The organism is Chitinophaga filiformis, from assembly GCF_023100805.1.
Lineage (GTDB): Bacteria > Bacteroidota > Bacteroidia > Chitinophagales > Chitinophagaceae > Chitinophaga > Chitinophaga filiformis_B.
Genome location: NZ_CP095855.1, coordinates 6,904,539 through 7,019,881 on the forward strand (window position 1 = coordinate 6,904,539; position 115,343 = coordinate 7,019,881).

General features: G+C 46.7%; 101 protein-coding genes (2 of these 101 cut by a window edge). 41 read left to right on the forward strand and 60 right to left on the reverse strand.

Annotated features, from left to right (window positions below; all coding sequences use genetic code 11):
* Window positions 1-255, forward strand: the end of a protein-coding gene (locus tag MYF79_RS26850; RefSeq protein WP_247810972.1) for a M56 family metallopeptidase. The gene continues 1,728 nt to the left of window position 1, outside the view; 255 of the gene's 1,983 nt are visible here — the last part of the coding sequence; the start codon falls outside the window, past its left edge; the stop codon is at window positions 253-255.
* Between the two features lie 101 nt (window positions 256-356).
* A complete protein-coding gene (locus MYF79_RS26855; protein WP_247810973.1) occupies window positions 357-1,484 on the forward strand; it encodes a C1 family peptidase in 1,128 nt (375 codons plus the stop codon).
* Window positions 1,485-1,883: 399 nt separating this feature from the next.
* Here the strand turns inward: MYF79_RS26855 and MYF79_RS26860 are convergent, their stop codons facing one another.
* From MYF79_RS26860 to MYF79_RS26925, 14 genes are all read right to left on the reverse strand, one after another.
* The gene (locus tag MYF79_RS26860; protein ID WP_199652506.1) at window positions 1,884-2,159 is read right to left on the reverse strand and encodes an acylphosphatase; all 276 of its coding nucleotides are present in this window, start codon (window positions 2,157-2,159) and stop codon (window positions 1,884-1,886) included.
* A gap of 800 nt (window positions 2,160-2,959) precedes the next feature.
* Window positions 2,960-3,568, reverse strand: coding sequence for a 2'-5' RNA ligase family protein (locus MYF79_RS26865; protein ID WP_247810974.1), 609 nt, complete (start codon window positions 3,566-3,568; stop codon window positions 2,960-2,962).
* A gap of 321 nt (window positions 3,569-3,889) precedes the next feature.
* A complete protein-coding gene (gene tpiA, locus MYF79_RS26870) occupies window positions 3,890-4,651 on the reverse strand; it encodes a triose-phosphate isomerase (protein WP_247810975.1) in 762 nt (253 codons plus the stop codon).
* Between the two features lie 30 nt (window positions 4,652-4,681).
* A complete protein-coding gene (locus MYF79_RS26875; protein ID WP_247810976.1) occupies window positions 4,682-5,848 on the reverse strand; it encodes a putative sugar nucleotidyl transferase in 1,167 nt (388 codons plus the stop codon).
* Window positions 5,849-5,916: 68 nt separating this feature from the next.
* The gene (locus tag MYF79_RS26880) at window positions 5,917-6,168 is read right to left on the reverse strand and encodes a type B 50S ribosomal protein L31 (protein WP_199652510.1); all 252 of its coding nucleotides are present in this window, start codon (window positions 6,166-6,168) and stop codon (window positions 5,917-5,919) included.
* Window positions 6,169-6,322: 154 nt separating this feature from the next.
* The gene (locus tag MYF79_RS26885; protein ID WP_247810977.1) at window positions 6,323-6,814 is read right to left on the reverse strand and encodes a YajQ family cyclic di-GMP-binding protein; all 492 of its coding nucleotides are present in this window, start codon (window positions 6,812-6,814) and stop codon (window positions 6,323-6,325) included.
* A 158-nt stretch (window positions 6,815-6,972) separates the two neighbouring features.
* Window positions 6,973-7,713 carry a head GIN domain-containing protein gene (locus MYF79_RS26890; RefSeq protein WP_247810978.1) on the reverse strand — a complete coding sequence of 247 codons (741 nt, stop codon included), beginning with the start codon at window positions 7,711-7,713 and terminating at the stop codon, window positions 6,973-6,975.
* A 46-nt stretch (window positions 7,714-7,759) separates the two neighbouring features.
* Window positions 7,760-8,848, reverse strand: coding sequence for a hypothetical protein (locus MYF79_RS26895; protein WP_247810979.1), 1,089 nt, complete (start codon window positions 8,846-8,848; stop codon window positions 7,760-7,762).
* The gene (locus MYF79_RS26900; RefSeq protein ID WP_247810980.1) at window positions 8,832-9,383 is read right to left on the reverse strand and encodes a hypothetical protein; all 552 of its coding nucleotides are present in this window, start codon (window positions 9,381-9,383) and stop codon (window positions 8,832-8,834) included. Before MYF79_RS26900 ends, MYF79_RS26895 begins: the two co-directional genes overlap by 17 nt.
* A complete protein-coding gene (locus MYF79_RS26905; protein ID WP_247810981.1) occupies window positions 9,383-9,952 on the reverse strand; it encodes an RNA polymerase sigma factor in 570 nt (189 codons plus the stop codon). Before MYF79_RS26905 ends, MYF79_RS26900 begins: the two co-directional genes overlap by 1 nt.
* A 186-nt stretch (window positions 9,953-10,138) precedes the next feature.
* A complete protein-coding gene (locus MYF79_RS26910) occupies window positions 10,139-12,601 on the reverse strand; it encodes an outer membrane beta-barrel family protein (protein WP_247810982.1) in 2,463 nt (820 codons plus the stop codon).
* 298 nt (window positions 12,602-12,899) lie between these two features.
* On the reverse strand, window positions 12,900-13,325 hold the full coding sequence (locus tag MYF79_RS26915) for a hemerythrin domain-containing protein (RefSeq protein WP_247810983.1): 426 nt from the start codon (window positions 13,323-13,325) through the stop codon (window positions 12,900-12,902).
* Window positions 13,326-13,327: 2 nt separating this feature from the next.
* Window positions 13,328-14,626 carry a prolipoprotein diacylglyceryl transferase gene (locus MYF79_RS26920; RefSeq protein WP_247810984.1) on the reverse strand — a complete coding sequence of 433 codons (1,299 nt, stop codon included), beginning with the start codon at window positions 14,624-14,626 and terminating at the stop codon, window positions 13,328-13,330.
* Between the two features lie 176 nt (window positions 14,627-14,802).
* Window positions 14,803-15,216 (reverse strand): BrxA/BrxB family bacilliredoxin, encoded by a 414-nt coding sequence (locus MYF79_RS26925; RefSeq protein WP_247810985.1) that lies wholly within the window; start codon window positions 15,214-15,216, stop codon window positions 14,803-14,805.
* 229 nt (window positions 15,217-15,445) lie between these two features.
* Here MYF79_RS26925 and MYF79_RS26930 point away from each other — a divergent pair, with 229 nt between their 5' ends.
* Both MYF79_RS26930 and MYF79_RS26935 read left to right on the forward strand, forming a co-directional pair.
* On the forward strand, window positions 15,446-15,901 hold the full coding sequence (locus MYF79_RS26930) for an Hsp20/alpha crystallin family protein (protein WP_199652520.1): 456 nt from the start codon (window positions 15,446-15,448) through the stop codon (window positions 15,899-15,901).
* A 147-nt stretch (window positions 15,902-16,048) separates the two neighbouring features.
* Entirely contained in the window at window positions 16,049-16,888 is an 840-nt protein-coding gene (locus MYF79_RS26935; protein ID WP_199652521.1) for a hypothetical protein, read from the forward strand.
* A gap of 672 nt (window positions 16,889-17,560) precedes the next feature.
* Here MYF79_RS26935 and MYF79_RS26940 read toward each other — a convergent pair.
* On the reverse strand, window positions 17,561-18,958 hold the full coding sequence (locus MYF79_RS26940) for an arginine decarboxylase (protein ID WP_199652522.1): 1,398 nt from the start codon (window positions 18,956-18,958) through the stop codon (window positions 17,561-17,563).
* A gap of 231 nt (window positions 18,959-19,189) precedes the next feature.
* Window positions 19,190-19,825: a WbqC family protein gene (locus tag MYF79_RS26945; RefSeq protein ID WP_247810986.1), complete on the reverse strand. Its 636-nt coding sequence runs from the start codon at window positions 19,823-19,825 to the stop codon at window positions 19,190-19,192.
* A 337-nt stretch (window positions 19,826-20,162) separates the two neighbouring features.
* On the opposite strand from MYF79_RS26945, the gene MYF79_RS26950 reads away from it, so the two are divergent.
* Complete coding sequence (locus tag MYF79_RS26950) at window positions 20,163-20,618, forward strand: LEA type 2 family protein (RefSeq protein ID WP_199652524.1); 456 nt, start codon at window positions 20,163-20,165, stop codon at window positions 20,616-20,618.
* A gap of 81 nt (window positions 20,619-20,699) precedes the next feature.
* Here MYF79_RS26950 and MYF79_RS26955 read toward each other — a convergent pair whose 3' ends face one another.
* Both MYF79_RS26955 and pyrE read right to left on the reverse strand, forming a co-directional pair.
* A complete protein-coding gene (locus MYF79_RS26955; protein ID WP_247810987.1) occupies window positions 20,700-21,071 on the reverse strand; it encodes a heavy-metal-associated domain-containing protein in 372 nt (123 codons plus the stop codon).
* 68 nt (window positions 21,072-21,139) lie between these two features.
* On the reverse strand, window positions 21,140-21,787 hold the full coding sequence (pyrE, locus tag MYF79_RS26960; RefSeq protein ID WP_247810988.1) for an orotate phosphoribosyltransferase: 648 nt from the start codon (window positions 21,785-21,787) through the stop codon (window positions 21,140-21,142).
* Window positions 21,788-21,826: 39 nt separating this feature from the next.
* Here pyrE and MYF79_RS26965 point away from each other — a divergent pair, with 39 nt between their 5' ends.
* Window positions 21,827-22,453, forward strand: coding sequence for an NUDIX hydrolase (locus MYF79_RS26965; protein WP_247810989.1), 627 nt, complete (start codon window positions 21,827-21,829; stop codon window positions 22,451-22,453).
* Window positions 22,454-22,495: 42 nt separating this feature from the next.
* Here the strand turns inward: MYF79_RS26965 and MYF79_RS26970 are convergent, their stop codons facing one another.
* From MYF79_RS26970 to MYF79_RS26985, 4 genes are read right to left on the reverse strand one after another with little or no spacing between them, the layout of a single operon-like run.
* Window positions 22,496-22,930, reverse strand: a complete 435-nt coding sequence (locus MYF79_RS26970) for a hotdog fold thioesterase (protein WP_247810990.1) — start codon at window positions 22,928-22,930, stop codon at window positions 22,496-22,498.
* Between the two features lie 39 nt (window positions 22,931-22,969).
* Window positions 22,970-23,443 (reverse strand): pantetheine-phosphate adenylyltransferase, encoded by a 474-nt coding sequence (coaD, locus tag MYF79_RS26975; protein ID WP_247810991.1) that lies wholly within the window; start codon window positions 23,441-23,443, stop codon window positions 22,970-22,972.
* A 6-nt stretch (window positions 23,444-23,449) separates the two neighbouring features.
* Window positions 23,450-24,001: an RsmD family RNA methyltransferase gene (locus MYF79_RS26980; protein ID WP_199652530.1), complete on the reverse strand. Its 552-nt coding sequence runs from the start codon at window positions 23,999-24,001 to the stop codon at window positions 23,450-23,452.
* Window positions 23,992-24,867: a DUF3822 family protein gene (locus MYF79_RS26985; RefSeq protein WP_199652531.1), complete on the reverse strand. Its 876-nt coding sequence runs from the start codon at window positions 24,865-24,867 to the stop codon at window positions 23,992-23,994. Before MYF79_RS26985 ends, MYF79_RS26980 begins: the two co-directional genes overlap by 10 nt.
* Before the next feature lie 55 nt (window positions 24,868-24,922).
* Here MYF79_RS26985 and MYF79_RS26990 point away from each other — a divergent pair, with 55 nt between their 5' ends.
* Window positions 24,923-26,254 (forward strand): MATE family efflux transporter, encoded by a 1,332-nt coding sequence (locus MYF79_RS26990; protein ID WP_247810992.1) that lies wholly within the window; start codon window positions 24,923-24,925, stop codon window positions 26,252-26,254.
* Window positions 26,255-26,258: 4 nt separating this feature from the next.
* On the opposite strand, the gene MYF79_RS26995 is transcribed toward MYF79_RS26990, so the two are convergent.
* The 4 genes from MYF79_RS26995 to MYF79_RS27010 all read right to left on the reverse strand — a co-directional run bounded on the left by MYF79_RS26995 (window position 26,259) and on the right by MYF79_RS27010 (window position 29,583).
* Window positions 26,259-27,014, reverse strand: a complete 756-nt coding sequence (locus tag MYF79_RS26995) for a hypothetical protein (protein WP_247810993.1) — start codon at window positions 27,012-27,014, stop codon at window positions 26,259-26,261.
* 104 nt (window positions 27,015-27,118) lie between these two features.
* Entirely contained in the window at window positions 27,119-27,469 is a 351-nt protein-coding gene (locus MYF79_RS27000; RefSeq protein WP_247810994.1) for a dihydroneopterin aldolase, read from the reverse strand.
* A 78-nt stretch (window positions 27,470-27,547) separates the two neighbouring features.
* A complete protein-coding gene (gene trxB / locus MYF79_RS27005) occupies window positions 27,548-28,495 on the reverse strand; it encodes a thioredoxin-disulfide reductase (protein WP_247810995.1) in 948 nt (315 codons plus the stop codon).
* A gap of 230 nt (window positions 28,496-28,725) precedes the next feature.
* The gene (locus MYF79_RS27010) at window positions 28,726-29,583 is read right to left on the reverse strand and encodes an RNA polymerase sigma factor RpoD/SigA (RefSeq protein WP_012793808.1); all 858 of its coding nucleotides are present in this window, start codon (window positions 29,581-29,583) and stop codon (window positions 28,726-28,728) included.
* 326 nt (window positions 29,584-29,909) lie between these two features.
* Here MYF79_RS27010 and MYF79_RS27015 point away from each other — a divergent pair, with 326 nt between their 5' ends.
* The 3 genes from MYF79_RS27015 (at window position 29,910) to MYF79_RS27025 (ending at window position 34,208) form a co-directional block, all read left to right on the forward strand.
* Window positions 29,910-30,932, forward strand: a complete 1,023-nt coding sequence (locus MYF79_RS27015; RefSeq protein ID WP_199652536.1) for a threonine aldolase family protein — start codon at window positions 29,910-29,912, stop codon at window positions 30,930-30,932.
* 71 nt (window positions 30,933-31,003) lie between these two features.
* A complete protein-coding gene (locus MYF79_RS27020) occupies window positions 31,004-33,649 on the forward strand; it encodes a valine--tRNA ligase (protein ID WP_247810996.1) in 2,646 nt (881 codons plus the stop codon).
* 61 nt (window positions 33,650-33,710) lie between these two features.
* Window positions 33,711-34,208: a hypothetical protein gene (locus MYF79_RS27025; protein WP_247810997.1), complete on the forward strand. Its 498-nt coding sequence runs from the start codon at window positions 33,711-33,713 to the stop codon at window positions 34,206-34,208.
* On the opposite strand, the gene MYF79_RS27030 is transcribed toward MYF79_RS27025, so the two are convergent.
* From MYF79_RS27030 to groES, 6 genes are all read right to left on the reverse strand, one after another.
* The gene (locus MYF79_RS27030) at window positions 34,205-37,012 is read right to left on the reverse strand and encodes a hypothetical protein (RefSeq protein WP_247810998.1); all 2,808 of its coding nucleotides are present in this window, start codon (window positions 37,010-37,012) and stop codon (window positions 34,205-34,207) included. The two genes, MYF79_RS27025 and MYF79_RS27030, sit on opposite strands and share 4 nt — an antisense overlap.
* A 98-nt stretch (window positions 37,013-37,110) precedes the next feature.
* Window positions 37,111-38,544: an L-serine ammonia-lyase gene (locus tag MYF79_RS27035; protein WP_247810999.1), complete on the reverse strand. Its 1,434-nt coding sequence runs from the start codon at window positions 38,542-38,544 to the stop codon at window positions 37,111-37,113.
* Between the two features lie 126 nt (window positions 38,545-38,670).
* The gene (locus MYF79_RS27040) at window positions 38,671-39,159 is read right to left on the reverse strand and encodes an FKBP-type peptidyl-prolyl cis-trans isomerase (protein WP_247811000.1); all 489 of its coding nucleotides are present in this window, start codon (window positions 39,157-39,159) and stop codon (window positions 38,671-38,673) included.
* Window positions 39,160-39,221: 62 nt separating this feature from the next.
* Window positions 39,222-39,722, reverse strand: coding sequence for an FKBP-type peptidyl-prolyl cis-trans isomerase (locus MYF79_RS27045; protein ID WP_247811001.1), 501 nt, complete (start codon window positions 39,720-39,722; stop codon window positions 39,222-39,224).
* A 111-nt stretch (window positions 39,723-39,833) separates the two neighbouring features.
* Window positions 39,834-41,468 carry a chaperonin GroEL gene (groL, locus tag MYF79_RS27050; protein ID WP_199652543.1) on the reverse strand — a complete coding sequence of 545 codons (1,635 nt, stop codon included), beginning with the start codon at window positions 41,466-41,468 and terminating at the stop codon, window positions 39,834-39,836.
* Window positions 41,469-41,527: 59 nt separating this feature from the next.
* Window positions 41,528-41,809, reverse strand: coding sequence for a co-chaperone GroES (gene groES / locus MYF79_RS27055; RefSeq protein ID WP_072356767.1), 282 nt, complete (start codon window positions 41,807-41,809; stop codon window positions 41,528-41,530).
* Between the two features lie 251 nt (window positions 41,810-42,060).
* On the opposite strand from groES, the gene nusB reads away from it, so the two are divergent.
* From nusB to MYF79_RS27085, 6 genes are all read left to right on the forward strand, one after another.
* The gene (nusB, locus tag MYF79_RS27060; RefSeq protein ID WP_247811002.1) at window positions 42,061-42,990 is read left to right on the forward strand and encodes a transcription antitermination factor NusB; all 930 of its coding nucleotides are present in this window, start codon (window positions 42,061-42,063) and stop codon (window positions 42,988-42,990) included.
* A gap of 28 nt (window positions 42,991-43,018) precedes the next feature.
* On the forward strand, window positions 43,019-43,465 hold the full coding sequence (locus tag MYF79_RS27065; protein WP_247811003.1) for a DUF1573 domain-containing protein: 447 nt from the start codon (window positions 43,019-43,021) through the stop codon (window positions 43,463-43,465).
* Window positions 43,466-43,551: 86 nt separating this feature from the next.
* Complete coding sequence (yajC, locus tag MYF79_RS27070; protein WP_199652546.1) at window positions 43,552-43,905, forward strand: preprotein translocase subunit YajC; 354 nt, start codon at window positions 43,552-43,554, stop codon at window positions 43,903-43,905.
* A gap of 69 nt (window positions 43,906-43,974) precedes the next feature.
* Complete coding sequence (gene coaE, locus MYF79_RS27075; protein ID WP_247811004.1) at window positions 43,975-44,571, forward strand: dephospho-CoA kinase; 597 nt, start codon at window positions 43,975-43,977, stop codon at window positions 44,569-44,571.
* A gap of 27 nt (window positions 44,572-44,598) precedes the next feature.
* Window positions 44,599-47,478 carry a DEAD/DEAH box helicase gene (locus MYF79_RS27080; RefSeq protein ID WP_247811005.1) on the forward strand — a complete coding sequence of 960 codons (2,880 nt, stop codon included), beginning with the start codon at window positions 44,599-44,601 and terminating at the stop codon, window positions 47,476-47,478.
* Between the two features lie 83 nt (window positions 47,479-47,561).
* Window positions 47,562-48,674, forward strand: a complete 1,113-nt coding sequence (locus tag MYF79_RS27085; protein WP_247811006.1) for a glycoside hydrolase family 5 protein — start codon at window positions 47,562-47,564, stop codon at window positions 48,672-48,674.
* Between the two features lie 270 nt (window positions 48,675-48,944).
* Here MYF79_RS27085 and MYF79_RS27090 read toward each other — a convergent pair whose 3' ends face one another.
* Window positions 48,945-49,481, reverse strand: coding sequence for a hypothetical protein (locus MYF79_RS27090; RefSeq protein ID WP_247811007.1), 537 nt, complete (start codon window positions 49,479-49,481; stop codon window positions 48,945-48,947).
* Between the two features lie 636 nt (window positions 49,482-50,117).
* Window positions 50,118-53,300: a protein translocase subunit SecDF gene (secDF, locus tag MYF79_RS27095; RefSeq protein WP_247811008.1), complete on the reverse strand. Its 3,183-nt coding sequence runs from the start codon at window positions 53,298-53,300 to the stop codon at window positions 50,118-50,120.
* A gap of 156 nt (window positions 53,301-53,456) precedes the next feature.
* On the opposite strand from secDF, the gene MYF79_RS27100 reads away from it, so the two are divergent.
* From MYF79_RS27100 to MYF79_RS27115, 4 genes are all read left to right on the forward strand, one after another.
* On the forward strand, window positions 53,457-54,737 hold the full coding sequence (locus MYF79_RS27100; protein ID WP_247811009.1) for a serine hydrolase: 1,281 nt from the start codon (window positions 53,457-53,459) through the stop codon (window positions 54,735-54,737).
* Between the two features lie 41 nt (window positions 54,738-54,778).
* Window positions 54,779-55,495: a DUF4397 domain-containing protein gene (locus MYF79_RS27105; protein ID WP_247811010.1), complete on the forward strand. Its 717-nt coding sequence runs from the start codon at window positions 54,779-54,781 to the stop codon at window positions 55,493-55,495.
* Window positions 55,496-55,746: 251 nt separating this feature from the next.
* On the forward strand, window positions 55,747-56,886 hold the full coding sequence (locus MYF79_RS27110; protein WP_247811011.1) for a pyridoxal phosphate-dependent aminotransferase: 1,140 nt from the start codon (window positions 55,747-55,749) through the stop codon (window positions 56,884-56,886).
* 120 nt (window positions 56,887-57,006) lie between these two features.
* Window positions 57,007-57,537 carry a hypothetical protein gene (locus tag MYF79_RS27115; RefSeq protein WP_247811012.1) on the forward strand — a complete coding sequence of 177 codons (531 nt, stop codon included), beginning with the start codon at window positions 57,007-57,009 and terminating at the stop codon, window positions 57,535-57,537.
* Window positions 57,538-57,556: 19 nt separating this feature from the next.
* On the opposite strand, the gene MYF79_RS27120 is transcribed toward MYF79_RS27115, so the two are convergent.
* Window positions 57,557-58,483, reverse strand: coding sequence for a M23 family metallopeptidase (locus tag MYF79_RS27120; RefSeq protein WP_247811013.1), 927 nt, complete (start codon window positions 58,481-58,483; stop codon window positions 57,557-57,559).
* Between the two features lie 111 nt (window positions 58,484-58,594).
* Here MYF79_RS27120 and MYF79_RS27125 point away from each other — a divergent pair, with 111 nt between their 5' ends.
* Together MYF79_RS27125 and MYF79_RS27130 are read left to right on the forward strand one after the other, a co-directional pair.
* Entirely contained in the window at window positions 58,595-60,148 is a 1,554-nt protein-coding gene (locus tag MYF79_RS27125) for a methylmalonyl-CoA mutase (protein WP_247811014.1), read from the forward strand.
* A 94-nt stretch (window positions 60,149-60,242) separates the two neighbouring features.
* Window positions 60,243-61,139 (forward strand): class I SAM-dependent methyltransferase, encoded by an 897-nt coding sequence (locus MYF79_RS27130; protein ID WP_247811015.1) that lies wholly within the window; start codon window positions 60,243-60,245, stop codon window positions 61,137-61,139.
* Window positions 61,140-61,415: 276 nt separating this feature from the next.
* Here MYF79_RS27130 and MYF79_RS27135 read toward each other — a convergent pair whose 3' ends face one another.
* A complete protein-coding gene (locus tag MYF79_RS27135; RefSeq protein ID WP_247811016.1) occupies window positions 61,416-62,231 on the reverse strand; it encodes a M57 family metalloprotease in 816 nt (271 codons plus the stop codon).
* A 285-nt stretch (window positions 62,232-62,516) separates the two neighbouring features.
* Window positions 62,517-63,347, reverse strand: coding sequence for a M57 family metalloprotease (locus tag MYF79_RS27140; RefSeq protein WP_247811017.1), 831 nt, complete (start codon window positions 63,345-63,347; stop codon window positions 62,517-62,519).
* Between the two features lie 27 nt (window positions 63,348-63,374).
* On the opposite strand from MYF79_RS27140, the gene MYF79_RS27145 reads away from it, so the two are divergent.
* Window positions 63,375-63,521: a hypothetical protein gene (locus MYF79_RS27145; protein WP_247811018.1), complete on the forward strand. Its 147-nt coding sequence runs from the start codon at window positions 63,375-63,377 to the stop codon at window positions 63,519-63,521.
* A gap of 599 nt (window positions 63,522-64,120) precedes the next feature.
* Here the strand turns inward: MYF79_RS27145 and lpdA are convergent.
* The 7 genes from lpdA to MYF79_RS27180 form a co-directional block, all read right to left on the reverse strand.
* Window positions 64,121-65,527, reverse strand: coding sequence for a dihydrolipoyl dehydrogenase (gene lpdA, locus MYF79_RS27150; RefSeq protein WP_247811019.1), 1,407 nt, complete (start codon window positions 65,525-65,527; stop codon window positions 64,121-64,123).
* A 111-nt stretch (window positions 65,528-65,638) separates the two neighbouring features.
* A complete protein-coding gene (locus tag MYF79_RS27155; protein WP_247811020.1) occupies window positions 65,639-66,316 on the reverse strand; it encodes a LolA family protein in 678 nt (225 codons plus the stop codon).
* A gap of 93 nt (window positions 66,317-66,409) precedes the next feature.
* Window positions 66,410-69,010 carry an FtsK/SpoIIIE family DNA translocase gene (locus MYF79_RS27160; protein WP_247811021.1) on the reverse strand — a complete coding sequence of 867 codons (2,601 nt, stop codon included), beginning with the start codon at window positions 69,008-69,010 and terminating at the stop codon, window positions 66,410-66,412.
* Window positions 69,011-69,149: 139 nt separating this feature from the next.
* The gene (locus tag MYF79_RS27165; protein ID WP_247811022.1) at window positions 69,150-70,544 is read right to left on the reverse strand and encodes an alpha/beta hydrolase family protein; all 1,395 of its coding nucleotides are present in this window, start codon (window positions 70,542-70,544) and stop codon (window positions 69,150-69,152) included.
* A 783-nt stretch (window positions 70,545-71,327) separates the two neighbouring features.
* Window positions 71,328-71,720: a DUF423 domain-containing protein gene (locus MYF79_RS27170; protein WP_199652564.1), complete on the reverse strand. Its 393-nt coding sequence runs from the start codon at window positions 71,718-71,720 to the stop codon at window positions 71,328-71,330.
* 430 nt (window positions 71,721-72,150) lie between these two features.
* A complete protein-coding gene (locus tag MYF79_RS27175) occupies window positions 72,151-72,660 on the reverse strand; it encodes a shikimate kinase (protein WP_199652565.1) in 510 nt (169 codons plus the stop codon).
* Between the two features lie 18 nt (window positions 72,661-72,678).
* A complete protein-coding gene (locus MYF79_RS27180; protein WP_247811023.1) occupies window positions 72,679-73,362 on the reverse strand; it encodes a 4'-phosphopantetheinyl transferase family protein in 684 nt (227 codons plus the stop codon).
* Between the two features lie 96 nt (window positions 73,363-73,458).
* Between MYF79_RS27180 and dcd the strand changes: the two genes are divergently transcribed.
* Entirely contained in the window at window positions 73,459-73,995 is a 537-nt protein-coding gene (gene dcd, locus MYF79_RS27185; RefSeq protein WP_089836719.1) for a dCTP deaminase, read from the forward strand.
* Window positions 73,996-74,681: 686 nt separating this feature from the next.
* On the opposite strand, the gene MYF79_RS27190 is transcribed toward dcd, so the two are convergent.
* Window positions 74,682-76,670, reverse strand: coding sequence for a hypothetical protein (locus MYF79_RS27190; RefSeq protein ID WP_247811024.1), 1,989 nt, complete (start codon window positions 76,668-76,670; stop codon window positions 74,682-74,684).
* Between the two features lie 19 nt (window positions 76,671-76,689).
* Window positions 76,690-78,138 (reverse strand): DUF1080 domain-containing protein, encoded by a 1,449-nt coding sequence (locus tag MYF79_RS27195; protein WP_247811025.1) that lies wholly within the window; start codon window positions 78,136-78,138, stop codon window positions 76,690-76,692.
* Window positions 78,139-78,368: 230 nt separating this feature from the next.
* On the opposite strand from MYF79_RS27195, the gene MYF79_RS27200 reads away from it, so the two are divergent.
* The 4 genes from MYF79_RS27200 to MYF79_RS27215 all read left to right on the forward strand — a co-directional run bounded on the left by MYF79_RS27200 (window position 78,369) and on the right by MYF79_RS27215 (window position 81,939).
* A complete protein-coding gene (locus MYF79_RS27200) occupies window positions 78,369-80,579 on the forward strand; it encodes a TonB-dependent receptor (protein WP_247811026.1) in 2,211 nt (736 codons plus the stop codon).
* 298 nt (window positions 80,580-80,877) lie between these two features.
* Complete coding sequence (locus MYF79_RS27205; RefSeq protein WP_247811027.1) at window positions 80,878-81,453, forward strand: DUF6934 family protein; 576 nt, start codon at window positions 80,878-80,880, stop codon at window positions 81,451-81,453.
* 20 nt (window positions 81,454-81,473) lie between these two features.
* Complete coding sequence (locus MYF79_RS27210; RefSeq protein ID WP_247811028.1) at window positions 81,474-81,650, forward strand: hypothetical protein; 177 nt, start codon at window positions 81,474-81,476, stop codon at window positions 81,648-81,650.
* A 103-nt stretch (window positions 81,651-81,753) separates the two neighbouring features.
* The gene (locus tag MYF79_RS27215; RefSeq protein ID WP_247811029.1) at window positions 81,754-81,939 is read left to right on the forward strand and encodes a hypothetical protein; all 186 of its coding nucleotides are present in this window, start codon (window positions 81,754-81,756) and stop codon (window positions 81,937-81,939) included.
* Window positions 81,940-82,119: 180 nt separating this feature from the next.
* Here the strand turns inward: MYF79_RS27215 and MYF79_RS27220 are convergent, their stop codons facing one another.
* The 3 genes from MYF79_RS27220 to MYF79_RS27230 form a co-directional block, all read right to left on the reverse strand.
* Window positions 82,120-83,331, reverse strand: coding sequence for a multiheme c-type cytochrome (locus MYF79_RS27220; protein WP_247811030.1), 1,212 nt, complete (start codon window positions 83,329-83,331; stop codon window positions 82,120-82,122).
* Window positions 83,332-83,396: 65 nt separating this feature from the next.
* Complete coding sequence (locus MYF79_RS27225; RefSeq protein WP_247811031.1) at window positions 83,397-84,509, reverse strand: AAA family ATPase; 1,113 nt, start codon at window positions 84,507-84,509, stop codon at window positions 83,397-83,399.
* A complete protein-coding gene (locus tag MYF79_RS27230; RefSeq protein ID WP_247811032.1) occupies window positions 84,493-85,203 on the reverse strand; it encodes an RNA ligase family protein in 711 nt (236 codons plus the stop codon). The genes MYF79_RS27225 and MYF79_RS27230 overlap by 17 nt, the downstream gene beginning before the upstream one ends.
* A gap of 209 nt (window positions 85,204-85,412) precedes the next feature.
* Here MYF79_RS27230 and MYF79_RS27235 point away from each other — a divergent pair, with 209 nt between their 5' ends.
* The gene (locus tag MYF79_RS27235; RefSeq protein ID WP_247811033.1) at window positions 85,413-86,789 is read left to right on the forward strand and encodes a glucoamylase family protein; all 1,377 of its coding nucleotides are present in this window, start codon (window positions 85,413-85,415) and stop codon (window positions 86,787-86,789) included.
* Window positions 86,790-86,848: 59 nt separating this feature from the next.
* Here the strand turns inward: MYF79_RS27235 and MYF79_RS27240 are convergent, their stop codons facing one another.
* Together MYF79_RS27240 and MYF79_RS27245 are read right to left on the reverse strand one after the other, a co-directional pair.
* The gene (locus MYF79_RS27240; RefSeq protein WP_247811034.1) at window positions 86,849-88,003 is read right to left on the reverse strand and encodes an acyltransferase family protein; all 1,155 of its coding nucleotides are present in this window, start codon (window positions 88,001-88,003) and stop codon (window positions 86,849-86,851) included.
* Between the two features lie 436 nt (window positions 88,004-88,439).
* Complete coding sequence (locus MYF79_RS27245) at window positions 88,440-89,276, reverse strand: DUF1080 domain-containing protein (protein ID WP_247811035.1); 837 nt, start codon at window positions 89,274-89,276, stop codon at window positions 88,440-88,442.
* 159 nt (window positions 89,277-89,435) lie between these two features.
* Here MYF79_RS27245 and MYF79_RS27250 point away from each other — a divergent pair, with 159 nt between their 5' ends.
* The 3 genes from MYF79_RS27250 (at window position 89,436) to MYF79_RS27260 (ending at window position 91,407) form a co-directional block, all read left to right on the forward strand.
* Window positions 89,436-90,077, forward strand: a complete 642-nt coding sequence (locus tag MYF79_RS27250; RefSeq protein WP_247811036.1) for a hypothetical protein — start codon at window positions 89,436-89,438, stop codon at window positions 90,075-90,077.
* A gap of 246 nt (window positions 90,078-90,323) precedes the next feature.
* Complete coding sequence (locus MYF79_RS27255; protein ID WP_247811037.1) at window positions 90,324-91,046, forward strand: SRPBCC family protein; 723 nt, start codon at window positions 90,324-90,326, stop codon at window positions 91,044-91,046.
* Between the two features lie 61 nt (window positions 91,047-91,107).
* A complete protein-coding gene (locus MYF79_RS27260; RefSeq protein ID WP_247811038.1) occupies window positions 91,108-91,407 on the forward strand; it encodes a YtxH domain-containing protein in 300 nt (99 codons plus the stop codon).
* Window positions 91,408-91,499: 92 nt separating this feature from the next.
* Here the strand turns inward: MYF79_RS27260 and MYF79_RS27265 are convergent, their stop codons facing one another.
* Together MYF79_RS27265 and MYF79_RS27270 are read right to left on the reverse strand one after the other, a co-directional pair.
* Window positions 91,500-92,738, reverse strand: coding sequence for a peroxiredoxin family protein (locus MYF79_RS27265; protein ID WP_247811039.1), 1,239 nt, complete (start codon window positions 92,736-92,738; stop codon window positions 91,500-91,502).
* Window positions 92,739-92,828: 90 nt separating this feature from the next.
* Complete coding sequence (locus MYF79_RS27270; protein ID WP_247811040.1) at window positions 92,829-93,188, reverse strand: VOC family protein; 360 nt, start codon at window positions 93,186-93,188, stop codon at window positions 92,829-92,831.
* 139 nt (window positions 93,189-93,327) lie between these two features.
* On the opposite strand from MYF79_RS27270, the gene MYF79_RS27275 reads away from it, so the two are divergent.
* The 3 genes from MYF79_RS27275 (at window position 93,328) to MYF79_RS27285 (ending at window position 95,602) form a co-directional block, all read left to right on the forward strand.
* The gene (locus MYF79_RS27275; protein ID WP_247811041.1) at window positions 93,328-94,173 is read left to right on the forward strand and encodes an alpha/beta fold hydrolase; all 846 of its coding nucleotides are present in this window, start codon (window positions 93,328-93,330) and stop codon (window positions 94,171-94,173) included.
* Between the two features lie 83 nt (window positions 94,174-94,256).
* On the forward strand, window positions 94,257-94,718 hold the full coding sequence (locus tag MYF79_RS27280) for a carboxymuconolactone decarboxylase family protein (RefSeq protein ID WP_247811042.1): 462 nt from the start codon (window positions 94,257-94,259) through the stop codon (window positions 94,716-94,718).
* Window positions 94,719-94,756: 38 nt separating this feature from the next.
* Window positions 94,757-95,602, forward strand: a complete 846-nt coding sequence (locus MYF79_RS27285) for a sigma-70 family RNA polymerase sigma factor (protein ID WP_247811043.1) — start codon at window positions 94,757-94,759, stop codon at window positions 95,600-95,602.
* Window positions 95,603-95,655: 53 nt separating this feature from the next.
* Here MYF79_RS27285 and MYF79_RS27290 read toward each other — a convergent pair whose 3' ends face one another.
* Together MYF79_RS27290 and MYF79_RS27295 are read right to left on the reverse strand one after the other, a co-directional pair.
* Entirely contained in the window at window positions 95,656-96,333 is a 678-nt protein-coding gene (locus MYF79_RS27290) for a YggS family pyridoxal phosphate-dependent enzyme (protein ID WP_247811044.1), read from the reverse strand.
* 264 nt (window positions 96,334-96,597) lie between these two features.
* Complete coding sequence (locus MYF79_RS27295; RefSeq protein ID WP_247811045.1) at window positions 96,598-97,737, reverse strand: acyl-CoA dehydrogenase; 1,140 nt, start codon at window positions 97,735-97,737, stop codon at window positions 96,598-96,600.
* 252 nt (window positions 97,738-97,989) lie between these two features.
* On the opposite strand from MYF79_RS27295, the gene MYF79_RS27300 reads away from it, so the two are divergent.
* The gene (locus MYF79_RS27300; protein ID WP_199652587.1) at window positions 97,990-98,937 is read left to right on the forward strand and encodes an arginase; all 948 of its coding nucleotides are present in this window, start codon (window positions 97,990-97,992) and stop codon (window positions 98,935-98,937) included.
* A 167-nt stretch (window positions 98,938-99,104) separates the two neighbouring features.
* Here the strand turns inward: MYF79_RS27300 and MYF79_RS27305 are convergent, their stop codons facing one another.
* Both MYF79_RS27305 and MYF79_RS27310 read right to left on the reverse strand, forming a co-directional pair.
* The gene (locus tag MYF79_RS27305; RefSeq protein ID WP_247811046.1) at window positions 99,105-101,717 is read right to left on the reverse strand and encodes an MGH1-like glycoside hydrolase domain-containing protein; all 2,613 of its coding nucleotides are present in this window, start codon (window positions 101,715-101,717) and stop codon (window positions 99,105-99,107) included.
* Between the two features lies 1 nt (window position 101,718).
* Window positions 101,719-102,804 (reverse strand): DUF3810 domain-containing protein, encoded by a 1,086-nt coding sequence (locus tag MYF79_RS27310; RefSeq protein ID WP_247811047.1) that lies wholly within the window; start codon window positions 102,802-102,804, stop codon window positions 101,719-101,721.
* A 17-nt stretch (window positions 102,805-102,821) separates the two neighbouring features.
* Between MYF79_RS27310 and MYF79_RS27315 the strand changes: the two genes are divergently transcribed.
* Window positions 102,822-103,700 carry a fructosamine kinase family protein gene (locus MYF79_RS27315; RefSeq protein WP_247811048.1) on the forward strand — a complete coding sequence of 293 codons (879 nt, stop codon included), beginning with the start codon at window positions 102,822-102,824 and terminating at the stop codon, window positions 103,698-103,700.
* Window positions 103,701-103,707: 7 nt separating this feature from the next.
* On the opposite strand, the gene MYF79_RS27320 is transcribed toward MYF79_RS27315, so the two are convergent.
* Window positions 103,708-105,729 (reverse strand): ATP-binding protein, encoded by a 2,022-nt coding sequence (locus MYF79_RS27320; protein WP_247811049.1) that lies wholly within the window; start codon window positions 105,727-105,729, stop codon window positions 103,708-103,710.
* 157 nt (window positions 105,730-105,886) lie between these two features.
* Between MYF79_RS27320 and MYF79_RS27325 the strand changes: the two genes are divergently transcribed.
* The 3 genes from MYF79_RS27325 (at window position 105,887) to plsX (ending at window position 107,679) form a co-directional block, all read left to right on the forward strand.
* Entirely contained in the window at window positions 105,887-106,423 is a 537-nt protein-coding gene (locus MYF79_RS27325; RefSeq protein WP_247811050.1) for a YceD family protein, read from the forward strand.
* Window positions 106,424-106,498: 75 nt separating this feature from the next.
* A complete protein-coding gene (gene rpmF, locus MYF79_RS27330) occupies window positions 106,499-106,693 on the forward strand; it encodes a 50S ribosomal protein L32 (protein ID WP_012793868.1) in 195 nt (64 codons plus the stop codon).
* A gap of 44 nt (window positions 106,694-106,737) precedes the next feature.
* Entirely contained in the window at window positions 106,738-107,679 is a 942-nt protein-coding gene (gene plsX, locus MYF79_RS27335) for a phosphate acyltransferase PlsX (RefSeq protein WP_199652593.1), read from the forward strand.
* A 773-nt stretch (window positions 107,680-108,452) separates the two neighbouring features.
* Here the strand turns inward: plsX and MYF79_RS27340 are convergent.
* A complete protein-coding gene (locus MYF79_RS27340; RefSeq protein WP_247811051.1) occupies window positions 108,453-112,226 on the reverse strand; it encodes a sensor histidine kinase in 3,774 nt (1,257 codons plus the stop codon).
* A 5-nt stretch (window positions 112,227-112,231) separates the two neighbouring features.
* Window positions 112,232-112,999 (reverse strand): nucleoside triphosphate pyrophosphohydrolase, encoded by a 768-nt coding sequence (mazG, locus tag MYF79_RS27345; protein ID WP_247811052.1) that lies wholly within the window; start codon window positions 112,997-112,999, stop codon window positions 112,232-112,234.
* A 136-nt stretch (window positions 113,000-113,135) separates the two neighbouring features.
* Between mazG and MYF79_RS27350 the strand changes: the two genes are divergently transcribed.
* On the forward strand, window positions 113,136-115,343 hold the 5' portion of the coding sequence (locus MYF79_RS27350; RefSeq protein WP_199652596.1) for a Tex family protein. It continues 51 nt past the right edge of the window; 2,208 of the gene's 2,259 nt are visible here — the first part of the coding sequence; its start codon is at window positions 113,136-113,138; the stop codon falls past the right edge of the window.

Sequence of the window (115,343 nt, forward strand, 5' to 3'; positions counted from 1 at the left end):
GATGAAAAACATGTAGCTGTTGACAGAAAGCTATCTGCTAAATACAAAAATATGGTCAAAAGGATGGCTGAAGATAGATTGATAAACGTAGAAGAGGGATTCACCATAGAAAAGAAGAACGGAGTGCTCAGGATTAATGGTGTGCAACAGTCTGACGATGTGATAAAGAAATATTCCGACGTATTGGGTAAGGCCGACGAGGCTACCATCACCGGGAAGGGAGACAACCTAAGTATCAATATCAACGAAAAATAAGCTTAATTTCCCGTCATTCTATGCGCTACTGCCGTTCATACAGCAGTGGCGCTTTTTTTATGCCTTTACCCCTTATCTTTAGGAAGCAAACCTCTTATTATATGAGATCATATCTGGTATTATCAGCCTTATTCCTTTGCATGCAGGGCCTCGCCCAGGAGACAAAACCCCTTCAGGAGATCAGGATCATCAGGAATAATCCCGTAACATCTGTGAAAGACCAGGCGAATACTGGTACCTGCTGGTGTTTTTCCACCACCTCCATGATCGAATCGGACTGCCTTCACAAAGGCCAGCCATCGCTCGATCTCTCTGAAATGTTCACCGTACGTAATATATACCTTGAAAAGGCAGAAAACTACATCCACAGGCAGGGATTTGCCCGTTTTGATGAAGGAGGCCTGGGGCATGATGTACTCCATGCCGTAGAGGCATATGGTATTGTGCCAGAAAACGTATATAGCGGGCTGAAAGACGGCCATACCTCTCACGATCATGCGGAGATGCTCGGGGAGATGAAAAACTACCTGGATAGCATCCTGAAGCTTCCGAAACCCATCCCTGCCAGTTGGGAAACAGGGTTCATCACTATTCTGGATAAATACCTGGGCACGCCGCCAGCCAGCTTTAGCTATAATGGACGTTCCTATACACCAAAGGCATTCGCTAAAGACGTGGTAAAGTTCAATCCCGAAGACTATGTCAGCCTCACATCCTTCACTCATCATCCTTTCTATAGCTCTTTTATCCTGGATGTGCCTGACAATTTTTCCAACGGTGCTTACTATAACGTACCTATCGGTGAACTGATCAATATTGCAAAAGCTGCGGTTGAAAAAGGATATACTGTTTTGTGGGATACAGACGTGAGCAACCGGGGATTCATGGTTGGTAAAGGCTATGCAATGCGGCCCGTAGCAGATTCACTGACACGTGGCAGCGTTATCAATCCGGATCTTGAAGAAAAGAAATATTCACAGGATGAACGTCAGCAGCTATTTGAAGGCTTAGTTACCCAGGACGATCATCTGATGCATATTACCGGTATAGGAAAAACGGCGAAAGGAAAAGAGTTCTTTATTGTTAAAAACTCTTATGGCAGTAAATCCGGTCCGTTTGACGGGTTCATCAAGGTATCTGTACCTTATTTTGCGATCAATACCATCACTATTATTGTACCGAAAGCTGCTCTGGATAAGTCATTTAACGGCAAGCTGGCATTGAAGTAATTGTATTTAAGTAGCTGGGAAAAAAGTGTGTAAAAGCAGGCGGTACTAAAGTGATTGTGCCGAAAGCGACCTTGGATAAATCATTCAACGGCAAGCCGGCAGCATTGAAGTGATCATCATTTGGCAATTATTATACAAAAGGGCAGCCCTGTGAACCCACAGGACTGCCCTTTTGCATGGTAATTTGTTTGAGGGAAAATGCTACAAAAATGGCAGGATATTATAATTGAAACCTACATTCGCAAATGCGAAGACATCTACTAATATCATAAACTTCCATACACTTGCAGCTGCAGCAAATATTTGCTGACATAATATTATTTGCAGCCGCTGTAAGCATCTGCTGCAAACAAATACCTATATATAAAAATTGTTGAACAATATAAGCAATAGCAGCTCTCAGCGCACCACATCAAACGCTTTATAATCCTGTAAAGGGGCAACTGTAATAATCAGCTCAGTAACTTTAGCAAAAGGTGGCCCCTGCCTGCACCAGGCTATGAACGCTTCCATTTTATTCTCCTCTCCTTCTGCAGTGATCAGCACATTACCATCGGGTAAATTTCTTATTTCCCCCGTAATACCAAGATCATCTGCTGTATGTTTCGTACTCGCTCTGAAATACACTCCCTGGACTTTCCCTTTTACCAGGATCTGCTTATGTATCTTTTCCATATAACGCGGTGATGAAGGATGAGTAATTGTATTACCCAAATCTACAAACAGCCGTGTAAAAGGAAAAATTAAAATGAAAATGGGTTAACAAACACGGGATAAAAGCCAATAAGAAAAAGAACTTTATATAGTATACATACATTGGTTACACAGCTTATATCGTCTGCGTAAACTATGCAGTTCATTGCACAGTATGCAGATCACGGACCACGCAATCATGTATATAATTAATTGTACTGCTTATTTAAATGAGCACCGGCCTGGCTATTGGAGCCTATACAGGTTACGGTTGCATCATCGATCTATAGTATATATGTAGCTTATCCAAAGATTACATGTTGGTAAACCGCCTGATCAACATTCTATTGAGGTCACAGACTAACTAAGTTACAGTTTGTCTCGCCTGAAAACACTTTTAATAACTGTGCCGTTGTTGCGGTATGGAAATCACAGACTACACAGTTGATGCGCCTATATAGCTTACTCCACTGTTAATAAACTGTGCCATTATTGTGGCATGGAAATCACAGACTACACAGTTGATGCGCCTATATAGCTTACTACACTGTTGATAAACTGTGCCATTATTGTGGTATGGAAATCACAGACTTCACAGTTGATGCGCCTATATAGCTTACTACACTGTTGATAAACTGTGCCATTATTGTGGTATTTGGAAATCACAGACTACACAATTGATGTATCCATATGCTTTTTTGCGCGGACTCCCTGGTTCTACGGAGGGTGTGAGCTGTGAGGTTACCTGACACAACCTGCAGGGCTTTACAAGTCTGGTCAGTTTATGCAGCATAATTAAACAGCGTAGCATCCTGCTGAACCACCTCATCCCCGAATACAAATTCCTTTACAAGCTCGTAGTTACCGCCAGTGGCAGGCTTACGCAATAATGAAAAGCTTTTGCACTGAAAGCTGCGTACAAAAACCTGATTGTAAAAGTGATCATATACTTTATCGAATTCAGGTGTACTGATAGCTCTGGCGATGGTGATATGCGGCTTGAATGATCCTGGCTTTATATCAAACTCCTGGAGTATTCTCTTATGCAGCTCAGCAAGGGGCTTGGGATTAGCTACATTGATATAAATGGTACGTTTGTCAGGACCATGTTCAAAATGGTCAAACTTTGAGGTATATAAAGTGAAACCTGATTGCTTCTTTGCAATGTCATCCAGCAGATGGATGAAACCATCCTGGAATCTCTCGGGGAAAACAGACCTGAAAAGGCTGATATGCGCTTTTGAGAAGCGACTGCCATACATTCCCAATTCCTGGGCTACTAATTTCTTCAATGCTGTTACGTCATTGGTAATGTTAGTACCGGGACTTACTACCAACAAGTAATCATACAATGTTTCCTGTTCAAATGCAATGTTGTTATTTGTATGCATAACCAAGTAAGTTTTAAACTTAAGATGTACTGGTTATTTGAATATTGACAATACAAATATAGAGAAGATTTTCTGAAATACTAATTTTTTTAGCATTAAATACTAACTTTTTTTGCTCACTGGTATAGCAGGCTGAATTTGAACGAGATATATCTGCTTCCTCGTCGCTTTAAAACATAAACAAGGAGAAAACTCAAAAGTAAAAAAAGACACCGGGAGTCGCTTAATGACTAGCCTCACGCCTTCAGGTACCCAAATAAAAAGAGGATGTATCAGGTACTTATGATACATCCTCCTTATAACTATATTTTCTCTTACTAATTATCCGAGCTTCTGAATAATGGCAATGAAATCAGCAGCCACCAGAGAAGCGCCGCCAATCAGTCCACCATCCACATCGGGGCATGCGAAGAGTTCTTCTGCATTGGATGGTTTCGCGCTGCCACCGTATAGGATAGTAGTGCGTAATGCTGCTTCCCTGCCATATTTAGCAGCTATCTGTGCTCTGATGAAAGCGTGCATATCCTGTGCCTGTGCTGCGCTGGCTGTCAGGCCGGTGCCGATTGCCCAGATCGGCTCATAAGCGATCACTATATTCTTCAGCTGCTCTTCCGTTAAATGGAACAGGCTTTCTTCCAGCTGTTTTGCTACATATTCATTCTGTGTTTCTGCTTTTCTTATTTCCAGTGGTTCGCCGCAGCAGAAGATCGGTTTCAGACCATTGGCAAGTGCCAGATCTATCTTTCTAGCCAGGGTTGCATTGCTTTCCTGGAAATATTCTCTTCTTTCAGAGTGTCCCAATATTACATAGTCAACACCTACAGACTGTAACATCTCGGCAGATACTTCGCCGGTATAAGCGCCTGATTTTTCAGATGCGCTGTTCTGAGCTCCCAGGTAAAAACCAGGCGTATTTTTCAATAATGACTTTGCTTTCAAGAGATATGGGAACGGCGTGGCTAATACCACTTCCTGTCCATCCTTCAATCGCAGGCCAGCCTGCAAAATGTCATTGATCAGCTGTTCTGCCTGGCCCAGGGTCAGGTTCATTTTCCAGTTTCCAGCAACGATTTTTTTTCTCATGTCGATCGCTATATTGATTTTTAAAAAGTGTTAATCCTTTAAAATTGTGTAAAGCATTTCCAATACCTGCTTGTCTGCTTCCTCCATTTGCTTCCCTTTGAACTGCATCCACATACCGGCATCCCTCACTGCCTGTTCCAGACGGTAAGGCTCCAGTCCGGCTGCCCCACCCCAGGAAAATGAAGGGATGAACTTGGGAGGCAGGTTCCCTCCGAAAATATTACAGGATACCCCGATGACGGTTCCGGTATTCAGCATTGAACCAATACCACAGCGGCTATAATCGCCCATCAGCAAGCCGCATTTCAGTCCGGCCGGCTCGGCCCTGTTATAAGCCTCCATCCATACTTTCACCGTGCTGGCATTATTCTTCAGATTGGAACTGGTCGCATTTGCCCCAAGGTTGCACCATTCTCCGATCACAGCATCTCCCAGATATCCGTCATGCCCTTTATTGGAATGACCGAACATCACTACATTCTTGATCTCTCCCCCACCAACGCTTCCCGGCCCCAGGGTTGTTGCCCCGTATACCTTAGTTCCCATCTTCAGCACCGCTTTTTCCCCTAAGGCCAGCGCCCCCCTGATAAGACATCCTTCCATTATTTCTGCATTCCTGCCTATATAAATAGGCCCTGTGCCGGCATTAAGAATACTGTGTTCCACCACAGCGCCCTCTTCCAGGAAGATGCGTTCCGGAGCTGTCACCTTATTGGTATCACTAATGGGAGCAGATACTCTACCCTTTGTCAGCAGCTCAAAATCACTCCTGATGGCCTGATCATTCAGCAAAAAGAAGTCCCAGGGCATCCTGATCCGAGAAACCGCACCAAGATACTCTTTTCGTTCTAGAGGTGCTGCATCCGGATCGTTTCCGGGCCTGACATTTGCGATCAGCTCGTTGCCCTGATACAATCCCTGACCAGGTTGCAACTCATGAATAGCCTGCACCAGGGCTTTGTCCGGCAATATACTGCCGTCAATAAACACTGCCAGACTGGTCTCATCTTTCTTAAGGGGATATTTCTTTTGTAAGTAGGGAACGGTAAGATAGCTGATACCGGCATTCAGCCAGTATGCCCATTTTTCCCGGATGGTCAGTATACCTATGCGGCAGGCTGCGACCGGTCTTGTATGAGTGAAGGGATATAACAACTCTCGTGCGGGTGTGTCAAAAAGAATGTAATTCCGCTCCATAGGGGATAAAAATAAAAAATCCCACCGAAAATGCCGATGGGATTCTTGAAATTATTTTAAAGGCCTTATTAGGCTTTCTTAGCGTAACGCTTGTTGAATTTGTCGATACGACCTGCTGTATCCACCAATACGTTTTTCCCAGTATAGAAAGGGTGAGAAGTATTGGAAATTTCCAGTTTAATTAACGGATACTCGTTACCATCTTCCCATTTGATTGTTTCTTTGGAAGGAGCGGTAGAACGGCTTAAGAAAGTGTGTCCGTTAGACATATCTTTGAATATTACAAATCTGTAATTTTCTGGATGGATTCCCTGTTTCATCTGAATTTTAATTTTCTTTTTGTTACCAGATGCAACCCCGCATATTCATTCCTCTGATGCATGATGAATGCCATGCTTGGTTTCAACCAATATTATTAGACAGGGTGCAAAGGTAAAATAATATTTCAAAAACAACAACAAAAGACTAAATATTTTAGCTCTTCATGTTGATATACTGCAAAGGAATGCCTAAGTTCGCTTCTTTCGTTTTTTGTATAACCTCTTGTAAATCATCTATTTTCTTGCCAGTCACCCGCACAATGTCGTCCATAATGGCGGCCTGCACCTTGATGCCGGAGTCCTTTATCAGTTTTACAATTTTCTTGGCGTCCTCCTGTTTGATCCCGTTCCTTACCGGAATCTCCTTTTTTACCACCTTTCCGCTCTGATATGGTTCCTTGCTCAGGTCATAAATATTGGCATCGAGCCCCTGACGCATTGTACGGCTTATCAGTACGTCTATCACCTGTGTCAGCTTCATTTCGCTTTCCACTTCCACATTTAAGGCCAGGTCTTTTTTGTTCAATTCCATATTTACGTGGGAATCTTTAAAGTCGAACCTGTTGGTAATCTCCTTTTTTACGGTATTTACCGCATTATCAAGTGTCTGAGTATCTACTTTGCTAACAATATCAAAGGACGGCATGATAAAAATAGTTTTATATCGTTAATGGCTTAAGGGAGACAAATATAAACCAATACTGCGGAGTTATAAAAAAACCCCGGGACGATACCCGGGGTGTGTTAACGGAATGCCTTCCGGTAACCGGCTGCGTTGTATTCACAAGCAGCCAACAACTGTTTTTAGTCTATTTTAGAGATCTTCGCCATACCGGAAGAGGACTGATTAATAACCGGTGAGCCCTTGTAACGGACTTTACCCATTCCGGATACACTCAGATCAAGTTTTTTTGCAACGGCTACGTCCAGCTTGCCTGAACCGGAGATCGATATGTTAGCGTTGTCTGATTGCAGGTCCAGGGCCTCTACATCAGCAGAACCGGATATATCGTACCTGGTGGCCGGAATACTTCCTTTCAGGTTCAGATGGCTGGAGCCGGATACTTCCACACGCAGATCGTTGGCGTTCAGATCCAGTTCTGTATTGGTAGAACCACTGAACGAGAATTTCACATTTCCTCCATTAAGCTTGCTTTTACTGTAGAAACCTCCGCTTCCACTGGAAGACAGTTCTTCCAGCTGATCCAGCGTCACATATACATTAATGGTTTTTGACGGCTTGATATCGTATCCTTTTTTAGTGTAAATCTCGAGGTCATTACCGCTCACCTTGGTGATGATCAAAGGCAGCAGATTATCGTCTGCTTCAATTCTTATATCGTGTTTAGTACCTTGCGTGATGTATACATTGTATGAACCGGAAGTTCTGATACTTCTGAAAGGGCCTTCAGAGCGTGCTTCTTCTTTAATATTCCCGCTTCCTCTTACTTTTTCGTTATTACCAACAATGGTGAAAGCAGAGAATGTGATTACGGAAAAGAGCAATAGTACTGGCAGGAACCAGTTAAGACGTAACGTTTTCATAAATGAGAATTAGCGGTGAAAGTTTACTTTGTTTACCGGAGGATTTTTATTTATCAACAGCTTTCAGATCGATGTCGCTGTACACTCCATTCACACTCAGGGATGGGGACCTGTCGTCTGCATTGGAAGTAGAAGCTGTATATGTCAACTGCGAGTTTTTCTTGATGTTGGTAACATTTTTAAGGGACAGTTCTCCTGTGCTCACATCGCCACGGTTAAGCTGTACCTTTATATGCAGTCCCAGGCGCTGGGGCACCCCTACCTTTATATCTGTATAGGTCAGCTGGAACTCACCATTTTTAAATCCTGTACCTAATGTTCTGGCAGAGAAGTCACCGTACACCAGTTTAGAATTGATCTCTGTCTGTACTTCTGTGATACGGAAATCAGTATAAGTATTCTTGCCGGTAAAGGAACCTACTTTGTTTACAGTATATTCATCATAATTGCCGGAAGTATTCAGATTATTCACAGTACCCAGTGTATATTCACAATAATTTGACTTAGTCACGAGTGAAGTGATCGCATCACTCTTAAGATTGGAATAGTTAGCCCGGATCGTTACTGACTCTCCTTTTCCGATACGGCCACGATCGCAGTAATTCATACTGATATCAAGTGCTTTTTCGGCCTCTTTAATATCATAATTACAATAGTTCATGCTGATCGATGCCGGAAATGAAAGCACATCAGTGATGATATCTCCGAAGTTATTCTCCAGCGATAATTTGGCAAGTCTTTCAGGCACATATAACTCATAGTCTATGTTCACATAATCTTTGGAGTCTTTTTTACTCCAGGAAAACCACCTGTCGCGGGAAGACGAAGTATTGTATACAGTTCGCAGGCTTGCGTCGTTTCCGCTGTTGTTCATGGAAATATCAACCATATTAACAATCGAAGTAGCTTCCTCCACACTCTTGCCAAATCCGGTAATTGTAATTGTTGCCTTTACTTCATTCTTCTGCCATGTATGTACAACGATCTTACCGTACTTGTTAAAAATACCAAGGGTTGTATTAGGATTGGTACTGAATTCTTTTACAATTACTTTCTTGAATTCACTATCTCCTTTTGTACCATAAGTAAGTATAGGTAACAATAAAAATAACAGAATACTAAATTTCTCTTTCATAATCAGATTGCTTTTGGCTTACGGGCTGTTTTTCTCTCAGCTCTTCTAATATTTTATCCAGCAGGTCCAGTTTAAGTTGATAGTAGCGGACCATTGCTGCTTTAATTCTTTCGTTACCTGGATTCTGTATCAGTTCGGCTTCGAGTACCTGATACGTTTCATTGCGTAGTTCCAGTTCTTTACGGGCCATGCTATCCAGTCCCAACAATGCATCAGGATAGCTTTTAATAGTCTGCAGGCGCTGTTCGATCTGTGCTGTGTAATATGTTTTTGCCTCCTGCATTTCGGGCGAAACATTCATGAGATGTTGCGCTTTCTTCATCTGGATGAACTGGTAGATCATTACACTATTCACCATCAGCACCAGCACGGCCGCAGCCTTTAGCCAGTGACGGCCCATCAGTTGTATTACTTTCCTTTTTTTACCCGGGGCAAGTTGCTGTTCTAACTGCGCCCAGACTCCCGGAGGAGGTCCGGCCTCTTCAAAATTCTGACGGTGTTGCCTGACAAAATCTTCAAAACTACTTTCTGGCATCAGCGTATTACTTTTTTTTGTTTTATTATCTGCCTCACTTTATCCTTCGCACGCATGTACTGTGTTTTCACTGTTGACTCAGAAATATCCAGCATGTTTGCTATTTCTTTGTGTGAGTACTCTTCAAATATGTACAAGTTCAGAACGGTACGGTAACCCGGCGGTAAAACATGTATGGCATCCTTTATCGCTGCCACCGTCCATGCAAAATTTTCTTCGTCTACGATCGCGTTATCTTCTTCTATATCTATATTGTCCACTTCTTCAAAGTATACCTTCTTTCTTCTCAGGTGGCTCAGGCAGTGATTGACCACTATCCGCTTGATCCAGGCTGTCACACTTCCTGCATTCTCCAGGCGCTCAATGTTCCTGAATACCTGCATAAAAGCCTCCTGCAAAGTATCTTCAGCATCCGCCGGACTCCCTGTCATACGCAAACAGATGTTATACATTGCACCAGAATAGGCGTTGTACAACTCACGGAATGCGTGCATGTCTCCCTTTTTACACCGGGATACCAGGTGGTCTGTTATGGTAGTATTGTTCAAGTTGTTGGCTGATGCTTGCATATTAAAGACATTATTTCAGAAAAAGGTTGCACGTAAAGGGGAAGAAATTTGTAGAATCAGGGGGTTAAAAACACTCAGAACATCACAACTATATAAATGCCAATTACTTATTTATCAAGAAAGGACGCAACCTAAGAATAGGTCACGTCCTGTTCCATCCTTATATATACCTAAAAAAAGGTCATATCAGTTTCCGTCCTTTACGCGGTTCTGTTCGTCTTCCAGGCCGGTTTTACGGGTACGTGCCGCTTTAATGCTGGTATTTCCGAAACGGTAGCTGAAAGACAGTCTGAACTGCTGGCTTTCCCATTTGCTTCTTACACCGGTATAACGGCCACCATTTTCAAAACTTCCGCGGAAACGCTGCATATTAAAAACATCGCTTACATTGAATTTAATACTTCCTTTCTTGTGCAGGACCTGTTTGGATACACCCATGTCAACGGCTGCCATTGATTTCATTCTGAACAGGCCTTCATCAGCGATCTGTGGAGAAAGGTAGAAGATACTTACTTCGGCGCCGATACCTGCAGGTAAAGTGAAGGTCTGCTGGCTGCGTCCCATAAATCCGCCACCGGAAACAGTTACCAGGCGGGCGTCCACCATCGTCTGGAACTTGTTGTAGTATGCTGACAGGTAAGTAAAGCTGCTCCACCATTTGGTGATCGTAACCGGGAAAGAAACGTTCAGGTTTACGATGTCTGATTTCGCAACGTTCAGGTATTTATAGCGGAGCGTCAGTGTATCGCCTGTCACCACATCCTTATCTGCTTCGATGATCTGCGTAATCTTGTCTTTGGTATGTGTATAGCCAACTGAAGTAGTCAGGAAATGTTTAAACGTATGTGTCAGCTCGATATTGTTAGAGTATGAAGGTCTCAGATAAGGATTACCAGCCATGATAGTATATCTGTCCAGGTATATCTCGAATGGGTTCAGATCTTCATAATCAGGTCTCTGCAAACGGCGGCTGTAAGAGATGCCCAGCTGATGGTCCTTTGCTGCGTCATAGCTGACAAAGACACTTGGGAAGAGATTGAAGTAGCTGGTATCTGTCACCCGGTTGATCGTAATGGAATTACCTTCCACATTGCTCTGTTCAGCGCGTAAACCTAACTGTACATTGACCTTTTTGAACTGTTTCTGGAAATTGATGTACGCTGCATTTACATTCTCTTTATAGATAAAATGATTGGAGCGGTTCTTATCATATATCCAGTTACCGTTACGCAGGGAATCAAATTTTACATCGTTATCCGTTTTTACAAAGCTCAGTTTAAAACCAGCTTCGAACTTGGCCTGATGAGGTAAAGGATGAACATAATCAGCTTTGATGGTTTTAATATCGATTGTATTAGGCTGACTATTACGTGAGGTATCGCCATGCATATAATTCTTACCAGCCGGATCCCATATAGTAGAGTAAATGCTGTTTCCCTGCCTGTCTGTGTTGCGTGCATAGTCCAGGTCCACATTCAACTCCTTCCCTGTTGTATCAAGAACAGCCCTGTAGTTCACGTTGTAAGCCCATCTTCTCCAGGTTCCCTTATTGAAGGTATTTGTCTTCAATGTTGAATCTATCGTTTCTCTACCTCCTATCAGTGTAGTAGCTTCGGCTGGTTCGTCCGAGTTCCTGAAACCAGCATCTACCATTACGCCGATCGTGTTGTTCTTATTGATGAAATAGTCCATACCAACTTTAGCGCCGTGATAGTCTGATTTCCTGTGCCGGATATTCTGCTGATCGAATACGGTGTATTTACCATCAGTAGTACCTGTGCGATAAAGTCCCAGATGCTGTTGATTCTCCCGGTGGTTATAGTTATAAGATCCGAAGAGATTGAACTTCTCATTGCGGTGGTTCAGGTTCAGCGATCCGCTCCATTTTGGTGTCAGGCCATAGGCACCGGATATTGATAAGTTACCGTTGGTACCTACTGTTCTGTTTTTCTTCAGTTTGATGTTGATGATCCCGGCGTTGCCCGCTGCATCATATTTGGCGGAAGGATTGGTGATCAGTTCAATTTGCTCAATATTGCTACTGGGCATACTTTTCAGCAGCTGGGCAACGTCCTGGGAACTCATGTTAGTGGGCTTGCCATCAATCATAATAATGACGCCACTCTTATTTTTGAGGTTGATATTATCGTCTTTATCGATCGTAATGCCGGGCGACTTTTCCAGTACGTCCATAGCCGTACCGCCTGCGCCGATAATGCTGGCTTCCACGTTAACTACCATTTTATCGGCCCTCTGCTCTACGAACGGCTTTTTGGCAGTTACGTTCACTTCTTTAAGATTCTTTGCATCTGTTCCCAGTGAAAGCGTCTCTATTGTTACAGGTGAACTGCCCTTAATTTCAAAAGGTTTGCTAAAAGCTTTTGTCATACCTACATAGGCAGCGGCGATCAGGTACTTACCCTGTTTCACCTGCTCAAATTCATATTGACCATTGATGTCGGCAATAGCCCCTTTTACCAGGGAAGAATCTTTCGCTTTTAATAAAGTAATGGTGGCAAATTCAACAGGTTTATTGCCTGTCTGTGTGACGCGGCCAGCAATCCTGGCGGTCTCAATGGTCTGTGCCTGGGTGGTTTTGATGCTGCACAGTAATAAAATAGAGGCCAACAATGTAGTAGTCGATTTCATATAAGGATGATTTAATTTATTATAAGCTTCATTTCAATTCGTTGCTACTATAGAACCGTTCTTAGTACAGAACCTTTCTTAAACAACTACAGTGTAAAGGTAGGTATTGTGCATTGCATAGTACATAGTTTTACACAAGCGGTAACCAGGTAGGGATGATTGGCAAAAGTTTAACAAAGGTGACAGGAGGATGCTTACTAAAGACGAACGAGGTAGCGTTTCGTTACAGGATTGGCATAATAAAAAAGGCATTGCCCGTTAAAAAAGCAATGCCTTGATAATTATAAGGTTAGCGGACTCAGGTCCAGTTGATTGCTTCCAACACTTCCGGGAGCTCCGTCTGCAGTTTCTCAAAAAATACCCTTTCCTCCTTTCTTATATGTGCTTCCAGGCTTCTGGCCAGCAAATCCATTGCGTTAATCATGTCGGTATTTTCAGTGAGAGCGCTGTACATCCGGGAGATCTGCTGGTGCTCCTGTACCAGGTCTTTTATTATTTCATCTATCTCCGGGTGACGGCCGGCGCATACTTCAAAAAGATATTCCTCCTTCTGGATATGTGGGACCATTACTTCCTGGAAGACTTTCACAATATAGGCCAGCTTAGCATCGGTTTCCAGAGGAAAACCTTCATATGCGGCGGCATCATTCTTAAGGTACCGGCACACGAACAGCAAACGCTGATGTTCCTGTGACAGTGGTATCAGGACCGGGTGACGTTGCATGATCAGACTACTGGTTTTGCTGCTTTATATATTTTACGGCAATACCAGACTAATGCGGCGCCACCTATTACCATTAAAGAAGATATTATTTCTGCCTGGGTGGGATGAAATCCGAAGATGTCATATTTCGTGTTCACCCTGATCTTTTCAATGAAGAAACGTTCTACTCCATTCATTATCAGGTATATACCAAAAATAACGCCCGGAACGGTGATCTTTTTGCGGAGACTCCATAATACAGCGAACAGTAAAAGGCAAACAATGATCTCATACAGTGCAGTCGGATACACTGCTATAGGCAGTACATTACAGTACTTACCGGTGCAACCTGCCATCTGTACACCTTCATTGATCACATTGTGCGGATAGCCATAGGCAAAGAACCAGTCAGGCAGGAAGCTTAAGCCACCAGGCTTGGTAAACGGCGCATGAGGTATATGCTCCAGCATGCCATACTGCCTGGTAAAAAACTGTTCGTTCGCTTTCACCACTTCCTGGAATTTTGAAGGATCCACAGCATGCACTTTGCCTGCTGCGTCGGTGATGTAGCTGCTGTTATATATACCCCAGTCACCATCTCCGGAAAAGTGGCATCCCATACGGCCCACGCCATAAGCCAGCATAAGCCCCGGCGCTGCACTATCTATCAGATGCCAGATATTAATACCTTTCTTCGCTGCGTAACGTATAATAACTATGGAAGCGAGGATAAGTCCACCGTAAAAAGTAAGACCACTGAAAGACAAGAGTGCGCCTACAGGGTCCTGCACAAAATCGCCCCAGTTCTCCAGGTTATGAAAGATCTTGGCGCCCAGCAGACCGGCAACAGCCGCCATGACAGTAAAATCCGGCACCCGCTGATGAGGCATGATCGTTATTGTCTCTTCCTTCGGCTTTGGTAACTCCTGCTTCTTTGCAGATCTGTATTTCAGATAAGCGAAAAGGCCTCCTGCTACAATTCCTCCCAGGAAGTTTCCGCGGGAAGATAATATATATGACTGGAGATCCTGGGAAGCTTCCCCCCATTCGAATGCCAATCCTAATATCTTGTATCCTACCACAAAGCCCAATACGCCATGGATCAGTACTTCGCTCATGTTAACCGGCTTACCGGTGATAACTTTTTCCGGTACTCCTGTAAGCCAGCCTAACTGCTCTCTCCTTTTCAGCTCACTTGTCAATACATAAGCAGCGGCCAGAAAAGCAACGGCAACAAAAAAACCGAATGTCTGCAGAAGTTTGAGTAAAGGGATGTCTACACCGAAAAGGTCGTGAAACGCGTAATATAAATTAGGATACATAGCCAAAAAAAAATTGGTGATCTGAATTTTCCTATGAACAAAGCCGAATTAGTCAAATGGAAAATCAAACCACCAAAGTAAGCTGTAAAAATCACAAATTCCAAATCATAATTCCTTTTTCTATTGCGTAAACAATATAATAACAACAGAAAAAAGAATTACGATCCGGATAAGTTCTAGCAGTATTGCTCGAAAGCGTCAACCAGGTTTGCCGCAATCATCTGCGCTGGACGACCTTCGATCATATGACGCTCAATAAAGTGTACCAGCTGACCATCTTTAAACAAAGCGATCGCAGGTGAGGACGGAGGGTAAGGTAACAGGTGAGAACGGATCTGTTGTACAGCCGCCATATCAAATCCTGCAAAGCTGGTTGTTAACCTGTCCGGTTTCTTCTGGCTATGCGCTACAGCCAGTAACACACCCGGACGAGCAGTACCTGCAGAGCAACCACAAACTGAATTGATCATTACCAGTGTAGTTCCTTCTTTCTTTAAAGTCTCATCTACTTTTTCCGGTGACAGCAATTCTTCAAAGCCATTATCTGTCAACTCTGCCTTCATTGGCATTACAAGTTCTGCTGGATACATATAACTACAATTTTTTTTGTTCGATAGTTTCCACAAAGTTAATCATAAGCTGATAAATAGAAAAACATGAATGAATATGCCTTATTGACATCAAAAAATAAGCAAAAACGACAAAAAGTCCGACACCTAAGCCCATATTATAGCAAAATAGCAGATTTAACGCCATGGTATTCCGTTTGCATATACCATCTCGAACAAAATTTAAAACAAACACTAAAACTTATAAACTATGACTTTCGTAAAATTCAATCAGGCACCTGCAGTAAAATCCTTCGGCGGTTTAGTAGAAGAAATTTTTAACAACGCCGGTTTCAACAAAGCCTGGAAGGACGATTTCCACACAAATGATTTTTACGGCGCTTATCCCCCTGTGAACATCACAGAAACTAAAGACGCCTACCAGGTGGACCTGCTGGTTCCCGGTTTATCTAAAGAAGACTTTAAGATCAATCTGGAAAACAAGACCCTGACTATCAGTGCAGAGAAAGCCGCAGAAAGCAAAGATGAGAACCAGAAACAATTACGCAGGGAGTTCAGCTTCCGTTCATTCAAACGCTCTTTTACCCTGAATGAGCAGGTGGATGCTGAAAAGATCCAGGCTAAATATGAAAATGGTATCCTCAAATTGCAACTGGCGAAGAAAGAAACTGTGCAGGACGCAGCTAAAGTGATTGTAGTAGAATAAGAGAAAGGTTGAATAAGTGTGAAATCCCCTCCCATACCGGGAGGGGATTTTTTATTTTACCCCCACGAAAATTCCCCAATAATTCACACAAACGTTGAAGAGCGAAACTGTTTTTATAGGATAATTTGCCATACAACTATATGGGCTATGCCGCAACTGTTCAAAAAAATATATACACTGGCAGTTAAAATCTACCGCAACACTGAAGATGCGGTGATTGGCAACGCTTTACATATTAGTACAGACTCCAGGGAACGATGTAATGCGCGCTTATTATTTGATTATCTGTTCTTCCATCTCTTACTTTTAATCCCTGTATCCCTCATTGGTTTGTATACACATAATACAACGGAACTGTTACTTATCGTTGCCTTTCTGATCTCCCTGGGAGGCTGCCTGATAATGGTCCGCAATGGGGTGCCGGTCAAGACAGTAAGTGTTATTGCAGCTTTTGTTACATTCATCATGCCCGCCATCTGCTCTTTTTTCAATAACCAGGATCTTTCCCTCAGATATGCCATGGTCTGGGTACTGAGCATCCTGTTTTGTTATATTACCACTAACATAGCGGCAACGCTGGCCCTCGGTGGACTACTCTGCAGTTACCTGAGCCTGGTGGCCTGGATGAAAGTACATAATATAACCACCTATGTAATGCCGGGTTTTACACCAGAACAGAGCTTTATTTTTACCCCGGTACTCGCCGGCTTTTATATCATATTCCTTATCAGGGTCTTAGGCGCTCACTACCGGAATATTTTTATATCGGAGCATGAACGCACCCTTCAGAAGCAGAAGCAACATTCCTCTTTGCTGAGCCAGCACCTGACCAAGCAATTCATTATCCTCAAAGGACTTTCCCGTTCCGGAAAATCCAAATACCTGGACGGAAACCGGGAACTGCTGGAAGCCTGCCTGATCGAAATTGAAAAGCAATGTGAAAGTGCCATAGATTACCTGGATAATGGGCCGCACCCGGAGAGTTAAGGTCAAGTCCGGCGCATACACGTCCGTGTGAGTACTAAGTAATGATGGTAAGGAATCATTACGAAAATTACAACTTTCGGGTATTTCCCACCTTTCAGAACCACCTTACCTTTGTTATGTAAACAAACAGGGTCCTATTCTCCCTATACACCAACTGATTCTCTTTCTCCCTATACACCACACCTTTTTATCCCTTCTTGGTCTTATTTTCCTATATGCTTTTGATGGTAAACCTATGCCGTGAAATGCCCGGGAATAAAATCCCAGGGAAACACGTGGCCCGCTTTAGCGGGTCGAATGCAGGGGGATTTAACTCACCGCATTTCAGCCCGCCTCTGGCGGGCTGAGTGTTTTTAACCCGGTGGATGTCCGGAAATTGCTGGTAAGGACATATTCCAGCCCCCAAAATACCGGGGGCAGCCCCGACATATACCAGGCGCATACCAGGCGCATACCAGACGCATACCAGACGCATACCAGACGCATCTCCGCAAAAACCCGGATGTCTTGGTACAGAAAAAACCTTACAGTTAACCTATCGAATGTAGAATCAGCTTTACAATGTCTTAGTACACACAACGCATCTCCGGTTAATTGAGATACCCAGCCTATAAAAATGAAAAACCCCGCGAGAAGTCGCGGGGTGTGTCAGTGGATTACTAACCCATTTTTTTAATAACCCAAAATCTTTAACATACTCTGGGCGGTCTGTTCCTTGGCATACAGCCAGTCTTTCAGTTGCCCGTTTTTGTCATATCCAACGATCACATGCTTAGGTGATGGTATGAGACAGTGTTTGATACCGCCGTACCCGCTCAGCTGGTCCTGGTAAGCACCGGTATGGAAGAAGCCAATATAAAGTGGTTCATCTCCGGATAACTTTGGCAGGAATACTGCATTTATGTGTTCTTCAGAAGTGTAAAAGTCATATCCGTCACAGGTGAGCCCTCCAAGATGGACCTCCTGGTATTCCTGGTCCCATTTATTGATCGGGAGCATCAGGAACTTCTCACCTATTCCCCAGGTATCCGGCAAGGTGGTAATGAATGAACTGTCGATCATATACCAGTTTTCCCTGTCGTTCTGCATCTTTTCCCCTACCACGCTGTAGATCACTGCGCCGCTTTCGCCTACGGTGAAAGATCCGAACTCGGTATAGATATCCGGTACCGGTACCTTGTTCTTCTTACAAACACTCTTGATATTGGCAACGATCTCATTTACAATATAGTTGTAATCGTAATCGAAGCCCAGGGAATGCTTGATGGGGAACCCTCCACCTATGTTAATACTATCCAGTTCCGGACAGATCTTCTTCAACTGGCAGTACAGGTTCAACACACGGTTAAATTGGCTCCAGTAATAGATATCATCCTTGATACCCTTGTTCATGAAAAAGTGAAGCATTTTCAGCTCAAACTTTTCATTTCCCTTCAACTTATCAACATAGAATTCCAATACATCGCGGGAACGGATCCCCAATCTGGACGTATAAAAATCAAAGGTCGGCTCCTCTTCTGCCGCAATACGCAGGCCCAGTTTCACCTTATCCTTTGCCCGGATGAATTTCTGATAGTCTTCCAGTTCCTCCTTGTTATCCAGTACAGGGATCACATTGCGGAACCCGGAGTTGATCAAACGGGCGATCGCTTTTGTATATGGCTTGGTTTTGTAACCATTACAAATTACGAAGGTATCCTTATTGATCTTCTTCCTTTCGTATAATTTGGTAATAATATCAATATCATATGCGAAGGAAGTCTCGATATGTATATTGTGTTTCAACGTCTCCTCCATTATAAAGGAGAAATGCGAGCTTTTGGTGCAATAACAATAGTAGTAGTTCCCATCGTACCTATTCTTCTTAATTGCATCCTGGAACATTTTCTTCGCCTTATTTATCTGCATTCCGATCTTCGGCAAATAAGTCAGCTTGAAAGGTGTTCCGTACTTGTCGATCAAAGCCTTGATATTGACCCCATTAAACTCCAGGTAGCTATCCTGTACATCAAATCCTTCCTGCGGAAACTCGAAGGTCTGGTTAACGAGATCTGTGTAGGTGCTGTTCATTTAAACCTATGAAACATTTTAAGGATTAGTAAAAAGCAATCACAACCCTCGCTGGAAAACTCCTGGTTTACACACCTACGTCAGTTCGAAACCCAGCAAAATTGGTTGCAAAGCTAAATATTTTGTCCAATTGGCCGGGCAAAAACTTTCATTTTTTTTTAAATGGTTAGATATTATGCTAAAACGTTACATATCAAGCAATTGATGCTAAATACATATGTCATTTTTATGCTATCTAAGCAGCTCTATACTCCGCTTTCCTTCGCAGAAAATCAGGTCAAGAATACTCATATCCGGAAGGAAACCAACCCGTTCCTGGAACACCTGGGTATAGCGGACGGTGTCTTCGTCTACCTGCTTCCCGGTTGGTTGCAGTGTATCCCTTGCATCAGTAATACCATTACCGGCCTCATATGTTTTATGATACTCGTCTGTGAAGGTAACAGGGGTTGAAACGCCAATGATCTTATTAGCCCATTCCAGGCACATCAGGTTCCAGTCAAGGAGGTAAGATACCTCTTTTGTAAAAAGCCGGCCCAGCTCATCTTCATAATATTCAAACCAGGGTGAACGGCGATAAGCAGACACAAGCGTCTTCCAATGCAGCGCCTGCCATCTTTCGTCATTACTGATCCTGACATCTTTCATGACAGTTCGCTGGTTCTTGCCGCGGGCGAGGGGAACGCTCAACAATATGCTTCCGTTCGGTCCGGCGATATAGCAGCGATTACGAAAACTCACCTTCTGGTAGTGTTCATATCTTTCTATCAATAATATATCGTGGTTAATTAAAGTTTTATAAAAGGAAATATTCGGAAAGTATTGTGATTCAATAAGTAATGTCTTCTTATTTGTATCAGCTGCCATATCGTCAAAAATTGGTGTTTAAGAGCTAAAAATGTATGTTTCAAGCAGTTGAAAAGTTTACCTTTAATTAACTGATAAGCAGATTTAATTTCCTGATAAACAATTCATAGAAAAAATATAAAAATGCTATTTTCCTTAGCATTTCACCGGTTAAAGTAAAAATTCAGGTGAGCGCAAATTTACTAAACTATTTAGTAGCATTTTATTTCATTTTTATCCTTTTTTACCTTCAAGTAAAATGTTAAGCTGTGGTTTTGAAGAGGTTAAAACTTTCCTAATTCCCCTTCCATCCCTTGGCGATATATCCAGTTTAATGTAGGTTTGATAAAAATTTGTCATGAGATTTTTAAGACTGGGTATACTAATTATGACAATTTGGGGCTTAGTTAGTTCATGCGAAAAGGCAAAAGATTTAGAATTTGTCAGAGTCGCCGGAATCAATTTCGACAACCTCGGTTTCTCCAAAAGCATCGTACGGCTGACCCTGGCCTACTATAATCCAAACAATTTTAACCTGAAACTGAAAGACGCTTCCTTCGATCTTTTCTTTGACGACACCCCGGTCGGACATTCTGTTCAGGATACCATGATCGCCATTCCGGCAAGGGATACTTTTTACTTTCCGGTAAAGCTCGAGGTGAACATGGAAAATGTATTTAAGAATGCTTTGGGCGCCCTCATGAATAAAGAGGTCACTATCAAGGCAACGGGAAATTGTAAAGTAGGTAAAGGAGGTGTTTATCTGCCGTTTCCCATAAAATGCGAAACAAAACAGCCACTCAAGTTTTTCTGATCATAACCGTGTAAAAACTAAAAAAGGCCTCGTTGCTTAGCAATCGAGGCCTTTTCATTTTCATACGTTTTAGAAGTAAGTTTAGTGCTTCTTATTTTCTCCGCCACCATCTTCCGGCTTCTTACAGCAGGTTGGCAGTTTCGCATAAGCTTCCTCACTTGCAGTTACGTTATCTGCGTCATACCCCGCATTGGCGATAGCCGTCTTTACGTTTTCTATATTGGTACGATCGCTGAAAAATTTCACAGTAGTAATACCTTTCTTGAAATCTACTTTAGAGGACTGGATACCCTCTTCTCTGGAAAGGGATCTTTCTATGCGATTTTTGCATTGTTCGCACTGCACTGTCGGGGTGCTTATTTTAGCCGTTACCAATGTGCCTTTCTTTGCCTGGCCCATGGTTACGCCAATACCCGCAAATAATAATACCATTACAAGTTTAACGATACGCATAAGTTACTTTTTACGATCCTAATATAGTAAATACTTGTCAACTGAAATACGGTTTTGTAAGAACGGTATTATACCGCCGGCGCTGCATTCCATTTGTCAGGAGCGCTTCTCCAGGCTTCCAGGGTAGCCTGCTCTTCCGGTGATACCAGTCCTTTCTCCACTGCCAGCTCGATCAACGCGCTATAATTGCTCAGGGAATAGAAGGGCACTTTTGCAGCCTCGAATGCTTTTACCGCCACATCAAACCCATAGTTAAAGACAGAGACCATCCCGATCACCTCGCCACCTGCTGCGCGGATGGCGTTCACCGCTTCAAGGCTGCTTTTGCCGGTAGAGATCAGGTCTTCCACTACCACAACCGGCTGTCCCGGTTGTAACACACCTTCTATCAGGTTGCCCATACCATGCTCTTTCGCTTTTGCTCTTACATATATAAAAGGCAGTTTCAGCTGGTCGGCCACCAGTGCTCCCAGGGGAATACCGCCGGTAGCGACACCGGCCAGTACCGCTGCATCTGCAAATGTTTCAAATACCACGTTGCATAACTCGGATTTTACATAGTCACGTACATAAGGGTAAGACAAAATCTTACGGTTGTCGCAATAAATAGGCGACTTCCACCCGGATGCCCATGTAAATGGTTCTGACGGACGCAACTTTACGGCCTGTATCTGGAGCAGCTTCTCTGCTATCTGTTTTTCGCTGATCTTACTCATAGGTAGCAAAAATACTTAATTACAGATTATTTTTGCGGCATGCAAAAAGATACAGTCATTTATCTCAACGAGCGTCCGCTGGTCATTACCGCCACCCACCAGGGTATTCCGGCAAAATATAAAGACGCTGCTTTATACACAGCACCCGACGCTACTACTATAGAATCCGTATTGCAATCGCTCGAAACAGGCAAGATGGAAGCGGCCATCTTTATCCATCCGGACACGGAGCTGCTGATCGAAACCGTAAAAGGATATTTCCAGGTACTGGTAGCTGCCGGTGGTCTGATCACCAATGAAGAAGAGGAAGTGCTGCTGATGTTCCGCCGTGGAAAATGGGACCTGCCGAAAGGCAAACAGGACGAGGGGGAAAGCCTGGAAGCGGCTGCTGTCAGGGAAGTAGCGGAAGAAACGGGCTTACACACGATCACACTTGAACATAAGATCGGGGAAACCTTCCATTTTTATACCTGGAAGGAAAAAAAGACCCTGAAACATACTTACTGGTACAAAATGAAGTTTACCGGTACTGAACTGACCGTTCCACAGATAGAAGAAGATATTATTGATATCCAGTGGATCAAACCGGAACATCTGTCCAAATATCTCAAATTCTCTTACCAGAATATTGTAGACGTATTTGAAAAGGAAGGTTACGCTATCTGATCCTACGGGCTTAATGCGGTGCGCCCCTTCCGGCCTCCGGCATTAAGCCTTTTTGTCTCTTACCGCCACCGTCAGGCGGCTGATGCACACCAGCTTATTATCATCATCACAGATACGGATATCCCATACATGGGTGGTAGATCCGATATGCAATGGCCTGGCGATGGCATGCACATAGCCCTCAGTGACACCTTTAATGTGATTTGCATTGATATCCAGTCCCACACAGATCTGTTTCTTCGGATCAATGATCAATGCAGACGCTACACTACCCACCGTTTCGGCCAGGGCCGCAGACGCACCTCCGTGTAAGAGGCCATATGGCTGCTTTGTCCTGCTGTTTACAGGCATGATCATCCGCAGATAATCGGGACCAATCTCTGTGAACTCCATGCCGAGAAAACTTGCCATGGTATTTTCTCCGCTTTCATTCAATTGGTCCAGGGAAACATTCAGGGAGTGCCAGATCGGTTTCATGTGCGATGACGCTATTAAAGGTGAATGGATTCTATTATATCAGGCTTTTTTTAACTCCCTGATGATATTTTCGGGCAATAGCTGGGAGGCATCTCCTCCATATTTCAGCACATCCCGCACCAGTGAGGAAGCCAATGTTGAATAACGGGGTGAACAGCTCAGGAAAATAGTTTCAATACTATTATCCATCATACGGTTTACATCAGCGATCGCCTTTTCATATTCGAAATCGCCTATACTGCGTATACCGCGTAATATAAACTGGGCGCCGACTTCCTTGCAGATTTTGATAGTCAGTCCCTCGTAGGAGATCACCTTTACTTTGGGCGTATGACTGTAAATTTCCCGGATCCATTGCATTCTTTGCTCCAGGGGGAACATCGGTGTTTTGGCTGAATTCACTCCTATCCCTACCACTATTTCATCAAACAGGTCCAGCGAACGGTCTATAACATCGGTATGCCCCAGTGTGATCGGGTCGAATGTACCGGGGAATAAGCAAATACGTTTCATGCCAGTTTATTTTTTCAGCTCCTCTCTGTTTATAAAGATCGAAAAGATGGTGGTACCATAGTTACGCTCTGTACGGTAGTAAGAGTAATTCTTATAGTTATTGCGGGGAGTATGTTCCAGCACAAACCAGCCCTCGGGCTCCAGCAGCTGCTTTTCAAAAATGATGAGCGGCAACTGGTCTATCGTAGTCAGGGCATATGGAGGTCCTGCAAATATAAAGTTGAACTTTTCGGTGCACTGCTCCAGGTATTTGAATACATCCATACGCTGCAGCTTTAACGGCACTTCAAGTATTTTAGCGGTCTTCTTAATATAATCGGCCATCTCCGGATCTTTCTCCACGATGGTCAGATCGGTGACGCCTCTTGATGACAGTTCGTAACTGATGCTGCCCGTTCCTCCGAAAATATCCAGGGTCTTCAGCGTCGGAAAATCCAGGTTATTTTCGAGAATATTAAACAGCCCACCTTTGGCAATATCGGTAGTGGGCCGGGTGTGCGGCATATTTGCCGGCGGCTGGAACCGCAATCCTCCCTTTTCTCCCCCGATTATACGCATAATGCCATTGCATAAAGGTTATTAAAATAATAGCCGGGAATCTCTTCCATCTTGGGAATATATCCAAAACCCGGCAGTCGCGGCATCCATTCCAGTTTCGGAATGAAGCGGCGCAATTCTTCGTGGATCTGGGAATCGGAAGTTACCGCCCCTCCCACTTTCACTTTCACCAGCTGCTCATCCAGGCCGGTCTGACGCAGGATGTTCACCAGGTGATATACAACGTCCAGGCCGGTCTGGCTGGTGACGTCCTGTTGTATCAGCAGTTTGCCGAAACGGAAAATGGTCAGCGAAAATTTATGCTGCTGGATATCGACATAAGCCACCCCGTTCAGCTCCAGGAAATCATTATCAAAACGGTAGGACTTCAGTAGCCCCGTATTGGCATGGATCACTTTATCGGTTGAAAACTCTTTTCTCAGGTAGCCCATTACATCTTTGTCAACGGCGTAAATGTTGACAAGCTGCTGGTCTGTCAGCACGTCTGCCAGCACCAGTTCCTGTGTTTGTTCAGGATAGATGACATGCAGGTAATCTTTCTTCAGCGCCGGATTGTAATGCTGTTCCGGCACCAGCGTATTGTTCACCCCGTCGAAAGCCAGCTGCACCAGGTTAAAGTTGGTAAATAACAACTTGTCGGCATCGAATATCTGTTCGATCATCTGCAGGTCTGCTGTGGCAGTCTTCTGCGGCAGGAAGTGGTAAGACTTCAGGGCCAGGAACTTTTTAATGGCCGGATTATATACCACATAACTGAACGTTCCCTTTCCAATAAGCACCAGCAGTTGGCAGGAGGTAAGGTCAGTTTCAAGCAGAGAAGTATCATCAGCTGCAAAGGCAGGATGAATATTGTACGTCACAGACATTAGTAATACATTAGATATGGCACAATAATAACCAAAAAACGTGACTTTTGCTCCTATGCAATTTGAAGTAACTACCCGGCAGATCATAAAAATAGCCGCTCCTATATGCCTGGCACTCATTATTCCACAGATCAATCACATGACAAATACCGCTTTCCTGGGACGCCTGGGAGAGTTCGAGCTGGCTGCCAATGGCATTGCCGGCATCTATTACCTGGTGATGTACATGGTGGCCTATGGCCTTAATAACGGTCTGCAGGTGCTGATAGCCCGCCGTGCGGGACAATTGAATACCAGGGGTATCGGGCAGTTGTTCTCCAACGGGCTGGAACTTGGCCTGCTCTCTTCTTTTCTTGTGATAGCCCTTACCTTATTCCTGGCGCCCTGGTTCTTTGCCAACAGCCTGCATAACCAGCAGATCTACGAAGCAGCCCTGTCATTCATCCGCATCCGGATATGGGGACTGCCTTTTCTGATGATGCTGAGTATGGCCAATGCCTTTTACATTGGCAGCGGCAACTCTAAAGTATTGGCGGTCACCTCGCTTTGCCAGGAAATGGTGAATATCTTTTTTGATTATGTACTGATATTCGGGAAACTGGGTCTTCCTGCCCTTGGCCTGAACGGAGCCGCTTTTGCTTCCCTTATTGCAGAAGGCACGGGCATGCTGGTGGCTTATAGTATTCTTTTCGGCAGAGGATTTCATAAACGTTTCTACCTGTTTGACCAGTTGAAACCCTCCTGGCAGATCTTTCGCAGCATATTGTCTATCTCCGCTCCACTGATTGTACAGTTCCTGTTCAGCATCGGCAGCTGGTTTGTGTTCTTTATTTTTATCGAGCACCTGGGAGAAAGGCCCCTGGCTATTTCGAATATGCTGAGAAGCATCTTCGGATTTTTCGGCGTGTTCACCTGGGCGTTGAGCGCCACCTGCAACACGATGGTGAGTAATGTGATCGGTCAGGGGAAAGAGGAACAGGTGTTCAGGGCTATCCGCAAGATTGCCGGCATCAGCCTCTTATGTGCTTTCGTTGTGTGTATACTGGTGAACCTTTTTCCAACCACTATCCTGCAGATCTATACGACAGACATGGCGCTGATACGCGAGGCCATTCCTTCTGTCAGGATCATTACACTCAGCACCCTGCTCATGGCCATTTCCGGCGTAGCGCTGAGTGGCGTGACCGGCACCGGCAATACGCGGATCAACCTCGGGATAGAATTAGCCGCGGTGATCGGGTACCTGCTGTATTGCAGTATTGTGGTAGAACGCTGGCGCAGCCCCCTGCATATTGCATGGCTGGCAGATTTCATTTACTGGACCATCATTTTAAGCATGAGTGCCTGGTATCTGAAAAGCGGGAGATGGAAAGCGAAATCGATCTGATGAACTATTCCAGATCTTCGAGCATCTTTTTACAAGCTGATTTAATATTGAGATCGTCCTGGTAGATAGGGCGTAATGTGACCGCTTTACGCAGCACTTCAATACACTTTTCCAGTTCGTCGTTCTCCTTATAGGCTTTGGCCAGTTCGGGATAGTCAGGCAGGAACGAAGGATCCATCTTACGGCATTTCTCGAAATTGACGATGGCCTCCTGTAGTGTTGCTTCGGGCATACCGCCGAACAGCATTTTGGCAGCGGCTTTCTCCAGGGTGTTCATATTGGCCACATCATAATTCCACTTGCCCAGTACATAATAAGCCTTTGCATATTTGGGGTTGAACTTGATAGCCAGTTCCGCATATCTTTTCACTTCCTTTGAAGCGGCCACTTTTTCTTTTGCTCCTGCGCTCAGGGCGATGCGGCTGATAGCTACGGCCATAACATAGTTGGCATCTGCATTTTCCGGCGCCACTTTCAGCGCCTGTTCCGCATAACTTTTCGCCTCGGCAAAGATCCGGCTCTTTTCTTCCTTGTCGCCTGCCCGCGCCCCTTCACGGGATGACACCTCGCTGGCGCCTGTCAGGGCGGCAACATTATCTGGCTGCACTTTCAGTGCGTCTTTATATAAAGAAAGAGCGGCAGCGTCTTTCATCTGTTTTTCCAGCTGCCTGGCCTGCTCTGCCATTTCATCGGCAGTCTGGGCGAAAGATGCAGCAGATACAAGGAATAAAGCGGCAGATGCAAATACCTTAATAAACATAGGGCGGAAATTTACACATATTAAAATAACTAAATTTAAAGCTTTACTGACAGATAATTTATAGCGGAAATCCGTTAATCTGCAAAAAGCGTGCGGGCGTCATTTTAGTACTTCTTTTCCAGCGTCACCACCGAATTGCGGATGGAAGCGCCCATGGGTGGGTTCATTTTACGCAGGGTGACAACAGATTGCTGGATTTCGGGATATTTGTTCTTAATGGCGTCGCTCATATCATACACCACCTGTTCAAGCAATGGCTGCGGAATGGCCATGATCTTCTTCACGATATTATAAAGTCCCTGATAGTTAACCGTTTCTGAAATACTGTCAATATGGTGGGTACCGGGTATTGTCACATACAGATCTACAATAAAATCATTGCCAAGAATACGTTCTTCCGGGTATAAACCGTGGAAGGCATGAAAATGAGCTTGTTCTACGCCAATGGTGAGCATACAGGTTAAAATTAAAATCAGGAATGAATGCCGGGAAGATACGGCCTTTCATTCCTGATCCTTTATTAATTATTTGAATTACTGGTGTTCCAATGCAGATAAATATCTTTCCGCGTCCAGCGCAGCCATACATCCGCTGCCCGCAGCGGTTACTGCCTGGCGGTAGATCTTATCCTGTACGTCGCCGCAGGCAAATACGCCTTCCAGGTTCGTACGGGAAGTACCGGGTACGGTTTTGATATATCCCTGCTCGTCCAGATCGATGTAGTCTTTGAAGATACCAGAATTGGGCTGGTGACCGATAGCTACGAAGAACGCGCTGACAGGCACGGTTGTTTCCTCCTGTTTGGCAGTGTTCAGCAGTCTTACGCCTTCTACTTTATTTTCTCCCAGTACCTCCTGTGTTTCTGTATTCCAGTACACGATGATATTGGAAGTCTTCAGTACGCGGTCCTGCATTACTTTGGAAGCGCGCATTTCGTGGCGACGTACGATCATATGTACATTGCTGCACATTTTGGACAGGTAGAGCGCCTCTTCAGCGGCAGTATCGCCCGCCCCCACGATGGCTACTTCCTTACCACGGAAGAAGAATCCGTCGCAAACGGCGCAGGCAGAAACGCCGCTCCCGTTCAGACGTTGTTCGGAAGGCATTCCCAGCCATTTGGCGGAAGCGCCTGTGGCAATGATCACAGCATCTGCGGTCATTACTTTCGATTCGTCGATCGTTACTTTATATGGTTTGCTGCTGAAATCCACGGAAGTTGCCAGGCCGAAACGGATGTCCGCTCCCATGCGTGTTGCCTGTTTTTCGAAATCCACCATCATTTCCGGTCCCTGGATCCCTTCGGGATAGCCCGGATAGTTTTCTACTTCTGTTGTGATGGTTAGCTGCCCTCCCGGCTGAATACCCTGGTACAGAACAGGCTTAAGATTCGCCCTGGCGGCATATATAGCGGCAGTATAACCTGCCGGTCCGGAACCTATAATCAATAAATGTACATGTTCCTGTTGGTTAGTTTCCATGCTTACTATGTAATGTTATAATGATCGTTTATGAATTCCCGTATCTCCAAATGCACACATGACGAAAGAAATATGCGGGGTCATGCGGCATGCAAAAATACATTTCCCCATAAAATAAAAAACACCGGCTATAAAATATACAGCCGGTGCGTCTATAAGAATAGTATAGATCTATGATTTGAATGGCAACTGTTATTGCCTATCTCTTCGTTTGAAGCCATCCCTGCGAATTAACCCAGGTAAGATTTCAATGCTCCGCTGTAGCGGGCTTTTTGCAGCCTTTTGATGGCGCGTTCCTTGATTTGACGAATTCTCTCTTTTGTAAGATCGTACTTCTGACCAATCTGTTCGATCGTAGCTCCGTTCTCACCATCCAGACCAAAGTATGCGTTTACGATTTCCGCTTCACGTGGGCTGAGCGATTTCAGTACACGACGGATCTCTTCACGCAGTGAATCGCGCATTACGTCATCGTCAGTGATATCTCCACCTTCCAGCAGGTCTCCCATAGCCACATCTTCTGCTTCGTGTACCGGAGCATCCAGTGACATGTGACGGGTATTGCTTTGGAAAATGTTGTTGATCTCTGATTCAGACATTTCCAGGATCTCTGCTAACTCCTCAGTTGATGGCTCTCTTTCATTCTCCTGTTCAAACGCCATGTAGGCTTTATTAGCTTTATTGTAAGTGCCGATTTTATTCTGCGGCAGACGAACCAGACGGCCCTGTTCTGCTAAAGCCTGCAGTATGGATTGACGAATCCACCAAACAGCATAAGAAATGAATTTGAACCCTTTCGTTTCATCGAATCTTTGCGCAGCCTTGATCAAGCCGAGATTGCCCTCGTTAATGAGGTCGCTGAGGCTAAGCCCCTGGTGCTGATATTGCTTTGCAACTGATACTACGAAACGAAGGTTTCCTGTAGTTAAACGTTCAAGAGCCTTCTGGTCACCCATCTTAATGCGCTGCGCCAAAACGGTCTCTTCCTCAGGTGTTAACAAAGGGATCTTTGAAATCTCCTGCAGGTATTTTTCTACCGCCTGCGAATCACGGTTTGTGATCTGGGTGGCAATTTTAAGTTGCCTCATATTGAAAGTTTATTAGTTTATAAATTGAATAACATCAAAAGATTTATTTTGTTGAGATATTTTAAATAATTATCTTACAACCTATTCCACTCTTCCAATATTATCGTTTTAACAAATTAGCCTGCAAAGATCGTGCTAATACCCCATACTGCCAAATCGTTTTCAAGCGTCGTAATTAGTATAACAAAGTACTCCATATAAACGATATTTAATAGCCCTTTATTAGGTATTTTTGACGCTTTAATTAAATTTTAACAATTGATAAGTAATCAACTTCAGATTATTAACTTCACTAATTTATTGTTCAATACATTGCAAATTCTTCAATGATGATTATTGATTTCAGGAGTGATACTTTCACCCGGCCCACCCCCGGTATGCTCCGGGCTATGTCTGCTGCTTCCACCGGTGATGATGTGTACGGGGAAGATCCGAGTGTAAACCAACTGGAAAGTATAATGGCAGCCTATTTCGGTAAAGAAGCCGCCATGTACTGTCCCTCCGGCACCATGAGCAACCAGATAGCCATTAAAGTACATACACAGCCGGGCGATGAGGTGATCTGCTCCGACCTGGCCCATGTCTATATATATGAAGGCGGTGGTATTGCCTTCAATGCAGGCGCACAGGTAAGAGCCCTCGAAGGCGACCGCGGCATGATCACCGCTGCACAGGTGGCCGCTGCCATCAATCCTGATGATGTACACAAAGCCACTACCAGCCTGGTTTGCCTTGAAAACACCTCTAACCGCGGGGGTGGCTGCTGCTATGATCCCGAAGAAATGAACAGGATCAAAAACGTTTGCCGCGACCATGACCTCAAACTCCACCTCGACGGCGCCAGGTTGTTCAATGCCCTAGTCGCAACTGGCGAGAACCCAAAGACTTATGGTGAACTGTTCGATAGTATTTCCGTGTGCCTGAACAAAGGAATGGGCTGTCCCATGGGCTCAGTGCTATTGGGAAGCGCTGCCTTCATCAGGTCTGCCAGGAGAATAAGGAAAAAACTAGGCGGTGGCTTACGGCAGGCTGGCTATATGGCAGCTACCGGACTTTATGCCATGGAACATCATATTGCCAGATTGGCAGAGGATCATCACAACGCTAAACAGCTCGCCAAATATCTCCTGCAAAAGACCTTCGTTGGTCATATGCTGCCGGTGGAAACCAATATCCTCATCTTCGATGTACAGGACGCCTGGACACCCAGGCTCTTTGCGGATTACCTGAAAAAAGAAGGGATCCTCGTTACGCCGATCTCGGAAACACAGGTAAGAATGGTAACCCACCTGGATATTACCCCTGAGATGGTGGAAAAGACCTGCGCTGTCATTTCACAGATGGAATAACCATAAGCGACATCGTTCTATTCGGTTATTCTCTTATTTTTGCACACTTATATAAATGACATATCGCAAGCATGGAACTTTCAAAAAATTATACGCCGGCTGCTGTTGAAGGCAAATGGTACCAGCACTGGATGGACAAAGGCTATTTCCGTAGTAAACCGGACAACCGTCCTCCCTTTACCATTGTGATCCCTCCTCCTAACGTGACTGGTGTGCTGCACATGGGCCATACCCTGAACGAAACCGTACAGGATATCCTCATCCGCCGCGCACGTATGAGTGGCTATAATACCTGCTGGGTACCCGGCTCTGACCATGCTTCCATCGCTACCGAAGCTAAAGTGGTGAATATGCTCAAAACCGAAAAAGGTATTGAGAAATCACAGCTCACCCGTGAAGAGTTCCTCAAATATGCTTTTGAGTGGAAAGACAAGTATGGTGGCATCATCTACAGCCAGATCAAAAAACTGGGTTGCTCCTGCGACTGGGACAGGGTGACCTTCACAATGGACGATCATTACTATCAGGCAGTTATAAAAGTATTCGTTGACCTGTACAGCAAAGGACTGATCTACCGCGGCGCCCGTATGATCAACTGGGACCCGAAGGCTAAAACAGCCCTGAGCGATGAAGAAGTACAGTATAAAGATCTGCAGGGTAAGCTTTACCATGTTCAATATGCTATTACTGACTCTGAAGACCATCTCACCGGAGAAAGCATCACCATTGCTACACAACGTCCTGAAACCATCATGGGAGATACCGCTATTTGCGTAAATCCTGATGATGAACGTTATAAACACCTCGTTGGTCATTTTGCCATCGTACCACTGGTGAACCGCAGAGTGCCGATCATCTTTGATACTTATGTAGATAAAGAATTCGGTACAGGCGCCCTCAAAGTAACGCCTGCGCACGATATCAATGACTATAACCTGGGGCTGAAACACAACCTGGAAGTAGTAGATACCCTCAATGATGATGGCACCCTCAGCGCTGCAGCAGGTGTGTTCATTGGCGAAGACCGCTTCAAAGCCCGTAAACTGGTAATAGCCGCCCTGCAGGAACAAGGCCTGCTGGTGAAAGAACAGGAATACACTACGCGCCTCGGTTACAGCGAACGTAACCCGGACACTGTAGTAGAGCCCCGTATCAGTACCCAGTGGTTCGTGAAGATGGCAGAACTGGCCAAGCCAGCACTGGATGCAGTGGTAAGTGGCGATGTAGACATCCATCCCGGCGATCGCTTCCTGGCTACCTATAAATACTGGATGGAGAATGTAAAAGACTGGTGTATTTCGCGTCAGCTCTGGTGGGGACAACAGATCCCGGCCTTCTATGCGCCGGATGGTACTTTCGAAGTAGCTCAGAACGTAGATGCCGCTATCGCACAGTTTAAGGCGAAAGGCTTCAGCTATACCGCTGCCGAGCTCCGCCAGGATGAAGACTGTCTCGATACCTGGTTCTCTTCCTGGTTGTGGCCGATGGAAGTATTCAACGGTATTTCCCAACCCGACAATGAAGAAATTAACTACTACTACCCTACCAATGTACTGGTAACCGGACAGGATATCATCTTCTTCTGGGTGGCCCGTATGATCATGGCAGGTATGGAATATAAAAAGGTAAAGCCTTTCAGTGATGTATACTTTACCGGGATGGTAAGGGATAAACAAGGCCGTAAGATGAGTAAGCAGCTGGGGAACTCACCCGATCTGCTGGAACTCATCGACCGCTTTGGCGCTGATGCCGTTCGTTTCGGTATCATGATCTCCTCTCCTGCCGGTAATGACCTGCTGTTTGACGACGCCAGCTGTGAAAACGGACGCAACTTCACCAATAAGATCTGGAACGCCCTGAAACTCGTGAAGATGTGGGAGGGCCGCGTAACAAATACCAATACCTCTGTTGACCATTTTGCTATACAATGGTTTGAAAGCAGATTGAATGAAGTAAAGGTACAGGTAGCAGAACTCTTCAAGGATTTCAAACTGAGCGAAGCCCTGAATATCGTTTGTAACAGTCTTATCTGGGATGATTTCTGCAGCTGGTACCTGGAGTGGGTAAAACCAGGTTTCGAGCAGCCTTGTGATGCAGGTATCTATAACAAAACTGTTTACTTCTTTGAAGAGCTGATGCAGCTACTGCATCCTTTCATGCCTTTTGTTTCAGAAGAGATTTACCAGCAACTGCGCGAACGCGGTGAAGGCGATGACCTGATCATCAGACAATACACCGCTCCCGGAGCTACTGACGCTGGTATCCTGGCACAGGGCGAACTGTTAAAAGAAGTGATCTCCAGCATCCGCGATGCACGTAATAAAAACCAGGTCAAACCGAAAGACGAAATAGTCCTGCATATCGATACACTGCAGGAAGCTACTTTCAAACAGATCGAAAGCATGCTGGGCAAACAGGTGAACGCAAAAGCCATCAACTATACCAAAGAACCGGTTGGCGGTTGTATTACCCTGGTGGTGCAAAAAGACAAGTTCTACCTGGAAACAGAAACAGCTCTGAATACCACCGTACAGAAAGAAGATCTGGAGAAAGACCTTGCCTACCTGCAGGGCTTCCTGGTTTCCGTAGAGAAAAAGCTGAGCAACGAAAAATTCGTCCAGAATGCAAAACCCGAAGTGGTTGAAGCTGAACGGAAGAAGAAAGAAGATGCAGAGGCCAGGATAGCAGCCATAACGGAAAGTTTAAAATCATTATAATTTTCAGGATCGCCCGGACGTTAACTATTCCGGGCGATTTTTTTATATCCCTTATTCTACTATGCGTAAATGTTATTTAATATCAGGTATCTTCCTACTGTTTACCAGCCTGCCGGCACTGGCCCAGACTGGCAAATCCAAACCGAAAACACCTGCTGCTAAAAAACCAGCTGCCACTGCTACCAAAACCACTACTCTCCGGTTCAGAAGCACCTGGGGCATTTTCCTGAGTGATTCTCTTCCCCGTCCCGAGATCTCAAAACTCCTGGATTCCCCGCTGGTGGTAAGGGATGAAAAGAATAATAAATATCCTGTGGTATCATTTGACTTCACCTATGAAAGAAAGGAACCTTACCTGAATGATACTACCGGCAAGCCCGGCTTCTACACCGAATTTGTAGGCGACTCCTTCAAAGGCGACAGGCTCCCTTCCCTCTGGGTAGAGCGTATCAGGGAAATGCTGGAAAGAAATGAGGTATTTTACTTCGATAATATCATCATCAACTATACAGGAGATAAGCTGTACAGAGCGCCTAAACTAAAATTCAACGTTCGTTAATAGTTAAAAAGCTGCTGCAATGGCAGTATGAATGCGAACCTTTGAGATGCATTATCCAGCGGATCTTTGTCGAAGAGATGGCTGTAACGCAGACCGAAGGTGAAAGGGAGCTCATTGCCTATTTTGGTATCAAAGAACAGCTCCCCACCAGCAGAGGTATATTGTGTATTTTTCCCGGAGACGAAATTATATGCCCTGCTGTAATCGTAGAACACGTTACCACGGATCCGCATGAAATACAGTAACTGCGCAAAACCCCAGTCCGGGTACGCTATCGGGAAATGATAATTCACGCCCAGTTTATAGATATGTTCATAGAAGGGTTCATGATACCCCCTGGCATAAGCGAAATTATCTGTAAAGGAATAATTCCTGGATGTATCCCGCTGCTGCCAGGCGCCCTGAAATACCAGGTTGTGATTGGGTAACAGACCAGGCAGATACAGGTCAAGCCTGGCAAACAATTGCTCCGCAAATACTTTCGATACAGAACGGTTATACTGCAAAGCCACATATTGTCCAAAATGGGAATAGATATTTTGTCTTGCCCTGATACGCTGGTTATTAAATACCAATGTGTTACCTATATATTGTATGGCCGGATTACGGAAGCGGAAATTACCCTGCGGGTATCTTTCCAGGTAATGATACATGGAAGACAGGGACAGGCTGCGGCTGTACAGACCGGACGAGAGGTTCAACGGTACGGTGAATCCTCCGTGCAGGTCCATCTCCTTCCAGTACAAACGGCCTTTATTGGAAAAAATATCTGAACGGTTGAAGGTATATTTTGCCCCTGCCTGCAGGTAGGGGAACCAGGCTCCATAGATGAAATCGCCTGTAAATCCAGAGCTTCCTTCATTACGGTTATACGTATACCCTATAGCGGTAGACGCCGTATTCAGGATATTGTCTCCATACAGGGTGAGACTGTAATCGGGGTCATCGAAAGTGGGCAGCCAGCTGTGAAAATTGAACAGGCGGGTTCCTTTTGGATATTTCAGGATATCATGCTGCTCATGTGGCACCTTGTCCAGGATGTTGCCTCCTTCCTGAAAATCAGGCTTCAGCCAGCTGCTGTGGTAATTCCTGCTGGTATCTATCTGCTGCCAGCCAGCCGGCGTCAGCGGTGTAGTATACAAGGCATATCCCTGCGTACCAAAAGCGCTGTACACCACCTGCTGTGAAGTATTGTCAATGGTAGCATGTACAACACTGTTAGGATGCGCTGTCACCTGGTAGATCTTTTTGTCAGACAGGGTAACGGCATACACATTATCGGCATCCTTATACGCAGCTGTGTAGTATACGGTATCCTGCCTGATGATTGGAATGCCCAGCACGATATAGCTGAAGGGTGTGAGCTCTTCTGTTTCACCGCTGGCCAGCGATTGGCGGATCATGGCCATTTGTCCGCGGTCGTTGCGGACATTGCTGATCACCCATTGCTCATCGGCAGAGAATTTAGGATAGGTATAATACCAGTTATGCGGATTGGGCAGTGTTGATATGACAGAGCCGGTCTGTCCGTCCAGCAGTTGCAGGCCGTACTGCTGTGAAGTCAACGTAAATGCTGCAATGATCCGTTTTCCGTCTGAACTGATATCGGGAGAGAAATAACGTGTCATATGTGTCAGTGTACTGGTACGACTGGTGGCCATATCAAAGGTCTTTACGATCGAATAATCTTTCCAGGACCAGCGTGGATGGAAGCGGGCTTCCGTCCATACCAGTTTACCGTTACGGTAGCTGAAATAGTCGTCGAAGTTCATGCCCGGGCGCGTTACCAGTTGCTGATGGCCGGAGCTGTCCAGCAGGTAAAAACCAGGTATTTTGTTGTAGGCATCTTTATATACGATCCATTCACCCGGCTTCACGGGATAAATGTATTTGTAGTTGGTAACAGTCTGCGGGGCCTCCAGCAATGCCTTACCGGGCTTGCTTTCCTGTGTCGCATAGTTATTCCAGAGCGGCTGGTACTCCTGCAACATGGCGCTGTAAAAACCGGTCACATTATGCCCCGTACGTCTTTTCAGGCTTTGAGACAAAGGATAAAACACCCCCCGGTAACGTACTGCATCCGTGGTTACATCTTTCCAGAAGGTGCGGCCATAATGTTCACGGCCGTATACCGACATAAGGTATCCCAGCGGATAATGATTAGGCGTGAAGTCCACGTAAGAGCCGTTCCTGATCTTCATGTAGCTGTAGTCCTTATGTTCGAGCGACAAGGCCCTGAAACCGTCAAAGAAGGCAGGCAGCCTGCCCCTTCCCTGTGCGCTTAAAGCTGTTTCCATCGTCACGGCGTCTCCTTCCCAGAACCAGTTGGGCACTGCAATACTGGTAGCTGCCGCCAGCCCCATTTCCCCCAGCACAACGGATACCACTTTGGATACGCCCTGGTTGAAGTTGCGGTTCTGTAATACGTGACGGTATTCATGTATCGCCAGCTGGTCTTCCCATTTCAGCGATCCGAGATCTGAAGAGGAAGGTGGCGGAGTAAGATAAAATTCTGAACGGAAAGGCCCCAATTGTACATAGCCGTTGGATTCAAGGGTCTGGTTCTGCAATACGATGCTGACCTTTTTATTCCTGTCGCCGATAGAATACCGGGTATATCTGTCCAGGTAATGTACGAGATCTGCCACCCGCCGGCCTTGTTTTTCCAGTCCTTCCGGGAATATGATACGTGCAGTATCATTATTGATCTGGCGCCATTTCAGGGAAGGAGGATTGCCACCGAATGTTTGTGCCAGTGCGGTAAAGGGGAGTACTAAAAACAGTAGGCACGAAAAAGCTTTCATAATCAATTGCAGGTATAATCAAACAATATACGGAAATAATGGAGAACGCTGCATGCAATAACAAAGGATCCTCCTTTTTGCATGCAGCGTAATTAAAATCAGCACTCAGGAAGGCTGATAGGTATGTTTACGGCCAGGCCGCCGTCTGATGTTTCCTTGTATTTACTGTTCATATCCAGCGCGGTATCCCACATGGTTTTCACCACTGCATCCAGGGAAACCTTTGCCAGTTCTGGATTACTTTGCAGGGCCAGCTGGGAAGCGGTAATAGCCTTGATGGCGCCCATGGTATTTCTTTCAATGCAGGGCACCTGTACCAGTCCGCCGATAGGATCGCAGGTCAGACCCAGGTGATGTTCCATGGCTATTTCAGCCGCCATCAGCACCTGGCGTTGGGAGCCGCCCAGGCATTCCGTAAGGGCTGCCGCCGCCATTGCAGAAGACACGCCTATTTCAGCCTGACAGCCGCCCATGGCTGCTGAGATGGTGGAGCGCTTCTTAAAGATGCTGCCGATCTCGGAAGCGGTGAGCATGAACTGCATGATCTTTTCATCCTGGTAGCCATCGCAGAAGGTGATAAAGTACTGCAATACTGCCGGTATCACACCGGCGGCGCCATTGGTAGGGGCAGTTACTACCCTGCCAAAAGAAGCATTTTCCTCATTCACTGCCAATGCAAAACAACTTACCCAGTCCAGCGTATAGGCAAAATGGTTACCACCCTGTCTGATAGCGGTGATCCAGGAATCGTAATCCGTATATGTATTTCCCTTTAATAATTTTTTGTTCAGCGCAGCGGCACGTCTTGCCACACGGAGGCCGCCGGGCAGTTCTCCTGCAGTATGACAGCCACGGTAAATGCATTCTTTCATCACGCGCCAGATATTCATGACGCCTGCTCTCGTTTCTGCTTCGGAGCGCCAGGCCTGTTCATTTTCCATGACCAGTTCTGAAATGGAGTACCCTGTTTTAATACACCACTGTAACAGTTGCCGTGCAGTGTCTATCGGGAATGGCAGGTCTACCTGGGAAGCAGCGCTGCCCTGATTTTCGCCTTCCTTTACAACGAAGCCGCCACCGATAGAATAGTAGGTAGCCGCCTGCTGTTCACCATCTTCAAAAGTGACCAGGAAAGTAAGCGCATTCGGATGAAAAGGTAAAGATTCATCATACAGGAAAGAGATATCCTGCAGGGGATCAAAAGGAATAGCATGGCTACCTCCCAGCAACATGGTCTTGTTACGGCGGATGTCATCCATTTTACTATTGATCTGGTTGACATCGAAGGTTACCGGGTCATCTCCGCAAAGTCCCAATTGTACTGCAATGTCGGTACCATGGCCGTGCCCGGTCTTTGCCAGGGAGCCGTATAATAGAACACTGACTTGTTTAACGGAATCGAGTTTTCGTCCGGTGGTCTGTACCTCCCGCAGGAATTGAAGAGCTGCCCGCCATGGGCCCAGGGTGTGTGAACTTGAAGGACCTACGCCTATCTTAAAAATGTCAAATACCGATATGCATTCGTGTGCCACTACATATAATTTAAGCAAATTTAAGGCATTCCACATATCCAAAAATCCATACATAAGCGCTAAAAAACAAGTCCCGCCTGAGCTGGTCAGAGCGGGACTTTGTTGGTATAAGTGCAGCGTACAATACTATGGATTGGTGACGTCGGTCAGCTCGATATCAAAGATCAGTACGGAGTTGGCAGGGATACCTTTGTTCTCTGCGGGACCATACCCATAATAGGAAGGAAGATATACCCTGATCTTACCACCCTTGGTGATCTTTGTCAGCGCGAACTGAAAACCTGAGATCAGGCCACCAGCTCTTCCCAGGTCGCGGGGAGTAGTGCCGGTGGAATCAAATACAGCACCTGACAACAGTTGTCCTTTATACAATGCTTTTATCTGGCTCATGGTACTTTTAACAGTGTCTACACCATTTCCGATATATGAGATGTTGTAGAAAATGCCTGATGCGGAATCCTGTACTGCTACCAGGTTCTTTGCTTTCAGGTATGCCTTGATACTGTCCACATCCCTGTTGAATTGTGGCACCGGATCATAAGTCTGATTGTCTTTACTGCAGGCTGCAAACAAAGCCATCATCAATACTGCTCCCAGCAGGAAAAATTTCCTCATGCTTAATTTTTTCATTTAAATGCTCAGGTTTTTTATAATCAGTAATTAGATACGGAAGAAATTTATTTAAAATCAACTAATTCAACATTGCACACCAGGACGGTATTGGCGGGAATGATATTACCTACTGCCATATTGCCGAAAGCCAGCCGTGAAGGGATGATCATGAAGATCTTACCTCCCCTGCCTATTTTCTGCAGGCCGATCTGCCAGCCTACGATATGGTCTTTCAGGGCGCGGCCGTCGAAGTTGGTATCTCCGAAGGAGGCGTCCAGCAGGGAATCACTCAGGTTGCTGCGGGTATAATTGATGGTTACTACTGCATTCAGGTTGGGATGGGCAGAATCGCCCGGGTCTTCTATGTTGAAATAGAGCCCGCTGAAATCATGTTCCATAGTGAGATTGTGCTCACTGATATATCCCTGGATAAGGCTATCCTGTTGCACTATCGATCTCTCCACATCATCGAAGATATCTGCATCAGCATATTCATTCTTCGAGCAGGCCATCAGCAGGGATACTGGCAATAAAAAACAAAAAGTGGCGCGTAAAAAGGCGTTCATACAGTTATAACGGCGAAACGGGGCTAAAGTTACAGGAAAGGGAACAAAAAGGAAAGGGTGTCCTCCTTGCGGCGGACACCCTTTCGTGTATAATTTCGGATACTATTAATATTAATAGTCCATGCCCATACCGTGGCCACCATGCGGAGCAGGAGCAGCGGATTTAGGCTCAGGTTTGTCAGCGATCACACACTCGGTGGTCAGCAACATACCTGCGATAGAAGAAGCGTTTTCCAGCGCGATACGGGTAACCTTAGCAGGGTCGATAACGCCAGCTGCCAGCAGGTTTTCATATACCTCAGAACGGGCATTGAAACCGAAATCACCTTTACCTTCTTTTACTTTCTGTACTACGATAGAACCTTCGATACCGGCGTTAGCAGTGATCTGACGCAGTGGTTCTTCGATAGCGCGTTTAACGATAGAGATACCGGTCTGCTCGTCTTCGTTTTCGCCTTTCAGTTTTTCCAGGCTTTCGATAGCGCGGATGTAAGCAACACCACCACCAGGTACGATACCTTCTTCAACGGCAGCGCGGGTAGCGTGCAGCGCATCGTCAACACGGTCTTTCTTCTCTTTCATTTCTACTTCAGTAGCAGCACCTACGTACAGTACAGCCACACCACCGCTCAGTTTAGCAAGACGTTCCTGCAGTTTTTCGCGATCGTAGTCGGAAGTAGTTACTTCTATCTGGGCTTTGATCTGGTTGATACGAGCCTGGATAGCGTCTTTTTCACCTTTACCACCAACGATGGTAGAGTTGTCTTTATCGATCGTTACGGATTCTGCACGACCCAGGTAGCTGAGGTCAGCATTTTCCAGTTTGTAACCTTGTTCTTCGCTGATAACAACACCACCGGTCAGGGTTGCGATGTCCTGCAGCATTTCTTTTCTTCTGTCGCCGAAGCCTGGAGCTTTTACTGCAGCAACTTTCAGCTGACCGCGCAGTTTGTTCACTACCAGGGTAGCCAGTGCTTCACCTTCCAGGTCTTCAGAGATGATCAGCAGCTGCTGGCCGTTCTGAACGATTTTTTCCAGGATGTGCAGGATGTCCTTCAGGGTGCTGATCTTTTTATCGTAGATCAGGATGTAAGGGTTCTGCAGTTCAGCGTGCATTTTTTCGCTGTTGGTGATGAAGTATGGAGACAGGTAACCACGGTCAAACTGCATACCTTCTACTACTTCTACAGTAGTGTCGGTGCCTTTTGCTTCTTCAACGGTGATCACACCATCTTTGGTTACTTTGTTCATTGCTTCAGCGATCAGCTTACCGATCTCTGCGTCGTTGTTAGCGGAGATAGCAGCCACCTGCTCGATCTTTTTGTTGTCGCTGCCAACTTTTTCAGCCTGTTTAGCCAGGTTTTCAACGATCGCTTTAACAGCTTTGTCGATACCACGTTTCAGGTCCATTGGGTTAGCACCGGCAGCAACGTTTTTCAGTCCTTCACCGATGATAGCCTGTGCCAGCACAGTAGCGGTAGTTGTACCGTCACCTGCGATGTCAGCGGTTTTGGAAGCAACTTCCTTCACCATCTGCGCACCCATATTCTCGATAGGATCTTCCAGTTCGATTTCTTTAGCAACACTCACACCGTCTTTTGTTAAACTAGGTGCGCCAAATTTCTTTTCGATAACAACGTTACGACCTTTAGGACCCAGGGTAACTTTCACTGCATCTGCCAGGGTGTCCACGCCCTTCTTCATCTTATTGCGGGCGTCAGTGCTAAAAAATATCTGCTTTGCCATAATAGCTTGTGTTTTTTTTAATTTGTGTTTTGGTTTGCCTGTAATGTCAGCGTGATTGATTAAACAATAGCTAAAATGTCAGACTCACGCATGATTAAGTAATCGCCGCCTTCAATGCTGATCTCTGTACCGGAGTATTTACCATATAGTACAGTATCGCCTACTTTTACAGTCACCGGCTCATCTTTCTTACCAGGACCGGCAGCTACTACCGTACCTCTTTGTGGTTTTTCTTTTGCAGTATCAGGGATGATGATACCACCAGCTGTTTTTTCTTCTGCGGCTGCGGGTTTCACGATCACCCTGTCAGCTAAGGGTTTAATACTTAAATCTTTTGCCATATAATTATACTTTTTAAAAAGGTAAGATGAAGATTTATTGTGACTTGGCACCTCGATAATTGTGCCAATGCATTTTGATAGTCAAATTTTCAGTCATCCGTGGATAGCCCTGCCGGGGGCACTGACAAAAATGCCATTTTTTCAGCAAAAACCTGACAGAATCTGCCGTAAGATAGGAATTAGTAATTAAGAATTCCTAATTCCCCTTTTTTCCCCTAGCTTTGCGCCCTCATACAGTTCTTGATTATAAGATGATTAGCAGAAGAAATATCCGGGTGAAGGTCATGCAGACCCTCTATGCCCTGGAAACGATGGAACAGGGCACCGTTAAGCCGGGCACGGCTACCAGTTTACTGAACGAGAAACTGGACCAGACCAGTCAGATCTTTACATACCTGTTATACTGCCTCACACAGGTAGCACAGTATGCAGAAATTGACGCACAGACACGGGCCTCCAAACATCTTCCCTCAGCAGCCGACCTGCAGGTAAATACCAAGATCGCCGGAAATGAATTCATATTCCAGATAATCAACGACAAAGGCTTTCAGGTAAACCTGGAACAATGGAAGCTCAAGCATCTTCCTGAGCCAGACCTGATGCGTAAACTCTATAATACGCTGACAGCCACCGATATTTATCAGCTTTATATAAAAGATCCGGCCCGCACCAAAACCAGCGAAAAGGAGATCATGGAGTATCTCTACAAAGAGATCCTCTCCAAAAACGAACTGTTCATCCAGCACATGGAAGATAATTTCCTGCACTGGGGCGACGATGCTGAGATGATGGACCTCCTGGTGGCCAACTACATGCACAAGCCGCACCTCTTCAACTTCCTCCAGCTGATCAGCAGGGAGAAACTGGAATATGCGCGCGAACTGCTGCTTACCGTACTGGATAAGAAGGAATACTGCCTGGAGCTTATAAAGCCGAAATTACAGAACTGGGACCCTGAGCGTATCGCCGCAGTGGATATGTTGCTGATGGAGATGGGCGTATGCGAGTTCCTCTACTTCCCTACCATCCCTACCAAGGTGACAATCAACGAGTACATTGACCTGGCCAAGGCATACAGCACCCCGCAGAGCGGACAGTTTGTGAATGGTATCCTGGACAATATACTGAAAGACCTGGACCAGGCGAATCTGATAAAGAAGGTAGACCGTACAAAAAAATAGCTATTTTTGGGCCGAACCCAATAATAATATGAGAAAAATATTCTTTTACCTGATAGCCGGAAGCCTTGTGGCAGGCGCCTGTAATTCGGCAAATACCGGCAAAACCGCTGGCCACGAAACAGCGGCAGCCGCTACTGCAGATTCAGTGAAAGGTACACCTGTGATCGCCTTTGAAGAAATGGTCCACAACTTCGGTAACATCACCGAAGGCGAAAAAGTGGAATATGATTTCAAATTCACCAACACGGGCGACAGGGACCTGCTCATCACAGACGCTACCTCCAGCTGCGGATGCACCGTGCCGGACTGGCCTAAAGAGCCTATCAAACCGGGACAAAGCAGCTATATGAAAGTGGTTTTCAACAGCGCAGGTAAGGAAGGATATACCGAAAAGGAAATTATTATCAGAGCCAATACAAAACCGGAACAGGTGCAGGGACCAAAGATCCAGTGTACCATCCTGAAGCAGAAATAAGCCGACGGACCATCAGAAATACCGGTATTAATATTGCGGGACAATAGAAACAAGAACAACTAAACAACAAATACAACTTAATTACGATGTACACTAACATGCTGAACGTTTTACTGATGGGTGGTGGTGCAGCTGGCGCGCAAGGCGGCGGCGGCTTCCAGTTCATATTTATTGGCGGTATGATCCTGGTGATGTGGTTATTTATGATCCGCCCTCAGACCAAGAAAGCAAAAATGCAGAAAGACTTCATCAGCAATCTGCGTGAAGGCGACAAAATCGTTACTATCGCAGGTATCCATGGTACTGTGAAGAAGATCAACGAAGACGGCACGCTCAAAATTGAGGTGAGCGCTGGTACTTACCTGACTATCGAGCGTTCTGCTATAAGCATGGAGTACACTACTGCTCAACAGAAAGCTGCTGCAACACCTGCGAAATAATTGCTGTCTTCCGGATAGCGCATCCCAAATTCCTGACGGAGTTTGGGATTTTTTTTGGAATTTGGACCTATGTTAAAAGTTGGTATTACAGGCGGTATAGGCTCGGGAAAAAGCACCGTGGCCAGGATCTTCGCCATATTAGGCGTCCCTGTCTATTATGCAGACGATGCTGCCAAAACGATCATGCAGACAGACGAACTGCTGATCCGGCAGGTAAAGGAACATTTCGGCGGGCATATCTACGACAGCAACAATGTGCTTGACAGGGCCGCATTGGGCAAGATCGTTTTTAACGACAAGGATAAACTGGAGCTGCTCAATTCCCTCGTGCATCCCGCCACCATTCGTCACAGTGACGAATGGGCCGACCGGCAAACAGCGCCCTATGTGCTGAAAGAAGCGGCGCTCCTTTTTGAATCCGGATCCTTTCAGTACCTGGATAAATGTATCGGCGTATCCGCTCCCCAGCCACTGCGCATACTGCGCGTCATGAAGCGGGATAACGTGAGCCGCAATGACGTGCTGGCACGGATGTACAAGCAGATCGATGATAATATCAAGATGAAACTGTGCGATTATGTGATCCGCAATGATGAACAGGAAATGGTCATCCCCCAGGTGCTGGCATTGCATAACACACTGCTGCAGCTGGCTGCAGACAATTAACCCGATCAACTATAACCATATTATTACATGGGGAAAACCATCACACAAGGCAATAACAATAAGTATAAAGCAATGCCTGTATTGCTGCTGGAATTACAGTCCAATCACCCTACCCCGGTGAAGATCAGCGCCGGCATCCTGAAAGAAGACGCCGGCGGCCGTACCTGCCAGCGCATGCCCCTGAACGATAAAAAGTCATTGTCCATCTTCAATACCCTGCCTGCCGGTGTACAACACCTGTTGCAGCCCTGCACGCAGGAAGCCATGGTCTATAAAGAGCTGCAACTCAAAGAGAAATTTCGCGACAATCCCGTGAAATCCCAGACCCTGCAACAATTCATACAGGAGGGCATGCAGCAATACCTCTATCACACACTTCAGCAACTGCGCCCCCTGACACCGGTATTACCCTGGTATACCATGATCACGGACGACAGTATGCTGATGAAACATACACGCCCTGCAACGGTGAACAACTTCCCGCCGGTACTCTCTTTTGAACTGCGGCGTACGCCCACAGGCATATTGAGGGTGGCCGCGCTGGTCACCATCAACGGACAGGCTTTCCCGCTCTCCGATTTTGAACATTACGGGTTTGTGCTCCGCAGCCGCGGGGAACTCTTCATCCTCCCTCCTGCTGCGGCTACCACGCTGGAGCAATTTCCCGGCGGATTTATCGATATCCCGGCACAGGAGGAAGCCACCTTCATCGAACATACCCTGCCGGCCCTCAGTCAGCAGTACAGCGTCGATAAAAGCATCCTCCTGCAGAAAGAGATCATCGATATCCCACCGGAATGTAATATCTGGCTGAGTGAACTGAATAAAGCCTTCCTCGTACTGACGCCACAGTGGCAGTACGGGAACTTCAGCATAGAGGATACCGGTGAACCGGTTGTCCTGAAAGCGGAAGGCGACATCCAGTACGAGATCAGGCGCCATATGGAGGCCGAAAAAGAACTGATCGCCTTCATCCGCGGATTGCATCCCCGCTTCGCCCAGCAACGGAATGGTTACTTCTATCTTCCTTTTGCTGACGCAGAGAAGGGTCAGTGGCTGGTGAAATGTTACCATAAACTGACAGACCGGAACATTGGCGTATATGGCATGGACCAGTTGCAGCATTTCAGGTACAACACCAACGTACCTGTCATGGACGTGCGCTGGCACGGTGACGATAAAGACAGTTTCGACCTGGAGATAGACGTCCGCTATGGCGATATCCCTGTAGCACTGACAGATATTCAGAAAGCCTTACTGCACCGGCAGCCGCACCTCCTGCTGAAAGACGGTACCATCGGTGTTATTCCCGACGAATGGCTGCACAAGTATGACCTGCTCTGGAAACTGGGACAGGTCAGCAAAGACAAACTGAAACTGTCAAGGCTGCACTTTACCGTGGCCCAGGAGATGCTGGAAGCGCAGGGTACTGTCGTAAAGGAAAACGCCGTGGAGCAATTACAGCGCCTGCAGGCTAAATCGGCCGAACACTTCCCCGTTCCCGCAGCTATACAGGCGCAACTACGCAGTTACCAGCAGGCAGGCTTTGAGTGGATGTGCCTACTCGACGCCATGCGCTGGGGTGGATGCCTGGCGGATGATATGGGTCTTGGTAAGACCCTCCAGACCATCACTTTCCTGCAACATCTTTGTGAGAAATATCCCGGGGAGACGCACCTCGTTGTGTGCCCCACCTCTCTGATCTATAACTGGCAGGCCGAACTGCAAAAATTTGCCCCCGGCCTGCGCTACACCGTGTACCACGGCGGCAACAGGCAGTACGACGCCGCCTACTGGAAACAGCAACAGCTGGTCATCACCAGCTATGGTACCGTGCGGAGTGATACTGCCGTTTTCACCACACACATCTTCGGGTATGTAGTGCTGGACGAAAGCCAGGTGATCAAGAACCCTTCCTCTCAGACCACGAAGGCCCTGCAGGTATTACAAAGCCGCAACCGCCTGATACTGAGCGGTACCCCCATCCAGAACAATACCATGGACCTTTATGCACAGATGAACTTTGCCAATCCGGGCCTGCTGGGCAACCAGGCCTTTTTCCGCTCGGAATTTGCCATGCCTATTGACAAATATGCCGATGCCGAAAAGGCGGGCCGCCTGCGCAAACTCATCTATCCCTTCCTGCTGCGCCGTACGAAGGAACAAATTGCACAGGATTTGCCGGATAAGACCGAGATCATCATGTGGTGTGAAATGGGCGAGGAACAGCGGAAGTCGTATAACCGCATCCGCGATATGTACAAGGAAAAGCTCATGGCGCGCATCAATGAGGAAGGAATGGCCGCCAGTACCATCTATGTGCTCGAAGGCCTGACCCGCCTGCGACAGGTATGTAATGCGCCCCAGCTGGTAGCAGAAGAAGCACACGTGACCAGCTCTGTCAAGCTGGACGAGCTGATGCGGGAGATCAGCGAGAACACCGGGGCACATAAAGTACTGGTATTCTCACAATTTACCGGTATGTTGCAGCTCATTGCGAAGTCCATGGAAAGCGAAGGTCTCCCCTTCTTCTACCTGGACGGCAGCACCAAAGCGGAACACCGGCAGCAGCTCGTGAACCAGTTCCAGGAAGACGAAAACGTAAGGGTCTTCCTTATCAGCCTGAAGGCCGGTGGTGTGGGACTAACGCTGACCGCCGCCGATTATGTGTATCTGGTGGACCCCTGGTGGAACCCCGCGGCAGAGCAGCAGGCTATTGACCGTACACACCGTATCGGGCAGCAGAATAAGGTCTTTGCGTACAAGATGATCTGTAAAGATAGTGTGGAAGAAAAGATCCTGGCCCTGCAGGAGCGGAAAAAAATGATTGCCGATGACCTGATCAGTGAAGACACTGGTTTCGTGAAGAAGCTGACGGAAGAAGATGTGGCATTCCTGTTCAGCTAACAATCATGCCTTTCGGCCTGGTAAACGCCTCCCTTCCGGCGAAGGCTTTTGAACTTGTACACTAATTTTCGAATATTTGCGCTATGTTAAATATCTACAAACCATTTGTTGCCACATTACTCATCCTCATGCTGGCTGCGCCTTCTGCCATTGTTGCACAGGACGCACCCAGGATGCCTGAGGGATTTAACATTCAACGCGGCGTAAACATCAGTCACTGGCTATCGCAGTCCGGTGGCCGTCATGGTGTAGCACAGGCCGACTATTTCACTGAAAAAGACGTAGCCCTGCTGGCAGATAAAGGTTTTGACCATATCCGCATCCCGGTCGAGGAATCTGAGCTCTGGGACTACCGGGAAGAGAAATACAAAGATGCTTTTGCACTTTTACATAAAGCGATCGGCTGGTGTAAACAATACCACCTGCGGGCGATAGTGGACATGCATATTCTCCGCAGTCATCATTTCAATTCCAAGAGCAGGGCTCTTTGGGATGAATCTGCCGCCCAGGAGCGTTTCCTGCAATGCTGGCGCGAGCTGAGTGCTGAACTGAAAAAATACCCTTCCAACCTCGTGGCCTATGAACTGCTGAACGAGCCTGTGGCCGACAGTGCCTCCCAGTGGAATGACCTGCTGGCGCGCGGCGTGGCGCTGATCCGGGAGCTGGAGCCTAAACGGGTCATCGTCATTGGCAGTAACCATTATCAGTCTTTCAGCACTTTTCCGCAGTTAAAGGTACCTGCGGGAGATAATCGCCTGATACTGAGTTTTCACTATTACAATCCCTTCTATTTCACCCATTATAAGGCCAGCTGGACGGCCCATAAGGACTATAGCGGTCCTGTACATTACCCCGGCGCCACCATTACCTCAAAAGAGATTGCCCAGCAGCCGGCTACCATCCGGAACCTGCTGGCAGGCAGTTCGGAGGAGTATGATGCCGATGTTATTGAGCAGCAGGTCCTGACCGCGGTAAAAGTGGCACAGAAACTTAAATTACCGCTTTATTGCGGGGAATGGGGCTGCCTGAACACCGTCAGCCGCAAAGACAGGCTCCGCTGGTACCGCGATGTCAGAAAAGTCCTGGAAAAGAACCGTATCGCCTGGACTATCTGGGACTATAAGGGCAGTTTCGGCATCATTGACGACAATGGTGAGCCGGATGACAAGCTCATTAAACTGCTAACGAAAGACTAGCAGCCTCTACCGGTCTGATAGCACCTTTTTTTACAATGTTCCATTTTAAAGCTTTGTAACTGGATTGCTTTGCTGTTGCAAGCGCATTTCCTCTTTTTCTGTAAAACCTCTAGTGGTAAAACCTGGGGGCAAGGCTACGCCTACCCGCTTTAAAAGAGGGAACAACACCAGTCACAATAGGCGCCGGCTGGCAAATTGAGGCATATTCGGGATATGCAGGCAACACTTCCCCGGCCGAAAAGCAGCCATGATTAAAAAGTGAAGACGTTCTTATGTAAGCAGCAATTCCTTCACCGTTCGATACCCTGGCAAATTATCCGCCGCTACGATGATTCTGCCGCCTGGAGGCAACGAAGCTGCTTTATAACGCCAGTCTACTCCATTCCAGCCCATAACTGCCGGCCCGCTCGCTGTAACAACACCATCAGCGTCTACTACCTTTACCTCCACTTTTGCTACACGGAACTCATTTTGGGCGGTCACTACTACCTCCTCATTTTCTATCCTGATATTCTGGATCTCGGGACTGCGGTAAGCATCCTTCACTGCCATATTATAGGCATTTTGTCCTGGCCCTGCCAGCGACTCATAATAGGCTTTGATCTCCGGATTGTCCAGCATTACCCGCGCACGTGCCGAAGCAATGCTCATCTTCTCCCTGGCTGCTAACTGTTTTTGTGTAGGCTTTTTCTTTGATGGACCGCGTTTGGTCGCCATAATGACCTGCCCATTCCGTTCGTAGATCGTGAGATGTTTGCCGAGGGTGCCCCGTACATGCTGCAGAAGGATATTGTTAACAATGGCCATAAAAAAGGATTTTGAGGGTTATAAATTACAGGTTTACTGTTTCGTTCCCTTAAGTTACGGATAAACTTTCATATCAGGTACTGAAATAGTACTAAAAGGTCACTTCAATATCGAACGGATATATAGATACCCTTTAAATACCCTTTAAAGCTACTTTTGATGCTCTTTAGGTAAGTTCATTCCGAGCCTATAGAAAGCCCCCGGAAGCTCGATAAAGGATGCTGGCATTTTCATGACGTTCATTTCTAACCTGAAGTCCTATCCGACCCTATCAGGAGCTATTTAAAGCCCGGATTTCGAGGTTTCATTCATTTGGATGCACCTGTAGCTGTTAATTAAGGATAGCGCCGTATAAAGTCCAAAAAGGGGAAATAATGAGGTGTGGCGGGATTGGCGGAGGGTTGGGCGGCCTGATTTTAGAAACGATAGACTCATAGCTTTTCAAAAAGGGGAATAGGACGTAACGGGATGTAATTGGCGGTCCGATTTCCGGGAGTTTGGTGGTTGGTTGTGGGGATGTGCTGCGGTTTCAGGGGGATCGGTGGAGGGGCAGAGGATTTGTAGGGATAACTACATGAAAAAAGCCCCTCGGTTGTACCGAAGGGCTTTTAATTATCAAACATTTTAGTTGAACACTTATTTTTTCGCTGTAGCCGGAGCAGCTGTTTCTTTTACAGGAACTACTTCGCTTTCGTTAGCCAGCTGGTTCTTCTTGTCGAAGTCTACCAGTACCGGAGCCGCCACGAAGATGGAAGAGTAAGTACCGGTAACCACACCGATCAGCATCGCGAAGGCGAAACCACGGGTTACTTCACCACCGAAGATGAACAGGATCAGGATGGTCAGGAACACGGTCAGGGAAGTCATTACGGTGCGGCTCAGCGTATCGTTGATGGCTTTGTTGATCACCTGGTCTCTGCTTGCACCTTTCATTACACCTGTGCGGAAGTATTCACGGATACGGTCGAACACGATCACGGTATCGTTCATGGAGAAACCGATCACGGTCAGGATCGCAGCGATGAAGTGCTGGTCAACTTCCAGTGGGAACGGAACGATATCGCGGCAGTAAGAGAATACTGCCAGTGTTACCATCACGTCGTGCAGCAGGGAGAAGATAGTACCGATTGAATATTGCCATTTGCTGAAACGCAGCAGGATGTACAGGAAGATCACAACCAGGGACAGGATGGTCGCTTTCACGGCGCCTGCACGCAAGTCGTCAGAAATAGTCGGAGATACTGTCTGTGAAGCTACGATGAACCTTGGAGAAGCGAATGCTTCGTAAGTCAGTCCTGGCTCATAGTATTTCTTCAGACCATTGAACAGTTTCTGTGTTACTTCTTTATCTACAGCTTCGTTCTGCTCTTCGATTTTATAGTTGGTAGTGATGCTGAGCTGGTTGCTGGTACCGATTGTCTTAACATAAGGTTCGCTACCAAATTCTTTACCCAGTACATCCTGTACTTCTTCAGATTTTACCGGCTGCTCAAAACGAACGGTGAAGTTACGACCACCATCGAAGTCAACACCGTGACGGAAACCGTGGAAGAAAGAGGATGCGCCTAATGCGATCATAACGAATGATATGATATAAGCGTATTTTCTCTTTCCTACGAAGTCGAAGGAAGCGTGTTTGAAGATCTTTTTAGAGATCGGGGTAAAGTATTCGAAGTGTCTTTTCTTGTTAGTCCACCAGTCAGTAACGATACGGGAAACCATGATACCGCAGAACAGGGACAGCAGCAAGCCGATGATCTGTGTGGTAGCGAAGCCCAGTACCGGACCGAGACCAAAGTAGAACAGGATGATAGCGGTGAGCAGGGAGGTAATGTGACCATCCAGTACAGGTGCGTAGGAACGTTTGTAACCGTCTTCTACTGCCTGCTGATAGGTCTTACCGCGGCTCAGTTCATCTTTAATACGCTCGAATATGATTACGTTCGTATCTACGGCCATACCGACAGTGAGTACCAGACCGGCGATACCTGCCATCGTCAGCGTAGCGCCGAGGGAAGCGAGGATACCGAAGGTGAACAGCAGGTTGAGCACCAGCGCAATGTTTGCTACCCAACCAGCGGAGTTATAGTACACCAGCATCAGGACGAAGATCACGATGAAGGAGATAATGAAAGATTTAGCACCGGCTGCGATAGATGCCTGACCCAGTGATGGTCCGACGATCTGCTCCTGAACGATCTTTGCAGGAGCCGGCATTTTACCGGATTTCAGGATGTTTGCCAGGTCGTTTGCTTCTTCCAGGGTAAAGCTACCGGAGATAGAAGAACGGCCACCTGCGATCTCACCCTGGATGGATGGAGCAGAGTAAACGATATTATCCAGTACAACAGCTACATAATTCAGTGTAGCAGGATTGTTGGGATCAGAAGGAGCCAGTTCGCCGGTCAGCTTTTTCCATTCTTTGGCGCCAACCTGGTCCATTGTCATAGAAATTTCGGGACGGCCGCTCTGATCGTAATCCTGTCTTGCATCTACGATCCTTTCACCACCTACACGCGGAGCCGGGCTGATCGGATTTACTTTGATAGCGTAAACCGGCAGCGGCGCACGTTTATTTTCTTTGTCTTCAGCACCGTATACGAACACCAGGTCTTTAGGCAGTACATTTCTTACTGACGGGATCTGGAGGTAACGTCTGAAGGTAGCAGTATCGGAAGGGAGGATATTACCTACAACCGGGCCATAAGCAACGCCCTGCTGCGGATGATACCTTGGGAGGAAAATGCTGAAGAAAGGCTCAGCTTTTGCCAGTTCAGCCCTGCGCTCAGCATCTGTTTTCAGTGAGTCAGCTTTGCCGGATTTTGCAGAGTCATTTAAGATAGCGGAGAGGCTACCTGTAGTGCTGGTATCGCCTGCAGCTTTTGCTACAGCAGCGGAAGTATCTGCTGCCTGTTTAGCGGTAGTATCAGCAGCAGCTTTTGCAGGGGTAGAACCTACAGCAGCTTTGATGGCTTCGTTCATCGGCTGGAGAATAGTAGAGATGAACTGCTCATCGTTCCTGTATACCTCACGGAATTCCAGGTTAGCGCTGGCCTGGAGGTATTTTCTCACACGCTCAGGATTGTCAACACCTGCCAGTTCCACAGAGATGATACCCTTGTTCTCATCCAGGCTGATGTTAGGAGATGCAACCCCGAACTTATCGATACGTTTCTGCAACACGAGGTAGGTATTCTTAATGGCTGCGCCTGCCTCACGACGGATCACATCCAGTACCTTGCTGTTGCTTGTATTAAAATCAATGTCTTTCTGGTATGCGTTGGCAAAGATGGTAGAAAGACGGCCCTGCGGCTGTACTTCTTCATATGCCTGCCCGAACAATGTAACGAAATCAGACTGACTGGTTTTCTTGCGCTGCACAGCCAGGTCCAGGGCTTTATTGAAAGCCGGATCCTGTGAATGACCGCTCAGTGACCGGATCACATCTTCCACACTCACGTCCAGTACGACGTTCATACCACCCTGAAGGTCAAGCCCCAGGTTCAGCTCTTTTTCTTTGGCTTTGTCGTAAGTCACATACCAAGGAAAACCCGCTATTTCTTTGTTACTGGTACTGTCCAGAATCCTTTGTCTTCTTTCCTTTACCAGGTCTGCCAGTGAATCCGAATAAACAGCCTGCAGCTCTTTATTACCTGGATACTTCTGTTCAGCAGTTGGTAATGATTTGCTAATATCACTCTGGGCTTGCGCAACTACTTTCTTCTCGTAGCCACGTACCAAAAACGTGAACGACAAATAATACACAGAGATAAGGATCAATGCACCGGCAAAAAATCTAACCAGTCCTTTAAGTTGCATATTGTTTCGGGTTTATAAAAATTTTTTAAGAGTTGCAAAGATAGAATTTAAATTGATATATTAAAGCCGTTCAGAGGTAGAAAAGGAAAAAGGTAGAAACAGTTGATTGTCAGTACATAAACCCTTGCTTTCCTGCCAAAATTTAATCTTTATTTTATGCGTCGTTCTGTTTTTCTCTGGTTGATGCTATTCTTTGCAGCCTGCAATACTAATAAAAATATGGGAACAAGGTACAATCCTGCCAAAGACTCCTTCCTCGACACGCTTTTAAGCGCTCACGCCGACAGGCTGGGCCCCGTATTCCGGCAAGTGCAGGAATTTGGTTTACAGATCATTTACACACAGATAGACAGGGATGCTGACAACCGTCCCCACTTCACCGATCATTATTACCGGGTGGATACCGGCCGGTATTTCTATCCTGCTTCCACGGTAAAACTGGCGGCAAGCGCCCTGGCCCTGGAGAAACTGAACGACCTGAACATTCCGGGCCTGGACAGGAATACGCCTATGTTCACCGACAGCCTGCAGGGCATTACCCCTGAAGTGCTGTCTGACAGTACCGCTGCTAACGGACTCCCTTCAGTAGGGCAATATATAAAAAAAATATTATTGGTAAGCGATAATGACGCTTATAATCGTCTTTATGAGTTCATCGGACAGGAGACCTTTAATAAGAGATTGTGGGAGAACGGCTTTACGGCTGTACAGATAAAGCACCGGGTGGGGGTTACGGGAATAGATCCCGAGGAAAACCGGCACACCAACCCTGTCACCTTCCGGCAGGGGGACCGGGTGATATACAGTCAGCCGGAAGCCTATAGCCGCCTGACCTTCTCTCCCCGGCATGACCTGATGGGAAAAGCTTACTATAATGATAAGAACGAACTGGTGAACAGCCCTATGGACGCCTCCCGGAAGAACAGGGTTCCCCTGGCAGACCTTCATGGGATATTGCGGCAGATAATTTTTCCGGAAACTGTAACAAAAAAACATCGATTCCGTTTAAAGGATAGCGATTACCAGTTTTTATATCACTGTATGTCTGCTCAACCGGATGAATCAGCACATCCCCATTATGATACAGCCGAATTCCACCATAATTACGTGAAATTCCTGTTATTTGGCGGAAAAGAGGGCAACAGCATTAATGCGAACATACGTAGTTTCAATAAACCTGGCTGGGCATACGGATTCCTGACAGATGTAGCCTATATAGCGGACTTCACACATCATGTAGAATTCATGTTGTCGGCCACCGTATATGTAAATAAAGACGGAATTTTAGACGATGAACATTATCAATTCGAAGAAACAGGGAAGCCATTCTTAAAAGCATTGGGCGAAATCATTTACGAGTATGAACTACAACGCGCGAAAAAACATCTTCCGGATCTGTCGAAATTCAGATTCGATTATACCAAACGTCTTGAATAACCTTTTATAACCAAATCAAATTCGCACTAAAAGATAGCAAAATGACAACTAAAAAAACTCGCGTGTGGGCAATAGCGGCCCTTGTGACAGTGGTAACCAGCTTCAGCGCCTGCTTAAAAAGTGACACCGTAACTCCTCAGCGGGACAGGGCTGCGGTAGCAATTATCAATGGTATCCTCACCGGCGGTGACCTGGATTTCTATGATAACACTACCAAGGTGAATAACGGCGCACTTTCCATTGGTTTTTACTATATCGGATATCCTATTTATGGCGGTGTCCGTACCTTCGCCTTCAAAAAGTCAGGTCAGACTACCGACTATGTGGCTGTAACCAGCCTGTATGATTCCCTGACATACAATACCGTGATAGCTTATGGTGATTCCACTGCTCCGCAAATGAGAAGTATCAAAGACGATTTCACCGGCGCTACCCAGACAGCCGTGAATATCCGTTTCTTCCATTTAAGCCCTACCACCGGCGCTGTTGACCTGTATATCGACGATGTAAAAGTGGACAGCAACCGTACCTACGTGGGCACCGGCGGATTGAGAACAGTTTTCACACCGCTGAGCAAAGGTGTTTTCACCAACAATATCAAAATAAAGGAAGCAGGCACCACTACCGTGCTGGCAGAAAATTCTTCTCCAAACTACAGCTTCTCTTCAGGCAGTGTATATACTATATACCTGGTAGGTTCCAAGAATTATACTGACAAGAGAAAATTAGCCGTAAATAATATCCGCAGTCTTTACTAACCTGTAAAATTGCGTATCCAGATATCCGGGCAGCCGGGATCAATCATAAAATTGATCCCGGCTGCTTTTTTGTTACAGTGTATCTCTGTACATCGCGTTTCTCCATTATAGCTTTCTTTTTTTTCTACTATGACACTTCCAAATTTATTGTAGGTTTGTCTCCAGTTAACCCTATAAAACTGTTATTGTTTATGAAGGAAATGGAACTCGCCGAAAGGCTAACGAGGATATCCGAGCCTCAAACGATTAAGATGGCTAAATTAAGCCGTGAGCTGAAAGCCCAGGGTATAGACATTGTAGATCTGAGCATAGGAGAACCTGATTTTGATACACCTGCCCATATCAGGGAGGCCGCAAAGAAAGCTATCGATGATGGCTTTACACATTATACGCCTGTTGCAGGCTATCTTGAACTGCGTCAGGCCGTGGTCCATAAGTTGCAGCGCGATAACGGACTACAATACACGCCCGAGCAGATCGTTGTATCAACAGGCGCCAAGCAGAGCATCGCCAATACAGTACTGAGTATTATCAATCCAGGCGATGAAGTGATCATCCCTACTCCCTACTGGGTGACCTATTCAGAACTGGTGAAACTCTGCCAGGGAGAAGTGGTATTTGTTCCCTGCAGTATTGAAAACAAATATAAGATCACACCGGCCCAGCTGGAAGCGGCTATTACACCGAAGACGAAACTGTTCATGTTCTCTTCTCCCTGCAATCCGACCGGTTCCGTATACAGCAAAGAAGAACTGAAGGCGCTGGCCGATGTTTTTGCAAAGCATCCCCAGATCTATGTTATGGCCGACGAGATCTATGAATATATCAACTATGTTGGTAAACATGAAAGCATTGCCCAGTTTGAAGGCATGCAGGAACGTACCATCATCATCAATGGTCTCAGTAAAGGTTTTGCCATGACCGGATGGCGCCTGGGCTACCTGGCCGCTCCCAAGGCGCTGGCAAAAGCCGCCGACAATATCCAGAGCCAGTTCACCTCCGCTACATGCTCCATCACACAACGCGCAGCCATCACCGCCCTCACCGGCGAGTTGACCACTGCACATGCCATGGTGGATGAGTTCAGGAAAAGGCGCGCATTCGTCTTTGAACAGCTCAGCAGCATTCCGGGTTTACAACTGATCCAGCCGGATGGCGCGTTCTACATGTTCCCGAACGTCAGCGCGTTCTTCGGTAAATCGTTCGAAGGCGAGGTGATCAAAAATGCAGATGACATCTGCATGTATCTCCTGCATAAGGTGAATGTATCGACCGTTACCGGCGCTGCATTCGAGCAGCCTGACTGTATCCGCCTGTCCTACGCTACATCTATGGCAAAGCTGGAGGAAGGCATGAAGCGCCTGAAAGCAGGATTTGCACAACTAAGCTGATGCGTTAAATCATCATTAATAATAGCTCCGGTATCACCCCGATACCGGAGCTTTCTATTTTACAGTACCCTTGCATATTAATTCATTTCCATATATTTGCACCTGTAATATCCAATCTGAATGAACATTTCAAATAGCACGTTACTGTTTATCGTACTGGGCGCCGGCGTACTGGCTATCCTTTATATGACCTTAAAAGACATGATCCGCAAACCGGAACCTGCTCCGGCGCCAGCGGAAAACACATCCAAACCGGCTACAGACAAAAGCATCCTGCCATTACAGTTACAGGCCTATGAGCGCCTGGTATTGTTAGTGGAACGCATTAACCTGCAGAACCTGATCGGACGTATATTCCAGCCGGGATTAACAGCGGTTGACATGCAGGTGGGCCTGGTACAGACCATCAAAGCGGAATATGAGCACAACATTGCGCAGCAGATCTATGTGTCTCCTATGGCCTGGGAAGCGGTAAAAACACTGAAAGAGCAGACCATCACCATCATCAACCAGGTAGCCAGTCAGCTGCCTCCTGATGCTACGGCAATGGACCTCAACAAACAGATACTGGAAATATTCCTGCAGGCGGAAACATCCCCTTCCGAACTGACCTCACAGATATTAAATGCAGAAGCTAAACGGTTATTTTAACCGCTTAGCTTTTGCCCGCTTACTTTTTCACCATCTCTACCCGCTGCGGCCTTATCACTTCATACAGCAGGTATCCCCTTCCGTTGAAATGAATATAGCGGGGCGGCGACTGATACCAGGGAATGCCCGGCACTTTTACATGTGCCTGTATATGTAAATGCGGTTCTGAGCTGAATCCTGAATTACCCACACATCCCAGGGGATCGCCCTGTTTCACCACATCTCCTTCTTTTACGATCACACTTCCCTGCTTCAGATGGGCAAGGAACACGTAGCTATTCGCTGTCTCGATCAGTACCTGGTTGGTATTGTGCGGGCCCCTGATCATATCCGGCGGAATGTTGTCGGGATCTTCCCCGATAGCCCTGGCAATACGGCCATCGCAGGGACTGTACAATGTATCGCCAAATATTTCATAATCCTCCAGCCGGCGGCTGAATATCGCCTTTGCACGGCTGCCATCCGGTCTTAACTTCACGATATCCATGGCATATATTGCGCCGCGCAGGCTGTAGTGGAACAGGTTTGTAGGCAGCCCCTTCCCTCCCTGCAGCACGAAATACCGGCCCGTCTTCAGCGGGAAAGCCAGGTCGATAGCCCTTGCCTTTCCTGTAGTACCGGTAAAATACAGGGTGCTGAGCGTTAAGAACAATGCTGAAAAGAACAGATTGCCGATAAAACGCCAGGCGCGGGGCACCGGCGTATGTTTCTTCTTGCGGAAGAAACCGAGGAACAGCGTTAACAGCAGGCAGATGCCAAATCCCCATTTAGCATCGACAGTAAGATAGATCCAGGTGCCATAGAGATAAATGAACAGGCCTAGGGAGAGCCCGAGAATAAACAGGGACCAGCTATGCCGGAATATCCTGCCGGAAGCAACAAAGACCAGGAAAAGACTTAGCAGAGCCAGGGCGAATGTAAGTAGTAACAAAGCGTAAATAAACATGGCTTATCAGAAAAAACTTTTTGCAAATTATCAATTTTGTGCTCCACCGCAATAACGTAATAATTATGTAACATTGCTCTTACTACGACATTATTCCACGAAATTCAGATTATGAAAGATAGTATCAAAACAGATGCCGGTATCACGATCGCACCTGTATATACCACTCCGGTGCCGATGCAGGAGTTGCCGGGCGAGTTTCCTTTTACAAGGGGCGTACATGCTTCCATGTACCGGGACAAGCTGTGGACAATGCGGCAGTATGCGGGTTTCAGCACGGCAGAAGCTTCTAATGAGCGTTATCACTACTTACTGCAACAAGGAGTAATGGGCCTCAGTGTGGCGTTTGACCTGCCTACCCAGATCGGGTACGATTCCGACCATGCAATGTCGGAGGGCGAGGTGGGGAAAGTCGGTGTAGCTATTGACTCGCTCGAAGACATGGAGCGCCTGTTCAAAGGCATCAAACTGGAGGAGATCTCCACGTCCATGACCATCAACGCTACCGGTTTTATCTTACTTGCCCTGTATATTGCCCTGGCCAAAAAACAGGGCGCCGATCTGAAAAAGATATCAGGTACTATTCAGAATGATATTCTCAAGGAATATGCGGCCCGTGGTACCTTCATCTATCCTCCCAAGCCTTCTATGCGGCTTATTACCGATATCTTTGATTATTGCAGTCACTCGGTACCTAAATGGAATACCATATCCATCTCAGGATATCACATCCGTGAAGCAGGCGCTAATGCGGTACAGGAGCTGGCATTTACGCTGGCTAACGGTAAGGCGTACTTAAAGGCAGCGCTGGACAAAGGGCTGGATATAAACGTCTTTGCCCGCCGCCTTTCTTTCTTCTTTAACGCGCATAACCATCTCTTCGAGGAAGTGGCTAAATTCCGCGCAGCACGCCGGATGTGGGCGCATATCACCAAAGACATGGGAGCGACCGATCCGAAGGCGCAGATGATGCGCTTCCATACGCAGACAGGCGGTAGTACACTGACTGCCCAGCAGCCGCACAACAACATCGTGCGGGTAACGGTACAGACATTGGCCGCAACGCTGGGCGGTACGCAGTCGCTGCATACCAATGGTTATGACGAGGCGCTGTCACTTCCTACTGAAGCAGCCGCGCGGATTGCCTTACGTACACAGCAGATCGTGGGATATGAAAGCGGTATTGCAGATACCGTAGATCCGCTGGCGGGGTCTTACTATGTGGAGGCGCTGACAAATGAAGTAGAGTCCCGTGCCTGGGAGCTGATCGGCAAAATAGATGTGATGGGAGGCGCTGTCAGTGCCATTGAACAAGGATTTATGCAGGATGAGATTGCGAGGAGCGCCTATCGTTATCAGCAGGAAATTGAGAATGGTGAGAAGATCATTGTAGGGGTGAATAAATTCACGGTGCGCGAAGATGTAGCGACAGAGGTGTTCAGGATCGATGATAGTATCAGGCAGGTGCAAACGGAGCGGCTGCAGGCCTTGCGGGCCAAACGGGATAATGCTGCTGTAGCGGCGTTGTTGCAGCGACTGGAGACTGCGGCGCAGACGACGGAAAATCTTATGCCGATTGTAGTGGAGGCCGTGGAGAGCTACTGTACACTGGGGGAGATTGCGGATACCTTGCGGAAGGTGTGGGGAGAATATAAGGGGATTTAATCAATCACTCCTGGGATGACTATTGACAGGAGGCGCTTTAAGGCAATTCTTATTTGGTCATCCGTAATTCGTAATTGTATTGTATTTTTAGGCCATGTCTTCTATTTATTATAACGCCTGCCCGATGTGTGGGGCTGGCAATATACACAAGGTACTGACTGCCAAGGATTATACTGTGTCGGGCGAATCATTTGATATCTATCATTGCGGGCATTGCAGCGGAAGGTTCACCCAGCATGTTCCAGGCCCTGCTGAAATAGGCCGTTACTATCAATCACAGGACTATATCTCGCATTCTGAAACCCGTAAAGGGCTTATCAACCGCTTGTACCATAGCGTGAGAAAGATCACCATGCGATCCAAACAGAACTGGGTTAAAGCAGCGACAGGACTGAAACAAGGAACCCTGCTCGATATAGGTTGCGGCACCGGCGCCTTCCTCCATTATATGAAACAACTTGGCTGGCAGGTTACCGGCCTGGAACCCGACGAAATAGCCAGGAATAATGCCAAAACGCTTTATAATATTGAGCCACTGCCCTCCTCTGAACTGTTCTCCCTTCCGGTACAACAGTTCGATGCCATCACCATGTGGCATGTTCTTGAACATGTACATTCCCTGCATGACTACTTGAGACAGATCCGTACCCTGCTGAAACCGGAAGGATCTCTCATCATCGCAGTGCCTAACTATACATCCCCTGATGCAGAACATTATCAATCCTTCTGGGCTGCATACGATGTACCACGCCATCTTTACCACTTCTCCCCTTCCTCTATGGAAGTCCTGCTGAAACAACATAAGATCCGCATCGTACGCAAACATCCGATGGTGTTTGACGGATTCTATGTGAGCCTGCTGAGTGAGAAATACAAAACAGGCGGTAGTGGCTTGTTTAAAGGCTTCTGGAATGGGTTCATCTCCTATAGGAAAGGGCTGAAAAATGTAGATAGGTGCAGCTCCGTGGTATATGAATGTAAAGCAGAATAGAGAGATAGGGAAAGAGATACAACGGAGACAGACTAATGTTGTTCCCTGTAGAAGGTAAAGCGGAACAAGCGTTACTATAGTAATTATAACTCTTAGGGTTTTAATAACAAAAGCCAGAGACAGATAGCGGAAAGCTAGGTCTCTGGCTTTTTTTTGATGATAGTGGTCACGGCAGCAGCATCTGAGGTTCGATGACGATGACACCGGATGACCGATGATCTGCTGCTATAGGCTATCATCTTTGCTCATGCATCAGCTAATAAGGGATCTTATGAGTTAATACAAATAGTTAAGTGCGATAAGGTCGTTTGCATTGAATGTACGATCGCCGCCGTTGGAGCAGGCCAGCATCCAGGAGTTGGCGTCAAATCCTGTTGGTGTTCCAGGAATATAGATAGCGCCATAACCGGCATCACCTTCGTTCACATTCTGACCACAGCTCACACGCGTGTCGTAGTCTGTGTGACGGAAACCGATACAGTGGCCGATCTCATGCTGGATCACAGAACCTACGTACAGTACATTCGGATTTGTTCCGTATGCCTGCCGGTGTGTGTTCATCAGGATCGTATTATACGGATTGCCTGCTGCTGTCGGGAAGCCTGAAGAGCCCAGGGTGATAAAACCACCACTTGGTCCCTGGGAGAAACCCTGGATAGTGATATCGGCCGTACCACTGGTAATGCGGGTGAAAGTGATATTCAGATTCGCCCTGTTATAACGGGCAATAGCCGTATCGGTACCCGCTATATAAGCAGATCCAAGACCGCTTACCAGCACCGTAATGTTACGTGTACCTGATACAGCTACCAGATTGGTAGTGCGATACTGTTCGCTTTCTGCAACCCTCAAAATAGGGCTGTTGACCTTTGTATTCAGGTTTTCTTCAGTCAACACGATATCATTTTCCACGAGATAACCTCCCGCTACTTTTCTGACATTATCAGTGCCAAATCCCAGGGCATAGATCTTCGCCTTCGTTTCATCGGAGATCTCTGATGCAGTTGTCGATTTTACAGCGTCCTTTTTACAGGATACCATCAGTGTGCCTGCCAGCAAGCAAGCAAAGGCGCCTAGTACGTGCTTACGCATAACGTTTTAATATTTTGATATTTTTACAGATTGTGCTCATGCACCAGGTTATACTAAGCATGCGATGTTTTGCATGACATACATTCAATGATCTGACATTGCGCCCCCTCTTTCTTCTGAAAGCAGTACCGGTTTGCCAAGAGAATATATCAGCATTCCGGATTTACACCAGCTGCACGACTTTCCGTTTAGCTGATAACAGTCTCAGTTGTTCAGCGTGCAATGTCCAAATGGCTAAACATATGTCAATGTTCCGGTCTATATGCCAGTGTCCTGATTGCGGAATTAATACAGATAGTTCAATGCAACAATGTCGTTGGAATTGAAGGTGCGGTTACCACCATTGGAGCAAGCCAGCATCCAGGAATTAGAACTGAAACCGCTTGGTGTGCCAGGGATCAGGATAGCGCCGACACCTGCAGAGCCTTCGTTAACGGCGCTGCCACCACAACTGAGTGAACGGTCAAAGTAATCTGTGTGACGGAAACCAATACAGTGACCGATTTCGTGCTGTATTACAGATCCCACATACAGTACATTTGGATTAGAACCATATGCCGCTGAGTTGGTATTCATCTGAATAGATCTGTAAGGATTACCACTGCTGGTAGGGAAACCGGAAGATCCCAATGTGATGTAGCCACCACTTGGGCCTTCGTTGAAGCCAGAGATAGTGATATTAGCGGTACCGCTGGTAATACGCCTGAAAGTGAGGGTCAGTCCAAGCCTGTTGTAACGCGCAATTGCTGTGTCTGTACCTGCGATGAAGGCGGTTCCCAGGTTGGATACCTTAATGGTGATCACACGGGGTAAACCGGTTACCAGGTTGTTGGTACGGTATTGCTCTTCTTTGGCAGTACGTAAGATAGGGCTGTTCACCTTTGTAGTAAGGTCGTTTTCGCTCAGTAAGATGTCGCCTTCTACAAGATAGCCACCATTTACTTTACGTACATCAGCTGTGCTGAATCCGAGGGCACTGATCTGATCAAGTGTTGTCTGGGAGACACCGGCTTCATTGGTACTTTTAGCGGGTGCGCTTTCTTTTCTACAGGAAACGATGCAGGCGCTTGCTCCTGCCATCAGGCAAAAGAGGGCCGTTAATGTGTGTTTACGCATACATTGTAAGATTTGGGTTTCGATAAAATGAAGATATTATTAGCTGATCAGCTGATGATAAATGTGGCTGCCATGAACATGTTGTTCAGTGCCGGAGGGCTGACAATTATCGATGGCCGGCCTGCAGTGGGTGCGCTGCATACCGCCAGGATGGATCATCTCCCGGGAAACTGAAGGCAAATGTCAATAGACTATTCCCTGTAGCGTTATGGAATACGTACATTGTTCATCAGTAGATATAGCTAACCTGACAGATAAATTTGCTAACTCATGCGTTCATTTTTGTAACTGCAAGACATGCGGCGACTCGCGATTTACCGCGTCATTGCTGGATTTTCAATGCTTTGATTACTCGGGTAACACCGGGTGTGCCCGGTTGTAGATTTTCGACTTTTAGTGCTTGACTTTTATCGTTTAGATTTCAGTTGCTCGGTATCAATATTACAACTTTCCATGATACTCAGAAAATAAAAGTTAAATGGAATTTAAAGAACAGGGATTGACGCACTAAAGGCTGGGATATATATGCAGAAAAGTGTGAAGGATCACGAAACTGCCTGTTATTTCACTGCGTGCTGTAATGTAGGGCTTCCTGGTTTGTGGATCGTTGTATTTATGGACATACATTTATCTTATTGCGTGCTGTAATGTCGTAGATTGGCTAAGCAGGAAGTCTGGAAGAACTACAGCCCCTGTGCACATCCATAAATGCTATCGCAACAAAAAGCCCTCCTGCAAAGCAGAAGGGCTTTCTATTATAGAGAAATTAATTATTACAGGTGGATTGCCTCGCCATAAGCAACCTCGATCGCGTCTTTTACAGACTCGCTCATTGTCGGATGCGGATGGATAGAGTTCAGCACTTCCTGGTAAGTAGTTTCCAGTGTGCGGGCAGTCACCGTCTGTGCGATTATTTCGGTAACGTTAGCACCGATCATGTGCGTACCCAGCCATTCGCCGTATTTAGCGTCGAAGATCACTTTAATGAAACCTTCCGGAGCGCTGGCAGCAGTAGCTTTACCGGAAGCAGAGAATGGGAATTTACCCACTTTCACTTCGTAGCCAGCTTCTTTTGCAGCTTTCTCAGTATAACCTACAGATGCAATTTCCGGAGCGCAATAAGTACAGCCAGGAATGTTCATGTAGTCGATAGGTGCTGGTTTATGAGCGTATTTCTTCTCATTGTAAGCAATCGCTTCCACGCAGACGATACCTTCTTTAGAAGCAACGTGCGCCAGCGCCTGACCAGGTACCATGTCACCGATAGCGTAAACGCCCGGAACGTTGGTCTGGTAGTATTTGTCAACCAGTACTTTACCTTTGTCGGTCTTAACGCCCAGCGCTTCCAGACCCAGGTTCTCGATGTTGGCAGCGATACCAACAGCGCTCAGTACTACGTCTGCTTCCAGGAAGATCTCACCGGTTGCAGTCTTTACCTTAGCTTTTACGCCTTCACCTGCAGCTTCAACAGCTTCAACGGAAGCGTTGGTCATGATCTCAATACCTTTCTTCTTGTAGATCTTTTCCAGTTCTTTAGAGATATCCTCATCTTCAACCGGAACGATACGCGGCATGAACTCAACGATGGTCACTTTAGTGCCCAGGGTTGCGTAGAAGTAGGCAAATTCAACGCCGATAGCGCCGGAACCTACAACGATCATGGATTTAGGCTGTTTTGGCAGTACCATTGCTTCGCGGTAGCCAATTACCTTTTTACCATCTATTTTCAGATTAGGCAGTTCACGGGAACGTGCACCTGTTGCCAGAATGATATATTTTGCTTCGTGTACGGCAGTTTTACCCTCTTTATCAGTCACTTCTACCTGGCTCTTGGATTTCACCTTAGCCGTACCCATCAACACTTCGATCTTGTTTTTCTTCATCAGGAACTGTACGCCCTTGCTCATCTTATCGGCTACACCACGACTACGCTTGATCACTGCGTCAAAATCAGCACTACCTTCGCCTACATTGATTCCGTAAGTCTTGGCGTGCTGTATATATTCCAGAACCTGTGCAGACTTCAGTAATGCTTTAGTGGGAATACAGCCCCAGTTCAAACAAATACCGCCCAGGCTCTCTCTTTCAACGATTGCCGTCTTAAATCCCAGCTGAGAAGCACGGATAGCAGCCACATATCCACCAGGGCCACTACCAATTACGATTACGTCGTATGCCATATTGCTTAATTTTAATTTAAACTTGCCAAAGGTAATAATAAAATGGAAAAAGCCCGGCCAAAAATAGCCAGGCTTTTCTTTGTCTTCGGTTGCGAAGACCCATCATTATCTTTAGCGGAGATCTACCACTTCTACACCGGGATACTTCTTAGGATCGAAGCTGAAAGTAGCGTCTGACACGTTTGAATTGGGTGTAAAACTGGTGATCTCGTATGTATAGTGATTGCCGTTCTTTTCAAAAACCCTCATTTTTGAGATATTCTGGTTCTTTTTGTCGATAGACACGATCACCTTAAATACGTTCTTGGATTTGTCTGTAGGCGTCATTTCGATGTTCTGCAGCACCTTACCTTTTTCTGTAGTCTCTCCATCCAGGCGGTACAGATAGTCTTTATCGTAGAAATTGGTGAACAGCTTAGCCGGCGACAGGGAAGAGCTGTTAGGATCTACATTATTGATTGTTACCTCATTAGCATCTTTTGCGTATGTCCAGGAGGTTTTGTTATCGCTGATGATCTCCTGGCCGTCCAGGTTCACTTTATATTTAGCACCTTTCATATAAACGGTGCCTTTTTTAGAATCTGTTACGCTATTGTTAGCTCCTTCTATTTTCAATACAAAATTGGCCACCACCGATTTCAACTGTGAAAATTTCTTGCTTACACCGTCCAGGATCACTTTCGCCTTGGGATCGTTCTTTCCCAGACTTCCCAGGTTAGCTTTGGACTGCGCCATTCCACCCGTTACTACTCCGCCTGCTAATATGGCCAATAATAAAATTCTCTTCATTTTTCGTAAGTTTTATTTTCTGCTGTTTGTAAAGACAAATGTTATGCCGATACCTGTCTGTCTTTCGTTAATATAAAGCCAAATGTACTACGATCAGCCGAGATCGTTGAGGATCTCCTCCAGATCGGCCTCTGTCTTGACATTCACCTCCCTGGCCTTGCTACCCAAATTAGGTCCGACGATACCCGCCGCCTCCAGCTGGTCCATCAGCCTTCCGGCCCTGTTGTAACCAAGCTTCATACGGCGTTGTAACAGGGATGTAGAACCCTGCTGGTTTTGTACAATGACCCGGGCTGCCTCTTCAAAGAGCGGATCCCTGTCCTGCAGGCTGATCTCTTTGCCCTCCATCTCTTTCTCATCCACATATTCCGGTAAGAGATAGGCTTCGGGATAAGCCCGCTGTTCTCCGATGTATTCTGCCACTTTTTCCACTTCCGGCGTGTCCACAAAGGCGCACTGCAAACGTACCAGCTCGCCATTAAAAGAGACCAGCATGTCTCCCTGACCTATCAGCTGTTCGGCGCCGCCGATGTCCAGGATGGTACGGGAGTCGATCTTGGAAGATACCTTAAACGCGATACGCGCCGGGAAGTTGGCCTTGATTGTACCTGTGATAATATTAACAGACGGACGCTGGGTAGCGATGATCAGGTGAATACCTACCGCACGGGCCAGCTGGGCCAGACGGGCGATCGGCATTTCCACTTCCTTGCCGGCTGTCATGATCAGGTCGGCAAACTCGTCGATCACCAGTACTACGAATGGCAGGTAACGGTGCCCCCTTTGCGGGTTCAGCCTTCTCTGGACGAATTTGTGATTGTATTCTTTGATATTACGCGTACCAGCCTCTTTCAGGAGGTCGTAACGGAGATCCATTTCAATACAGAGCGCGTTGAGGGTATGGATCACCTTTTTCGTATCGGTGATGATCGCTTCCTCCTCCCCCGGCAGTTTGGCCAGGAAGTGCTTTTCTATCAGCTTGTAGAGCGAGAGTTCCACCTTTTTAGGGTCGACCAGTACGAACTTCAGCTGGGAAGGATGCTTTTTATATAGCAGGGATACAAGTAAGGTATTGATACCTACTGACTTACCTTGTCCGGTAGCACCTGCCATGAGCAAGTGTGGCATTTTGGCCAGGTCAGCAATAAAGTTCTCATTATCAATCTTTTTACCGATGGCTATGGGCAGTTCCATGCTGCTTTGCTGGAACTTCTCAGAGGCCAGCAGGTTCCTGAGCGATACGATGCTCTTCTTCACGTTAGGCACCTCGATACCGATGGTACCTTTACCGGGTATGGGCGCAATAATACGGATACCCAGCGCAGAAAGGCTGAGTGCGATATCGTCTTCCAGGTTCTTGATACGGGAAATACGCACACCGGCGGCGGGTACTATCTCATACAGCGTTACTGTCGGTCCTACGGTAGCGCTGATCTTCTGGATGGAAATATCGTAGTTCTTAAGGGTGTCAATGATCTGGTTCTTATTTCTGTCCAGCTCACTGGCATCTTGTACGATCTTTTCTGTGCTGTGGTTGTCCAGCAGCTCCAGGGACGGGTATTTATAATCACGCAGATCGAGGGTAGGCTCGTAGGGGTCCATCTGGACCGGCTGCCTTACGGGCTCCTCTTCTGTTTCATCTTCTGCTTCTTCTACTGGAGGTTTGATTTCCCAGGCTACATCCTCGGTATTGGGCTTCTTTTTACGGGAAGCGGTCTGCTCGACCGTCTCTTCTATATATAATAAAGGTCCCACCTCTTCTTCCTGTTCCAGCTCTTCTTCTTCTTCCACTTCTTCCTCCTCCCCGGCTGACAGATTAGCAGGCGGGATAAGGGTAATGGAGGCATTTTCACGCTCAACGAGCTGCATTTCAGGCAGTTCGTTATTATCTGCCGGAGGTGGTATCACAGAGACACCGGACTCTCTGAGCCCGTTTTTCTTCCTGGGTTCCTTTGTACTGGCAGGCGGCTGTTGTGGTGTAACGGCGATTACAGCAGGTTCCGGACCGGCTGCCGGCGCCACGGCGGGCTTAGGTTTGGCTTTAAACTGTTGTTCCAGCCATTTGAAATCGTAATTGTATTTCCAGATCAGCCAGGACAGTCCGGCCACCAGCAACAGCAGTGCAGCTCCTGCCCTTCCCAGGAAGCCGATCAGCCAGTTATTGACCGCATCTCCCATGGCGCCTCCCCAGGGGAAGTCGGATAACATGGATACAAAGGCTGCGGTGGTGCTGATGAACAGCAGACCGAAGAGGATATATTTAATATTACGCCAGATGCGGAACACACGACGGCCTACCACAGCGTTGACGCCGAGGATAAAAAACAGGTAACAAAACAGGTAGGAAGCTATACCGAACCCTTTGTAGAAAAACCAATGGGAGACGAAGGCCCCTAACCTGCCGAGGAGGTTTTCCACCTTCACGCTATCCATGTCCATCAGCAGCAAGCTGGCTGAATAACGGAATACCTTATCCTGGTCTTCTTCCCAGGTAAAGAGATAAGATGTAAACGCGATAAAACAGTAGAGCGACAACAACAGGCATATTACCCCCAAAACCTTATGGGTCCTTTCATCTTTTACCAGTTCCTTTACTTTAACCTCTACTTCTTTGTCCTGCTTAAGTACGTTGGGGTCGTTGCCTCGAGGTTTCTTACTCTCCGGTTTTTCTGTTTTCAGTTTATTTTTAGACATACATTATAGCGCTCCAAAATTACGGTCGCTTGTCGATATATTAAGAATTTATTTTCAATTAAGAATCAGTAAGTAAGAACCGGGAATTCCTTCTATATCCCCTTCCTGTCCCCCTGGCTCTCAATTTTGGGTCCAGCCATTAATACAACAACTGTACCCATCTTGTGATAAACTCCAATACAGCCGGGTTTATTGTCTCGTCCAAAGTGCCATATTCTTCCAATGTACATGATTCACAACGCTGGAACAGGTGGTTCAGCCCCGGGAAGCTCCTGATCGTAACCAGTTCATTTCCACCTTTTACCAGCCCGCTTTCCAGTCCTTTCAGGTTGGTGGTGGCGTCTGTGATCACATCTTCGCTTCCGTTTATTGCCAATACCGGGCATTTTATTTTAGCCAGGTAAGGCGCAGGATCGTACTGGAGGAGGGACAGCGCTTCTGCTTTATTATCAGCAGCATATGTCGCTTCTATAAAGTTTTGCCTGCCAACCACGTTGCTACTGTCTCCAAAATGGTTGTAGAGCGCTGACAGTTCTGCATAGGCCTTTCGTTGTCTTTCTGCAGGATCGGCAGTGAGGGTCATGACATTCAGGTAACGCTGGTAGCTGGCTACATAAGCTTCTATGTGCTCATCTTTCTCCCCGAACATCTTTGCTACCTGCGCCAGTTTCCGGTTATAGTATTCCCTGCCATCCAGTCCGGGTGAGGCCATGGTGATCATAAAAGCAATCCTGGGGTCAGCGGCGGCAACGATCTGTGCCACTACTCCTCCTTCACTGTAACCCAGCAATCCGATAGCAGCCGTGTCTGCATCATTTCTCTTCCGCAGCCAGCTGACAGCTGCTTTGACGTCTCCGGCGAAGTTGAAGACACCGGAGGAGTCGTAATTACCGGTGCTCTCCCCTACTCCGCGGTCGTCAAACCTCAGCGTGGCGATGCCATGTTTTACCAAGTAATCGGTGAGCACTGCAAATGAGCGGTGGTCGAACTGTTCATTGTCCCGGTTTTGCTGGCCGCTGCCGGAGATCAGGACAATCACGGGATACGGGCCTTTCTGACCGGGTTTCGTAAAGGTACCGCTCAGCAGGACCTTGTCTACCGGGTTTACAAATTTCACTTCCTGCACGTCGTATGCCGGGTGTTCGGAGGGATCCTGCGGCCGGGTAACGGGCAGGTCTTTGATCTCATCTCTCGAAAAGTTCAGAGCAGTGCGGTTGCCGACCTGTTCGAAATATCCTTCATAACGGTTGCGGATACTGTTCCAGTAGCCGGTATATTTAAAGCTGATATTTTTAATGACGAATGTCAGGGTGTTACCTTTGACGAAAGCAGTGTCCAGCGCGATGTCTTCGGCTGCGATGTCCGGACTTTTCAATAGGCCTTTCAGCTGATTCCCCTGGCGTTGGAGTTGTAGTTGCAGGCGTTGTTTCTGGCCTTGCGGATTGGTGAAAATGCCGTACCAGTTGCCGTTTATTTCTTGTGCTGTCACTGTTCCTGCGAGGCTGAGGCAAATGATAATCAGGTATTTGAACATGCGTGTTGTTTTATTGTTTTTTTGATGGCTTGTTGCAGTGACGGGATGCGGAGCATGATTGCTGTTTCATTCTCTTATTGCTTCGCTGAATACCGATGTAGCGAATGGTTACCGATCGCCGTTCCATTTCGGATATCGTAACATGTGCTGTACCTGCTTGGTTGGATGTAGCGAATGATATCGCAACATACGTTGCACCTGCCACTTCGGTTATCGATCGCCGTTCCATTTCGGATATCGTAACATGTGCTGTACCTGCTTGGTTGGATGTAGCGAATGATATCGCAACATACGTTGCACCTGCCACTTCGGTTACCGATCGCCGTTCCATTTCGGATATCGTAACATGTGCTGTACCTGCTTGGTTGGATGCCGATGTAGCAGTATCAAACGTTTCAGCTTCAGTATGCTATGGAACCGCATCAAACGTTTCTCAACCAGCTAAGGCACATGTTTACGATATCCTCATTCCACCTGGCTGACAACACTATTCCGGCCATGCTATTGTTAAGATGCCTTTTATTTGCAAACCCTATAACGTTGTTCCTGCCTTGTGGCTATTAGGACGTCTCATTTCTTTCTGTCTTACAACACTCTTATGACACTCTTATAACACTCTTATAACACCCTTATAACACTACTTTGCTGCATTACTGCTGAGGCGCATCATCCCCTAAAATTACAGGGGCTAAGCTATAAGCCAGCCCCTGAATAGTTAAGTATATGCTAATATTTTTATTACTTTTTACGATCGCGCAATTGCCATCATGAGGCAAGCGTCACTTATTTCTTCAACAGCGCCAATAACAGACAGATCCAACCGGCAATGAAGAATAAACCACCGATAGGTGTAACGATGCCTATTTTGCTTAGACCTACTGTTTCGGTCGCCTTTATCATCGTTAGTACGTACAAGGAACCGGAAAATAATATCACTCCAATAAAGAAGCAACGTCCTGCCCACTCAAGCAAACCAGCGCCTGCAGGGAACTGGGAAAATAAAATGCCTACCGCCAGTAAAGCGAAAGTGTGATAAAACTGGTATGTAACGCCTGTCTGAAATGTGCTTACCGTTTCCGGTGGAACAAGTTCCTTCAGCTTGTGAGCCCCGAATGCGCCGAGTGTTACGGCCAGCGCACCCAGTACTGCTGCGATGATGAGAAATCCTTTATGCATTGGTATATCGATGTTTGATTATTTAATGCAACAAATTAATGACAACAAATTGATGCAAAAAATGACTGATATCAACTAATGAACAATGACATCCCGGCTGCTAAATTCCAGGTATAAACGCTAATTCATGGGAATTACCATGCTCAACGCGTCATTGTATTAAAACCATTCGTCTGATTCAATGAACGCCTGCTATCTAAACATTGGTCTACTTAAACCTTTACTTCCTGCGTAGGTTTAACTGAACGCCTGCTATCTAAACGTTGGTTTGTTTAAACATTTACCACCGGCGACTGTTCAACTGAACGCCTGCTATCTAAACATTGGTCTGCTTAAACCTTTACCTACCGGAAGATTTATTTACCGGAACATTTGATTATTGGGTCATCTGTTCATCTGAATAAACATACGGACGGTATATTACGCTATATTATGCTTTGATATCCAGCCGCTGTGTAAAGGAATCGAGGGTGATCGTCTCGGATTCTGCAATGGTGATCTGCGCCTGTTCGTAGAAAGGTACACGTTCTGCCAGTTTTTTCTCTACGAAATCGAGCAGTTCATCGTCGGCCAGATCCTGTATGAGCGGGCGTTTGGACTTCTTACGTTTCAGGCGCTCCACGATCAGCGACAGGCTGGGATTGAGCCAGATGGTGATACCGTTGCTGTTCATGATATCCATATTATCCTGGAAGCAGGGTGCACCACCGCCACAGGAGATGAGGAAGTTTTCGTTGCGGGAAAGTTCCTTTAGCCAGTAATTCTCCTGCTGGCGGAAATAGTCCTCTCCTTTTGTAGCAAAGATGTCGCTGATGGACATTTCTTCCGATTCCACGATCACATCGTCCAGGTCATAGAACGGTAACGACAGGTGCTCTGCCAGTTGTTTTCCCCAGTAAGTCTTGCCGGCGCCCATAAAGCCGAGTAGAAAGATTTTCAAATTGACTGTTTTTAAACATTAATGTCCTGAGTATCCTGAACGGGCCGTATCTGCGTTCTCCGCCCTTACAATTGTAAGGTCCTCAGATCCGTTCGTCCAGGTTAAGCATAACCCGTCTTCCATCAGATATTGCAAATATAACCGTGCAATTTTATCCGCTTTGTTAAAATTGCAGGTAAGGAAGCCTTTCTGCAGGAATATAAAAGGTGCAAGTTGCATATTTTCTTTAAAATCAACGCGTCCCAGTCCATACCATTTAAAAACCGCCTCTTTAGCGCTCCAGCAGATGGTCTTATGGGGCAACGCATGTACAGGGTCGATAAAGGCCTGCTCGGCCAGCGACAAGAACTTGTGCGACACCGCTTCTATCTTGGGCTTTACCTCTTCTATATCAATACCTACCGCGCTGTCGCTACTCACGATGGCAGCTACATTATCGCCGCAATGCGAGATGGAAAAATGCAGGCTATGGCTGTCCAGGTAAGGCTTACGGCTCTGCATCACCTGGATCTTCTCAACCGGAAAACCCGGATATAGTTCCTGAAGCAAATACCGGCCCGCAAAATGCTGCAAACGCTTGTGCGGATGGTGGATTGCCGGGGAAATATTGACCTTCTCCCGGAAAAATGCTTCCTCCTCTTCTATTTTCCACACCCCCAGGCGACTGCCGGGATTGATTTGTATGGTACGTATTAATGGCATATCTTGCCAAATTAATGCAAAAAGCTGAATGCAGAACGCATTAACACGGAAGCATACTAACACAACTATTTACTACAAACTAATTACACCCGATCTATGATCCTGTCAGACAAAAGGATATTAGAGGAAATTGAAAAAGGCACTATCGTTATTTCGCCTTATGACCGGAAGTATCTCGGCACCAACTCTTACGATGTACATCTTGGTAAATACCTGGCCACTTACAAGGACAGGATACTGGATGCCCGCGCCCACAACGAAATTGAACACTTCGAGATCCCTGAAGAGGGATATGTGCTGCAACCTGGTACCCTTTACCTGGGCGTAACCCTCGAATATACCGAAACCCATGCCCATGTGCCTTTCCTGGAAGGTAAATCCAGCACCGGCCGACTGGGTATCGATATCCATGCTACTGCCGGTAAAGGCGATGTAGGCTTCTGTAATACCTGGACACTGGAAATCTCCTGCGCTCAGCCCGTACGCGTCTATGCCGGTATGCCAATCGGACAGCTGATCTATTTCGTGGTGGAAGGTGAAGTGGAAACCTTCTATAATAAGAAAGGTAACGCCAAATACAATGGCCGTACCATCAAACCAGTAGAAAGCATGATGTGGAAGAACCAGTTCTGATCATTTTACAGCAAAGACATTCCCTGTAATGATCGCTGTGTAGAACTGCCAGCACCATGATACCGAAGAACCGGTTCTGATCATTTTACAGCAAAGACATTCCCTGTAATGATCAACGTGTAGAACTGCCAGTAGTGTGATGCAGAAAAACCAGTTCTGATGATATTGAGAAAATACTATCACTAACAGACCTCTTTAATAACGAAAAAGGCCCCCGGAACAGTTCCGGGGGCCTTTTTCGTTATTACATAATAATTGATTTACAATTAGTTATCATTAAAACATATTTCCGTTTCACTTCTTATGTAGCTGCGGTATGCTTTATACCGGTCGTATACCAGGCGTATACCGGACGCATCCCGGGCGTATACCTGGGCTTAATGCAGACCTGACGTCAACAAAAAGCATATTATTTTAACTGATAATTGGGTGTAATCCCTCTGTTATTTCCGGCAATACGGAAAACCAGCTGCTGCTGAGTTCAGGGAGCACTTCTTACGTTCCGGCGCCGATGCAGATATAGACAATCCATATACCAGCTTCCCACTTTTTAGATACGACTGTTCACTACAAAGAAATAAAAGCAAGGGATTGACCAATAGCCGGATGAGTTGTGGAGGGTTGCGTAAACGCAGTTTCGTATCCATCATCTTCCCCGGTATCCTTTCGGTCAATCCCATAATGGTTTATTTCAATGAGTTGATCCAGTTCGCAATTTTCAATGCGTCGGCACGTGGTACCTGTGGCATTGGCGGCATTTCTGTTGCGTAATCAGGCCAGTTCTGTGGCTTCGGATTAGCAAGCAGTTTCAGGATCTGCTCGGCAGAATATTTGCGTTTGGCAACATCTACATATGCGGGTCCCACCTGACGCTTGGTAGCGTTGTGGCAGGCCAGGCAGGTATATTTTGCCAGCAGTGGTTTCACCTCATCGTAAGTAGGCGCTTTTGCAGCAGTAGCAGCGGTTTTTGTGGTAGCAGCAGTGCCTTTGGCAGCTGCGTCTTTTGCAGTGGCAGCCTTTCCTTTATCGGCAGCAGCAGTTGCAGCAGCTGATTTAGCAGAATTGAAGGTGCTTGCCTGGCTTAAAGGCAGCTTATCTCCTTCCGGCAGATTGTGCAGCGTATAATAACCGGTCGGGTGTACCAGTGAATAAGAATTATCCTTTTCACGCACACCTTCCAGGGTAATGTTGTGCACATAGTCCAGACGCAGGCTGTCTACAATGAGTCTTACCTTTAATCCGTCTTCAGATACTTTCACACCTTTCACAGGACATTTTGCAATGTTCACCATCGGGCTGCCGTATACTGAGTGGTATTTGTAAGTGAAGCTTTCTACTGAGTAAGACGCCAGGTCTTCTGCAGATTTCTTATTTACCGGCAGGGTAAATTCGATCTCAAAACCATCAGGCTTTGAACGGATGGTCTTCATTTCGAAAGGCATCTTTTCGTTCCACACCAGGCGTTGTAAACCTTCGTTTGCTTCACCGGCAGAGCCCCAGCCACGGTTGGTTTCGCCTACGAACAAGGTCGAACCGTCTTTCGCCCATGCCATACGCAGTACACCAGACTGGAAGCCGCTACGGAAGTCGAAAGACACACCCTGGTATTCACCTTTCACTTTTTCCATTACCACACGCATGATCTTACTCTGTCCCTGGTCCCCCACGAGCAGCTGGCCGGCAAAAGGACCGAAGGAACCTTCAGGGATCTGAACGATCTCAGAGTTGGAGATACCCTGAATACCGTGCGGCAGCACTACGGCAGGCAGGCGCAGTTCAGGGATCTTCTTTTTAACATCCATCAGTGTTACGAAAGGAGCAGTTACACTATTCTCAGGCTTGGTATAGTTGCCATTCGCATCTTTAGGACGGCCTTCATCTACGAGAGAGAAGAAATGCTCCTGTGTCAGTTTTACAGGGGAATTAGGTTCCTTCGTCCAGCGTAAACCAGCAGGGTGGCCGATGAAATCGCCCTGTTTTACCTGCCATACACCGCCGGAGCCAAACCAGTCGCCCTGGTTATCTGTATAGAACAATTCACCATTGATCATACCGAGACCGCAAGGGGAACGGAAGCCGGTAGCATATGGTTCCATGTGCCCGTCAGGGAAGATGTGCATCATCCAACCTCTCCAGGGTACACGGCTTTCACCACGCCACCATTCCTGGTTACCGAAAGCAACGTTGCCCGATACGAAGAAAGAGCCGTCAGGCGCAATCTTAGGACCAAAGCTGTATTCATGATAGTGACCGGACAAAGGCCATGCAAATACTGTTTCGTATACATCTGCCTTACCGTCCATGTTGGTGTCTACCAGTTTAGTCAATTCGCCACGCTGTGCACAATAGAAAGCGCCGTCTTTCCAAACGAGGCCCAGTATTTCATGCAGACCGCTGGCAAACTTGCGGAAGTAAGGCTTACGGCTTGTAGGATTTTCCACTACATATACATCGCCGCGACGGGTAGATACACCCAGATCACCATTTGGCAATACCGTCAAACCGCCCACTTCCAGCAATGTACCTTCCGGAGAAGATACCTTCAGGATCTTATAAAAATCTTCTTCTTTAGGCGTTTCCTGGGCACGAACCCCGGAACTAACACCCGTTGCCGCAGCTAACAGCAGCGAATACAGGGTGGTCTTTTTTATGAATGCCTTATAAATGTTTTTCATTTGTAATAGTCGAAAGGAATTAGAAAAGGATGGAATAGCTCAGTTTACTGTGTACAGGTATGATCAGCTCTTTTGTTGCACCTGCTTCACGGATCACAGGTTTTTCGCCACCTGCATCATCTACCTGGAGATAGTAAGATTTTCCATCTATAACATACAGATCCTTTGAAGGAGTTTCTATAGAAGTACCTTCTGCAAGTTTAGCATACAGTCCTTCAACCGGTGCAGCCACTGTCAGTTCACGGCGGATGCCACGTCCTTCAGCAAGTACGCGCACCACATCAGATACAGCAGTACCGTATACCTGGTAACGGAAAGCAGGCAGGTCATTTTCATCCAGTACATACCCTTTAGGACGGTAACCTGAACCAGTGGTATCGGTCATCCAGGCAGCCTGTGGAGAAGACAGTTTGCTCAGGGTAAAGAATGGTTCTCCCAGGAGCTGTACAGCGCCACGGGGACGGGAACAACCATTCCCTCTTTCATGCCACATTGGTGTAGCGTCGAGGAATTCGCCGCGCCAAACCTGTGCCACCATACCTTTATCGAGGTCGTAGGTGTAATGCACCTTTTCAGGAGAACCTACAGAAACAGCGTGTACCACGCGCTTATTGTTCTTCACATCCATGAAGCTGCGCAGGATGGTATTTACCGGTGCATCTACTAGGATAGGATCTACTGTCCTGTTATTTTCGTTGCCGTTGCGGGCTTCGCCGGGTTTGTTGATAGTGATATTGCGGAAGGCAACAGCACCATGATCGCCCTGGAGACGGAGCGGACCGGTAGCTTTTTCATCGCCGCCACCGATTGAACCACGGGTAGGTCCCATCAGTTCTACGTTTTCATGAATGGTCACACCATTGAGCTCTACCAGCAGCATACGCGCGTTGGCGATCTTTTTGCCGGAGGCATCGAAACGGGGCGCCAGGAAGGAGATCTTCATATGTTGCCACAGACCAGGAGCACGGCTGGCATTCACACGGGGAGCATGCCCATCGTACCCTTGCTGACCGTCGGGACGACTGTCGTCCCAGCGTTCGTAAATACCACCATTGTCGCCTGCTTTAGGCACTTTGGTGCTCCAGCTGTCTAACAACTGGATCTCATACCTGCCCTGCAGATAGATCCCTGAATTTGATCCGGGCGCCATCATGTAGTCCAGTTCAATATCCACATCACCATATTCCTGGGTGGAGAAAAGGTCTTTACCCGGATGTTTCTTATCCGGCATATTGAATAACACCCCTGTACCAGCCACTGCATCCAGTACATGCGGGTTGTCAAGTTTTGCGGAGGCATCGCTGGTAATACTCCAGCTCTGTCCTGGCTCGCGGAAGGCAGATAGGTCCTGCAATGGCAATTTGCCTGACTGCGCCGAAACCGGATGGGCAACTGCCATTCCCATACCATAGAGGCACAGAAAACCCATCAGAGACCGGCTTGCATGATTCTTCGATCTAAGTAACATAACGTTCAAATAAGATTAAGTCAAAAGTAGAATAATAGAAAGTTGAGACCTTTTGACGTGCGCTAATATAGAGATACTTTATTGCGGACACAAGTTAATAAAAGAGATTTTGGGATGAACGGAAATATTTTATGGGTGAAATATTAAACGGATTGTTAATCATTTTTTACTTTCGCCGTTTGGCACTGTTAAATACACTGCTGACTATTAACCTAAACGACACGTCCTATATGCGAAAGATCTTTACGCTGATCCTCTCATTATGCACCATTAAAGCCTATTCACAAAGTTACAGCGGCACTGTATATGACCCCGAAAAGCGTCCATTGCAGGAAGCCACCATCTATAACCTGCGTACCGGCGCTCATACGCATACCAATGAAACGGGCGCTTTCCGGCTAAAAGATGGCAAGGAGGGAGACACCCTGAAGGTATCGCACGTTTCCTTTAAGACACAGCTTGTGGTGCTCGATAAGTTATCACAGCAAATCATACTGATACCTTCCAATCTCGAACTCAATGAAGTGGCTATTACCTCTTCTATCAAACACCTGAACATCATATCAGATATTGATCTCAAGACGAACCCCGTGAAATCGTCCCAGGAACTGCTGCGCAAGGTACCGGGCCTGTTCATTGGCCAGCATGCAGGAGGAGGTAAAGCAGAACAGATCTTCCTGCGGGGCTTTGATATTGATCATGGCACTGATATCAATATCAGTGTAGACGGTATGCCGGTCAACATGGTGAGCCATGCGCACGGACAGGGGTACGCTGACCTTCACTTCCTGATCCCGGAGATCATTGAGAATATTGACTTTGACAAAGGCCCCTATCATGCTGATAAGGGCAACCTGGCCACCGCAGGATATGTTGCTTTTAAAACAAAAGACAGACTTGACAACAGCAGCATTACCCTGGAAGGCGGCAAATTCAATACTTACAGGACAATGGGAATGTTTAACCTGGTAAATGATGATAAACAATCTGCATATGTAGCGGCAGACTACCAGATGACCGATGGTTATTTTGTTTCTCCGCAAAACTTTAACCGTATTAACCTGATGGGAAAGTATACCGCTTACATGCCGAACAATGATAAACTGTCGGTATCTGTTTCTCATTTCAACAGTAAATGGGACGCCAGCGGACAAATACCACAAAGGGCCATTGACGCAGGACTGATCACACGTTTTGGGGCTATCGATAATACTGAAGGCGGCAATACACAACGCACCAATATCAATTTGCAATACATCAAACATGCAGATGCGAATACTTTTGTAAGAAGCACCGCCTTCTATAGCCGTTATGACTTTGAGCTCTATTCCAATTTTACTTTCTTCCTGGAAGATGCCGAGAACGGAGATCAGATCAGGCAGAAAGAGAACAGGAGCATTTTCGGTTTTGAATCGGAACTGAATAAAAGCTTCTATCCGGGAGGGAATCCCCTTGAGCTAAAGGCAGCAGCGGGATTGCGTAATGATGCTGCGAATGATATTGAGCTGTCGCATACGGTGAACAGGAAGACCACCCTGGAACAACTGAAACTGGGAGATATCAATGAAACTAATCTGTATGCCTATGCAAGTGCTGAATATAAGGCAGGTAAATGGCTGATCAATCCGGCAGTACGTGTAGATCATTTTAAATTTGACTACGTGGACAAACTGGCTGCTGCTTATGCTACGCAAACACAGAATAAATCTATTGTAAGTCCGAAACTGAACTTCCTGTATAATCCCAGCAATAAGATCCAGTATTTCCTGAAACTGGGCAAGGGATTTCACAGCAATGATACCCGGGTTGTAGTTGCAGAAAAAGGCTTGGCTACCTTGCCCGCAGCTTATGGAGCAGATCTCGGGCTGGTATGGAAACCACTACCGAAACTGGTGCTGAATACTGCCTTATGGTACCTGTTCCTTGAGCAGGAGTTTGTATATGTGGGGGATGCCGGTGTTGTAGAGCCCAGTGATAAAACCACGCGTAAAGGAATTGATCTCGGCGCGCGTTACCAGTTAGGAAAATGGATCTTCATCAACGGCGACTTTACTTATACACATGGCCGTTCCAATGAGGCAGTAAAAGGCGAAGACCGTATTCCTTTAGCACCGGTGGTAACAGCTGCCGGCGGTGTAAGTCTTCATCATCCATCTGGCATTAATGCGGGTATTAATACACGGTACCTGGGGCACCGTCCTGCGAATGAAGACAATAGCATTGTAGCCAAGGGTTATTGTGTAAGCGATGCGAATGTCAGTTATCAATATAAACAGTTTACTATCGGTGTGATCACAGAAAATATATTCAATACGGCATGGAATGAAACGCAGTTTGCAACAGAGAGCAGGTTGAAGAATGAGGCAGCGCCGGTGACGGAGATACATTTCACACCAGGTACGCCGTTTAATGTAAGGGGAATGCTGACGTATAGGTTCTGATGGCGTAAAGAGCCGTATTTTCAAGGGGTTGAGCTAAAGTAAAATATGCTTTAGTTTAACCCCTTTTTATATTTTCCAAAGTACATCATTCAATCTGTTCATTTCGTTCACTTCTGGTATTCCTTAGCCATTACATTCTTTCTGAGGCTGTTAACTTGCCATTAACTCGTTTATGAAATAAAAATTTGAATTTCGAATCTGCATTGCATTGTTTGTTGTCATGTAAACTATGCATCTGTTTCATCAATCTCTGGTATGTATATAAACTGGTTAATCCACAATTCTTAAACAGAGATAAATGGCAAGTATAGTTAAAATCAACTTCGACGATGTTTATGATATTAATACAACATCCAGGGGAATGAAATCAATACTCTTCGACACAGAACTCGCAAACGGGGGTAAAAAAGAACTGATGGTAGCAATAAGCGATCAAGCGCATGAATTAATGCCTAATGTCTACAATTTAGCATTTGGTCCATTAAATGCAGGTGGTAAGATCGACGATAAAGCACAAATAAAACATAAAAACTATTCAAAAGCCTTTTCTACGATACTTTCCCATGCCCGAGCATATCTAACCAGTAATCCCAATCATTATCTGGGGATTGATGGTTCCAATAATTCACGGGCCTTGCTGTATTATAGGACTATCTTAAACAATTTCGATTATCTAAGCAGGCATTTCGAAATTGGGGCATTGAAATATTATGTAAGAATTACGAGGTTTGGTAAATGTCAATATGAAAATCCATTTGATTTTGAAGATGTCAAACCCGATGTGGTAAGAATTACAAAAGATAGTCCAAGGCATCCCGAATTTTTGTATAACTATTTCATTTTTAGAAAAAAACATGACAATAAAATAAGTTAACAAAACTTAAAGCTTTTACTATGAAAAATGATACAATGAAAGACAAGGTTAAGACCTTATCTGAAAAAAAGCAACTAGCTGATAAACCGCCAAGACTTGTGAGTGGCAAATCATCGCTGGCTCAAATTATCAAGACCAAAGAACAGGCAGATGAATTTATGGAGAAGTTAAACAGAGCTTTTAATAACGTTTCATAAAAAGTCAGGTCATGTAAAACCAAGGATCAGGCAGCTACATTTATAAGAAGCCAGGCAAGGTCTTTTAACAAAGTTTCATAAATCAAGCTAATCAAATAAAATTATGAAAGATCCAAAAGTAGAAGAAAGGATTATGGCTTTGATTGAACAAGCCAAAGCAACTGGTAAAACTGTTAAGATCAAGGTACCTGCACATCGCAGATCTTCGTTAAGCCAGATCATTAAAACCAAAGAACAGGCGGATGCATTTATGGAGAAGTTAAACAGGGCTTTTAACAGAGTTCCATAAAAGAAACCATTCAAGGAAGACTCAAAAAAGAATAGGTGCTGAGAGCCAATATCTACGTGTCTCCATCAGGTATCCGAAATAAAGTGAGGTGTATCAACCTTGAAGGGCGCCCAAAAAGTCAGACGCTTTTGGAGACACTTCAAAGTTGATACGCCTTCGTTTTCGATTATAGCAATGCTCTTATCTGTTCTTCTCCACAAACCTTTTCGTTGCATCCTGATAAACATTTACAAAATGCGTACGCACCATATCTGCTTCCGCTACTGATGCATTTGCCAGTTTCAGCATAATTTTCCGCGATGGCAAAAGTGGCATATGACAGTCAACACAATTATCCGCCAGCACTATTCCTGCCGGTGGTTTGTAGGAACAGGAATCATGGGCAACACCGCCCATATTGTGGCAGTTAATACAGCGTTGTGAGAACGCCGCCATGTTCTGCCGCTCGCTGACGTGGACGTTGTGACAGGAGGAACAGTCCAGTTGTTCCGCCATTTTAAAACATTTGCAGGCTGTCAGTAAACCGTATTGATTACCATGCACATCAAGGTTACCCACAGTATCAATATCATAATTTGGGGTAGAATAGTCATCCAGTTTTTGCCCTACGGCAAAACTAAAAGCGGGTTGTGTATGTTTCCTCAAGCCGGAATGACATTGTGCACAGGCATCCAGGCGTTGTTGCCGGGAGAAGCTTTTTGTGCTGATAATATTGCTGGCAGTCTTCAGCTCCGGATGTTGGGTATGGAATGCAACATGCGCAGCGCCGGGTCCATGACATCTTTCACAGTCAATACCGTATAGCAGGGTTTTCTTATTGAACACCGTGATACCGTCCTTCCTTTCCTTTGCTTCAATATAGGTAGCATGGCATTCCAGGCAGGTAGCAGGAATGGGCCTGTCGAAACGGATGTAATTGTCCGAATACCCCGGACTGTTGCACCAGTCGTTGGCAGGAGTAAAATAAGATACCGGCAGCTGGAACAATCTGTTCTTATCCCAATAAAGGTAGGTCTGCCCTTTCCTTCCGGAGCCGATCACGATACCAAACTCCCTTTGCTCGGTAGGGATGCCGTTCATGTAAGCCGTTTGCAGGAAAACGTCTTTCTTCTTTTCCAGTTCCACTACCATCCATTTATTGTAAACAAACTGGTTTTTACCAGGCGTAAAGCTGCCTTTGATACTGGCATCGTCCGGCACTGCGGAGGTCTGAAAATGGGCTGTATGGCGGCTGCTTTTGAAGATGTCGGCATGGCAAGAAGCACATGCTGCTGATCCGGCAAAAGCCGGGTTTCCCCGGGCAGCTGGCACAGATCCGGGATTAAAGGCAGCGCATATAATACTGCCTGTGAATATCACAGATGCGATTAATAAGAATATGAACCCTTTCATTGTTACTGTATGATCATATAAGTAACAAAGAGAAGGCCGGTAAGGTTATAACCGGCCCTCTTTTCTTAGCGCACATGATAAATGACTTCGTGCGCTTCTGTCAGATCAGGGATCTCCAGTTTGCTGATCAGTTTCTGCATGGCATTATAGGGTACGGTTGCTTCCCTGTTACCATTTTGCCGGAACAACTCTTTATACGGCACTTCCACATACACGACCGTAACGCCCGCATCATACTGCATACAAAGGGCTATCAGCTGTTCCCGCATCTGGTGGGTGGTATTGGTGGCATTCCAGACAAAGGAACGCTTGTTCCGCAGGTACCCCCTTGCCTGCTCTTTAGCAGCCTGCACTACTTTGCCGGTGCCACTTCTATCGGCGGGACTGATCTTCATCTGCCTGCGGATATCATCTAATGAGATAATTTCCCATTCCGGTTGCCGGTAGTGTTGCTGTACATACGTATCCTTACCGGCGCCGGGCAATCCGCTCATGATCACGACCTGCACGGCCGGCGCTTTATAGGGCACGTAACCCGGTGCTGCATCTCCTTTCCGCAGATAGTGCATGCGGGCCTGTGCATTCTCAAAAGGCCAGGGGCTTCCCCAGCATTGATGCTCTTTACAATATTCCTCAAAGCAATCGATGCGATATAACAATTCGGCCGTATCGGGGGCTATACGTCCAATCATATCAGCCCTCGCCAGCAGGGCCAGGTGTTGGGTGTTTACCTGTAGTGATGCGTGAATAATGGTACGCAGCGGGTCTCTCTTTTCCAATAACCATAAAGGCAAACTATGATATTTCACCAATTGAGTGATCTGTTCGCGGATATGAAAAGGGGTTGGGATCTCCCTGTATAATATCTGCCGGGCAGTCCCTTCCCCTTTCCTGGCGTGGCCTGCGGAAGTGATCCGGCCATCCGGCCCGGTAACGGTTGTACTGCGTTTCTCAACGTCATGCAGCAGCGCAGCCGCCCAGAGGATCTCTTTATCCTGTGCAGACAATGCCTGGTAAGCAGGTTGTTCCTGCAATGCCGCCAGTACCATTTGCGTGTGGATGGCCACATTCCCTTCTCCATGATGTATGGGGTCTTGTGGCACCTCCTGCATATCGCGTACCCAATCGTAGGTCTGCTCAAGGTATGGCCATGATCTGTTTTCAGTGATTGTCCACATATTTACCTCCTTCATTTTTCAGGGCTGCACGGCGCCAGTTACGCGTCCAGTGTACGTCCGTTTTCACGTGCCCTTTTCTCACATATTTAAATACATTTTCTGCGAATGCAGATACCGGGAAACCGGCTGCATTACGCGTAACAATTCCTTCCATTGTAGCGGGTACACCGGTAGCTGCGTCATATGCGTTAAAGCAGCCGGGACCTTTCACAATATTCAGTATGTTACTTTCAAAATCGGCCTTCACCAATGGTGCCTGTAGTTCCTGAATGACCGGCACTACGGGCAGGTCCAGCATAGCAGCATAAAAGCAGGTCTCTTCCCAGCTTAGCCAGCGGCCATGCTCTCTTATTGCAAACACATAGAAATGATGGTTCAGGTCTTTGTATGCAATAGAGTGTACAGCATACAGGTTCTCCAGGAATATTTCCAGGTTGCCCAGGTCATTCTTTACCAGCTGCCAGTAGCGGCGCAGGCTTTCTGTCCACGGAGATGTGGTGGGCGCCACATGAGAGCGTGCAAACACACCATAGCGGGACAGGCAATTATTTTCGCCATCCAGTTTTTCCGTATGCACCAGGGTAGGAATGGCAGAGATATAATGCCAATAATCATGCTGAATGCGGTCATCGCTGGTAGTGCCCGGCGAAAACGGAAAGTGATAGGTACGGCCATATTTTTCTGAAATAGCCATAACGGGTTATTTTAATTAAACAAAAAGGATTCACAGGCCATTCCTGCAGAACGCAGGTGGCGTAGTTAACAATAGTATGCCTGTGATATTACATGACGCAAGGTTTGTCTGTTTTTTACAATTGCACGCAAAGCTAAGCATTTTCTTCATATGTCCTATGACCTGCCCTATTGATGAACGCAATCGTCAAAAAAAGCTAAATTACGTTTATGAGAAACTTACTATTCCTCTGCCTGCTTGGAGCAATGCTTCCTGCGGTAATGTCATGTGGCAACCCTTCCGGCCACCAGCCGGTGAAAGACAGTACAGCTGTTGATACTTTTGCCTTATCCACGGATTCCATATTTAACATCGTTGAAGAACGTACGTTCCGGTATTTCTGGGATGGTGCGGAACCCGCCAGTGGTATGGCGAGAGAACGTTATCATGTAGATGGCGACTACCCGGAAAATGATATGAATGTGGTTACCTCAGGGGGTAGCGGCTTTGGTGTAATGGCTATCCTGGTAGGAATTGAAAGGGGTTATATCACCCGTCAACAGGGGCTTGAGAGACTAACGAAGATCGTATCCTTCCTCGGGAAAGCAGATCGTTTTCATGGCGCCTGGCCGCACTGGATGTATGGAGAGAATGGAAAGGTAAAGCCATTCGGACAAAAAGATAACGGTGGCGATCTTGTAGAAACGTCTTTTATGATCCAGGGATTGTTATGCGTACGCCAGTATTTTGCCACTGGCAATGACCAGGAAAAATCACTGGCTGCCAGGATCAGCAAACTGTGGGAAGATGTGGAGTGGAGCTGGTACAGGAACGGTAAGAACGTGTTGTACTGGCATTGGTCGCCTACCTATCAGTGGGAGATGAATTTTCCTGTAACCGGCTATAATGAATGCCTGATCATGTATGTACTGGCAGCATCATCTCCTACACATGGTGTGCCCGCAGCAGTGTATCATGAAGGATGGGCCCGCAACGGAGCTATCAGGGACAGCATCAAAGCTTATGGTTATACGCTGTCGCTGTCACACAATTACGCGAAACAGTACGGAGGACCTTTGTTCTGGGCGCACTATTCCTACCTGGGACTTGATCCGCATGGCTTAAAAGACAGGTATGCCGACTATTGGGAGCATAATACCAACCAGACATTGATCAACCGCCAATGGTGTGTGGAGAACCCGAAAAAGTATAAAGGCTACGGCCCTGACAGCTGGGGATTAACAGCCAGCTATTCTGTGAACGGGTATGCCGCACATGCTCCTGGCGACAATACAGACCTGGGCGTCATATCTCCTACCGCCGCACTATCTTCCATGCCTTATACGCCGGAATATTCGAAGCAGGCAATGGTGCACTGGTATAAAGACATGCGCGATAAGCTCTTTGGTCAATACGGGTTTTACGATGCCTTTAGCGAAACAAACAACTGGTATCCCCGGCGATACCTTGCTATAGACCAGGGACCGGCAGTAGTGATGATGGAAAACTACCGTAGCGGTCTGCTATGGAAATTGTTTATGAGTTGCCCGGAAGTAAAATCCGGATTGAAGAAACTGGGGTTTGAAAGCCCTTATCTGAATAAGTAATATCACCGGGGTTGTTGCCTTAAACAACAGCCCCGGCAACCTGCATACGCGCCGCGGCCTTACACCGGAACAGATTGGCGCTGAACAGGCGATGCCTTTCGCGCCAGGACGCGTTGGCGTAGTTTCAGGAAAGGCTTTTCAATGATCCTGTTCAATAGCAAAGCAGCCGATACACATGTGATGATACAGATGATAAACATCAGGGTACTGTTCTGCTCTATACCCATGTTCCCTACCCATAACTGCGTCAGGTGTATAACGCCTTTGTGCGAGAGATAAATACCATATGATAACATTGCCAGTGTAGCGGTGAAACGCAGTTGCTTTTTGTACAGAAAACTCTTTTCACTGACAGCGCCAGCTACCATAGCGCCATAACCAACAGCGATCAGCGGAAAGCCAAAGATGGAGGCATAAAAAGTAGAAGGGTCTTCATTACAAAGGAACCAGGCCCCTGTTAAGATCACAAGGCCTGTCAGCAGTAATTTATTACCCAATGCCATGACCCTTTGCTTAATAGCGGGCAGGAACCGGAAGATGGCTGCTATTGCCACACCGGTAAGCAATCCGTCAAGGCGTGTAAACGTAGGATAATACATCCACATATACCAGGTTACCCAGTAATCGTCTGCTCCCATAGCAGGTTTCAGCAAGGCGAACCAGCAGAATAATCTGACTATAAATCCGCCGGCGAATAAAATGCCCAGCAGCCAGGGACCTGCTTTCAGTGCCTTCCAGCGAACCAGCATGATCAGGATGACAGGCAGCAGGAAGTAGAACTGTTCTTCGATACATAATGACCAGGCATGCGAAAAAGTGCCGCTGTCCTTCAGGTGCAGACCTATATTCTGCGTGAAGGTGAGAAACTTCCAGAGTGGCGGCAGGGCTTCCCTTTCACGGAAGCCGGGCACCATGAAATACAGTGCCAGTACTGTAAGATAAGCGGGGATGATCCTGAAGAAACGTTTGAGGAAGAACTCCCGGAAAGAAATCTGTTCATTGTTGCTGATCTGTGCAAACAGCTGTGATGAAATGAGGTAACCACTCAATACAAAAAACAGGTCTACGCCTGTCCATCCGAAACTGCCGATAGTATCTATCCACCCGGGATGTTTGAAGATGCGATAATGGTAAATGAAAACAAATGTGATGGCGAAGGCGCGCAAGTGGTCTAATCCGGCAAAGTGCTTACCGGGTGCTGGTGTCTGTGACATGAAGAAGGGAGGCTGCGGATTTTGTGTTGCAGGCCACGAATTTACGGAGATCCTGATATCTTTTTGTGGACATTTATAAGCGGTTTTATAGCGGGATGATCTGGTGAAAGTGTCCAGTGCCTTTATTTTGTAACGGCATGCAATTTGTTTCTATAACAGTGGATCAAAACGAACAACATGAGACAGACGAGATTTTTGATCGTGGTACTTGGATTGTTGTTAGCCGGAGCGAGTTGTGTAACCCCTCATCATCCTCCTCCGCCACCGAGGCCACCAAAACCCCCACGTCCGCCGCTTGGCGCCGTGCAATTTAGTATTCCAGACACCGCCTTCCAGCAAGCAACGGTGGTAATGCATTAAAAGAGAAGGACCGGGGATCAGGGATTAAATCGAAGACGGACTCGCATTCAATTCCTCGTTTCCCGGCCCTTCGTTGCTATTTTTTTCTCTTTTGTAATTTTCTCAGTATCGCTTCCAGCTTTACCGGATCATTCACATATGGCTCCAGGTCGAATAATTCTACCTTCCTGAAATCTATAGGGTGACTTTCACTCTGCAAGGAGATAGAACCTTCCGTAAGCATACGTCCTGCCTGCATCAGGGTGCTATCTGCATCCGATACGTTCCCTCCGCCTGTCTGTGGTTTGTTGTATACAATCACAGTGTCGCTGAACACAAAATGTTTGATCACAGAATCGCGCAGTACAAGTGCACCGGCCCGTACCCACTGTTCACCGTGATAGGTTTTAGAGGTAGAAGAAATGCAGTGGTCTGTGATCAGCTTTCCGTTCATCACCACATTGGTACCCGGTGTACAGAGATTGGAAGTAGAGCGGGGATCTTTCCCGTTGCCACCTAACAACTGTTCTTCCAGGGAGATGGGGAAATCCTGGTCTTTGCCCATACTGGCGGCAGATTGTCCATGCAACATTATGCCGCTGTTACGCAATGCCCATCCCGGACCGCCAGGTACCTGTTCTCCCACAAAGCGGTATTCCACCACGATGATATACGCCGAGAAATTCTTGTTATAAAAGATATGACCGTATTGCTCGTTGAAGTTGGTGTACTGATCATAACGCACTTTCAGCAGCCCATCTTCTACCCTGAAAGTGTTGCCATAGTTCTCGTTCAGGTCATGTCCTTTGATCTTAATGTCCCAACCGCTCAGGTCCTTTCCGTTGAACAACTGGAGCCACCCGTCAGCCTTTTTTTTCTGGGCCATTCCTGTGAGTGTCAGCATCAGCATTCCACACGTGAATAGTTTTTTCATACGTTCAGTGATTTATGGCTTTAAGATAGGGAGTAAACGGTATTATTTTTCCAGAATTTTCACCAGCTGTCAATAAAGGCAACAAAGCAGGCGAATTAACTGTTTCTTATACGACCGGAAGTTGGCATATATTTTAGACTACTGATCCCAAAGATTATTATGAGGGCATTTATTACACTTCTGCTGGTATTGCTGGCAACCATCTCTGTAGCACTTGGACAAACAGACTGGAAACAATCGCTCAGGGAAGAACTGGCACAACTCGATAAGACCACCGACTTTAGTGCCTGGCAGCAGGGAGCAGAGAAGATCGGCAAGCTGGCAGCGGCAAATCCGCAGGAATGGCTGTTGCAATATTATACCGGCTGGGCTTATACGCAATCTTCTTTCAAGGCGCCAAAGGGAGAGGCAGAGCCAACGACGGAGAAAGCCGAGCCTTATGTAAAGAAAGCTCTGGAGCTGCAACCGGATAATACAGAGACGCTGACGCTGATGGCATACTGGCTGTCTGCCCGTATCAATGCCAATAATACCAGGGGTATATCACTGGGGCCGGACAGCCGTAGCTATTCAGATAAAGCCATTGCGGCAGATAGTGCCAATCCCAGGGCATACCTTATGAAGGCGCTGGTGATCTATCATACGCCTGCCCTGTTTGGCGGAGGTAAGAAAAAGGCAGCTCCTATCGTGGAAGAAGCGGGCCAGCGGTTTGCTGAATTCAAGCCGAAAAATGAACTGGACCCTCATTGGGGTAATGAGATATTCAGGGAGCTGGAAAAAGAACTGGAAGAACGGAATTAATCCCAGCTGTGACGATGTAATGTAAGATGCCTCCGGGGCGTTCGTCAGGAAACATGTCTTGTTGCGGGTAGGCCGTCCGTGCGTTTTGTTGATGGAGATGCCTTCCTGCAACACATTGACAATGTGTCCCCAATGTGCAATTTTATACGCAATTCCACAGTGAAGCAAGAGTGTAATTTATTGATTATTAATGCATTTTGATTCGAGCAGGATTTTCGCTTATCTGATAACAAAAACCCGTTGTTTATGAGTACATATCAAAGTTTGAATGGACACGGCGAGCCTCGAGCCAGTATGCTCTACGAGCAGTCGAATGTCCTGAATGTAAGCAGGCAGGGGCGTATTGCATCCATCGTGGGCGGCGCTCTTCTCACTAATTCCGCTATCAACAACGTTACCAAGCATCCCATCAGAAGCCTATTCAGACTGGTAGCCGGTGGTTACCTTTTATACCGTGGAATATCAGGGAACTGTCCTATCACTGCCTATGCCGGAAGAAGAATGGGTGAAAAGCACAGCCGTACCATTAAGGTCAGGACAAAATTCAACGTCAGTAAGCCCCGGGACGAGGTATACCAATTCTGGAGAAGGCTGGAAAATCTGCCTCATTTTATGCGGCATCTGGCATCTATCACGGAACATGACGATTTCCATTCACATTGGGTGGTGAAAGGTCCCGGTGGCGTCGGCACACTGGAATGGGATGCAGAGATCATCAAAGACGAGGCCGGTGCATTTATTGGCTGGCGTTCAGCTCCCGGCTCCAATATTGCCACAGCGGGCAAGGTGATGTTTGAAGATGCTCCCGGTGGCGGTACGGATATATCAGTAGTGATCGCTTACCGTCCGCCGGCAGGTTATGTAGGCACAGGACTGGCCTGGTTGCTGAACAGTGCTTTCCACAGGATGGTGGAAAAAGACGTGATGCGTTTCAAGCATTATGTGGAAACCGGTGAGATCACGGCTTAACTGGCCCAATATTTGGAAACTCTTTACAGCCTTTTTATTACACCTTTAAAAATCTTTTATTATGAGCACTGCAAAAATCTTATGTGGAGCCCTGGTTGGTGTTGCTGCGGGTCTTGCCATTGGTATTCTGACCGCTCCGGATAGCGGAGAGGAAACACGCAGAAAGATCAGGAGATCTGCCCATCATCTGCAGGGCCGTGTTAAGCGGATATTAGGTAAAGGTGCGGACGGATTAACAGAGCTGAGATATATCGTTGAGCACGAGGTTACAGGTATGAAAGATGATGTAAAACAAAGGATCCTCACGCTGATAGATGAGGCCATCGAAACCTTCCGGAATTTTAAAAAAGAAGCGGTTTAAAAATAAATATATAACGGATGACCAGCAAAAAAGAAAGTGGCGGTAGCTTTAAAGCTTTACCGCCACTTTAAGTATTGGGTTAGTAGTAGGTACTATTTCTCGGCCAGCAGGCCATCTATCAGGCTATTGAATTCCTTTTTGAAGGCTTCATAATGTTCTCCTGTACCAGGACCGGAAAAGCCGGTATGTACTTCCCGCACATTGCCTTTTTTATCGACAAAGATAGTGGTTGGGAAGCCTTTTATTTTTGTTATCTGTGGTAAAGTTTTTTCTGTTCTTTCAGGATCGCTGGTGGTTACGCCGGTGATCAGTACGGGATAACGTACGTCAAAGCGTTTCAGGAAACCCTGCAGGCTTTTCTGCGACTTTGCAAAGTCGGCAGTACGCTCATATGCCAGGCCTATCACTTCTACCCCACGCGCCTTATTCGCCTTGTACCATTCAGACAGGAACCCGGTTTCATCCATACAGTTGGGGCACCAGGAACCCATGATCGTGATCACCACTACTTTATTCTCAAAGCGTTTGTCTTTAATACTTACTTTCTTTCCGTTGATATCGGGGAATGTAAAATCCAGCTGGCTGTTACCGGGTTTTACGGAAGCGAGCGCCTTTTCGTCGGGCAATGCCGCCTTATCATCTTTTACGGCCGTCCAGTGCTCTCTGCCATCGCCGATACCGGCGTAAAAGATCCCGTTTTCCAGGCTGTTATTTTTTACCAATGCGGTGAAATAATATGCATGCGATCCGTCAAAAGTAGAGAGTTTCAGTGTATCACCATCTACAATCCCTTCCAGGAAGCGATAGTCGCCCGTAGGCGTCAGGAAGGTACCGTGTACAATATTTCCCTGCTGTTTGAACTCGCCCACTGCATAGGAAGAGTCATTTTTACCCGGGGTGGTGAACCAGGTGGACCAGCGTCCGCTTACGTTACCTTTTGCCGGCTCATGCTGTACAAAGCGTTGTTTTACATTGTGTGCAGCTGTAAAGGGAATGCTCACATCCCTGTCTGCCAGGTGACGGATCCAGTTACCCTGGATACGGCCTTCTTTGGTAAAAGCGGCCCTGAATTCAGAGTCGAAGAAAGGCATCCTGATGAAAATAGAGTCACCCTGGATCTTTACATCATCTACCAGCATACGGTCGCTGGCATTCAACACGTATACCAGTTTCTGGCGGCCGTTGTCTTTTACTTCGAAGTTAAAAACAATGTCTGCCCCGTCTTTTCTGTGCAGGCTGGCTTGCCATACACCGGGTTCCAGGTCCCATTTTTCCAGTTGTGTTCCAAATATGAATGCCGGGAGGCATAGCAAAATCCAAAGTTTGTTCATAGTACTGTTTACGTCTGTCTGATCTGTTTACGCAATATATCCTACTATATTAGTAGAGTAAGCAAAGATAGTAAAAGAATCCACTTTACGTCACTTTCTCAGATTTTCCACCAGTTCAATTCTCCGGCCGTCGGCATCTTTCACAACCGCCACATATCCCCACTCTGTGCTGGCGGGCGCCTGTACAGTTTCCACGCCCAGTTCTTCCAGGCTTTTCAGGGTGTCATGCAGGCTTTCAACTGTAAAACCGAGACGGGTGCTTGTATCGGCAGTTGTTGCGTCCTTGTGTAAAGGATAAATTTCGAAGGTCAGGCCGTCCAGCGAGCCTGAATAGTGGTAAGGGCCATTTCCATGGCGATGGTGAGTGAACGTGATCCCCAAAGTACTGTAAAATCTTACCTGCTCTTCCTGTTTGTCTGTTCTGATCACTACCAGGTTTAAATGTATCATCTTTCCTTGCTTCCGGTTATTAGATATTTCCTAAAGTAAAAAACTTCTTCAGCATTACAAACTATCCCCATATAGCACTTAACTTTGGTATTGCGCTCTACATGATCCATCATAGTTATCAAGCGGTTAAAGCAACGTCATGAAAAAATATAAGTTAGCCTTTTCGATCATTGGCAGTATATCTCCACGAATAGCGGCAAAAACATTCCTTCATTTTTTCAGCAAACCTCCCAAAAGATCTTTCCGGCAGCATCACCTCACACTCAGGGAAGCGGCCACAGAAACAGATACGCCACTGACGGCATATGCCTTCAGCAAGCAACAGATAAAGGTGAAAACCTATACCTGGGGCACGGGTGAAAAAAAGATCCTCCTGTTGCACGGCTGGGGAGGCAGCGCACTTGACTTCAGCCACCTGATCAAAACACTTGTGGAGCATCATTACCAGGTTATTTCCTTTGACCAGCCGGCCCATGGCTTCACAGAAGGCAGGAACAGCAACCTTATTCAGTGGATGCATGTCATTACGGCCTTCCTGGATAATAACAAGGACCTCTACGCCATTATCGGGCATTCATTTGGCGGACTGGCAGCTAGTCTCACGCTGGCGAGAGAACAGGTGCATATCCCCAAGCTGATCATTCTGACACCTTCAACTTCAGCGCCTGTTATTTTTGACGACGCCTATAATATGCTTGGCCTTAATAACAGGGTGCGAAAAGCAGTGCCGGGCATTGTGCAGGATACATTAAAAGACGACCTGATGGAGATGGATATGCACAAACACTTCAAGTCCGTAAAAGTGGACCACATGTTATTTATTTATGATGAAAATGATGAGGTCATCCCGCCTGAACGTTCCGAGCGTTTTTTAGAACAACACCCTGAGGTAGAAGCTTTTAAGATCCGGGGAGAAGGTCATTACCGGATTATCAGGGACCCGCAGGTACTGGCCAAAATACTGGCTTTCCTGGCCACTCCGTAATTTTTTTTTAAATCCTGTCACGTTTTTATTTCCTGGCCTGTCATATTACCGTAAGCGATTTAATCACCTTAAAAACTACGAATATGACACAGAGAATTTCATTCCAGGAACTGCCTAAAGACCTGCTGTCCGGATTATTTAAAACCGGTATGTACCTGAAGAACTGCGACATCGACCAGAAACTGCTGGACCTTCTGTATTACCGTGCATCCCAGATCAATGGTTGCGCCATGTGCCTGGACATGCACTACAAGGAAGCTATTCATCATGGTGAAACACATCAGCGCCTGCATGGTGTGATTGCCTGGAGAGAAACACCTTATTTCGATGAAAGGGAACGGGCTGCGCTGGCCTTCACAGAAGCATTGACCAATGCCAATCAACAGGATATCAGCGATGATATTTACGAGGCACTCGGAGAGCATTTCACTCCGGGTCAGATAGCTACTCTTGCTCTGGCAGTAGGCACTGTCAATGTATGGAACAGGCTTAACAAAACCTTCAGGACCGTACCCGGTCATTATGAGGTAGGCCAGTTCGCTTAAAAACTATTCTTATTTTAGCACGATCACTTAATAAACATATGCTGCAAGATTATCAACAAACGTTGTTCCCATACGCTTATAATATCCTTGGTTCTGTAGAAGATGCGAAGGATACGATACAGGATGTGCTGTCCAATTACATTTCCACCCCGAGGGAAGGGATAGAGAATGAGAAAGCCTACCTGGTGCGCAGTGTCATTAATCAGTCGATCAATGCTAAAAACAAGCGTAAGACGGTCAACTATGAAGAGGTCTGGTTACCCGAACCTGTAGCAACAGGAGATGAAGCAGATAAAGCGCTTCACCTGCGGGATATTGGTTCATATACAATGCTTTTACTGATGGAAGCACTCAACCCTAAGGAAAGGGCTGTATTTATACTGAAAGAAGGCTTCGGTTATTCTCATGAAGAGATAGCCGAAGTCCTTTCAGGTACTGTTGAACAATCCCGTAAACTGCTCAGCCGTGCAAAGGGCAAACTGGACGAGCATAAACAGGGATCTACACTCAGCAATAAAACTGTTTCTGCTGCCATACTGGATCAATATCTGAATGCGCTCCGTAAAGGCGATGTACAAAGACTGGAGAACCTCCTTTCGCAGGATATTGTGTTCTATGCAGATGGCGGTGGTAAAGTTAAGCTGGTGAAGAAGTTTTGCAGCGGCTTACACGATGTATCCGATCTGCTGCTTTATGTGTTTGATAAATACCAGCAGAACTTCACTTTCGAGTTTACCCTGATCAATCATGAACCTGCATTGTTGTTCTTCCTGAACGAAAAGCTGTATGGTTGCCAGGTATTCTCTATTTCTCCGGATGATAACAAGATCCTGCGTATATCTACAGTGCTTGATCCGGATAAATTGAAGAATATGGGGAGATAAGACAGCGGGTGAAGGCAGCACTCACTATAAAGCGCTGGTATGTGCGATATAATTTAATACCTGGCGCCAAACAACATGCTGCCGATGCGTACCATGGTGCTGCCTTCTTCGAGCGCAATGGTATAGTCGCCGCTCATACCTGTGGACAGTTCAGTGAATGCATCCTGGTCAGGGAAAAAGCGGGATTTCAGATCCTGCCGGAGCATATTCAGCTGCCGGAACTCATTACGTACCTGTTCCATATTTTCCGTGTTGCTGGCCATCCCCATCAAACCTGCAATACGGATATTGCCAAGGCGGGATCCCTGCTGCTTATAAGTTTCCAGCAGTTGAACCAGTTCTTCTTCACTGAGCCCGAACTTAGTTTCTTCTATGGCTATATGCACCTGCAACAGACAATGAATAGTGCGGTTATTTTTAGCGGCCTGTTTATTGATCTCTTCGAGCAGTTTGAAGCTGTCTACGGCATGGATCATGGAGACAAAAGGAGCGATGTATTTTACTTTATTGGACTGGAGATGCCCGATAAAATGCCACTGTATATCCGCGGGAAGAACAGGTTGTTTTTCCTGCAATTCCTGTACGTAGTTCTCACCGAAAATACGTTGCCCCGCGTCATACAAAGCCTGTATATCTGCCGGTGGTTTAATTTTTGAGACCGCTACCAGTTTTGCCTGGAAGGGTTTCAGCTGTTCATTGATCTGCTGATAAGCAGTTAAATTGACTGACATCCTGCAAAAATAGGGATTAATCCCCACCACCGCAACGCTGCATCCGCCGTACCTGTCTCCGCAATGATTACATGAAAACGTCGAATCTTCCTGTGTGCAGCTTGCAGACAGGAAGATTCGACGTTTGTACTTCTGTTTAAGTTATAGGTGAAGCGCTTTACCCGTTATACCAGCGAGGCCGTCTGCCAGCACATTTCAGGGTATGTTGTTCATTGTCTGGTCTCAGGCAGCAGCGCTTTTTCTACGGGCGGATATTGATTGTTGTTAACTCAATATCGAGCGTCCTATCACAATACGCTGCACTTCGCTTGTCCCTTCATAGATCTGTGTGATCTTGGCGTCGCGCATCAGGCGTTCTACATGATATTCTTTCACATATCCATAACCACCATGTACCTGTACAGCTTCTGTGGTGACCCACATCGCAGTTTCAGAGGAAAACACCTTTGCCATTGAACCGCTGAGTGTATAATCCTGGTGCAGGTCTTTTTCCCTGGCTGCTTTGAGGCATAATAAACGGGATGCTTCTATACGGGTAGCCATATCGGCCAGTTTGAACTGGATGGCCTGGTGCTGACTGATCTCTTTTCCGAAGGCCTTTCTTTCCCTGGCGTATTTAACGGCCAGCTCATACGCGCCACTGGCAATGCCCAGCGCCTGAGAGGCGATACCGATACGTCCCCCCGCCAGTGTTTTCATGGCGAATTTGAATCCGAAGCCATCCTCCCCTATCCTGTTCTCTTTCGGTACTTTGACATCCTGGAACATGATGCTGTGGGTATCGCTTCCGCGGATGCCCATCTTATTTTCTTTGGCTCCCACTGTAATACCGGGAGAATTTTTTTCGACGATCAGGGCATTGATACCTTTACTGCCTTTTTCAGGATATGTCTGGGCTATCAGCAGATACACACTGGCGCTGCTGCCGTTTGTGATCCAGTTCTTCGTACCGTTCACCAGGTAATGGTCGCCCTTATCTTCCGCCTTTGTACGCTGGGAGGTAGCATCGGAACCGGCTTCCGGCTCGCTTAACAGGAATGCGCCTGTGATCTCTCCCTTTGCCAGCGGCACCAGGTATTTCTGTTTTTGTTCTTCCGTACCGAAAGTTTCCAGTCCCCAGCAAACCAGGGAGTTATTCACACTCATACATACCGATGTGGAAGCATCTATTTTCGAGATCTCTTCCATGGCCAGCACATAGGACACGGTATCCAGTCCGGCGCCGCCATATTTCGGATCCACCATCATACCCAGGAAGCCTAATTCTCCCAGTTTTTTGATCTGTTCTGCAGGATATTGCTGTTTTTCGTCACGTTCTATTACACCGGGGAGTAACTCATTTACGGCAAAATCGCGTGCCGCTTTCTGTATCATGAGGTGTTCTTCTGTAAGTTGAAAATCCATGGAATCTTTTTTTACTTGTTTTGGTACATAACTGTAACCAAATCTATTTTTTAATACCCATGTAAAAAAATACGACCTCTAAAATTCATTGTTATCCATCATTCACAGCAAAACATTAAAGATTATTTGAAGATACAGCGTCCTTATTGCAATTGTTTTACCGTTTACCGCAAGTGAATATACGCCTCTATAGTAAGGGATGAATACCGTTCTGTTAAAATCGTGTAGCTTGTAGCAGGATAACTTTCTTTTATGAAGAATATCAAGATCATTGAGGTTAAGTCGGAAATTGGAGCTGGCACGCGTGGCGCCAGCCTTGGAGTGGAAGCTATTAAAATAGCTGCCCTGGACTTCATGAGCAATTTTTTTGTGCATTTCCCTACAGAGGCTATAGAAACAGAAAACAAGCTGCTTTTTGAACCCATAGAATCGCCCTATGCCAAACGAATCAAAGGAACACTGACACTGTACGAAAGGATCAGTAAAAGTGTCTGTGAAACGGTAAAAACAAACTGGTTCCCGGTAGTGCTTTCCGGCGACCACAGTACTGCGGGAGCTACTATTGCGGGCCTGAAAATGGCTCATCCCAAGGCTAAACTCGGGGCTATCTGGATCGATGCACATGCCGATCTGCATACGCCTTACACCACCCCTTCCGGTAATATGCATGGCATGCCAGTGGCCATTTCTATTGCGGAAGATAACCTGGAATGCAAGGTGCATGACCTGGACGACAATACCATCAAAACATGGGAAGCACTGAAGAATATCGGCGGCATTGCACCTAAGATATTGCCGGAGGACATTGTATTCATATCCCTGCGGGATTATGAAAAGGAAGAAGAACACCTGATCAAGACCTATGGGATGAAGGTGATCTCTACCAACGAGGTACGCCGTAAAGGGCCGGAACAGATAGCACGTTCCGTATTCCGTTACCTGAGCGACTGTGAATACATTTATGTTTCTTTCGACGTAGACAGCCTGGATGCTTCCATTTCCAAAGGTACCGGTACCCCGGTAACAAATGGCTTAAGGGAACGCGAAGTAGAAGACCTGATCTCGAAATTCATGCAGCACCGCAAGATCTGCTGTTTTGAGATCACAGAGGTGAACCCTACACTGGATAAAGAGAACCTGATGGCGGAAATAGCCTTTAATATACTGCAACGCAGTGTGAATGTACTGCTGCTGAATTAGCTTCAAAAACCCGGATATGTTAGTTCCGGTTTCGTATGATATAGCGTACAGGTTCGGTCGAGATAGCCTCATCCCCCTTAATCTTCCGTTCCGGAACGGAAGATTAAGGGGGATGAGGCTATCTCGACCGAACCTCCACCATACCTCCCCAGAGTAAGGACGCCTGATCAGGGATTATTCTTCATTTTGATCAGGTTGGCCACCAGGCCCGTCCACCCGGTCTGGTGCGAGGCGCCCAGGCCTTTCCCTGTTTCTCCATGGAAATATTCAAAAAAGAGGATATTGTCTTTGAAATATGGGTCAGTCTGCATCTTTTCGTTATTGCCAAACACCGCCCTTCTGCCATTTTCATCTTTAAGGAAGATCTTCAGCAGGCGGCAGGCCAGCAGTGTGCCTACTTCTTTCAGGGAATAGAATTTACCGCTACCGCTCGGGTACTCTAACCTGAAATCATCAGAATAGAAATAATGGAATTTCCGCAGGCTTTCTATCATCAGGAAATTCATCTGCATCCAGACAGGTCCTCTCCAGTTGGAGTTACCTCCATAGGTATAACTATCACTTTCTCCCGGCAGGTATTTTACGCTCAACTCCACGCCGTCCTGGCAAAATGTGAAAGGATTGTTCTCGTCATACTTTTTGGAAAGGGAACGCACCCCGTATGGGCTGAGGAATTCTGTTTCATCCAGCATCCGGGAAAGCAGTTTTTTCATACGATGGCCGCGCAACAGGCTGAGGAGGTGTTTATTCCCCTGACCTTCTTCATTCCAGCGGGAAACCAACTGGGCCAGATCGGGCCGGTGGCGCAGGAACCAGGACATCCTCCTTTCGAAAGCAGGGTTATTTTTCAATGTTTCTGTCGATATCACTTCCACTGCAAAGAGGGGGATCAGCCCTACCATGCTGCGCAGGCGCAGCCTTTCCACCCTGTTGTCGGGCATGCGGATCTGGTCGTAATAGAATTCGTCCTTATCGTCCCAGAGGCCATGTTTAACATCTCCCATGCTGGCCATGGCGCCGGCAATGTACAGGAAGTGCTCGAAGAACTTGGTGGCCATTCCGGTATACACTTTATTATAGCTGGCCAGCTCCAGGGCAATGTGCAGCATGTTCAGCGCATAGATGGCCATCCAGCTGGTGGCATCTGCCTGCTCCTGCCTGACCCCGCTGGGCAGGGGCATACTGCGGTCGAAGGCCCCCACGTTGTCCAGTCCCAGGAAACCACCTTCGAAGATGTTACTGCCATTACTGTCTTTCCGGTTTACCCACCAGGTGAAGTTGATCATCAACTTATGGAATACGGCTTCGAGGAACTCGTAATCTTTACGGCCCTTAATAGCCGCATCCTGTTTAAAGATCCTGAAGGTAGCACCGGCATGTACAGGAGGATTGACATCGCCGAAGGCCCATTCATAAGCCGGAAATTCACCGGAGGGATTCATATACCATTCTTCTGTCAGCATCAGTAACTGCTGCTTGGCAAAGTCGGGATCTACCATGGCCAGTGTAACGCAATGGAAAGCAAGGTCCCAGGCGGCATACCATGGGAATTCCCATTTATCGGGTACGGAAATGATGTCTTCGTTGTTCAGCTGTTTCCAGTTCTTGTTACGTCCGTTCAGCCTTTCAGCAGGTGGCGGCGGACCTGCGGGGTCTCCATCCAGCCACTGCTGTACTTTATAGGAGTAGAATTGTTTATTCCATAACATACCACTCAGGGCCTGGCGCTGTACCAGCTTTTCGTCTTCATCTTTGATGGTGGACTGGATATCGGCATAGAACTCGTCTGCTTCCATCAGGCGCGCCTGGAAAAGGGTATCGAAGTCTGCGAAGGGGCTGCCGGCCTTTTTGTCTGACAAACGTAAGCGAACAGTAGCAGATCCTTTAGCGGGTATGGATAATTTATAGTGTACGGCAGCCTTGGTGCCTTTCCTTTCCGGATTGACGGTATTGGCGCCATAGGCAATATGGTCGTGAATACCATCTTTCGGATAAGGCGTGTTACCATCCGTATTGAAGAGACGGCGGTAATTCGTTTCGTTTTCACAGAACAGCAATTGTCCATTGCCCTCCTGGTAAAGATATTGTACGGCTATTTTCTCATGACAGAGGCGAACGGCCTGATCATCTTCTGCCCAGAGGGCCGGCTTATAGTCATGACGGCCCCATGCCCATGTATTGCGGAACCAGACGGTGGGCGCGAGGTGGAGATCTGCAGCTTCATTGCCCCTGTTGTGGACGGTGATCTTCACCAGGATATCATCTGTACCGGCTTTCGCATATTCAACGAATACGTCGAAGTATTTATCATCGTTAAAAAGGCCGGTATCTATTATTTCAAATTCCTCTTCGTGCTTCCCCCTGCGGGCATTCTCTTCTATGAGCCATTGATAGGGAAAGGCCTGCTGCGGGTATTTATACAGCATTTTCATATAGGAATGTGTCGGCGTGGCGTCGAGGTAGTAGTATAGTTCCTTTACGTCTTCGCCGTGATTGCCCTGTGCGTTGGTAAGACCGAAGAAGCGTTCTTTCATGATAGGGTCTTTCCCGTTCCAGAGGCCGAGAGAGAAGCACAACAACTGTTTATCGTCCGAGATACCTGCTATACCATCTTCCCCCCATCGCCAGGCCCTGCTGCGGGCCATATCGTGGGTAGTATAGTCCCAGGCGCTGCCATCGGGGCTATAATCTTCCCTGACGGTGCCCCATTGCCTGTCACTCACATAAGATCCCCATTTCTTCCATCCGTTCTGTTGTAATCTTTGTTGTTCCTTATTCATATTATCTGATCTTAAAGTAAGCGATTAGCCAACCGACAACTTCGCTATAGCTGTGGATGCCTTTTTCCTGATTATTAGCCTTAAGGTATTGATCATAGATCATCGTGGTGTAGTCGTCTACCGGGCTGCGGTAACGGTCGTAAAAGTCCCTCATCTGCCTCATATCGGCCCTGATACCCGGCACCGTCCTGCGCCATAGCTGTCCTGCCAGTGTGGTGTCCTGCCGTCTGAGCTGGCGAACGCTATACATAAACATCTCAAAGTTAGCGGCGTAGCGAAAACGGACATCCGGGGAATGGTCTGCTACAAGATAACCCACAAAATTGGCTTCTTGTTCAGGCGCGTATCCTAACTGATGGGCCACCTCATGACAGATGGTGAAGGGGTGCAGGAATCCGGGGGTGGATACATTGACCTGGGCCTCGCCGGTGAAGGGGTTCAGGTAGCCGCCGACCCCCATGTAATTCAGCAGCTGGCTGTAGAGGGAGGGCTTGATACAGGTATTTTTATACTGCAGGCTGGGCCATTGCCGGCCGGCCAGATCGTAGGCCATGACCGCCTGGCTGAACATAGCGGCACTGTCAGGGCCCGGGTGGGTGGCATTGATGCTGTCGCCCAGGGCGATTTTACATTGGTTTACCTGCTGAAGGAGGGTATCTGTTAACTGGTATAGCTGGTCAGTTGTATAATCTTCCACGTCCAGGCGGAGGTCTTTTTCCAGGGAATTGCGGTCATAATTATATCCCCAGAACAACATAAAGACAAGATATACAGTCAGTAAGGATTGGATACCCTGCAAAATCTTCACTCCCAGGTGTTTCCATTGTCTTTTTATAATTTTATAACATATATTTAACAAATAAACAATCAGAGTTATAATCCAGGCGGCATAAATTACGTCGCCGACACTAAAGGGTACTTTCCCCAGTACCTTGCGGAGAAGTAAACTGATCCAACTGTATAACCTATGAAAGTAATAACCAGAAAACCTGTCACTGAATGTAAACGATATTTGCAGCAGGCAAATGCACAAAACGGTTATCAGTATACGTATCCCAATGCCCTTTATCTTTATTTTAAAATCCATATCAACCTACTAAACAAATGACCGATGAATTATTAATGGGTGAACTGACATCTGCGCTTTCCTGTCAGTCGGGAATGAAAATACATATTAATTACGCAGAAAAACTACCCGGTGGAGATATAAATGAAACTTTTAAGCTGAATACAGATAGCGGTCTGCTGTTCCTGAAAATGAATGATGCGCGCAGTTATCCCGATATGTTTGAGCGGGAGTTTATGGGATTGGAAACGATCTATGCCACCAATACGTTGTCAGTTCCACGTCCGCTGGCCACGGGCCGTTCGGGCGGAAAAGTATTCCTGGTCACTGAGTTTATAGAGAAAGGCGGCGCGAACCCTGATTTCTGGGAGAATTTTGCGGCGGGGCTGTCCCGTATGCACCGGCATACGCAGGCGCATTTCGGATTACCGCAGGCCAATTATATCGGAACGATCAAACAATATAATACCCCTTATACCAGCTGGTCTGTTTTTTACGCGTTCAACCGTTTACAGCCGCTGACAAGGGAGGCGTACGACCGTCATGTTATTGACAAGCAGATGGTAACGCAGATGGAGAGTCTGTGGCGGCAGTTGCCCCGGATATTTCCTGAAGAGCCACCGGCATTATTGCATGGGGACCTGTGGTCTGGTAATTTTATGGTAGGGCCGGATGGCAGGGCGCGTGTGTACGATCCGGCGGTATATTATGGCAACCGCGAAATGGATCTTGCCATGGCGAGACTTTTCGGTGGATTTGACACCCGTTTTTATTATACTTATCAGAGTATGTTCCCGCTGGCGCATGAGTGGCAGCAACGTATCAGCGTATGCCAGTTATATCCGCTGATGGTACATCTGCTGTTGTTTGGGGGGAGCTATTACAATAGTGTGAAGGAAGTGCTGGATACATTCTGATATCTGCCTACAACAGTTCTTTCATTCTTTCATACTCCTGTTCGATGATCGGATAGAATTTATCCAGGTCGCGCGAGATGCCTGCGAAAACCTGATCCACTTCTTCGGGAGGTGTATGTGTATTATTGTTGAGCGTATTTTCCAGCTGTTGCATTTTCTGGGTGATCCAGGTAAGGCCCACCATGGCAAAATTTGGCTTCAGCTTATGTACCTGGAATTTGAGCTGTTCCCAGTCGCGGTTTTCCACCAGTTTTCTAAGTTTTACAACTTCCTCCCGGATGGTTTTGAGGAAGATCTCAAAGAGATCTGCGGCATAGGAGATATTGTTCTCGTATAAAGCATTCAGATACTTTACATCCAGTTCGTTATGGAATTCAAATCCGGAAAAGTTTGTAGAATCCTCCATTATTAGTTCTGTTTCATCATCATTCAGGTATTTGTTCAACACCTGCAATAATTGGTCTGGCGTATAAGGTTTCGTTAAAATATCAGTGATACCTGCCTGTCTTGCCTGGGTAAAAGTGCTCTCCATGGCGAGGGCAGTGGTGGCCACGAGCGGTGTGGCGACATTTGGTTTAGTTTCATCCTGCCTGATCTTTACGGCGAGTTCCAGACCATTCAGACCGGGAATACGAATATCGAGCAAAATAAGGTCATAAAGTCTTGAATCCAGAAAATAGAGCGCATCCGGCCCGTTTGTGGCCAACTGGTGCTGTATATTATATTTCTCCAGCAAACTAATGATATACCTGAGGTTCATAGGATTGTCCTCAATGACCAGTACCTTGGCTGTGGAGAAATTGGGTTGCCTGCTCATATTTCCAGACCTTGTGTTTGTTACTGAGGGTTTGCGGGTATCAATAAAGGGCAGGTTAAATGAAAAGCAGGTGCTGTAGCCGTGAGATTCCTCCACGAAGATGCTTCCGCCCTGCAGTTCCACTAACTGTTTGGATATGGCTAATCCTAACCCTGTGCCTCCATATATATCCCTGATCTCCTGTTCCGCCTGTTTATAGTTCTGGAAAATGAGCTCCAGTTTATCTTTCTGGATACCGATACCGGTATCGCAAACCTGGAAGCGCACCCAGCGTTTATCTTCCTGCCAGGATTCGAGCTTTACGTTAATGGCGATTTCACCTTCCCGGGTGAATTTCTCTGCATTACCTAACAAGTTCATAAGTATTTGGTTCAGCAGCATATCATCGCCTACCAGCCTGTTCTGCAGCTGAGGATCTATATTGGCTGAGATCCTGACCGGCCGCTGGCCCATTTTCAGTTCAAAAGTGTGCCGCAGGGATTGCACCAGTTCTGTGAGGTTAAATTCACGCTGGTTGACCTGCAGTTCCCCGGCTTCTATTTTTGAGAGGTCGAGGATGTCGGAAATAAGTCCCATCAGGATACCTGATGAGTGTTTCAGAATATTGATATAATCGCGCTGTTTGGCATCGAGGTTGGTTTCTTCCAGGAGATGGGTCATACCGACGATAACGTTCAGGGGTGTCCGGATCTCGTGGCTCATGCTGGCCAGGAACTCTTTCTGGGCGCCCCGGGCCTCTTCAGCCTGGCGGCGGGCCAGGTCCATTTCGGAGCGGGGCATTTTATGCCTGGATACATCCACTATCTGCCAGATACTGCCTATAAAACGGCGTTTCTCTATCAGGGGATTATAGCTTACTTCATATATACGTCCGTCTTTCAAAATCAGTTCCCAGCCGAAATAAGGTTTCTTTTTCTGGCGGAGTTCCTTCATTTTGGCCTCGAAGGCATCGGCACGCTGTACAAGCCGGCTAAAGTATTTAATAACAGCAGAAAAGGACATGTCCGTAATATGCGAGGCATCGGCCCCGGCATTTTCTTCGAAGACCCGGTTGATCCAGATCACGCGGTGCAGTGCATTGGTAACCAGCACACCGGCGTTACTATTTTGGAGGAATACGCTGATGGGAAGTGAAAAAATAGCGAGGTTGTCCGCAGATATACTACGGCCTGTGGGATGTTTTCTCGTACCTTTGATCCGGGTTTTTGCCATTCTGTTTAGTCCTGGTTGGGAGTTGGCGCTCCTATACATAAATTTATACAGTAATACAATATATAAATATTATGTTGGGAATCAACAAAATTAGGAAATTTTTGCAATTGGAAATATTTGGTTACCTTTGCATCCCTCTAAAAGTGAGGATTTTATTATGAAAGCACTCCGTCAATTTGATATTGCCTTTGTGGGATTGAAGCCCGGAGAGCATACATTTGAGTACCAAATTACGGATAGTTTCTTTGAAAACTACGGACCGCAGGATTTCAGTGATTGTAAGGCGACTGTTAAGTTGCTGTTAGACAAGAAGAGTAATTTTTTCCTGTTGAAATTCGAGATTGGCGGAAAGGTGACAGTCAACTGCGACCGTTGCGGACAACCATTTGAGTTACAGCTCTGGGATGATTTTGACCAGGTTGTGAAGATGGTGGATAATCCGGACGAGATGAACGAGGATGAGGATCCGGATGTAGCTTACATCTCTAAAACGGAGTCTCATCTGAATGTTGCGGAATGGATCTACGAGTTTATCAATCTCAGTATCCCGATGCAACGTATTCATCCTGACGATAGTACGGGCAAGAGCGGTTGTGATCCGAAGGTACTGGACATGCTGGACCAGATGAACCGGCAGGCGGGCGAAAAGGATAATCCGATCTGGAAAGACCTGGATAAATTTCGTGAGAACTGATTAGCCGGTTACCTTCAAAGGCGGAGAGATATAACTTATTAAACATTAAACACGGACAATTAAAACTTAAATACGATGCCAAATCCGAAACGCAGACATTCTCAGCAAAGATCAGCTAAGAGAAGGACGCATTACAAGGCCTTTGCGGATACTTTAAGCACAGATAGCGCAACTGGTGAAGTGCACCTGAGACATCGTGCTCACTGGGTAGAGAACAAACTGTACTACAGAGGTAAAGTAGTATTGGAAAAACAAAGCAGCACTAAATAATTTTACTATTTTTACCCCGACCAAACAGACAAACCTAAACGTTCATGAGAATCGGGCTTGATATGATGGGTGGCGACTTCGCCCCCCTGGAAGCAGTAAAAGGAGTAAAATTATATTTAGACACTGTTGCTACGGACGCGCACCTGGTGCTGATTGGTGATGAGGCAGCTCTCAAGCCTTTGTTGTCAGATGCGCAGTTAGACCAATCAAAATATTCAGTTGTTCATTCATCCCAGGTAATCGGGATGAATGAACATCCTACCAAGGCACTGAAGGAAAAACCTCAGTCCTCTATTGGCATTGGCTTCCATTTATTACAGAATGGCAAGATCGATGCATTTATCAGTGCCGGTAATACCGGCGCCATGATGGTGGGTACATTCTACTCCATCAAAGCAATAGATGGTATACAAAGGCCGACTATATCCACTCCCGTTCCCAGGGAAGATGGATCTTTCGGGCTTTTACTGGATGTTGGTATCAACGCGGACTGCAAGCCTGAAAACCTGTTGCAATTTGCCATTCTCGGGTCACTTTATTCCCAGCACATACTGAAGGTCAATAATCCTAAAGTAGGACTGCTGAATATTGGAGAAGAAGAAGGCAAAGGCAACCTCCTGGCACAGGCAACTTATCCCCTGCTTAAAGACAATCCGTTGCTGAACTTTATCGGTAACGTAGAAGGAAGGGATGTTTTGACTGACAAGGCAGATGTGATAGTGTGCGAAGGATTTACCGGTAACGTCGTGTTGAAAATGGCTGAGTCAATTCATGAAATTGCGGTAAGACGCAAGATCAATGATGATTACATGAAAAAATTCGACTTCGAAAGTTATGGTGGGACTCCTGTACTGGGAGTGTCACAACCGGTGATCATCGGTCATGGTATTTCTCAGGGCCTTGCCTTTAAGAACATGATCGCGCTGGCTCAACAGATGATCGAAACAAAACTGCTGGATAAGATCCGGGAGAGCTTTGTGAAATAATTTACGTCCTATTGGAAATGAAAGGTATTGATACCGTCTCGTATAAGCGAGACGGTATTTTTTTGTTATCCCGCTATGGTTTGTGTTCCGTTGAATATGTCATGCTGTTTGTGATACGCCGGTTTCAGGCTGGGATCACTGGCTGTAGTTCTTTGAAGCTGCGTGCTATTAAGCATTTGGAATCGTATGGGCTTTGGAATGTGAATTAACCCCCTGTCAATCGTGTGAGCGTGCTTCAAACAACTAAGGCCAGTGATTCCCACCTGAAACCGTTATACTTATTGGCTTCCGCCTGGGGCCATGACATTCGTTTGTTAAAGGTTCCCTAACACGCGCGGGTACAACCCCGTCAGGGGTTATGTATTTGTAGCCCCGGGTTGCAAAACCCAGAGGATTAATAAATCCGTTTCAGTATTCAACCCCGTTAGGGGTTACGTGTTTGTAGCCCCGGGTTGCAAAACCCAGAGGATTAATAAATCCGTTTCAGTATTCAACCCCGTCAGGGGTTATGTATTTGTAGCCCCGGGTTGCAAAACCCAAAGGATTAATAAATCCGTTTCAGTATTCAACCCCGTTAGGGGTTACGTGTTTATAGCCCCGGGTTGCAAAACCCGCGGGATTGATTAATAAACCCGTGGATTAATAAACCGGGATTAATAAATCCGTTTCCGTATTCAACCCCGTCAGGGGTTACGTGTTTGTAGCCCCGGGTTGCAAAACCCGCGGGATTAATAAATCCGTTGCCGTATTCAACCGGGGAATAACGACATCAATCAGACCTTTTCCAGGGGTAACCGTACATAGAAGGTGGTTCCCACCGTTAGCTGGGTTTCAAACCAGATCTCTCCCCTCGCCTGCTCCACAATGTTCTTACACATGGCCAGTCCCAGGCCGGTACCGGAGTTTTTGGTGGTGAAATTAGGTACAAAGATCTTGGGTTGGATTTCCGGTGGAATGCCTTCCCCATTGTCTTCTACGCTCACTACTACCCACCCCTCTTCCGACTCTTCCATGGCTATCGTGACGTGTCCTACCCTGCCTTCCGGTAATGCCTGCACGGCATTCTGTAAGAGATTGGTGAACAGCCGGTTCATCTGCGTCTTATCTGCAAAAATATAATAGGCGCGTCCTGGTGGCGTGAAATGGATATTGCAGTTCTCGTGGCTCTGGTACAGGTCTTTCAGCGAGTGGAGCACTTCGTTCAATAACAGTACTTCACTGTTGGCCTCATCGATACGTGAAAAGGCGGAGAAGTCAGATGCGATATTCGCCAGGTGCTCTATCTGCTCAACCAGTGTATGCGCTACGTTGTGGGACAACTGCTTCACATTGGGTGCATCATTGTCTATTGCGCGCTGCAGGTACTGGATGCTCAGCTTCATAGGCGTGAGCGGGTTCTTGATCTCATGCGCTACCTGACGGGCCATTTCCCTCCAGGCGCCTTCCCTTTCACTCTTTGCAAGCCTGGCCGCACTCACCTCCAGTTTGCGTACCATCTTGTTGTATTCCTTCACCAGCGCACCTATTTCATCGTCCTTTTCCCACTCTATCTCATCATTCTGCTGCCCAAGGCTTACGTGACGCAGTTTTTCCGTTACCAGGGAGAATGACTTCGTGATCGAATTAGTGATCAGCAATGCCAGTAAACCGGCTATCAGGAATATGAAAGCATTGAAGTTGATCAGGGCTACCAGGAAGTTGGAGATCTGTTGATTCAACTCCGTTTGCGTAGCGAAATAAGGAACGTTCAGATACGCGAAGATCTCACCGTTACTACGCAAAGGCGCATAGCCTGAAAGATATTGCATAGAGCCGACCTTCTCCTTCTGGATCCACTGGATCTTAGGCTCCCGGTACAGTTGTACAAAGGCGTCGGGATTGATCTTCTTTGATAAAAGCCCTTTTTCTGTGATCAGGGGCTGCGTAGTGACCTGCAGGTTGCCGTCCCTGTCGTAGATATTGATATCCAGCGCACGCTCGTCTGCAATCTCCCCGATGGCCGCTGTCAGGCTGGCCTGGAATATAGGATCGTACAGATCTTCCAGATCGTCAAACATCCGCTGGTCTGCAAAGACCTTTTCGACATCGTGAGATACCTCGTTGATGGTACGGCTCAGTCTTTCCTTATTTTCCCTTTCTGAACGGTCTATAAAGAACAGGATGGTGGTCAACCCCAATATGATAAAGGCGAATACTACAATGAAAATGATGGTGCCATGTACCTTTTTCCGGATGCTGATATTGATCAGGGCTTTCAGGTTCCCGATACGCATCCTGGCTTTCACCAGCAGGTCAAGTACCCGGTAGATGGCAATGATGAGCAAAAAGAGACAGAACATGTAAGCAAAGAGGGTGATGAACTCCACGAAACTCCTGTTCTCTTTCACCACGATCACTACCTTGTCTTTTGAGGCCTTGTAGATAAGCCTCGAGAAGCCTTTTTCCGAATGTACCGTGATGTCTTCTTTCGGGATATCGGCCGCGTATAGTTTTACGGGGAACGCAAAATCGTTGTTGTTGCTCACCAGTTGTCCCTGGTCATAGATGGCATAGGAATAAGCCGCGGAAGATTCTTTCTCCGGGTCATAGATCTCCCCGTCTACCAGCAGTTCGGGGTACAGGCGCTGTGTATTGACCACTGCCGGCGTCAGTTCATATATCAGGTAACCGGAAGGGATGCCGTTGTTATAAAAGTCCTTACGACCGATATAGCTGTAGTCATTGAAACTTCGTTCATTGTAGTACAGCTCATTCCCTATAAGTTCTGAGCCCATCAGCATACGCCGGCTCAGCGCAGGGAAAGTGGAAGTGTCTCCGCCGTAGATCGGCTCGAAGTATTCGTTGAAAGCATAGAAGCTTACGTTGAAGCGCCCCAGGTAGCCTTTGAAATATTTTTGTTTCAGTTCATTCTCCAGTGTGGACCTTGGCATGCTCCGCCCGTTGCTGCCGGTATTTTGCTGGAAGAACAGCTGTAACAGTTCGTCTTCTTCCATTTGCCGGGTCACATCGGTGAGCAGCATTTCCACATAGGGGTCTTTCTGTTTCGACAGTTCCACTGCCATGCGCTCCCTTAGGCTCAACTCTTTCTGATCGTTGTAGTATACCAGTACAGCTGATGTCGTGATGGTAAGCAGGAACAACCAGAACAGGAAAGGAACGGTGGCCAGGCTGTTCTCGAAACGATACGACAATACATCCAGCAGCACCACGTAGATGATGAGCCAGATAACCATGGCGACAGAATAATATATCTCAGGGTTTTGCAGGCGGAATGTCAGCCATATCATGCCTACAGCCGCGAGGAAGATATATTTGGTGCGGTGCCGGAAATTGGTCAGTTCATTCAGCAGATAGTTGATGATCTGCGAGAAGAACAGGAAGCTGAACGAGATAAAACCCAGGATCACAAAACCGATGATACTATATTCGTTCAGGCTGAAAGGGTTAGCCACGTCGAAAGAGATCCTGGAGTCGATCACGAGGCTTCGGATCAGTTCTGACAGGAATTCCCCTACTACATACATGATAAAACTTGCCAGGATGATCACCAGGCGTTGTTGCCAGTGATTCTTCACAAGGGGTGGCTTAATGGTCTTTACGTGCTCACGGAAGAAGAGCAGGAGCCAGAACCCCAGGAGTACGTTCAGGAGGAGGTCGCCCAGGGAACGGAACACTTCATCCTTGGCGTAAATGAGTGGCGTAAAGATATTGAGGGCACGCAGGTTGAAAGGAAAAGGATAGAAATAACTCAGCGTACGGCAGATGATGACGACGGCAAACAGGAAGAAAAAACCATACATGGGATTCTTCTGCCTGGCCAGCATGGTGGCGAACAGGTTGATGAAGATCAGTACACAGATACATCCCAGTACCCTCAGGATAACACTGAGCAGGTTAGGCGGGCCGGCGTCGAGGGTACGGTCGTAGTACAGGTAGAACAGGATCAGGTCCTGTCCGTTCAGCACGGGAATACCGGGTGGTTTGAGATGGATGGTGTATTCCATGCCCAGGGCCGGTTTATCGTAAAAATGATCTACAAGGTAATTGTTGCTGATACTGTATTCCATCATTACGGGTATAGCGCCGACAATGTAGCGCTCGTGCCCCGGTTGTTTTGAAGGCAGCTTTTTACAGATCACTTCGTAGTACCCGTTCTTCAGTTTCAGGAAGCGGATGCCGGGGGTGAGCGGCGCCTGCCATTCGTCCGGCAGCACCAGGTTGGTGCTCCAGTATACCAGCCAGCGGCTGGCGGTGCTGCTGTCGTATGCAAAGACGTAGAAGTCCTTCCTGCTCAGCATTTTTGTTTCCGCTTCATTCTGATCGCGGGAAAAGATGTGACCGATCAGAGTAGTGTCTTTGATCAGCTCCCCGAAAGCCATCTCCCGCTGCCACAGGCTTTTTTCCAGGCTACGTTTTACGCCCTGGGGAGAGGAATAGTACGACCAGTAATTGCTGAAAAGGAATGAAAAGGTGAATAACCAGGCAGCAATGATCAACAGATATCCATGGCGGATGAAAAAAAACCTTATTTCTTTGATATCCAGCAACTTCTTTATTTTTCTGATTTTTTCACTTCATTCCAGAGCCCGTCCATTTCCGTCAATGACATTTCGTCCAGCGTTCTACCCTGTGCAGCCGCCATCTGTTCCATATGCTGAAAGCGGCGTATGAATTTCTTATTGGTGCGTTCCAGGGCATTTTCGGCGTCTACTTTCAGGAAGCGGGAGTAGTTTACGAGGGAGAACAAAACATCGCCAAATTCGTCCTCTATTGCGTCTGCCTGCCCTTGTTGTACCACCTCATGCAGTTCCTCCATTTCTTCTTTCACCTTTTCCCATACCTGGTCGATATTATCCCATTCAAAACCTACCTGTTGGGCTTTGGACTGAAGGCGCATGGCTTTCACGAGAGCGGGCAGGGACACGGGCACACCGCTGAGCACGGAAGTCTTTCCTTCCTTCAGTTTCAGCTTTTCCCAGTTTTGTTTAACCTGTTCTTCATTTTCCACCTTTACGTCGCCATAGATATGCGGGTGGCGGTATATGAGCTTTTCGCAGATGCCGTTAATGACATCATCGATGGTAAATTGCTGCTGCTCTTTACCGATCTTTGCGTAGAATACGATGTGCAGGAGCAGATCTCCCAGTTCTTCTTTTATTGCTTTCCAGTCCTGGTCAGTGATCGCGTCTGCCAGTTCGTATACTTCTTCTATGGTTTGCTGACGAAGTGTCTGGATGGTCTGTTTCCTGTCCCAGGGGCACTTTTCACGCAAATCATCCATGATTTCCAGCAGGCGATTGAAGGCCGAATTATTTTCCATCTGTCAAATATAAAGAATTCCCGCAGGGGGACGTCTGTATGGGATTTATGTTAATTTCTTTTTGTTGACAGAAAGGGCATTTTAGTTACATTTGCCGCCGGTTTTGGTTAACCGGAAAACTACTAATTTTTAATTCATGAATAGCAAACACATTGCGCTAATTTCAGCGGAGCTGAACATCTCAGCGCGACAAGCGGAGAACACCATGAATTTGCTGGCGGAAGGGTCTACCGTGCCTTTCATCAGTCGCTACCGTAAGGAAGTGACCGGTAGTCTGGACGAGGTACAGATCGGGAAGATCGAAGATCTCCAGAAGCGCTACCAGGAAGTGGATGATCGCCGCGCTTTCATTATCAAAACCATTACAGACCAGGAGAAAATGACTCCTGAGCTGCTGGAAAAACTTGAAAACACCTGGGCACTCACAGAACTGGAAGACATTTACCTCCCCTATAAACCAAAACGCAAGACCAGAGGTACGCAGGCAATCGAGAAAGGCCTGGAGCCGCTGGCCAAACTGCTCTTCGAACAACAGGAGGCGGCCCCGCAGAGCGCTGCAGAACAATTCCTGAACGAGCAGGTAGCGTCTACCGAAGAAGCGTTGAAAGGCGCACGTGATATCATGGCAGAATGGATCAACGAAAATGCCGAACTGCGTGATAAACTGCGTAAACTCTTTACCCACACTGCCGTACTGACTTCCAAAGTGATAGAAGGTAAGGAAGAAGAGGGCGCCAAATACAAAGATTACTTTGATTTCAGCGAAGAGATCAGCGCCATCCCATCCCACAGGATACTGGCTATCCTTCGCGGTGAATCAGAAGGATTCCTGTATGCTACCATCAGCCCTGCTGAAGAAGAAGCGACAGCGATCATAGATAAACAGTTCGTGACCGGCAATAACGCCAGCAGCGAGCAGGTGAAAAAAGCGGGTGCAGACTCTTACAAACGACTGCTTCGTCCATCACTGGAAAATGAGTTCCGTGCACTGGGAAAAGAGAAGGCAGATGCCGAGGCGATAGAAGTATTTGCGGAGAACCTGCGCCAGTTACTACTGGCAGCTCCATTAGGGCCTAAGGCGGTAATTGCCATTGACCCGGGTTACAGAACAGGTTGTAAGGTAGTAGCACTGGACAACCAGGGCAATATGCTGGACAACGATGTAATTTATCCGCTGGAGAAAAATTACAAGAGAGATGATGCGGAAGCCCTGCTGAAAAGATGGGCAGAAAAATATGATACTGCCGCCATTGCAGTGGGTAATGGCACCGCAGGTCGTGAAACAGAAGAATTTGTGAAGAAGATCGACTTCGGCAAGAAGATCAACGTTTTCATGGTAAATGAAAGCGGTGCTTCTGTTTATTCAGCATCCGAAGTGGCAAGAGAAGAATTCCCTGATTTCGATGTAACTGTACGTGGCGCCGTATCTATTGGCCGCAGGCTGATAGACCCGCTGGCAGAGCTGGTGAAAATAGATCCGAAAGCGATCGGTGTTGGTCAGTACCAGCACGACGTGAACCAGTCCAGCCTGAAACAGAGCCTTGACAGGGTGGTAATAAGCTGCGTGAACAATGTGGGCGTGAACCTGAACACCGCATCAAAACACCTGCTGGCATATGTATCTGGTCTGGGCCCTTCCCTGGCAGAGAACATCGTGAAGTACCGTAAAGAAAACGGCGCATTTAAGAACCGCTTACAGCTGAAGAAAGTAAGCCGCCTGGGTGATAAAGCGTTTGAACAGTGCGCGGGCTTCCTCCGTATTGAGAACGGCGACAACCCGTTGGACAACTCTGCAGTACACCCGGAGCGTTATCCCCTGATCGAAACCATGGCTGCCAAACAGCAGTGTACCGTTCAGGACCTGATCGCGAAAGAGGATCTGCGCAAGAAGATCAATCCGAAAGAATATGTAAGCGAAGAAGTAGGTTTACTGACCCTGGAAGACATCCTGAAAGAGCTGGATAAACCGAGCCGTGACCCACGTGACGAGATCGCTATCTTCGAATATGCGGAAGGCATCCGTACCATGGAAGACCTGAAGGTAGGCATGACCTTACCCGGAGTAGTGACCAACATCACCAACTTCGGCGCTTTCGTGGATATTGGTGTGAAACAGGATGGACTGGTACATATCTCCCACCTGAGCAACAGGTTTATCAGCAATCCGAATGAAGCGGTAAAGCTGAACCAGAAAGTGACGGTAACAGTGCTGGAAGTTGATCCTTCCCGTAAGCGTATTTCCCTGTCCATGAAAGACAATGAAGCGCCAGCCGCCAGTGGTGGTGGTCAACGGAAAGAAAGAAGGGACGGTGGTAAGCCATCCAAACAGGCTGCACCTGCTCCG

What these genes read in the sequence shown, in the direction of transcription:
- MYF79_RS26880 (WP_199652510.1), bottom strand. Translation starts at nt 6,168, where the DNA reads ATGAAACAGGGAATCCATCCAGAAAATTACAGATTTGTAATATTCAAA.
- MYF79_RS27295 (WP_247811045.1), bottom strand. Translation starts at nt 97,737, where the DNA reads ATGGATTTTCAACTTACAGAAGAACACCTCATGATACAGAAAGCGGCA.
- MYF79_RS27225 (WP_247811031.1), bottom strand. Translation starts at nt 84,509, where the DNA reads ATGTGGACAATCACTGAAAACAGATCATGGCCATACCTTGAGCAGACC.
- MYF79_RS27135 (WP_247811016.1), bottom strand. Translation starts at nt 62,231, where the DNA reads ATGCGTAAGCACGTACTAGGCGCCTTTGCTTGCTTGCTGGCAGGCACA.
- MYF79_RS27195 (WP_247811025.1), bottom strand. Translation starts at nt 78,138, where the DNA reads ATGTTACTTAGATCGAAGAATCATGCAAGCCGGTCTCTGATGGGTTTT.
- MYF79_RS27300 (WP_199652587.1), top strand. Translation starts at nt 97,990, where the DNA reads ATGAAGAATATCAAGATCATTGAGGTTAAGTCGGAAATTGGAGCTGGC.
- secDF (WP_247811008.1), bottom strand. Translation starts at nt 53,300, where the DNA reads ATGCAACTTAAAGGACTGGTTAGATTTTTTGCCGGTGCATTGATCCTT.
- MYF79_RS27010 (WP_012793808.1), bottom strand. Translation starts at nt 29,583, where the DNA reads ATGAGGCAACTTAAAATTGCCACCCAGATCACAAACCGTGATTCGCAG.
- MYF79_RS27000 (WP_247810994.1), bottom strand. Translation starts at nt 27,469, where the DNA reads ATGCTCACCATTGGCGTAGAACAAGCTCATTTTCATGCCTTCCACGGT.
- nusB (WP_247811002.1), top strand. Translation starts at nt 42,061, where the DNA reads ATGATTAGCAGAAGAAATATCCGGGTGAAGGTCATGCAGACCCTCTAT.
- MYF79_RS26865 (WP_247810974.1), bottom strand. Translation starts at nt 3,568, where the DNA reads ATGCATACAAATAACAACATTGCATTTGAACAGGAAACATTGTATGAT.
- dcd (WP_089836719.1), top strand. Translation starts at nt 73,459, where the DNA reads ATGATCCTGTCAGACAAAAGGATATTAGAGGAAATTGAAAAAGGCACT.
- MYF79_RS27045 (WP_247811001.1), bottom strand. Translation starts at nt 39,722, where the DNA reads ATGAACGCCTTTTTACGCGCCACTTTTTGTTTTTTATTGCCAGTATCC.
- MYF79_RS27315 (WP_247811048.1), top strand. Translation starts at nt 102,822, where the DNA reads ATGACCGATGAATTATTAATGGGTGAACTGACATCTGCGCTTTCCTGT.
- MYF79_RS27130 (WP_247811015.1), top strand. Translation starts at nt 60,243, where the DNA reads ATGTCTTCTATTTATTATAACGCCTGCCCGATGTGTGGGGCTGGCAAT.
- MYF79_RS27120 (WP_247811013.1), bottom strand. Translation starts at nt 58,483, where the DNA reads ATGTTTATTTACGCTTTGTTACTACTTACATTCGCCCTGGCTCTGCTA.
- MYF79_RS27025 (WP_247810997.1), top strand. Translation starts at nt 33,711, where the DNA reads ATGCGTAAATGTTATTTAATATCAGGTATCTTCCTACTGTTTACCAGC.
- MYF79_RS27210 (WP_247811028.1), top strand. Translation starts at nt 81,474, where the DNA reads ATGAAAAATGATACAATGAAAGACAAGGTTAAGACCTTATCTGAAAAA.
- MYF79_RS27020 (WP_247810996.1), top strand. Translation starts at nt 31,004, where the DNA reads ATGGAACTTTCAAAAAATTATACGCCGGCTGCTGTTGAAGGCAAATGG.
- MYF79_RS27250 (WP_247811036.1), top strand. Translation starts at nt 89,436, where the DNA reads ATGAGGGCATTTATTACACTTCTGCTGGTATTGCTGGCAACCATCTCT.
- MYF79_RS26855 (WP_247810973.1), top strand. Translation starts at nt 357, where the DNA reads ATGAGATCATATCTGGTATTATCAGCCTTATTCCTTTGCATGCAGGGC.
- MYF79_RS27100 (WP_247811009.1), top strand. Translation starts at nt 53,457, where the DNA reads ATGCGTCGTTCTGTTTTTCTCTGGTTGATGCTATTCTTTGCAGCCTGC.
- MYF79_RS27265 (WP_247811039.1), bottom strand. Translation starts at nt 92,738, where the DNA reads ATGAACAAACTTTGGATTTTGCTATGCCTCCCGGCATTCATATTTGGA.
- trxB (WP_247810995.1), bottom strand. Translation starts at nt 28,495, where the DNA reads ATGGAAACTAACCAACAGGAACATGTACATTTATTGATTATAGGTTCC.
- mazG (WP_247811052.1), bottom strand. Translation starts at nt 112,999, where the DNA reads ATGGAAAATAATTCGGCCTTCAATCGCCTGCTGGAAATCATGGATGAT.
- MYF79_RS27305 (WP_247811046.1), bottom strand. Translation starts at nt 101,717, where the DNA reads ATGAATAAGGAACAACAAAGATTACAACAGAACGGATGGAAGAAATGG.
- MYF79_RS26920 (WP_247810984.1), bottom strand. Translation starts at nt 14,626, where the DNA reads ATGTATCCTAATTTATATTACGCGTTTCACGACCTTTTCGGTGTAGAC.
- MYF79_RS27180 (WP_247811023.1), bottom strand. Translation starts at nt 73,362, where the DNA reads ATGCCATTAATACGTACCATACAAATCAATCCCGGCAGTCGCCTGGGG.
- MYF79_RS27290 (WP_247811044.1), bottom strand. Translation starts at nt 96,333, where the DNA reads ATGTCAGTCAATTTAACTGCTTATCAGCAGATCAATGAACAGCTGAAA.
- MYF79_RS27240 (WP_247811034.1), bottom strand. Translation starts at nt 88,003, where the DNA reads ATGTCACAGACACCAGCACCCGGTAAGCACTTTGCCGGATTAGACCAC.
- coaE (WP_247811004.1), top strand. Translation starts at nt 43,975, where the DNA reads ATGTTAAAAGTTGGTATTACAGGCGGTATAGGCTCGGGAAAAAGCACC.
- MYF79_RS27105 (WP_247811010.1), top strand. Translation starts at nt 54,779, where the DNA reads ATGACAACTAAAAAAACTCGCGTGTGGGCAATAGCGGCCCTTGTGACA.
- MYF79_RS27235 (WP_247811033.1), top strand. Translation starts at nt 85,413, where the DNA reads ATGAGAAACTTACTATTCCTCTGCCTGCTTGGAGCAATGCTTCCTGCG.
- MYF79_RS27040 (WP_247811000.1), bottom strand. Translation starts at nt 39,159, where the DNA reads ATGAGGAAATTTTTCCTGCTGGGAGCAGTATTGATGATGGCTTTGTTT.
- MYF79_RS27320 (WP_247811049.1), bottom strand. Translation starts at nt 105,729, where the DNA reads ATGGCAAAAACCCGGATCAAAGGTACGAGAAAACATCCCACAGGCCGT.
- MYF79_RS27220 (WP_247811030.1), bottom strand. Translation starts at nt 83,331, where the DNA reads ATGAAAGGGTTCATATTCTTATTAATCGCATCTGTGATATTCACAGGC.
- MYF79_RS26985 (WP_199652531.1), bottom strand. Translation starts at nt 24,867, where the DNA reads ATGTCTGTGACGTACAATATTCATCCTGCCTTTGCAGCTGATGATACT.
- MYF79_RS26890 (WP_247810978.1), bottom strand. Translation starts at nt 7,713, where the DNA reads ATGAAAACGTTACGTCTTAACTGGTTCCTGCCAGTACTATTGCTCTTT.
- MYF79_RS27155 (WP_247811020.1), bottom strand. Translation starts at nt 66,316, where the DNA reads ATGAAGAGAATTTTATTATTGGCCATATTAGCAGGCGGAGTAGTAACG.
- MYF79_RS27090 (WP_247811007.1), bottom strand. Translation starts at nt 49,481, where the DNA reads ATGGCCATTGTTAACAATATCCTTCTGCAGCATGTACGGGGCACCCTC.
- MYF79_RS26940 (WP_199652522.1), bottom strand. Translation starts at nt 18,958, where the DNA reads ATGAACAGCACCTACACAGATCTCGTTAACCAGACCTTCGAGTTTCCG.
- MYF79_RS27230 (WP_247811032.1), bottom strand. Translation starts at nt 85,203, where the DNA reads ATGGCTATTTCAGAAAAATATGGCCGTACCTATCACTTTCCGTTTTCG.
- MYF79_RS27275 (WP_247811041.1), top strand. Translation starts at nt 93,328, where the DNA reads ATGAAAAAATATAAGTTAGCCTTTTCGATCATTGGCAGTATATCTCCA.
- MYF79_RS26900 (WP_247810980.1), bottom strand. Translation starts at nt 9,383, where the DNA reads ATGCCAGAAAGTAGTTTTGAAGATTTTGTCAGGCAACACCGTCAGAAT.
- MYF79_RS27170 (WP_199652564.1), bottom strand. Translation starts at nt 71,720, where the DNA reads ATGCATAAAGGATTTCTCATCATCGCAGCAGTACTGGGTGCGCTGGCC.
- MYF79_RS27270 (WP_247811040.1), bottom strand. Translation starts at nt 93,188, where the DNA reads ATGATACATTTAAACCTGGTAGTGATCAGAACAGACAAACAGGAAGAG.
- MYF79_RS27165 (WP_247811022.1), bottom strand. Translation starts at nt 70,544, where the DNA reads ATGTTCAAATACCTGATTATCATTTGCCTCAGCCTCGCAGGAACAGTG.
- MYF79_RS27015 (WP_199652536.1), top strand. Translation starts at nt 29,910, where the DNA reads ATGATGATTATTGATTTCAGGAGTGATACTTTCACCCGGCCCACCCCC.
- MYF79_RS26905 (WP_247810981.1), bottom strand. Translation starts at nt 9,952, where the DNA reads ATGCAAGCATCAGCCAACAACTTGAACAATACTACCATAACAGACCAC.
- MYF79_RS26990 (WP_247810992.1), top strand. Translation starts at nt 24,923, where the DNA reads ATGCAATTTGAAGTAACTACCCGGCAGATCATAAAAATAGCCGCTCCT.
- tpiA (WP_247810975.1), bottom strand. Translation starts at nt 4,651, where the DNA reads ATGAGAAAAAAAATCGTTGCTGGAAACTGGAAAATGAACCTGACCCTG.
- MYF79_RS26915 (WP_247810983.1), bottom strand. Translation starts at nt 13,325, where the DNA reads ATGCAACGTCACCCGGTCCTGATACCACTGTCACAGGAACATCAGCGT.
- MYF79_RS27080 (WP_247811005.1), top strand. Translation starts at nt 44,599, where the DNA reads ATGGGGAAAACCATCACACAAGGCAATAACAATAAGTATAAAGCAATG.
- groES (WP_072356767.1), bottom strand. Translation starts at nt 41,809, where the DNA reads ATGGCAAAAGATTTAAGTATTAAACCCTTAGCTGACAGGGTGATCGTG.
- MYF79_RS27125 (WP_247811014.1), top strand. Translation starts at nt 58,595, where the DNA reads ATGAAAGATAGTATCAAAACAGATGCCGGTATCACGATCGCACCTGTA.
- lpdA (WP_247811019.1), bottom strand. Translation starts at nt 65,527, where the DNA reads ATGGCATACGACGTAATCGTAATTGGTAGTGGCCCTGGTGGATATGTG.
- MYF79_RS27065 (WP_247811003.1), top strand. Translation starts at nt 43,019, where the DNA reads ATGAGAAAAATATTCTTTTACCTGATAGCCGGAAGCCTTGTGGCAGGC.
- MYF79_RS26965 (WP_247810989.1), top strand. Translation starts at nt 21,827, where the DNA reads ATGCAAAAAGATACAGTCATTTATCTCAACGAGCGTCCGCTGGTCATT.
- MYF79_RS26895 (WP_247810979.1), bottom strand. Translation starts at nt 8,848, where the DNA reads ATGAAAGAGAAATTTAGTATTCTGTTATTTTTATTGTTACCTATACTT.
- MYF79_RS26935 (WP_199652521.1), top strand. Translation starts at nt 16,049, where the DNA reads ATGCCGCAACTGTTCAAAAAAATATATACACTGGCAGTTAAAATCTAC.
- MYF79_RS27325 (WP_247811050.1), top strand. Translation starts at nt 105,887, where the DNA reads ATGAAAGCACTCCGTCAATTTGATATTGCCTTTGTGGGATTGAAGCCC.
- MYF79_RS27085 (WP_247811006.1), top strand. Translation starts at nt 47,562, where the DNA reads ATGTTAAATATCTACAAACCATTTGTTGCCACATTACTCATCCTCATG.
- MYF79_RS26910 (WP_247810982.1), bottom strand. Translation starts at nt 12,601, where the DNA reads ATGAAATCGACTACTACATTGTTGGCCTCTATTTTATTACTGTGCAGC.
- pyrE (WP_247810988.1), bottom strand. Translation starts at nt 21,787, where the DNA reads ATGAGTAAGATCAGCGAAAAACAGATAGCAGAGAAGCTGCTCCAGATA.
- MYF79_RS27140 (WP_247811017.1), bottom strand. Translation starts at nt 63,347, where the DNA reads ATGCGTAAACACACATTAACGGCCCTCTTTTGCCTGATGGCAGGAGCA.
- groL (WP_199652543.1), bottom strand. Translation starts at nt 41,468, where the DNA reads ATGGCAAAGCAGATATTTTTTAGCACTGACGCCCGCAATAAGATGAAG.
- rpmF (WP_012793868.1), top strand. Translation starts at nt 106,499, where the DNA reads ATGCCAAATCCGAAACGCAGACATTCTCAGCAAAGATCAGCTAAGAGA.
- MYF79_RS27145 (WP_247811018.1), top strand. Translation starts at nt 63,375, where the DNA reads ATGAAGATATTATTAGCTGATCAGCTGATGATAAATGTGGCTGCCATG.
- MYF79_RS26885 (WP_247810977.1), bottom strand. Translation starts at nt 6,814, where the DNA reads ATGCCGTCCTTTGATATTGTTAGCAAAGTAGATACTCAGACACTTGAT.
- MYF79_RS27115 (WP_247811012.1), top strand. Translation starts at nt 57,007, where the DNA reads ATGAACATTTCAAATAGCACGTTACTGTTTATCGTACTGGGCGCCGGC.
- MYF79_RS27280 (WP_247811042.1), top strand. Translation starts at nt 94,257, where the DNA reads ATGACACAGAGAATTTCATTCCAGGAACTGCCTAAAGACCTGCTGTCC.
- MYF79_RS27030 (WP_247810998.1), bottom strand. Translation starts at nt 37,012, where the DNA reads ATGAAAGCTTTTTCGTGCCTACTGTTTTTAGTACTCCCCTTTACCGCA.
- MYF79_RS27260 (WP_247811038.1), top strand. Translation starts at nt 91,108, where the DNA reads ATGAGCACTGCAAAAATCTTATGTGGAGCCCTGGTTGGTGTTGCTGCG.
- MYF79_RS26945 (WP_247810986.1), bottom strand. Translation starts at nt 19,825, where the DNA reads ATGGCAGCTGATACAAATAAGAAGACATTACTTATTGAATCACAATAC.
- MYF79_RS27310 (WP_247811047.1), bottom strand. Translation starts at nt 102,804, where the DNA reads ATGGATTTTAAAATAAAGATAAAGGGCATTGGGATACGTATACTGATA.
- MYF79_RS26950 (WP_199652524.1), top strand. Translation starts at nt 20,163, where the DNA reads ATGAGATTTTTAAGACTGGGTATACTAATTATGACAATTTGGGGCTTA.
- MYF79_RS27245 (WP_247811035.1), bottom strand. Translation starts at nt 89,276, where the DNA reads ATGAAAAAACTATTCACGTGTGGAATGCTGATGCTGACACTCACAGGA.
- yajC (WP_199652546.1), top strand. Translation starts at nt 43,552, where the DNA reads ATGTACACTAACATGCTGAACGTTTTACTGATGGGTGGTGGTGCAGCT.
- MYF79_RS26930 (WP_199652520.1), top strand. Translation starts at nt 15,446, where the DNA reads ATGACTTTCGTAAAATTCAATCAGGCACCTGCAGTAAAATCCTTCGGC.
- MYF79_RS26925 (WP_247810985.1), bottom strand. Translation starts at nt 15,216, where the DNA reads ATGTATCCAGCAGAACTTGTAATGCCAATGAAGGCAGAGTTGACAGAT.
- MYF79_RS27215 (WP_247811029.1), top strand. Translation starts at nt 81,754, where the DNA reads ATGAAAGATCCAAAAGTAGAAGAAAGGATTATGGCTTTGATTGAACAA.
- MYF79_RS26980 (WP_199652530.1), bottom strand. Translation starts at nt 24,001, where the DNA reads ATGCGTATAATCGGGGGAGAAAAGGGAGGATTGCGGTTCCAGCCGCCG.
- MYF79_RS26860 (WP_199652506.1), bottom strand. Translation starts at nt 2,159, where the DNA reads ATGGAAAAGATACATAAGCAGATCCTGGTAAAAGGGAAAGTCCAGGGA.
- MYF79_RS27110 (WP_247811011.1), top strand. Translation starts at nt 55,747, where the DNA reads ATGGCTAAATTAAGCCGTGAGCTGAAAGCCCAGGGTATAGACATTGTA.
- MYF79_RS27160 (WP_247811021.1), bottom strand. Translation starts at nt 69,010, where the DNA reads ATGTCTAAAAATAAACTGAAAACAGAAAAACCGGAGAGTAAGAAACCT.
- MYF79_RS26970 (WP_247810990.1), bottom strand. Translation starts at nt 22,930, where the DNA reads ATGAAACCGATCTGGCACTCCCTGAATGTTTCCCTGGACCAATTGAAT.
- plsX (WP_199652593.1), top strand. Translation starts at nt 106,738, where the DNA reads ATGAGAATCGGGCTTGATATGATGGGTGGCGACTTCGCCCCCCTGGAA.
- MYF79_RS27255 (WP_247811037.1), top strand. Translation starts at nt 90,324, where the DNA reads ATGAGTACATATCAAAGTTTGAATGGACACGGCGAGCCTCGAGCCAGT.
- MYF79_RS26995 (WP_247810993.1), bottom strand. Translation starts at nt 27,014, where the DNA reads ATGTTTATTAAGGTATTTGCATCTGCCGCTTTATTCCTTGTATCTGCT.
- MYF79_RS27190 (WP_247811024.1), bottom strand. Translation starts at nt 76,670, where the DNA reads ATGAAAAACATTTATAAGGCATTCATAAAAAAGACCACCCTGTATTCG.
- MYF79_RS27285 (WP_247811043.1), top strand. Translation starts at nt 94,757, where the DNA reads ATGCTGCAAGATTATCAACAAACGTTGTTCCCATACGCTTATAATATC.
- MYF79_RS27200 (WP_247811026.1), top strand. Translation starts at nt 78,369, where the DNA reads ATGCGAAAGATCTTTACGCTGATCCTCTCATTATGCACCATTAAAGCC.
- coaD (WP_247810991.1), bottom strand. Translation starts at nt 23,443, where the DNA reads ATGAAACGTATTTGCTTATTCCCCGGTACATTCGACCCGATCACACTG.
- MYF79_RS26955 (WP_247810987.1), bottom strand. Translation starts at nt 21,071, where the DNA reads ATGCGTATCGTTAAACTTGTAATGGTATTATTATTTGCGGGTATTGGC.
- MYF79_RS27205 (WP_247811027.1), top strand. Translation starts at nt 80,878, where the DNA reads ATGGCAAGTATAGTTAAAATCAACTTCGACGATGTTTATGATATTAAT.
- MYF79_RS26875 (WP_247810976.1), bottom strand. Translation starts at nt 5,848, where the DNA reads ATGGAGCGGAATTACATTCTTTTTGACACACCCGCACGAGAGTTGTTA.